Genomic DNA, 111886 nt, shown 5'->3' with positions numbered 1-111886 from the left:
GCGCGGGGCCTGAGCGTAGCCAAGGCGCGGATGCGTGAGCATCCCTGCGCCTTGCTATTAGGTGCGCATGTTGACGATGGTGGTCGACAGCGTGTTGGCCGCTTCGATCGCCTTCGAATTTGCCTGGAAGTTGCGCTGGGCCGAGATCAGGGCGACCAGTTCTTCGGTGATATCGACGTTGGCGCGTTCCAGCGCACCCGAGCGTACCGAGCCGTAAAGGCCGCTGTTGCCGGTGCCGAAACGGGGCGATCCGCTGGCCGAGGTAGACGTCCAGTGCGCGTCGCCCATCTGGCGCAGGCCGTCCTGGCTGTTGAAAGCGGCCATGGCCGTGGTGCCAAGATAGACGGTCGAACCATCGGCATAGACGCCGGTGATCTGCCCGTCCTTGCCCACGCCGACGCTGTTCAGCTGGTTGCCGGTGCCGCCTGCGGGCCAGTTGGTGGGGACCTGAAGGTCGGTGAGGTCGGCCGAGGTCAAGGTGCCACCGGCAAGTCCGGCAGCGATCGCCGCGCTGGGCTGGCCGGTGGTGGGATCGACGGGGATGACCTGAACGCGCGCGCCGGTCGTATCGACGACGTAGCGGTCCTCGGTCAGCGACAGGGCGCCGTTACGCGTGAAGCTGACCTGGCTGTCGCCCGTGCGCTTGACGGTGAAGAAGCCTTCGCCGGTGATGGCGAGGTCGAGCGTCTTGTCGGTGCCCTCGATCGTGCCCTGCGTGAACTGCTGGGTGATGCCCTGCACGCGCGCACCTTGACCAGCGACCTGCGTGGTCGTCTGCATCGGCGCGGCGGCGAAGATGTCGCCGAACACGGCCTTGCTCTTCTTGAAGGCTGTGGAGTTCACGTTCGAGACGTTGTTGGCGATGGTCGCCAGATCGGTCTGGGCAGCCTTAAGGCCGGAAAGCGAGATGTAGAAGGACATGGCGTTGCTCCTTGGGTGAAAAGGATTTGGTGAGTGACGTTAGGCGAGTGAAAGGGCGTCCGACGGGCTGTAGGTGCCCAATGCGGTGATGAGCTTTGAAGCGCTGCCGTCGGCGGGTGACTGGACAGCGGCGATGGCAGCCCAGCTGGCGACGCGCGACGGCGAAGCGCCATTGACGCGGATCTTGAGAGCATCGGTCGCAACGGTGTTGCCGTTGTCGTCCTTGCCGTCCCAGTAGAAATTGACGTCGCCCGCAGGCTGGTTGCCAAGGTCGATGGTCTTAAGGACATTGCCGTTGCCGTCCATCAGATCGACGGTGGCGCCGCTCGTTGCGTCCTTGAAGGTGACCTGGCCCGTATATTGACCATAGGCGTCAGGCGCGATGAGGTTGCTTTGCACCAGCATCGACTTGCCAATCCAGCTGGCGGCGTCGCCCAGGCGACTGCCGGTCAGCTGCGATGCCAGACCCTTGAGGGTCTGGTTCATCTCCGCGATGCCGCTGGAGTTGGTGATGGTCGCCATCTGCGAAACCATCTGCGCATTATCCATCGGCTCGAATGGGTCCTGCGTCTGCATCTGCGCGGTGAGCAGGCGCAGGAAATCGGCCTGGCCCATTTCCGCCTTGCCCGTGCCGACATTCTTGTACGGATTATAGACCGAAAGGCCCGCGCTGTCGGTGACAGTGGAGGTCGTGCTCATTTGCCGATCCTTATGGTTTCGAGCATGAGGGATTTGGCGGTGTTCAGCACCTGCACATTGTTCTGGTACATGCGCGCGGTCTCGATCATGTCGACCAGTTCCGCGCTGCTATCGACGGCCGCTTCCCACACATCGCCATTCGCGTCGGCGAGCGGGTGATTGGGATCGTGGCGCTTGGTCGGCTTGGCGTCGGTGGTGAGGACGTTGGCGACCTTCACCGTGGACACGCCGGGCTTGTCGGTGACCGACTGGAAAACGGGCTTGATGGCGCGATAGGCGGCCGCCTCGCTGCCGGTGACATTGCCGGCATTCGCCATGTTGGAAGCCGTGGCGTTCAGCCGCACCAGCTGCGCGCTCATGGCGCGGCCGGCGATGTCGAAGACGTTCATGGGACCCGAGCCGCTCACCCTCATTCTCCCTTCAGCGCGCGATTGATAGTGTTGATGCGACCCTCAAGGAAGGAGAGGGTCGTGCGATATTTCACGGCGTTTTCGGCGAACAGCGTCTGTTCGGTGCTGAGTTCGACGGTGTTGCCGTCAAGGCTGGATTGAAGCGGGACGCGATAGCCCATGCTGTCATCGACGGCCTTCGACACATCGGCCACAGACCTGTTCTGCTGGGCGGAGGCTTCCTTGAGCGCGGATTCGAAGTCGATGTCCCGCGCCTTGTAGCCCGGCGTGGAGGCGTTCGCGATGTTGGACGCGAGCAGGGACAGGCGTTGCGAGCGAAGCGCCAGCGCCTTTCCATGTATCCCGAACAGTCCGTCTTCCAGCGACATTGTCTCATTCCATCTTTTTCGAGCCGAAGCCCTAAATCCTTGCTGCGCCGCGCCGTTCTGATGCCTGAAGGCGTGAATCGCGGGTTAGCCGAACGGATATTCGCAAGAGCCGTGCCAATTTGCGTGGGTGACGCATCGGCAAGGACGGAAATGGCGGAAATCCGTGGCTGTTGGCGGAGTAGGCAGCGGGGGCGGCAAGATTTTGCCGCTCGCTGGCAAGGCTTTGCCGCCGCTGGCCCGGTGAATGGGGGATATGTTGATGATCGCGATATTGGCGCAGCTATTTGATCCCCTGACGCTGGCAATCATGGTCGCGGGCGTGGGCGCGGTGGCGCTGTTTCAGAATGGTGGTCCGGCGATCGGGCGTGGCTTTGGCGCGCTGGTGCCGTTGTTGCGCGCCGATCCGGACAAGGATCAGGCGACGGCGCGAGCGGCCTTGCTGAAGATCGATCAGGTTGCGCAACTGCGCGGTCTTGCCTGCACCGATCGGGTAAAGACGGCCAATCCCTTCCTGGCTGAAGCGGCGCGGCGGCTGGCCAACAGCGAGAAGACCGAGCAATTCGAGATTTGGGCGGCGCAGGCGCTGGCCGACCGGGCGCGGCGTCATGGCGGTGCGCGCAACGTATGGCTATCGATTGCGGACGCCGCGCCTGCGCTGGGCATGGCTGGCACGATATTGGGCCTGATCGGCATGTTTGCGGCGATGGATGATCCGGCGGCGCTGGGGCCTTCCATGGCGCTGGCGCTGCTGACGACGCTGTATGGTGTGGTGATCGCCAATGTCATTGCCGCTCCCATAGCGAGCCGTCTTGCCGACCTGTCGGAGCGTGAGCTTGCCTGGCAGAAGGAAGCGGTCACCCGCATGGTCGCCATCGCCCGGCGCGAAAATGTGACGACGCTGCGGGCGTCCATCCGCGAGGTTGCGTGATGACCGCCGCTGCATCTCAGGCCCGGCGCAACCGTTGGGCGGTGAGTTTCGCCGACCTTCTGTTGCTGCTGCTCGGCTTCTTCATCTTGCTTCAGGCGAGCGGGCAGAAGCGCGACGCCATGCTGGCGCAGGTGCGTCAGCAATTTGGTGGGCGGGCCGTGGCCAAGGATATGGAGTTGCGCGCGGCGGAGCTGTTCCTGCCGGATGAGGCTTTGCTGTCCGATCAAGGCAGGGCGGCGGTCGCCAGGGTGGCAGCGGGCCTGCGGTCCGGCAGCGACGGGATCGACATCAGCAGCCTGGGCACTGACCCGGCGCGGCGGCGGTTTGATCCCTGGGATCTGGCGGCGGCGCGGCTGGGCGCGGTGGTGCGTGAACTGAAGGTGCAAGGTTTGGCCGGTGATCGGCTGCGCATCCGCGGCCTCGACCAGATGGATGGCGGCACGGGCAAGGGGCAGGTGATCCGCATCGGTGAAGCGGCCGGGCAGCGTTAACGGCTTGTTAGCCATATCCGATGCTTAATGCGTGGCATGAATCTGCCTGCATCCGGAGACTTTCTGTGAACAAGCTGTCCCTTATCACCGCGATTGCGCTGGCCGCAGCGGCTGGTGCACCTGCGCTGGCACAGCAGAAATTCGAGAATCTCGATCGCCTGGATGGGTTGGTCGCGATGACCGTGGGCGCCAATATCGGCGAGCCGGGCGGTCCAATCGCGCCCGTTGACAGGCGGCTGCGGCTGGCGGCTTGCCCGGTGACGCCCAGCGTCGAAGGGCCGACTTTCGGCGCGGCGATCGTCAAGTGCGATGCCTTGGGCTGGCGCATCCGGGTGCCTTTGAGTGGCGGCGGTGCTGCTGCTGGCACTGTGACGCCGGTCGCCCGTTATGGCGCGGTGGCCCGGCCTGCGCAGCGCGATATGGTTGTGAAGCGCGGCGATCCGGTCCAGCTGATCGCAGGCAATGCAAGTTTCAGTGTGTCGCGCGTTATGATCGCGGATGAAGATGGCGCGGTGGGTGACACCATCCGCGTACGCGAGGACAAGAAAGCAGCGCCCGTTCTGGCGCAGGTCGTGGAAATGGGCACTGTGCGCATTCCGGGATTTAATGATTTTTGAACCCGGCCGTTATAGATAGGGCAGGACGAGTGAAGGATTGTAAGCCATGATCAAATCTGTCGGCCAGAATATGAGCGCCGCCATAGAGGCTTCCCGCCTGCGTGACAGCGGCAAGGCGCGCAGCGTTTCCGACAAGGGGTCATCAAACGTGACATCATTTTCAGCATCGGCCAGCCCGGCTGCGCGCATGGCGGCCGAAGGCGCGCCGGTCGATATGGACCGCGTCGCGGCGATCAAGGCGGCCATCGCGTCGGGCAACTATCCGGTTGATGCGGCTGCGATCGCCGACAAGATGCTTGCGCTCGATCTGCCGGTTAACGGGTAAGACCGCCGATGCCGCTCGGGCTTGCAGCGCTGGATGACCTCTTCTCGGCTTTCGAGGAGTTGCGGGTCGCGCTTGACGGCACCGATGTCGCGGCGATCGATGCTGCTGCATCTCATGTGAGCAAGAGCGCCGCCGCAGTGCGCGCGATCGGCGCGTGGCGTGCGGATGACGCGATTCGTGAGAAGGTTACGGCGCTGCTGCCGCTGATCGAAGCGTCTCGGGTGCGGATCAATGTCCTGACGGATCATGCGGGGCAGCGGCTGTCACTGCTTGCGGCGCATGGATCGACGCAGGCTCCGCTGGTTTACGGGCGATAAGGGCCTCGATCCAACCTCTCCCCCGTTCGGGCTGTTCGAACGAGCCGCTTGTCTCGTTCGAATGTCGAAGCCCCTCCCTTTCGTGAAGAAGTAGAGCCGTTGGCTTCGCCGGCCTTCGGCTCGACAGGCTCAGGGCGAACGGATTTTTGTATTCGGATGTTGTGAACCGGGCGCCCCAGAGGCGCCTTTTTCTTTCATGCTGAACGCGCCATCAACATTTATGGAGCGCGCGTTAACCAAATCTTGGCATAAGGCTTGCTCTAATGGTCCCCGGTACCAACGGGGATTTTTCATTTGTCGGCTTTTGCAGACATAGCAGCGACAGGCGCTTCGACCGGCAACCGCGTGACGAACGCGATCGCCATGGCGAGCCGTAGGACGGGCGTGGACTTCGCCTATCTGCTTGGCCAGGCCAAGATCGAAAGCAGCCTCAATCCCACCGCGCGCGCGACCACATCGTCCGCGACGGGCCTTTACCAATTCATCGACCAGAGCTGGCTTGCCGTCATCGACAAGCATGGCAGCGAATATGGGCTGGGCTGGGCCGCCGACATGATCAGCCGGGGCCAGAATGGCCGCTATTATGTCGCGAACCCGGAGATGCGCCAGCAGATCCTCGACCTGCGCAATCATCCTGAAACCGCGTCCGTCATGGCGGCGCAGCATGCTGCCGACAACAAGGCCTATCTGGAACAGCGGCTTGGCCGGGAGGCTGAGCCGGTCGATCTTTACCTTGCTCATTTCCTGGGCGTTGGCGGGGCGAGCAAGTTCCTGTCCGTGCATGATCGCGCGCCGGGTGCAATTGCTGCATCGATGTTCCCCGCTGCCGCGCGCGCCAACCGCTCGATCTTCTACGATCGTTCCGGCAGTCCCCGCAGCTTTGCGGAGATTCGCGGCCGGTTCGCGTCGAAGCTTCAGCGCGGCGTCGATTCGATCAACACCGGACCCATTCAATATGCTGCCGCTTCGCTGCCCGAAGGCGCGAAGACGGTGCAGCCCGCCGACTATGTGCGGATCGAAACACAGCGCCTTGCGACCGCCGCCGACGTCAGCGTCCGGCCGGACCCGCAGACCGCGCGCCTCGCCTATCTCATGCTCGCCACCCTCGGAAGGTAACGGCCCGATATGACTCCCGCCCAAGTCAAAGCGAAGATCTGGATGAGCGCCGCCAAGGGGGCCGTGCTGCCCATCGCGACGCTGATGGTCGTGCTGTTCATGATGGTGCCGGTGCCTGCGTTCATGCTGGACGTTGGTTTCATCACCAATATCATGATTTCGCTGGCCGTGCTGATGGTGGCGCTGAATGCCGCCAAGCCGTTGGACTTTTCTAGCTTTCCCACGGTGCTGCTGTTCGCGACCCTGTTGCGCCTTGCGCTCAACGTCGCATCGACCCGCGTCGTGCTGGTGCAGGGCCATGAGGGGTCGGACGCTGCGGGCCATGTCATTGAAGCGTTCGGCCACTTCCTGATCGGCGGCGACTATGTCGTCGGCATCTTCGTGTTCGCGATCCTGATGATCATCAACCTGGTCGTCATCACCAAGGGCGCGGGCCGCGTGTCGGAAGTCAGCGCGCGCTTCACGCTGGACGCCTTGCCGGGCAAGCAGATGGCGATCGACGCGGACTTGAACGCTGGCCTGCTGACACCTGAAGAAGCCAAGGTCCGCCGCCGCGAAGTGGCGACGGAAGCCGACTTCTACGGATCGATGGACGGTGCGTCGAAGTTCGTGAAGGGTGACGCGGTTGCGGGCATCCTGATCCTCGCCATCAATATCGTCGGCGGCATCATATTGGGCGTGGTCAGCCATGGCCTGTCGATGGGCGAAGCTGCCCAGACCTATATCGTCCTTGCCATCGGTGACGCGCTGGTGGCGCAGGTTCCCGCGCTTTTGCTCTCCATCGCCGCCGCCGCCATCGTGACCCGCGTTGGCAGCGAGCAGGAGCTTTCGGACCAGATCACCGGCCAGTTCGGATCGAGCAAGGCCTGGGCGCCGGTTGCCGCGATCCTGACTTTCCTCGGCATACTGCCCGGCATGCCGCATATGATCATCCTGCCCGCGGCAGCGATTGCGGGCTATATCGCCTGGCACCTGCGCAAGACTGCCAAGGCAAAGGCGGCTGAGCCCGCACCGATGCCCGAGCCCGCCAACCCGGCGCTGATCGAGTGGAACGATGTGTCCGACGGCGCGATCCTGGGGCTGGAGATCGGCTACGGCCTCATTTCGCTGGTCGATGAACGCAAGGGTGCGCCGCTGATGGCCCGCATCACCGGCATCCGCCGCCAGTTGTCCAAGGAGCTGGGCTTCGTCGTGCCGATGGTGCGCGTGAAGGACAATCTGGCGCTGGAGCCCAATCAGTACCGCATCACCATCGCTGGCGTCGTCGTTGGCGAGGACGAGATTTTCCCCGACGATCTGCTGGCGCTCGACAGCGGCGCGCTGGAAGGCGTGGTGTCCGGGCGTGAGACGAAGGACCCGACCTTCGGTCTGGACGCGGTGTGGATTTCTGCCGCCAAGCGCAGCGAAGCCGTGGTCTGCGGCTATACGGTCGTCGATCCGCCGACGGTGGTCGCTACGCATCTCAACCAGCTGATCGCCATGAACGCTAGCGAGATGTTCGGCCTGGACGAAGCGCGCAAGCTGCTCGACAACCTGAAGGACGCCGCGCCGCAGCTGGTCGATGGCCTGACGCCCGGCACGCTCAGCCTGACGCAGATTTCGGCGCTCTGCCGTGCGCTGCTGTCCGAAGGCATCGCGCTCAAGGACTTCCGCCGCATCTGCGAGGCGATGGTCGATGCCGCACGGCCCGACATGAGCCATGAGCAGCTCGTCGAAGCCGTCCGCCAGCGCATTGGCGCGCTCATCATTCAGGGCCTCGTGCCGGTGAAGATGCAGCTCCCCGTCATCACGCTCGACGGCGATCTTGAGGCACTGCTCGCCCAGGCGATGCGTGTCGCGGGCGATGCCAAGCATCCGATCGAACCCGCGCTTGCCAACCGTATCATCGAAGCGGTGGTGCAGGCAGCGCGGCCGATCATGGGGCAGGCACGCAACTTTGCGATCGTCACGTCGCCGGTGGCGCGCCGCGCGCTGGCCCGCCTGTTCAAGCCGCATTTGCCCGAAACGCCGGTGCTGTCCTTCCTGGAAATTCCCGATGGCAAGGGTGTGGAGGTCGTCGCCGTCGTCGGCGGTGAACAGCGGCCCGCACCCCGTCACGATCCGCTTCCCACTCGCGAACGCGTCGCCTGAGGATAACTGACCCATGTTCATGAATAAGGTCATCGCCGGTTCCGACGCCAATACCTACGGCCGGTCGAACAACAGCCCCGAACAGCTCGCCCGACGCTATATGCCGCTGGTGCGCAAGATCGCCTGGCATGTGCATGGCCGCGTATCGAGCGCGGTGGAGGTCGAGGATCTGCTGCAGATCGGCATGGTCGCGCTGGTGGAAGCCGCCAACAGTTTTGAAGACCGGGGGTTGGGTTTTGCCTCCTATGCGCAGATGCGTGTGCGCGGGGCGATGATCGATCATCTGCGGCGCGGCGCGACGATCGCTCGGTCGGCGATGGCGAACCGCAAGCAGCTTGCCGCCGTGCGCAATCGCTTGGAGCAGCAACTCCGCCGCGCGCCGTTGGAAGCCGAAATGGCGGGCGCCATGGGCATGGAGGCGGCGGCCTATCGCGAACTCGCCGACAGTTGCGAGATGGTTCAGCACACCAGCATGGACGAGGTCTATTCCGACCAGTCCATGTGGTTCGCCGATGTCGAGGACAGGGCGGATGATGTGATGGAGCGGGAGTCGCTCAAGGCCGCGCTCGCCAACTGCATCGGCGAACTGCCACAGCGTGAAGCTATGGTGCTGCAACTCTATTTTGTCGAGGAACTGAACCTGGAGGAAATCGGTCAGGCGCTCGACATTGGCGCGGCCCGCGTGTGCCAGATCAAGAAAGCCGCGCTCGACAAGCTGCGTGAAAAGCTGCGCGAGTGGGACTAGGTCGTAAACTCATAAAATGGCTTGAGGATTGGCCATTTGCATGATTCAAGAGCCTCCAGATTTGGAGGGTTTGATGGCACGGCGGCGGTATGAACTGACAGATCGGGAATGGGCGATTATCGAGCCCTTGCTTCCCAACAAGTCGCGCGGCGTGGCCCGGGTGGATGACCGTCGAGTTATCAACGGGATCATGTGGCGCTTTCGCTCGGGAGCGACGTGGGCCGAAGTGCCCGAGCGCTATGGGCCTTCGACAACCTGCTACAATCGGTTCGTCCGCTGGCGCAAAGCCGGGGTGTGGGACCGGCTGCTGGCAGCGGTTTCTGCCGGATATAATGGCGAACTGGTGATGATCGATTCCACCTGCATGCGCGTCCACCAGAATGGTGCGACGGGCAAAAAGGGGGAGGCTGCGATCGTGGCATGGGACGTTCCCGGGGCGGCCTTACCAGCAAACTCCATGCTCTTGTCGATGCTGACGGACGCCCTGTCAGCCTGAGACTGACAGGCGGGCAGGTCCACGACGCCTGTGAAGCCGAGGCGCTGATCGAGGCCATCCCCGAAGGCGCAACCCTGCTGGGCGACAAGGGATATGACAGCAATGCCATCCGTGAGGCCGCTGCCGCCAGGAACGTTTGGGCCAACATTCCCAATCGATCCAACCGCACGCAACGCTTCGCTTTCTCGCCATGGCTCTACAAACAGCGAAACCTCGTCGAGCGCTTCTTCAATCGCATCAAACAGTACCGCGGCATCGCGACCCGCTACGACAAAGACCCGGCCAACTTCCTCGCCGCCATCAAGCTCATCTGCGTTCGCCTCTGGTGCAACGCGTAATGAGTCTACGCGCTAGCATAGTTGTCATCCCAGCGACGCTGGCATCTCGTGAGGCTATGTCGCTTGCTCCGCCCGAGATGCCAGCTTCCGGTGGCATGACGGTTTTGACTAACGATCGTTCACCGCCGCGTGCTGAAGCGGAGCCGTCCCTCGCACCTGCTCGGGATAATGAGGCGGGCGATAGCTTTTTGCCCGCCACCATGGCTCAGCCACCTGGAATAGTCCGCTCCGTTCTGCCTTGTGTCCCAGATCCTTGCGGGCGGTGAGCGCGGCTAGAAACGGGGCACACACCAAGCCAGCGACTACCGGTATGATCCATCCGACGGACGTACCGCCCCTGATTGCCAACACGGTCAGCAAGCCGCCCAGCATGATATGATATTTGAATAGCCAGATGGCGCTGGCGATCGACATGCCGTCGCGGTCGCGGATTTGGCCGCTCCAGCTGCTTTTCCGGCCCATCAATATGCTCAGCAGGTTGATCGTCTGGGTCAACATGCTGACGGGCGCCATCAGGATCGAAAGCGCGATGTCGGCGATGACTCCCCGGCTCATGCGGGCCGCTCCGCCAAAGCCGATGCGGCGGGCGGGGTCGGCCATTGCCCATCCCATCGCCAACAGCTTTGGACCAAATAGCAGCACCGCCGTCAGCGCCAGAAGGCTGCCCGATGGCAGGATGGCGCTAGGTGGCCATACGCCAGCCAGCGCACCGCCCAGCACCACCAGCATGAGCGCCAGCCAGAGCGGTGACGTGCAATAAGCCGATGCGCCGACCAGCAGCTGGAAGCGGCTGACCAGATGCAATCCCCTGATCCGGGGGATGAGCGGCACATGCTGTATATTGCCCTGGCACCAGCGCCGGTCGCGGGTCGCGAGGTCGGGCAGGGAAGGGGGAAACTCCTCGAAACTGTCGTCCGCCATGACCATGTGGACATCCCAGCCGCGTCGGCGCAGCAGCGCGGCCTCGATCATGTCATGGCTCATGATATGGCCGCCAAAGGGCGCGCGTCCCGGCAGTTCGGGAAGGCCGCAGCTTTGCGCGAACGCCTTGGTTCGGAGGATCGCATTATGCCCCCAGAACATGCCTTCGGACCCTGCCCACCAGATCATGCCCGCAGCAGAAATGGGGCCGAACAAGCGGCTGGCGAACTGTTGCCAGCGTGCAAAGAAGGTGGTCGCGCCGACGAGCGTCGGCACTGTCTGGATCAGGCCAACATGCGGGTGCCGTTCCATGTCGAGCGCGAGCCGGGCCATGGTCTGGCCGCTCATGACGCTGTCCGCGTCCAGCACGATCATATAGTCGTAGCCGCCGCCAAAACGCTGCACCCATTCGGCGATATTGCCCGGCTTGCGACCGATATTGAGCGCGCGTCGGCGATAATGGACGGGGCGCGAGAAGCCCTTGCGCATCTCCAAATAAGCCTGACGCTCAATCTCGCCATTGGCGGAGTTGGAATCGCTCAGGATGAAAAATTCGAAGCGTTCATGGCCCATGACCTGCGCCAGCGAGCGTTCCATGAATGAGAGGCGGCCCATGACGCCCAGGAAATCCTCATTACAGACGGGTAGAAGCACGGCCGTGCGGCCCCGGATCGGGGTAGCGAACAGTGCGCGATGGGGCTGCGCGCCGGGACCCTTGCCCATCGTCAGCGTCAGAAAGCCGATCAAGCTGGTCGCGAAGCCAAAGGCGATCCAGGCGAAAAGTGGAATGAAGAGGGCGAGATAGACGCCCTCCCACAGGGAAATGCCGTCCAGACCGATGGACCGGCGCATATCATGAGCCGCCATGGACGCCGGAAGCAAAGCCAGCAGCACGACCAGCATACGCCGCGCCCATTGGTCGATATTCAGCGGTCGATGAGGGAAGTCACGCGGATGCTCCCGGAAATCCTGTTCCGGCATGGCGAGGGGCATTTCGGCGGGCACATGCTCGAACCCGCGCGTGGCGGCCTGTGCCGCTTCGCCGCTGTTCTGCCCGCTACTGATTGCCATTTTGTGTTTCCGTTCTGTAATCGTAACGGGCGCAACAACGCGCCCGGTTCCCGCCGGTTTCGTCAAGCGCCGAGCGGATAATGCACATATTCACTGAGCGCGGCATTGCCTGAGCGAAGCTGGACACGGATATCGGCCGCTTTGCCGCCATCCCGCCGTAGATCGAGCGCGACCCGGAAAAGGCAGGGCTGATGAAGGACGGGATAGCCGCCTTTCCTGACCAATGCAGCGCCCGCCGTATCGACCCAGATGTCCGGCCGGGCATCCTGCGCAACGCCGGAAAAGTCGAGGATAAGGCGGTCCACGCCCGCTTCACCCGCCTGGCCCGTCCAGACATTGCTGAGCATCGCCGTCCCTTTTGCCGGTCCTCCGGCAGAAGACCAGTCCAGCTGATAGCTCGCGGTGATCCTGCCGCCCGCGCGCACCGCCGTCGCTGGGGTCCAATAGGCGCAGACATTATCGACATATTCGCTGGTCGTGGGAAATTCGTAGAGCCGCACCTGGCCCGCGCCGAATGGCTTGCGCGGAGAGGCCCAGAGCGAAGGCCGGCGTTCGTAAAATACGCCGTCATCCTGATAATGGTCGAAATTGCGGTCCCGCTGCATCAGGCCAAAACCACCGGGATTGCGTTCGGCAAAGGCATCGACGCGCGGGGCGGACGGATTGATGAGTGGACGCGCATGAATTGTGCCATCGGCGCTGCTGATCGCGAGCAGGTCGGAATCATGGATTTCCGGCCGCCAGTCAGTGCGCGACGCGCGGCTTGCCTGATCATACCAGAACATGCTGGTCATCGGCATCAGCCCCAGTTCCGCAATCGCGCGGCGGGGGAACAGCGCGGTGTCCACATCCTGCTGCACGCCCTGTGGGGTCAGTTCGCTTACGAAGCGATAGGCCCCGGTGATGGAGGCGCCGTCGAGCAGGGCATAGATGGTGATGCTGCTACGGCCGGTGCGCTCCAGCCAGAAATGGGTGAAGCGGGGGAACTCCTCCTTGCCCTGTATGCTGGTGTTGATTGCGATCGCACGAGCGGACAGGCCGAACTGTTTGGTCGCGCCTGGCGACCGGAAATAGCTGGCCCCAAGGAAGGACAGCCAGTCGCCGTTGCGCGCAGCATTCATGATGCGAAACCCGGCATAGCCTGCGTCCGGCCCCAGCTGTTGCACCGCATTGTCGGCGGGGGCGTCGAACATCGTCGGATCATAACGCAGGGGCACTGCATGGCCGTTTTCGACCAGCGCGATTTCAACCGGCTGTTCAGCCGAGGCGCTGAGCGGGAAGAGTTGCACCCCGGTATCGCCGGGCAGATTGCCCCATATCGTCCGGTCTTCCTTGAAGCGCGCCTTGTAGAGGGCGTCATAGTCGACCTTGTGGGCGCCGGGATGATGAGGCGTTTCCCTGTAGGGCTGTCGCGCGAGCCGCTGGGCGCGGGCAATCACCATTTCCCATGAAAAGCGCTCGCGAGCCTGGGCCAGGGCCGATCCGGGCAGGAGAAGGGTGGCGCCTGAGGCGGCGATCATCGCGCGCCGGTCGATCTTCATCATGGCCGTAATGATGGGCGCATGACCGCACATTGCAAGCCTTGGCGCTCCAAAATGCGGTGAAGCCTCCGCCCGGGGGGACGAAGGCTTCGATATGCTGGCCGTTCGATCGAAGGTTGGTTGCCCGGCGTGGTGGGGACGTTGGTGTGCCGGGTTCCCGTGACTGACTGTAAGGTGACCAATACCCCAGCCTGTCAATTCATTGGCTGAACCGGATTACTGGATCAGCTTCAGGACGTTCTGCTGGCTCTGGTTCGCCTGGGCGAGCATCGCCGTCGAAGCCTGGTTCAGGATCTGCGACTTGGCGAGGGCGGTCGTTTCGGCCGAGAAGTCGGCGTCTTCGATGCGGCTGCGGGCGTCGCTGAGGTTCGTGATGTTGTTGGTCAGGCTGTTGACCGTCGATTCCAGCTGGTTCTGCGCTGCACCAAGCGAAGCGCGGGTCGTTGCTACTGCCTTCAGCGCGGTGTCCGCGGCGGTCAGCGTCGCGGCGGCCAGCGCCGAGGTCGTGACATCGGAGGTGGTCAGGTCAGCCAGGGCACCGAAAGCAATGTTCACGACGTCACCGGCGTTCGCGCCAGCTTGGATATCGATGTCGCCGGCTTGGGCGGTGTAGGTGGTCGCCGGAGCTGCGTCGCTGTTGAAGATGCGGACACCGTTGAATTCCGTGGTGGCGAGGACGCTCGTGATCTGCGTCTTCAGCGCGGTTGCTTCAGCGTTCAGGTTGGTGCGGTCGGTCGCCGAGTAGGTTTCCGACTTCGACTGGACGGCCAGTTCGCGGATACGCTGCAGCATGTTGGTGACTTCGCCCAGCGCGCCTTCAGCGGTCTGCGCAAGGCTGATGCCGTCGTTGGCGTTGCGGATGCCCTGGGTCATGCCCTTGATCTGCGAGGTCATCTGCGAGCTGATCGCCAGGCCCGCTGCGTCGTCCTTGGCGCTGTTGATGCGCTTGCCGCTCGACAGGCGCTCCATGGCGGTGCTCAGCGACTTGCCTGCGAGAGCCGAAGCGTTGGCGGCGCGCATTGCAGAAGAGTTGGTTCCGATAACAGTCATGATATTCCCTTTCCTTGTCCTATCAGGTCGCTGCCATCAGGATGCTTGCGGCCTCGAAAGGGGATAACGGCGGCGCGAAAAAAGCTTTTAGGGCTGAGCGTGATTTTTTTGAGAAAAGTTCAAAATGCCAGGAAATCCGGGGCTTCTACGCGCGCGCACCTATTAGAAGCCGGACTGGAGCGGCGGCAAAGCGGAAGAAAATTGCCGCCCGGCGACATGGTAATTGCCGCATTAACCAGATGATAACCATGCGAAGGGCAATTGTCGGAGTATCGAAGGGGGGTTGGAATGTGCGGGGGCACAATCCGGCCAAATGATTGGGGACTTTCATGGCATCGTTAGACGTCAGCCGAGGAGTCTGCGCCCTCGTTCCGGGGTTGCAGCACTGGTTGGAAAATGCCTTTTACATGGTACGCATCGTCGATGCGCAGGCGCCGCGCGAACGTGACGATCGCCGTGTGCTGCTGGCTACCGAGATTGGCCATGCCACCCATCGCGACATTCTGATCAACCTGATCGACGGCGCGCCTTCGCTGGTGCCTGCCGCCAACGGCCTGCCCGCCCGAGTGGCATTCGGTCTTGAGGATATGGCCTTCGCCTTTGCCCTGATCGCTGAGCTGGCCCGCCCCGCGAGCGTCCCGGCAGTAGGCGATGCCGCCAGCACACGCCTGATGACGCTGGCAGGCCGCGTGGCGCGCAGCGACGCGACCGTCCTGATCCAGGGCGACACCGGCACGGGCAAGGAAGGCATGGCGCGCTTCCTTCATGCCCAGTCGGGCCGCATTTCCCACGACTTCATCGCCGTCAACTGCGCCGCGCTTCCCGAAACCATGATGGAAGCGATGCTGTTCGGTCATAAGAAGGGCAGCTTTACCGGCGCGGCAAACGCTTCGGACGGCTTGTTCCTGGCGGCTGACGGCGGAACGCTGTTCCTTGACGAAATCGCCGAACTGCCGCTGCCGCTTCAGGCCAAGCTGCTCCGCGCGTTGCAGGAAGGCGAAGTCCTTCCCGTCGGCGCGACCCATCCGGTGCCGGTCAATGTCCGCATCATCGCCGCCTGCAACCGCGACCTCGCCGCCGAAGTCGCCGCCGGGCGCTTCCGCGAGGACCTTTACTGGCGCCTCAACGTCATGCCGCTGGAACTGCGTCCGCTGGCCGAGCGTGCTGGCGACGTGACCGCGATCGCCGCCGCCATGCTGCTGCGTCATCAGGATTTCGTCTGGCCGACTGCCGCCGCGCTGGAAAAGCTGGCTGCCCATGTCTGGCCGGGCAATGCCCGTGAGCTGGGTAACGTGCTTCAGCGGGCTATCGTGCTGCGCGATGGGGAGCGGATCGATGCCGAAGACCTGCACATCGTCGGCGCGCCGCAGCTGCGTGTCGTGGGCGCGCCTGCCCCGGTCGAGCCGGTTCGCCTGCGCGACGTCGCTCACCAGTCGAAACTGGAGGCGGTCCGCGCCGCGCTGCGCGAGACGGACGGCCACCGCGCCGCCGCTGCCGCCAAGCTCGGCATTTCAGAACGCACCCTGCGCTATCGGCTTGCCGAGATGCGCGAACTTGCAGCGGCTTGAGGGAGGTAGGGCATGACCAGCATTTCCCCGACTGACAGCGTGATGGCGATCCGCAACGCCATCCTCCAGAAGAACGCGGCTCTCCGCGACGTTGCCCAGACCGGCACGGTCGGCGGCGGCGTGGGTGTAGGCGGGGCCGAGGGCACCAAGCCCGGTGGCTTCACCGAAGCGCTCAACTCCGCATTGCAGCAGGTCAACGGCCTGCAAAGCCAGGCAGGCGAGGCGGCTTCCGCCTTCGAACGCGGCGAAACCACCGATATCGCCGCCGTCATGCTCGCCAAGCAGCAGGCGTCGGTTAGCTTCGAAGCGACCCTTCAGGTCCGCAACAAACTCCTGTCCGCCTACAAGGACATCATGAGCATGCCGGTATAATCCATGAGCGAGAACGCACTCACCCTCGATGGCGGCGCCGCCGCTCTCCCCGCCACCAGCTCCGCCGGTTTCGGTGGCGCGAAGGGCGCCGATGCGCTGAAGGCGCGCTTCACCGGCTTCATCAGGCAGCCCGCAGTGGCGAAGAGCCTGCCGCTGCTCGGCCTGCTAGGCGTCGTCGCCACGGCTGGCGCTGCCTGGCTTGCGCTCCGCGAACCGCCGCAGCGCGACCTGTTCCGCAGCCTGCCCGATGCCGACAAGTCGGCGGTTGCGCAGGTTCTGGACCAGAGCGGCCTCGCCTATGACTTCGACAAGTCGGGCGCGATGACCGTGTCCGAGGATGATTATTTCAAGGCGAAGATGATGCTCGCCGCGCAGGGGCTGCCCAAGAGCGCGCCTGACGGCAACAGCATGATCGACAGCCTGCCAATGGGCGCCAGCCGCGCGGTTGAGGGCGAAAAGCTCCGTTCCGCCCGCGAAATGGACCTTGCCCGCACGATCGAGGCGATCGACAGCGTCGAGAGCGCCAAGGTCCACCTCGCCGTTGAACCGCCCAGCGTTTTCCTGCGGGATCGCGCCAAGCCTTCGGCATCGATCATGCTCCGTTTGGCTTCGGGCCGTACGTTGACCGATGCGCAGGTGAGCGCGATCGTCCACCTCGTCGCCTCGTCGGTGCCGGAACTCAGCCCCGACCAGATTTCGCTGGTGGACCAGAATGGCCGCCTGCTCAGCAACAATGACGGCAACGCCGCCGATGATCGCCAACTCGCCGTGCAGGGCAAGATCGAGGATCGCTATCGCCAGTCGGTGATCGCGCTGCTGACCCCGATCCTGGGCGAGGGCAAATTCTCGACTGAGGTGCGCGCCGAACTCAATTTCGCCGAACGTCAGGCGACCCGCGAAAGCTTCCCGCAGGATGAGGCGCGCCTTCGCACCGAGCAGGGGACATGGGCATCCGATCCGCGCGGTCAGGGTGCAGGCGGCGAGGCAAGCGGTGTTCCGGGCGCGCTGAGCAATCAGGCGCCGGTCAACCCGACCGTCACGCAGACTAATCCCAACGGCCAGGCCGTCAGCCAGGGCACGCAGGCCAATCAGCCCGCGACCCCCGCCAACGCGCCGATGAAGACCGAGGAAACCTTCAACCGGAGCTTCGAGCTGGGCCGTGAAGTGTCCGTCACCAAGGATGCCGTCGGCACCGTCAAGCGCCTGTCGGTCGCCGTCGCGCTCGACAATGGCGCGGACGGCAAGCCCCGCTCGGCGCAGGAAATCGCTGCTCTGGAAGCGTTGGTGAAGGGCGCGGTCGGTTTCGATCAGGCTCGCGGCGATGTGGTGGCCCTGTCCTCGCGCAGTTTCGTGAAGGCCGAAGAAGTGGTGGCCCCCTGGTATGAGGCCGATTGGGTCTCGCCGCTGGTGCGCAACCTGTCGGCTCTCGCCGTCGCGCTGCTCGTCATCTTTGGCATCGGCCGCCCGTTGCTGAAGCGCCGCGCCGCCGCACAGGAAGCCGCCGCCAGCAACACGGCCGCTCAGGGTCAGAAGATCGGCCGCGAAATATCCACCGAGATTGGTCGTCAGGCATCGATCGCTCCGGATGGCAGCAAGGCCGTTACGTTGGATATGATCTCGTCCACCTATGACTATGCGCAGCGCGCCGACCTCATTCGCAATTTCGTGAAGCAGGACCCGGATCGCGCCGCGCTTGTCGTCCGCGACCTCCTGAAGGAAGGGAAGAAGGACAATGGCTGAAGCCATGGAAGCTGCCGCGATCAAAGGTAGCGCCGCCGCTGCCGTCCTCCTGATGCTGTTCGACGAGGACGAGGCCGCGCAGATCCTCTCCCGTCTGGAGCCCGACGAAGTCCGCCAGCTCGGTTACGCGATGTACGACGTCGCCGACGTTCAGGTCGAGGAAGTCAACGAAGCGCTCGACCATTTCGTGACCAAGGCAAAGAAGCGCACCACCATCGGCTATGGCGCGACCCGCCATATCCGGGGCGCGATGACCAAGGCCCTGGGCGAGGAGCGCGCCGAAACCATCCTGGCGCGCATCACGCCGCCGACTCGTTCCACCCAGCTGGAAATGCTGAAGTGGATGGACGCCAAGGAAGTCGCGGCGCTGATCGAGGCGGAGCATCCGCAGATCATGGCAATCGTTCTTGCCCATCTGGAAGCGCCGGTCGCCGCCGATGTGCTTCAACTGCTGCCTGCCGAATATCAGGAAGAGATCGTCTATCGCATCGCTACGCTGGGTCCGGTGTCCAACGAAGCGCTTGATGATCTGGAGCAGCTGCTGCTGCGCGGTTCGACCTCCAAGAAGCAGGGCGCGGCATCGCAGCGCGGCGGGACGATCGAAGCCGCCGCGATCATGAACAATGTCCGCAAGGACAATGAACAGCGGATCATGAAGGCCGTCGCCAAGCGCGACAAGATGATCGCCCAGACCATCGAAGAAGAGATGTTCGTGTTCGATAACCTGATCGACATGGATGACAAGAATATGGGCACGCTGATGCGCACCATCGACAGCTCCGTGCTGGTCGTGGCGCTGAAGGGCGCGAACGAGATGCTGAAGGGCAAGATCTTCGGCGCCATGTCCGCCCGTGCGGCGCAGGCCATCGCCGACGAGATCGAGGAACGCGGCCCCATTCGCCTTGCCGAGGTGATGGAGGCGCAAAAGCTGATCATCGCCACCGCGCGCCGCATGGCCGATGCGGGCACCATCATGCTGGGCGGCAAGGGGAACGACTTTGTTTAAGGTCTGGGATGCGGGCAGCAGCCTGGATGTCGCCAGCATTCCGCTGGGCGGCATGGGCCAAGTGAAGAGCGGAAGCTTTCGCAGCCTTTATGCCGACGGGGCGGCGTCGCCCGGCATGACGATGCACAACGCCATGCCCGCGATGACCGACGAAGACCTGCTGGAGCAGGCGCGGATGGAAGCCTTCACCCTGGGCTTCGATGAAGGATGCCGGGTGGTCGGGGACGCCGCCGCAGCCGATGCCGAAGCGCGCGCACGTTTGGCCGAAGCGCTGGAACTGCTGACGCCCGCGCCCAGTGGCATGCTGTCCACCATGTTGTCCGCTGCCGTCGTTCGCCTGGTCGAGCAGATCGTGGGCGAGGTGGAGATCGACATCGAACGGCTGGTTCAGCGTTGTGACACTGTCGCCGCCTTCATCGAGGAAAATGAGGACAAGAGCGCCCTGCATCTGCATCCCGACGATGCAGCGATGCTGGAAGGGGAAGCCATCGGCCTCAAGATGGTCGGCGACCCTGCCATGCATCGTGGCTGTGTACGTCTCGAAACGGCTGACGGCTGGGTCGAGGATGGCCCGGACGTGCGCCTGTCGCGCCTGCGCGCGCTGATGGACGACATGGAAGGCCGTTCATGAAGGGGATTTGGGCATGATCAAGGCCTCGCTTGCCCAGGCGGAAAGCCTGTTCGACCATCTTCAGGTTCAGAACCGTGCACCTCGCCATGTCGGCCGTCTGGTAAGCCACGACGCGGGCATGCTGGAGGTCACAGGCTTCCGCAAGCCGATCGGCGCGGGCGCGCGGGTGATCGCATCGGACGGGACGGTCTGCCGGGCCGAAGTCATCGGCTTTCGCGGCGACAAGACGCTGCTCGTGCCGCTCGACAATGATGTGCCGCTGGAAAATGGTGCGCGCGTCGAACCGGACAGCCAGGCGAATATGGTGCAGGTGGGCGAGGGGCTGATCGGCCGCGTCATCGACGCCATGGGCCAGCCGCTGGACCGCAAGGGGCCGATCATCGCGGGCGGCAGCTGGCCGCTCAACGGCGTGAAGGGCAACGTCCTTGACCGTGGCCGCGTCACCGAGCCATTCGATCTAGGCGTACGCGCCGTCAACGCGCTGCTCACCGCCGGGCGCGGCCAGCGTATCGCCATCATCGCAGGCTCTGGCGTCGGCAAATCGGTGCTGATGGGCCAGATGATCGCCGGGGCCGAAGCCGACATCGTCGTCGTGGGCCTGATTGGGGAACGTGGCCGCGAAGTCAGCGACTTCCTTGAAACAAAACTCAAAAATTCGATGCACAAAAGCATCGTGGTAGCCGTTCCGGCCGATCATCCCCCGGTGCTGCGCCTGCGCGCCGCCGCCCGCGCTACCGCCATCGCCGAATATTTCCGCGCACGCGGCAAGAAAGTGCTGCTGCTGATCGATAGCCTCACCCGCTGCGCCCATGCCCAGCGCGAGATCGGGCTGGCGCTTGGTGAGCCGCCCGCGATGAAGGGCTATCCGCCCTCGGCCCTTGCGCTGATCCCCCGGTTGGTGGAACGCGCTGGCGTCGATGCCCGCACCGGCGGCTCCATCACCGCGCTTTACACCGTGTTGGCAGACGGTGACGATACCGACGATCCAATCGTGGACGCTGCCCGCGCCATCGTGGACGGGCATTTCGTTCTCTCGCGCCACTTGTCGGAACAGGCGATCTTCCCCGCCATCGACATCGGCAAATCCCTCTCGCGCGTCATGGCCGATGTGGTGCCGGACGAGCATCGCATGGCCGCCGCCTCCTACCGCCGCCTCTGGGCCGCCTATGAGGAAAATCGCGACCTCATCCTGATGGGCGCTTATCGTCCCGGTAATGACCCGGTGATCGATGAAGCCGTGCAGCGCCGTCAGGAAATCCTCGACTTCATCCGGCAGGATCAGAAGAGCCGGATCGACCTCGACACCAGCGCTGGCGCCCTGATCGCTGAGTTTGGCGCGTGAAGGGTCCGCTCAAAACCCGCCAGCGCGTGCTGCGCGTCCGCCATGTGCAACATGCCCTGGCCGTGGCTGAAACCGCCCGCGCCCGCGACGAAGCAGACGGCATCGAACGTAATGCCGACAGGCTGCGCAAGGTGCGGAGCGATCTTTTTTCCGACCCCGGCATGGCAACTGGCGCGAATTTTGCAGCTATGCAGGAACTTGCTGGCCGATTGGAGCAGGCTGGCCGTCAGCTGGATGGAGCGCTCTACGATGCGCGCCGCAAGGTTGAGGCGAAGGAAGGCCTCACCCTTGTGGCCAATCGGGACCGCGAAATCGCCGCAAAGCTCAAGGATCGCGCCCGCGCGGACCTGGAGGAATGGCGGGAGAATAAGCTGGCGGCCTTGCCGCGCTACCGCCGGATGCAGCGGACAGGAGATGTATGAGATGAACATGCTTTCCAGCCTGAAGGCACTGCTCTTTTCCTCGGCCTCGCCGGGCGTGGCTGCGTCGCAGCCTGCCGCGCCGGGTGAGACGGCGGATTTCGCCGCGCTGTTCAACGGCACCATGGCGGAAGAGACTGGCGTTTCTCCAGCCCTGCCGGAAATTGACGGGCAGGGTGCCGCTGCCGCCCTGCCAGAGATTCCCGGTGTCGAGGGGCAGGATGCTGCCACCACCACCCCGGTTCTTACTATCAACATCGATGAGCCAGACGCCACGCCTGCGCATGGTCATGTGCCGCACGGGCTTGCCATAGCGGCTGCCGCTGGCAAGGATTTGCCGTCATCATTGCCGCCCGGCCGAGCGCTGGGTCTCATCAAGCAGGCTGCTGATGCGCCAGTCGATGAGCAGGCGCCGGTCGAGCCTGCCGGACTCCCCGCGCAGGCTGAGGCAGGCTTGCCGAACGACGCGCCCATTCAGCCTGAAGCCGCATTGCCGGAACAACCGGAACAAGTGGCCGAACCCCTTCACTTGCCCAAGCTGCGCCCGGACATCCGTAAGGACGACGCTGCGCCGGAAGAGATCAGTCCGATGGTACAGGATGCTCCTCCGGCCCCCACAAAATCTTCGCGCAAGGAAAAGGCGAAGACTGAGCTGCCGCAGCAGGATGCCGTGACTGTGGCGCCAGTGCCGCAACCCGTCGCGGCGGCTGCGGATGTTCCGCCGGTTGCTTCCGTGCCAGCGGCACCAGAACAGGTGTCAGCAGACCACCCGCAAGCCACCGCCGCTATGTCAAACATGACCGGGATGACGGGGGTGATGCCGCCGCCGCCGGGTCAATCGCCCGCGCAGCCCAAGGCGGATATGTCCGCTCCTGAAAAGCGGGCCGCGCGCAGTGAGGGCAAGATTCCGGCAGCGGTTCCCGATGCACCTCTTCCGACTGCCGGAAACGAAAGCCCTGCGCCCGAACTCACCTCGCCAGCAGCGCCAGTCCTCAATGGCAAGCCAGTGAAGGCAGAAGCAATCGCCCTGCTGCAAATCGTGCGGGAACAGGTGGCCGCGCGCCAGACCGGCGCGCCGGTACGGGTTGGCAAACAGGTTTCGGCCGCCGCTCATGCGAAAGCCGATGCGTCGGCTCGTCCTGCCGACACGGCGTTCGATCCCTCCATCCTTCCGCCGCCCTCTGACACGGTTCCGGCCGCTCCTGCCGCCGCCGCGCCACAGGGCACCACGCCGTCCTTGCCAATCGCGTCGCCATCGCCTGATCTGTCCGCCAGCCTTGGCGCTCAGGTCGTCGACATGGGTGTATCAGGCCAGTGGATCGACGGGCTGGCCCGCGACATCGCCGGGTTGTCCGCCAATGGCGCGCAGGGCCGTTTCCAGATCGATACGCACCATCTTGGCGCCGTGCAGGTGGACATCCGCCATGATACGGATGGCGCCGCTGTCAGCCTGACCGTCGCCAGCGAGGCGGCGGAAATGGCCTTGCGCCAGGACAGCGACCGGCTGAAGCGGGACGCAGGGCTGGCCGCCGTGCGCATCGCCGAAGTGAAGGTCGAACGCGCGCCCGCTATCGCCGAAGCGCATCGTGCCGAAACGGCTAATCAGTCCTCGTCTCAGCAGCAGCAACAGTCGCAGCAGGGCTCTCAAACGTCCGCCTGGGCGCAGAATGGCGGCCAGAATATGGGCCAGCCCCAAGGTCAGCAAAATCGCTGGCAGGGGCGCGAAAATAACGGCTTTGGCCCTAAAGGCTCCGGCGATCCTGCCGTTCTTAACCATGCAGACGCGCAGCCTGCCGCCCATGACAGGGCGCGCGCGCGGTACGCATAGGATTTAAGGATATTCGGGGGACCGGCAGATGAGCGACGAGGCGAAGGCGAAGAAGAAAAAGGGCGGGGGCATGAAGATGATCCTGCTGGCCGCCGCCGCGCTCGTTCTGGGTGGTGCGGGAACGGCTGGCGGGCTTTATGCCGCCGGTTTCTTCAGCGCCAAGGAAGAAGGCCCCAAGGAAGATCCCAACAAGCCGGTCCTCGTCCTCGCGGGCGAGAGCGCCGAGGAAGTGGCCAAGGCCCATGGCATGGGCAGTGAAGGGCATGGCGGAGGCGGCGGCCATGCGTCTGCGCACAAGCCGGGCAAGGGTATCGACCTGCCCACGCCCGCCAATCCGGCCGCCTATCAGGCCACCTATTTCCAGTTGCAGGCGCCCTTCACCTCCAACATGTCGGACACTGACGCCTTCGCGCAAATTTCGGTGGCGGTTTCCACCTATTACGACCTGCGCGTGATCGAGGCGATCAAGACCCATGAGATGGCGATTCGCAGTCAGGTTCTGATGATGCTCGCGCAGCAGCCCGAAACGATGCTTGCGACGCCCGAAGGCAAACGCCAGCTCCAGGGGCGCATAAAGGGCGTCATAAACGATATTTTGAAGCAAAAGACGGGTTATGGCGGCATAGATAACGTTTATTTTACCAATTTCGTTATTCAATAGGGGTGCCTGAAAGGTCGGGAAGTCCCCCGGTCCACTAGGGCAGGGGACTATCATGACCGACGTTCAGACCTACGCCCTCGGGCGCGGGGAATCGCAGACACCACAGCTGCTGTCCGGACTAGACCGGCTGGGCGAAAAGCTCGGCCGGCGTTTGCGTGCCTTGATCGAGCCTATCTCCGGCGTGCGCCCGCACATCGCGATGCTCGACGCGCGGGTGCTCGATTTCGGCGAATGGTCGGCGGAAGTGCCCGCCTTTTCCAGCATCGGCGTCTATCGCATTACGCCGCTGAAAGGGCAGATGCTGCTGCGCATGGACGCAGCCATGATCTCGACCCTGGTGGATTGCTTCTACGGCGGCCCCGGCAATCGCCCGTTGCCTGCCCGTGGCGAGTTCACGCCGACCGAAGACCGGCTGATCAGCCGTATTTCCGAAGGCGTGATCGGGCGTCTCGTCGAAAGCTGGAACGATATTCTGCCGCTGGAAATTGGCCTCATCGTCCGTGAAGCAGGCATCGGCTTCGCGTCGGCCGCGCAGCCGGGCGAACAGATGGTGCTGCAACGCTTCATGCTCAGCATCGCGCGGGATCAGGAATGGCCGATCGACCTGCTGTTTCCCCTTTCCTCGCTGCGCGCGGTGGAGCCGCTCATGGGCGCCAAGGCCACGGTTGATGAAGAACGCATCGACCCGGTGTGGCAGGCGCGCATCGCCAATCGCATGCGCGACATCCGCCTGCCCGCCCGCACCGTGCTGGCACGCCCCAACCTCTCGCTCGCCGATCTCATGCAGTTGAAGACCGGCGACATTATTCCAGTGAACATCAGCCGCAGCCTGCCACTGATTGTGGGCGACCGCATCGTCGCTCACGGATCAATCGGCGAGCAGGACGGCCGCGCCGCATTCCAGATCGAAAAGATAGCACAGGGACCTGAACAATGAGTGACATGAGCGAAGCGCCGCGGATTGACGGCTTTGCCGAAGAAGGGCTGAGCCGCATGGCGAACAATCGCCAGTTCCGCCTGCTGGCCGACATTCCCGTCCGCATGTCGGTGGAGGTTGGCTCCACGTCGCTGCGGCTGGCGGAGGTCATGGACCTGGCCGAAGGCAGCATCGTGGAACTGGATCGTCAGGCCGACGACCTGCTCGACATCATGGTCAACGGCGCCCTGATCGCCAAGGGTGAGGTCGTCACGGTGAATGGCCGTTATGGCATCCGCATCGTCGATATTGCCGCCGCCGAAAGCCGCCTTGCCGGGGTCGAACGGCGCGGCTGATCGCGATCAATGCCTTTTTCTCTTGCTGCGCGCCGATCTTTCTGATTCGGAAAGGCGATTAACCATGAAAGCGGATCGCGCCCCATGTTCTGGTACTTCGTCAAACTGCTGATCCTTCTGCCGCTGGTCGGCGGCATGGCGTTCGGCGCGCTGTGGCTGTGGCGCAAATATCAGCCCGGCATGATGGCGGGTCAGGATGGCCGGTCGCTCAAGATGCTGGAGGCGCTGCCGCTCGGCACCTTTGGCAAGCTCGCTGTAGTCGAGTTCGAGGGAAAGAAGATCCTGCTGTCCGTCACGCGTGGGCGGATCGAGAAGATCGCGGAAGGCGATTCCTATCGTGCGGGGCGCTAAGCTTTTTCTCTCCGTTCGCCCTGTCCGAACGAGTCACTCGCCTCGTTCGAATGTCGAAGGGCATCCCTTCTCTTCAAGAAGTAAAGGGCTTCGACAAGCTCAGCCCGAACGGGTGTCAGGGCGTCTGGTGATCGCCCTTCTGGTCGCAGGGCTGCTGTCTTGGTTGTTCTTAACGACCCCCGCGCTGGCCCAAGCCGCCGCTCCGGCCGCGCCCGTCGATAATGGCGGCGCGCTGACCAAGGCGATGGGCGCGATTTCGGGCGACGGCCGTTCGCTGTCGCTCTCGCTGCAAATCCTCGTCCTTATGAGCCTGCTGTCGGTGCTGCCGTCGCTCGTGCTCATGATGACCAGCTTCACCCGCATCATCATCGTCCTGTCGCTGCTGCGCCAGGCGCTGGGATTGCAGCAGACGCCGCCCAATCAGGTGCTGGTTGGCCTCTCGCTGTTCCTCTCGCTCTTCGTGATGCGCCCGGCGATCGACCAGATCAACGCACAGGCCTTCGACCCCTATGGCAAGGGCCAGATCAGCATCGAGGAAGCGGTCGGCCGATCGGGCAAGGTGCTGCACGGCTTCATGACCAAGCAGACGCGCGAGACCGACCTCAAGCTCTTCGCCAATCTTGCCGAAGCGCCCGCCTTCCGATCGCCCGCCGACATTCCCTTCTCGATCCTGCTGCCTGCGTTCGTGACGTCGGAACTCAAGACGGCGTTCCAGATCGGCTTCATGATCTTCCTGCCGTTCCTCATCATCGACCTTGTGGTGGCCTCCACGCTGATGGCGCTCGGCATGATGATGTTGTCGCCGACGATTATCTCGATGCCGTTCAAGCTGCTGTTGTTCGTGCTGGTGGATGGTTGGGCACTGACCATGGGGTCGCTGGCGGGGTCGTTCGCGACGTGACGAAAGCGCACTCCTCTCCTCCGTTCGCCCTGAGCCTGTCGAAGGGCTTCTCCTTTCTTGAAGAAGTTAGGGGCTTCGACAAGCTCAGCCCGAACGGGGGGAGGGTGGGCTAGTGGACAACGCCGACTTCTTCATGGGCCTCGCCCAACAGGCGCTCTGGATCACGGCGCTCGCCGCTGCGCCCATCCTGATCCCCGCGCTGATCGCGGGCGTCCTCATCGGCATGGTGCAGGCCGCCACCTCCATCAACGAACAGACGTTGAGCTTCATCCCCAAGATCATCGTCGTCGGCGCGATGCTGGTGCTGTTCGGCGGGTCGATCCTCGTCCTGATCGCCGATTTCACCCGCGAGATATTCGAACGCATCCCGGACCTGCTGCAATGATCGCACCGGGCTTCGCGAATGTGGAGACGCAGCTCTGGATCTGGCTCATCGCCATGATCCGACCGGGCGCGGCCTTCATCGCGGCGCCCGTGTTCGGCGCGCCCGCCGTGCCGCTGCCGCTGCGCTTCATCCTTTCGCTGGCGCTCGGCATGGCCGCGCTCAACAGCGTCACGATTCAGCTGCCGCAGGACGGCGTCGCCAGTTTCGCGGGCGTCATGCTGGTTATGGGCGAAGTGCTGGCTGGACTCGCCATGGGGTTTGCGGTCCAGATCGGCTATGCCGCCGCCTTCGTCGCGGGGGAGACGATCGGCAATGCCATGGGCCTCAACTTCGCCGCCATGGTCGATCCGTCATCCGGCCAGGCGACGCAGGCGATCGGCACGTTCCTGTCGATCCTCGCCACCTTCCTCCTGCTCGGCATGGACGGCCACCTGATGCTCGCCAGCTTCGTGGTGCAAAGTTACAAGGCGCTGCCGCCGGGCGACGCGATGCTGAGCAATGACGCGGTTTGGCACCTCGTCCAGTTCGGCGGATCGCTGCTCGGCGCGGGAGTCACCGTCGCGCTGCCGGTCGGCTTCGCGCTGATCCTCGTGCAAATCATCATGGGCATGCTCGCCCGCAGCGCGCCGTCGCTCAACCTTTTTGCCGTGGGTATGCCGGTTGCCGTCATGGCTGGCCTTATCCTGTTGGCGATCGCTGCGCCGGTGATGGGCGAGGGACTGACCGCCGCGCTCAAGGCCGGGCTCGACCAAGCCCAGTCGATCGCGGAGGGCCGCTGACATGGCCGGGGACAATGGCGGCGGCGAAAAGACCGAGAAGCCAACACAAAAGAAATTGCAGGACGCCGCCAAGAAGGGTGACATCCTCCAATCGAAGGAATTGGCTACCGCGCTGGTGGTGATGGCCGGGATCGGCTGGATCGCGGTCACGGGTCCGTCGGTCATCGAATCCCTGTCTCAGATGTTGATCGAGGCGCTGCGTTTCCGGCGTGAAGACATCATGGACTTCGCGCCTGCCGCGCGCGGCATGAGCCTGCTCACCGGCATCGCCTTGCCGGTTGGCGGCATCTTGCTGGCGACGACGCTCGCGGCCATTGCGGGACCAGCCATCCTCGGCTCCCTTGGCTTCCGCCCCGGCGCCTTCGCGCCCAAGGCGTCGAAGCTCAATCCGGCAGCGGGCCTCAAGCGCATGTTCGGCATGCAGGGCCTCATCGAACTGATGAAATCGATCGCCAAGGTCACGCTGCTCGGCGCGATCGGTGTCTGGCTGATCTGGGACCGGTTGACCGCCATCATCGGCCTCGGCTCGCAGGGGCTTGCGCCAGCCATGTCGGACTTGGGCAACATGTTCATCATGACCTGCCTCATCATGGCGGGCGGCCTGTTCCTGATCGCGGGCATCGACGTGCCCGCGCAGATCATGCAGCGTTCCAAGCGCCTCGGCATGAGCAAGCAGGACATCAAGGACGAGCATAAGGAAAGCGAAGGCTCGCCGGAACTCAAAGGCCATATCCGCCGCCGCCAGTTCGAGGTGTTGAGCGGATCGACGCGCAAGGCCGTGGCCGAAGCCAGCGTCATCATCACCAACCCCACCCACTTCGCCGTCGCACTGCGCTACAAGCCGGGGCAGGACGCCGCGCCAGTCGTGGTCGCCAAGGGATGCGACGCCATCGCCGCCGCCATCCGTGAGTTGGCTGACCAGAATGGCGTAACGGTGCTGCAATATCCCGACCTTGCCCGCGCCATCTACTTCACCTCGCGGGCCGGGCAGATAGTCAATGAAGGGCTCTACATGGCGGTCGCGACCGTCCTTGCCTTCGTCTTCCGCGTGGAAAACCGGATGGCGAGCGAGATCGATCGGCCCTTCATCAGCGTGCCCGACGATCTGCGCTTCGACGCCGATGGGCAGAAGCTGTAAGGCATTCCGAAGTCATCGGCACACCCCTAATCCGTTCGCCCTTCGGATCGACAAGCTCAGCCCGAACGGGGGTAAGGGTGATGCCGAAAAACTTCTTAGGTGAACTAAAACTTAGGCATTGCTGGCCGTAATATATTCACGGGGACGCATTCAGATGGTGCGTCATGAACAAATATGTTTCGCGGAGCGACTTAACACAGGTTGATCGGGTCTCATCCCGAACGCCGTCGGCCGTGCCCCCAGTCCAGGCGATTGCAGCCCAGCAGGGAGCCGATCGGCATGCGGGCAAGCGCCAGAAGGGCGACCCGAAGTCCACTCTGTCCGAAGATGATCTCGCCAGCGCGGCGGAATATGCCAAGGTGCATGCCCGCGTGGCCGACATACTGGCGGAACTGCGCTCGGCCTCGGCCGCGCCCACGGTTGAAGCGGCGGAGGCCGATATTCAGGCGCTGCTGCCAGCGCCGATGATCCTGGTGCCGTTGCCGCCCGCATCGAAGGACGTGGTCGAAAGCGCCGTCACCTTGGGCAAACGCATCGCCGAGCAGGCAAGCTATGCCCATGCCGCGCAGGCGCATCTGCGCCGTGGCACGGTGGATCAGCTGCTTTCAATCGACGGTTGAGGAAAGATCGCCGCGCGCGATCTTCCTTACCCCATGAAAATCATTCCTAAAGGTCTTCGTCCTAGAGCCGTTCTCATCCTCGAAAGGACGGACGATGACCTCGGTAAGCAGCAGCATTTCAACAGCGCTCGGCATTGGGTCCGGCATCGACACCGGAGCGCTGGTCACCAGCCTGGTGAGCGCCGCCCGCGATCCGAAGCAAAAGGTCATCACCGATCGCCAGAGCGTCAACAATGCAAGGATTTCGGCGCTTGCATCGGCCTCCAGCTCGCTCGACACTTTTGCCAACGCGCTGAACAGCCTGCTCGCCGGAACGGGTTTCGCGGGTTCGCCCGCTTCCAATGATCCCAGCATAGCCGCTGTCAGCCTGCTGCCGGGCGGCGTGCCGAAGCTCCCGGCGCAGCTTCAGGTGCAGCAGCTCGCCGCCGCGCAGACCATTGCGTCCGCGCCCGATTCAGGCGCCACCGCCGCCACCGTGCTTGGCGAGGGCAACTTCGCGCTCACAGTGGGCGCAGGCGCCGCCGTCCCTATCACGCTCGGCGCCGGTGCGACCTATGCTGATCTTGCCGCAGCGATCAACGCAGCCGGGACAAGCGTCAGCGCCAGCGTGATCACCGACAATCAGGGCACGCGCCTGGTGATGAAGGGCGCGACGGGCGCGACGAACAGTTTTACCTTCACCAACACATCTTCGCCCGCAAACGCCGCGCTCGACGCCTTCACATGGGATGGCACGACCGGCGGGATGAGCCGCGAGGTGCAGGCGCAGGATTCGATCATCTTTCTGGATGGCGTCGAGCAGCACTACAGCAGAAACACGATCGATACCGCCATCGCCAATCTGCGCATCGACCTGAACAAGGCCGCGCCGGGCACTGACGTGACCCTGGCGACGACCGAGCCGACCACGTCGATGCGCGACCTGATGGTCGAGTTCGTCGATGCCTATAATACGCTGATGAAGGCGCTGAATACCGCCACGGCGGCCGGGGGCAATTCGTCCAGCGCGGGCGCGTTGAACGGCGAGGCGTCGATCCGCGACATGAAGCGGCAGCTGTCGCAGATGACGTCGGCCGTGCTTGCCCCGACGGGAACCTACACGACGTTGTCGTCCATCGGTATCAGCACCAATCGCGACGGGACGTTGAAGCTGGATACCGCCGCGCTCGACAAGGCGCTTGTCGCCGACGCAGCTGCGGTCACCCAGATGCTGAACCCGGCGGTCAAGTCGGACACGACGCCCGGCCTCGCCGGTTTGATGGACGGCGTGCGCGACAGGATCCAGCAGACCGACGGGCCGCTCGTTACTGCGAAGAGCAAATATGAAAAGCTGAGCGAGGCGTTGGCCGAGCAGCTGGAAAAGCTGAACGACCAGATGACCAACTATCAGGCGCAGCTTTCGAAGGTCTATTCGGAGATGGACAAACGTCTGGCCGCCTTCAAGGCGACCCAGACCTATCTGGAACAGCAGGTCGCCATGTGGACCAAGAGCGATAATTGATAACAGGGGTCAGGTAAGATGTTCTATTCTCAGCAGGGCTATGCAGGCAATCGCGCGGCGCGCGGCTATGCGGCCGTTCATTCGGGCAGCCGGATCGAAGGCGCCACGCCCCATGCTTTGGTGAAGGTGCTGTTTGACGAACTGGTGATCGCACTCGAAGCGACCGCACTCGCCGAACGCAACAATGACCGCCTGAAGGTGTCGGACAAGCAGGCGCGCGCCATGTCGATCCTGATCGCGCTTGAATCCAGCCTTGACTTCGACAAGGGCGGCGACATCGCCATGGGCCTTGCGCAAATCTACCGCGAAGCGCGCCGCTTGCTGCTGTTGAGTGCCAAGGAACGCTCGCCCGAACATGCCGAGCAGGCCCGCGACATCATCGCCGAAATCGCCGACGCCTGGAACCAGATCGGCTGACGATTCTCTAACGGCCGTCATCCCAGCGAAAGCTGGGATGACGTTCCTGGAATGGCTTGCGCCACTCCGGCGCCGCTAGTATAGGCAGCGCTCGCAAAGGGCGGCCCGGCGGGGGCCGCCTTTTTGCGTTTTGGTACTTTTTCACATCAGCTCCAGCGAAGGGAGGGCCACCATGTCGATTACGCCGCTCATGCCCGTTTACCCCCGGTGCGATGTCCGCCCGGTGCGAGGCGAGGGCTGCTATCTGATCGGCGAGCGTGGCGAGCGTTATCTCGACTTCGCCAGCGGCATCGCGGTCAATCTGCTCGGCCATGGTCATCCGAAACTGGTGAAGGCGATCGCCGATCAGGCTGCGACGCTGATGCACACGTCGAACCTCTACGGCATGCCGCTGGGGGAGAAGTTCGCGCAGCGGCTGGTCGATTCGACCTTTGCCGACACGGTCTTCTTCACCAATTCAGGCGCCGAAGCGGTCGAATGCGCGATCAAGACCGCGCGCCGCTATCACTATGTCAATGGGCAGGCGCACCGGCACAACATCATCAGTTTCGACAACGCCTTCCACGGCCGGACGCTTGGAACCATCTCGGCCACCAGTCAGCCCAAGATGCGCGATGGCTTCGAACCCCTGTTGCCCGGCTTCACCGTCGTACCATTCAACGATCTGGAAGCTGCCGCCGCTGCCGTCGATGAGAACACCGCCGGTTTCCTCGTCGAAACCGTGCAGGGCGAAGGCGGCGTCACGCCCGCAACCCAGGAGTTCCTCGCCGGTCTGCGCAAGCTGTGCGACGAGAAGGGCATGCTGCTGATCCTGGACGAAGTGCAGTGCGGCTATGCCCGCACCGGCACCTTCTTCGCCCATGAGCAATATGGCGTGAACCCGGACATCATGGCCGTCGCCAAGGGCATCGGCGCGGGCTTCCCGCTCGGCGCCTGCCTCGCGACGGAGGAAGCGGCCAAGGGCATGGTGTTCGGCACCCATGGCTCCACCTATGGCGGCAACCCGCTCGCTATGGCGGTCGGCCTGACTGTCCTGGACGAAGTGCTGGGCGAAGGCTTTCTCGACCATGTGAACAGCATCGGCGCGCGCCTGCGTTCGGCGCTGGAGCAGCTCATCCCCAACCACGACATGTTCGAGGATGTGCGCGGTCTTGGCCTGATGCTCGGCGTCAAGCTCAAGGATAGCAGCGACGCGCGCGAGTTCGTGGCGCATCTGCGCGACAATCATGGGCTGTTGGTGGTGTCTGCGGGACAGAATGTCGTCCGCATCCTGCCGCCGCTCATCATCGACGAGAAGCATGTCGCCGAATGCATCGAAAAGCTGTCCGCTGGTGCCCGCAGCTTTGCGGAGGCCGCAGCGGCTTAAGTCCAATCTCCGTTCGCCCTGAGCTTGTCGAAGGGCTTTCCTTCTCCTGAAGGGAAGTGAAGGGCTTCGACAAGCTCAGCCCGAACGGGCTTGAGGGTTAGATCATGACCAGACATTTCCTGAATCTCTCCGACGCTGGCGCCGACGCGCTCGCCGCCATGCTCGCCGACGCCATCGACCGGAAAGCCGCCCGCAAGGCCCTGCCTAAGGGCCAAGCCGACGCCGACGCGCCGCTCGCTGGCCACACGCTGGCGATGATCTTCGAGAAAAACTCCACCCGCACCCGCGTCAGCTTCGATATGGCGATCCGCCAGTTGGGCGGCACCTCGCTGATCCTCGATGGCGCGACCAGCCAGCTTGGCCGGGGCGAAACCGTGGCGGACACGGCCCGCGTGCTCAGCCGCATGTGCGACATGATCATGATCCGCACCGACGATCATGCCAAGATCGAGGAAATGGCCCGCTATGCCACCGTCCCGGTGATCAACGGCCTCACCGACCTGTCGCATCCGTGCCAGATCACCGCCGACCTTTTGACCTTGGTCGAACATGGCGTCGCCTTGCCCGGCAGCCAGTGGGCATGGCTGGGCGACGGCAATAATGTCCTCCACTCGATCATCGAAGCGGCGGGCCTCTTCAAGTTCGACCTGCGCATCGCCGTGCCCGAAGGCTATGAGCCCGATCACGCCTTCATCAAGGAAGCGCAGGCTCTGGGCGCGGGCATCACGCTCACCCGTGATCCCGTCGAGGCGGTCGCGGGGGCCGACGCCGTCGTCACCGACACCTGGATTTCCATGGGTCAGGCGCATGCGGACGAAAAGCTGAAGGCCATGATGCCCTATCAGGTCACGCAAGACCTGATGGCAAAGGCAAAGCCCAGCGCGAAATTCCTGCACTGCCTGCCCGCCCATCGCGGCGAGGAAGTCGTCCCCGAAGTGATCGACGGCCCACAATCGCTGATCTGGGACGAAGCGGAAAACCGCATCCATGCACAAAAGTCCGTGCTGCTCTGGGCGGCGGGTCGCCTTGGTTGAGTTTGCCGGACATATTCCTATCTAGCAGCGAACCGGCCGGGCGATAACGCCCGGCCGCCGCTATATTCCCGCCCTGCACCGGGACTAACGGAGCTTGTCTTGAACGCATCCGATATCGATCAGGCCCTGGGCTTCACCATTCCGTCGCGCCACGCGCGTGGGCGTATCCTTCGCCTTGGGCCGGTGCTGGATCAGGTGCTTGCCGCCCACGCCTATCCGCCGCCAGTCGAAAGGCTGCTCGCCTCCGCGCTGGTCCTCGCGGCGCTGCTCGGCTCGACGCTCAAGGATGCGGGGGGACAGCTTACGCTTCAGGCGCATAACGAACATGGCGTCGTCAGCCTGCTCGTCGCCGATTACAAGGGCGGCGAAGTGCGCGGCTATGCCAAATTCGATGCCGATCGGCTGGCAGAGCTGGGGCCTGACCCGACGCTGTTCGGCCTGTTCGGCAAGGGCTATCTCGCCATCACCTTTGACCAGGCGGTGACCGGCGAACGCTATCAGGGCATCGTCCCGCTCGATGGCGATTCGCTCGCGCAGGCGGCCGAACATTATTTCTTCCAGTCCGAACAAATCCCCAGCGTCGTCCAGATCGCTGTCCGCCATGAAGCGGGGCAGGGCTGCTTCGCCGCAGGCATGCTGCTCCAGCATCTGCCCGAAGGTGAAGTGGGCCGCGAACGTCTCCACACGCGGCACGATCATCCCGAATGGGAACATGTTCAGGCGCTGGCCGTCACGCTCAGTGACAACGAACTTACCGACGAAGCGCTGCCGCTGACCGATATCGTCTGGCGCCTGTTCCATGAGGAAGAGGTGGTGCGCGTCACCGATCCGGTCGACCTGACCAAGGGCTGCCGCTGCGATCTGGCCCATATCCGTAGCGTGATCGGCCGTTTCCCCGCTGAAGAACGCGCCCAAATGGCTGATGAACAGGGGGTCATTGGAGTAGATTGCGCCTTTTGTTCGCGTTTGTTTCCAGTTTCGCTGGACAGTTTCGCGCAAGGCTGACACGAATTTATTGCGACTTCGGAACAGGTTGGGGCGTTAGCGGGGGCTGGCGCTATCAACCCGCCGGATTTGGGTGCATGAAGGCCGTGCCGCCATGCACGCGGCGAGCCGCTCCGGAGTTCGGGATGAAATACGGGGGCTATTGAATGACGTCAGGTCTGCACGTCTTGAGCGCGGCCATCGCGATGCTGATCGCTGTATCGCCGGTTGGCTCGCAGGCGCTTTCCGAACCGCCGCTCAGGGGGCTGGAACCGGGCGAATGGGAATTGCGCGAACGGCCGGAGGAAGGCGGGAAGGGCGATATACGCCGCATCTGCCTTGCCGATATTCGCCAATTGATCCAGCTTCGCCATGGTCGCAACAATTGCAAAAGGCTGACGATCGACGAAAGCGCCAAACGGCTGACGGTCAGCTACGATTGCGCCGGGGCAGGGGGTGGGCGCACCGATCTGCGCATCGAAACGTCCAGGCTGGTGCAAATCCACGCTCAGGGGATTGCGGGCGGCGCGCCCTTCTCCTTCAGCATGGAAGGACGGCGCATCGGCGCCTGCCATTGACCGCACCGCTTGCGCCAGCGCGCCTGTGGCGGTAGCGGAGCGCCCATGACTGCCAATGATGTGAAAACCGCTGTCGTCCTGCTGTCGGGCGGGCTGGATTCGATGGTCGTGGGCGGCCTCGCGCGCGAGGCGGGCTATGAACTGGTCGCGCTGACGATTGATTATAATCAGCGGCACCGCGTCGAATTGAACGCCGCCGCGCGCATCGCCACTGTTCTTGGGGTCCGGCGACATATCGTCCTTCCGCTCGATCTTACCGCCTTTGGCGGATCGGCGCTGACGGCGGACATCGCGGTGCCGAAGGACGGGGTGGGACCGGGCATTCCCAACACCTATGTGCCCGCGCGCAACACCATCTTCCTGTCGCTGACGCTTGGTCTTGCCGAAGTGTCGGGAGCGAACGACATCTTCATCGGCGTCAACGCACTCGACTATTCGGGTTATCCCGATTGCCGTCCCGAGTTCATCGACGCCTTCCAGAATATGGCGGCACTCGCGACCAAGGCTGGCGTCGAAGGGCATCCAGTCCGGATCAACGCCCCGCTCCAGCATATGAGCAAGGCCGACATCGCGCGTGAGGCGAACCGGCTGGGGCTGGACGCCGGGATGAGCTGGTCCTGCTACGATCCCGCGCCGGGCGACCAGCATTGCGGGCTTTGCGACAGCTGCCGCCTTCGCTCCAGGGGTTTTGAGGAAGCGGGCCTGCCCGATCCAACCCGCTACGCAGCCAAGCCATAAAGGACAGGCGGATGAGCTATGCCGTCAAGGAGATGTTCCTGACGCTTCAGGGCGAAGGCGTCCATAGCGGCCGCCGCGCCGTCTTCATGCGCTTTGCCGGGTGCAACCTCTGGACCGGGCGCGAGGAGGATCGGCGCAAGGCCGTGTGCCAGTTTTGCGACACCGATTTCGTCGGCACGGACGGCGACGGTGGCGGCAAGTTCGCCAATGCACAGGCGCTCGCCGACGCCGCGCTCGCCTTCTGGGGGGCCGGTGAAGAGGGGCGCTACATCGTGATAACGGGCGGGGAGCCCATGTTGCAGGTCGATGACGCCCTGATCGACGCGCTCCACGCTCATGGCTTCACCATCGCCATCGAAAGCAACGGCACGATTGCGGCCCATCCCGACATCGACTGGGTCTGCATCAGCCCGAAGGCAGGCAGTGACGTCGTGCAACGCAGCGGAAATGAACTGAAACTGGTCTGGCCGCAGCCGGGCAGGGGGCACAGCATCGCCGACGTGGAGGCGATGGAAGGCTGGGCTTTCGACAACCTGTTGATCCAGCCGCTCGACAGCGCGGAGGCGGCGGCGAACATGCAGGCGGCGATCGATCTGGTCATGGACCGCCCGAAATGGCGGCTAAGCCTTCAATCGCATAAATATCTGGGACTGCGGTAAGAGCACTCGCCCTCAAGTCCCAAACCTAACACCGTTCGGGCTGAGCTTGTCGAAGCCCTTCTCTTCTTTTTAAGAAGTAGAGCCCTTCGACATCCGAAAGAGGCAAGTGACTCGTTCGGACAGCCCGAACGGGGTGGGTGATCCCAGATATCAGACCGTCGCTCGATCCGCTAATCTTGGTTCGCGACATCCTATCCTACCAGGACTCCGGAAGAGAGGAGCCCCTATGGCCCCGCTCGCCGCCTCAAACCTACTTAGCCGCCACCTTTTGCTCATAAGCCACCTGGCATTCCGGCCGCAGCTTGTTCTTCTTCCAGCATTTCTTATCGAACGAGGGCAGGGTTAGCGCATAGCTCCGGCCCGGATCGCCGTAAAATTGCTCACCCGCCAGCACCAGTGACTTCTTGATCGATCCAAGGCCTGTGCGCGCCACTTCATGCAGCGACCCGCGATTGGCGAAGATCGCCTGCCGCCCGACCTGACCCGCCGCCTGGCAGAAGCCGCGCTGCGCCTGGACGGTCGAATAGCCCGAATAGATGCGCGTGCCATATTTGTCGGACGCGGCCTGGCCCGGCTTGCCCTTGCCGACGGTGCGTTGGAAATAGCCGAGCAGGACGGACTGGGCCGAGTCCATCTCCGCGTCATGATGCGCGATCATCGCGTTGTAATTACTGATCGACAGCAGCGTCGGTTCGAACTGGCACTGGAGCGCCGCGACGTTGAGCGCGGCGCGCAGGTTCCACACCAGGCCCGCGCGGATTTCCTCCGCCGTGGCGCCGGGCAGGCCGAGCGCGGTCGCTGCGTCCGCCTCCGTCAGCGGCGGGCTGGAAAAGTCGGGCGGCGACCAGAAAAACTGGGCGGCGGCCGGTTGAGCCAACAGCGGCGCGGCGGCAATCATCAACCCGGCACAGACCCGGCGCAGCGTGGAACAGGATGTCATGACTTCCCCTTTTAGAATGGCGGCCTTTGTGAACGACGATCGGACAAGGCTTCTCTTATGTATGCCTCGCGGTCGGCGCCTGTATTGCGCCTGAACGTCTTGCACCGTCTATTGATCCGACAGTATCTCTGCCTCGCCCTGCGCCGCATTGGCTGCGGCAGGTTCCGGCTGAGGCGCGGCAGCGGCGCTGTTATTTCCTCCAGCCGAGGGCAGGGCGGCCGACGGCGCTTCGCTCTGCACCCCATCCAGGTCCGTCATGGCGTCGGTGGTCGTGCCGTCGACGACCTCCAAATCCTTCATCTGGACCGTGTTGCTCCCCTTGTCGTCCTTGCCGCACGCCGCCAGCGCGGTGCAGCCGGTCAGCAGCAAGGCGGTAAAGATCATCCTCGCTTTGCAGCGCATCCGGGTCTCCCAAACATGTGATGCCCGGCGGCCCCCACCCGGCGAAGGCGCAGACCCTAGCCGCCCGATCCGCATTGCTCAACCCCCGCGCCACAGCGCCGCAATCGGCCCAGAAAGGCAGGGAAATGCGCCTTCAAAGCTGCATCCAGATCGCCCATCGAGGCATTCTTGCCCAGCGCCGCGATGCTGGTGACGGGATATTCGGCAAGCCCGCACGGCACGATGCCGCCAAAATGGGACAGGTCGGGGTCCACATTGATCGAAAAGCCATGCAGCGTCACCCACCGCCGCACCCGGATACCCAATGCGCCGATCTTCGCCTCGCGCCCGTTTAGGTCATCGGTCCAGATACCAATCCGCCCTTCTGCCCGCCGCGCCGCGATGCCAAGGTCACCCAGCGCATCGATCATCCACCCTTCCAGATGATGGACGAAGTTGCGCACATCCTTGCCCCGTTCCCGCAGATCGATGTTGAGATAGCCGATCCGCTGCCCCGGCCCATGATAGGTATAGCGCCCGCCGCGCCCCGCATCATGCACCGGAAAGCGCGGGTCGATCAGCTCGGCCGGATCGGCGCTCGTCCCCGCCGTATAAAGCGGCGGATGTTCGAGCAGCCACACCCGCTCGCCCGCCTTCCCGTCAAAGATCGCCGCCGCCCGCGCCTCCATGTCGGCGAGCGCTTCGGGATAGTCCACAAGCGCCGAATCGACGCGCCATTCGATCTGTTCGGCCACTGCGGGCAAAGGGGAAGAGGATGACATGGCACTTCCTTGACTTGGGCGAGGGGAGCGATCAAGTCTCCTCCCCGATTTTAAGTACGGGAAAAGGCGAAGATATGACGGCGATGTCGATCGGCAAGGCATGGGAAGAAGCGGTCGCCTTCGTCGCGCGCGAACGCAGCCTGCTCTTCCCCGTCGCCTTGCTCTTCGTCGCGCTGCCCGGCCTCATCCTTCAGGAGATGACCCCGCCGGAGCTCGCCGCGTGGCGCATGGACAAGGGCGCCATGCCCGATATCCCGGCCAGTTTCATGCTGTCCACGCTGATCGGCGTCATCATCATCTGGTTCGGGTCGCTCGCCCTGTTCGCGCTGGCGTTAAGGCCCGGCATCAGCGTCGGCGAAGCGCTGCGGCTCAGCCTGTCCCGCCTGCCCGTGCTGCTCGGCACGGCGCTTGTCGTGATCGGCGTGCTGCTTGGCATAGCCATCGTCGGCATGATCGTCGTCGTCGCCTTCTCCATGGTGGCAAAGCCCGTTGCCGCAGCCCTCGCCGCGCTGCTGGTGACCGCTGGCGCCGCCGTCATGCTCTTCGCCAGCGTGCGGCTTTTGCTGCTCAATCCGGTAGTCATCGACGGCAATGAAGGCGTCATGGCCTCGCTGCGCCATAGCTGGGCACTGACACGCGGCCATTTCTGGCGGCTGCTCGGCTTCATCCTGGTGCTGACGCTGCTCTCGGCCATCGTGGGGTCGGCCGCGCAAGTCATCTTCGGCCTGTTCGGCCGCCTGATCGCCGGAGCGGAAGGCGCGCGGCTCATCGGCGGCGTCGCAGCGGCTGTCGTCTCGACCGTGGTGCAGGTCTATATGCTTGTCATGCTCGCCCGGCTCTATCGTCAGGCAGAGGCGGGCTGACCGAGCATCGGCACATGCGGCGCCGCATCGGCGCTCAATAAACCGGCCAGCCGAGGATCAGCGAAGATCTCAACCTCCCGCTTATAGGGCACAAATCCGGCCCGCTGATAGAAGCTGAGAGCCCCCGGACTATCCAGTGTGCAGCTATGCACCCAAAACCGGTACACCTCCTTGCGCCATGCCAGCGACTTGGCCTGCGCCATCATCCACGCCCCAAACCCCTTGCCGGTCAGCTCAGGTATAAGGCCAAGGAAGCTCAACTCGCAGTCCGGCAGCGCCCGGAAATCCAGCTCCAGCAACCCCACCTCCACGCCGCGCGGATCGGTGATCGCAAAAATCTGCACCGCCGGATCGTGAATAATCGCCGTCAATTCCGCATCGCTCATGACCAGGCGAGAGAACCACAGCCACGGCTCCCCCACCCGCCGGAACAGCGCGCGATAGGCATCGGGCGCGGGCGCCTTCCACGGCACCAGCCGCAACGGAGCAGGCGGAATCGGCGCAGGCCGGGGGCGCTCCACCATCTCCAGATAGGTCACGATCGTCGCAATCTGATCATTGGCAACCGGCGTCAGCGGCATGGGTTCAGCTCCAGCTCGCCATCGGCGGCAGGCTCATCAATATGGCATCGACATTGCCGCCGGTCTTCAGCCCGAACAGCGTGCCCCGGTCATGCACCAGATTGAATTCCGCATAACGGCCGCGCCATTCCAGCATCTTCGCGTAATCTTCTTCGCTCCAGCTTTCACCCATCCGCCGCCGCACGATGGGCGGGAAGGCCTTGAGGAACGCCTCGCCCACCGACCGGGTAAAGGCGAAATTTGCATCAAAGCCGACATCATTCTCGCACTCCAGATGGTCGTAGAAGATGCCGCCAACGCCGCGATGGACGCCCCGGTGCGGGATGAAGAAATACTCGTCAGCCCACGCCTTGAAGCGCGGATAATAGTCCGCATCATGCGCGTCACACGCCACCTTGAACTCCGCGTGAAAGCTCGCCGTATCCTCATCCCGGGGCAGGGGAGGGTTAAGGTCCGCGCCCCCGCCAAACCAGCTCTTCGACGTGATCAAATAGCGCGTGTTCATATGCACGGCGGGCACATGCGGATTGGCCATATGCGCGACCAGGCTGATCCCCGTTGCGAAAAAAGCCGGGTTCTCCCCTGCGCCATGGATGGTCTTGGCAAAATCCGGCGCGAACTCGCCCGAGACGGTGGATACATTGACCCCGACCTTCTCGAATATCTTGCCCTTCATGACCCCGCGCACGCCGCCGCCGCCTTCGCCCGGCGTCAATCCCGGCGCTTCGCGGTCCCATGGCGTGTAGACGAAGGAGGCATCGCTGCCAGCCTCGCGCTCGATCGCCTCGAACTCCGCGCAGATGCGATCGCGCAGCGATTCGAACCAGTTGCGGGCGGCCTGCTGTTGGGGATTGAGGACCAAGGTCATTGGGAAATCTCGATCATGTTGGAAATTGTCCAGTCTGGCGAAGGGCTTCGGCAACCGCGATGCCCGTGGAAACGGCAATGTTCAAGGACCGGAAGCCCGCAGCCATGGGGATTCGGACGCGCAGGTCGGCCATGTCCCGCACCGCGTCGGGCACGCCCGCGCCTTCCGATCCCATCAGCAGCACGTCATGCCCGTCAAAACGCACCTCCGGCAGCGGTTGCGAGGCATGGCTGCTCATCAGCACCAGGCGACGGCCCTCCGCACGCCGGGCCTCGTCAAATGCCTCGAAATTGGCGTGGCGAGTCACCTCCGCCGCCGCGCCATAATCCATCGCGGCGCGTTTCAACTTGGCGTCGGAAAAGGCGAATCCCATCGGCATGATGATGTCCACGGGCACGGAAAAACAGGCGGCCAGCCGCAATATGGCGCCGACATTTCCCGCGATCTCGGGTTGGTAGAGAGCAATACGCATGCCCCGCGCATAATGCAGCAGGGCAAATTGTCATAGCCATCGCCAAATTGCTGTTGGCAAAGAAGCCACAGTGGGTCTATCAGGCCCCCGAACCACGCCAGGGGGAAAGGCGAGGCCCATATTCCGTGGGCGGCGCTACTCTCTCGATAATCAGGGCCGGAAACGGCAATGCGGCGGGTAACAGGGACGTCTTTGCAAGGGTTGAGGTGCATGGCGAGCGTTGAACATACGGACAGCCAAGGTCTATCCGGCGAAGGTGGAGTGCGTCGTCGCGACTTCATCAATATCGCCGCAGTAAGCTTCGCGGGGGTCGGGGCTGTCGCCGTCGTCATTCCGCTCGTCGATCAGATGAACCCCAGCGCGGACGTGCTGGCGCTGGCATCGACCGAGGTTGATATCTCGTCGATCCAGCCGGGTCAGGCGATCAAGACGACCTTCCGCTCGCAGCCGCTTTTCGTGCGCCACCTGACGGACAAGGAAATCGCCGAAGCCGACAAGGTCGATGCTGGCGCGCTGCGTGACCCGCAGACGCTGGAAGAGCGTACCGTCGATGGCAAGAAGCAGTGGCTCATCACCATGGGCGTCTGCACCCATCTGGGCTGCGTGCCGCTTGGCGCGGGCGAGGGCGAGAATAAGGGCGAATTTGGCGGCTATTTCTGCCCCTGCCATGGTTCGCACTATGATACGGCCGCCCGCATCCGCAAAGGCCCCGCGCCCAAGAACCTGGAAGTGCCGAAGTTCAGCTTCACTTCCGACACCGCCATTCTCGTAGGCTGAGGTAAGAAACTATGAGCTTTCCCTGGGCTGAGCATTATACTCCCAAGCATCCCGCGATGCAGTGGATCGACGAGAAGCTGCCGCTTCCGCGCCTCGTCTACAACGCGATCGGTGCCGGTTATCCGGTTCCCCGCAATCTCAACTATTTCTGGAACTTCGGTGTTCTCGCTGGTCTCGCGCTGGTGATCCAGATCGTCACCGGCGTGATCATGGCCATGCACTATGGCGCGAACTCGCTGGTAGCCTTCCAGACCGTCGAACATACGATGCGCGATGTGAATGCGGGCTGGCTGATGCGCTATGCGCACGCCAACGGCGCCAGCTTCTTCTTCATCGTCGTCTATCTCCACATCTTCCGCGGCCTTTTCTACGGCTCCTACAAGGCGCCGCGCGAAATGGTCTGGCTGCTCGGCCTTGTGATCTTCCTCCTGATGATGGCGACCGCCTTCATGGGCTATGTGCTTCCCTGGGGGCAGATGTCCTATTGGGGCGCGAAGGTGATCACCGGCCTGTTCGGCGCGATCCCGGTCGTGGGTGAGCCGATCCAGACCTGGCTGCTCGGCGGCTTTGCTCCTGGCAATGCCTCCTTGAACCGCTTCTTCTCGCTGCACTTCCTGCTGCCCTTCGTGATCGCGGCTGTTATCATCCTGCACATCTGGGCGCTGCACATCCCGGGTTCGTCGAACCCGACCGGCGTGGAAGTAAAGGGTCCGCAGGACACCGTGCCCTTCCATCCCTATTATACGGCGAAGGACGGGTTCGGGGCTGGCGTGTTCCTGATCCTCTTCTCGATCCTGCTGTTCTTCGCGCCCAATTTCTTGGGCCACCCGGACAACTATATCGAAGCGAACCCGCTTTCGACGCCTGCGCACATCGTTCCGGAATGGTATTTCTGGCCCTTCTACGCGATCCTGCGCGCCTTCACCGTCGACTTCTTCTTCATTCCGGCGAAGCTGCTCGGCGTGCTGGCGATGTTCGCATCGATCCTGCTGCTCTTCTTCCTTCCGTGGCTGGACACGTCGCCCGTGCGTTCGGGCAACTACCGTCCCACTTTCAAGAAGTTCTGGTGGATCCTGATCGCGGACGTTCTCGTCCTGGGCTATTGCGGCGGTGCTCCGGCGGAAGAACCCTATGTGATGATTTCGCAGATCGCCTCGGCCTATTATTTCGCGCACTTCCTGATCATCCTGCCCTTGATCTCGCGCTTTGAACGGCCGTTGCCGCTGCCCGGCTCGATCACCGAATCCGTGCTTAACCGCCATAACATCAAGGGCGAACAGGATGCGCTTCCCGGTATGGGCGCGGATCCGCAGCCGTCGAACGCCGGCTAAGAGGGGACAAGACTAACATGGTTCGCATCGGCGCATTTCTCGTCGGCCTCTTCTTTGCTGGCTGGCTGCTGATATCCTTCCTGGTGGGCGCGGTGGCCTATGTCTCCGAACCGCCCGCCAAGACGGTGGAGCATGAATTCCACAAGCATCCCAAGGAGGTGAATTTCTCCTTCGACGGTGCGTTCGGCAAGTTCGATCAAGCCCAGCTGCAGCGCGGCTTCCAGGTGTTCAAGGAAGTCTGCTCGGCCTGCCACAGCCTGAAGTTCGTGGCGTTCCGCGATCTTGCTGGCCTTGGCTATAACGAGCCTGAAATCAAGGCGATCGCCAAGCAGTGGGCGATCAAGACGCCTGACGTCGATCCCAAGACGGGCGAGATGTCGACGCGTGAGCCCGTTCCGGCTGACTATTTCCCTAAGCCCTTCGCGAACAATGTCGCGGCGGCAGCGGCGAACAACAATGCGATCCCGCCGGATCTTTCGCTCATGACCAAGGCGCGCCACAGCGGTACGGCTTATGTCTACTCGCTGCTGACAGGCTATCAGAATCAGCCGGCTGAACTGCTCAAGCACTTCCCGGATGCCAAGACGCCCGAGGGGCTGCACTACAACCCCTATTTCGCCAACCTGAACCTTGCCATGGCTCCTCCGCTGACGGCTGACGGTCAGGTGACCTATGGCGACGGCACCAAGGCGACGGTTGACCAGATGGCGAAGGACGTTTCGGCCTTCTTGACCTGGACCGCCGAACCCAAGCTGGAGAACCGCCGCCGCGCGGGTCTGGCGACCATCGTCTTCCTTCTGATCGCAACGGCGCTGGCCTATATGTCCTACCAGAATATCTGGGCCGACAAGAAAAAGGCCGCCTGACCGCCTTTCGGCCAAGGGAATGAATAGGGAAGGGGCGCGGCGTCATGATGACACCGCGTCCCTTTTTCATTGGGAGTTTACATGGATCTAGATGAAATCGCCGCGCTGGTCCGGACCATCCCTGACTTTCCAAAGCCCGGCATCCTGTTCCGCGACATCACGACTTTGCTCGCCGACGCTAAAGGCTTCTCCGCCCTCGTCAGCAGCCTCGCCGCGATCGCCCGGCCGCTCGACGCGGACATCGTCGTCGGGATCGAGGCGCGCGGTTTCGTGCTTGGATCGGCACTCGCTCATGCGCTCGGTCTCGGTTTCGTTCCGATCCGCAAATCGGGCAAGCTACCCGGCAAGACCGTCGGCATCGACTATGTGCTCGAATATGGCACCGACCGCCTCGAATTGCATGAAGGACAGATAGGGCAGGGCGCCCGCGTCCTGCTGGTCGATGACCTCATCGCCACCGGCGGCACCGCTCTCGCCGCCGCCCAACTCCTCCGCGAACAAGGCGCCACCTTGCTCCTGGCCCTCTTCGCCATCGACTTGCCCGACCTCGGCGGCCGCTCCGCCCTCGAAGCCGACGGCATCGCCACCGCCGCCCTCCTCAAATTCCCCGGCAATTAACGGTTTCCTTCATGAATTTCCCCCGCCAACCAAATTGCGAACTAATCGCCGGAAAACGCATCCTCTTCCTAATGGCGATCGAGGATGAATACGGCCCGCATCTGCGTTCGCGCTTCACGCCCCTAATGACAGGCGTCGGTCCCGTAGAAGCCGCGATCACAACCAGCTTGGCGCTTCAGCACCTTGATCAGCATGATGCTCTGCCCCACCTTGTTGTATCACTGGGCTCAGCTGGCTCCCGCGCCTGTCAGTTGGGGGAGGTCTATCAGGTCGCAAGCGTTTCCTGGCGTGACATGGACGCCTCTCGCCTAGGTTTCGCAAAGGGGGTGACTCCATTCATAGATCACCCCGTCAATCTGCCGCTGCACGCACCCCTCGACATTCCCGCGGCACGCCTTTCAACCGGCGCAAACATCGTAGGCGGCGAGGAATATGCACTGATAGACGCCGATATGGTCGATATGGAAACCTTCGCCATCACCCGAGCCTGCCAGCGCTTCACTGTTCCCCTGATGGGCCTGCGCGGTATATCCGACGGCCCAGGAGAACTGAACAATATGCTCGGTTGGACACAACTCCTCGCATTGCTAGACGAGCGGCTGGCGGTAGCAGTAGATTTACTAGCCGACACGTTGAGCCAGGTGAGCAGCTAATTTCGCAAAAAGACGGCGGAGACATGCAAAGCCCGCCAGTCATCGCTGAATCGAACGTCAGCGGTGGGCGTGCCCGGCCGAACTGGCAACACCTGTGATGTCAAGGCGATGAGTGGCGGCATATTCTACATTTAAAAACAGTGACTTAGATAATCTTCCAGCAGCGCACGCCCACATTTTGCCAAGGTCTGTCATCGAAAAGCTCCTGCACTCTGAAATCGCATTAGAGCGAGAGAAGGTCAACCACCGTGCGCTTACTGGGTGACCCTTGCCTCCAGCGCTTTGAAGGGCTTCGATATCGTACCGTTGCCAGCCACCGCGTACGTCGGCCGACGATATGGAATGACCCAAGTTTGCCCAATTCGTTGGCTATCCGAATCTGACCGGACGTGGGCTGCTCCAGCGTTAGATCGAAGGTCACGGTCAGCCTGTAAACCTGTTCCGCCTTGTTCCTTTTTCTCAATCCGCTATCGCATCCGCCATGTCATCGCATCGGGCAGACCCCTATCCATCAAAAGCCGTTGGTTTGTGTCTGAGGTTGTCCATTCACCTTGATGCCTTCCGCGCCTCGCCTAACGCCTATTTGACGGCTCTGTGGTGGCGCCTGCGCCGTAAGCGGCTGCGTTCCCGCAGTCAGCTCGCCCGACTGCTGGGGGCTTCACGGAGAGCCTATGATCTTTGGATGCTGTGGCAAGAGAAACTTGATTCCACGGATGGTTATCACGCTGAGCCGCCGATCCTAGCCCTTGTCGATATTATGGCAGGGGACGAAGGGCTGGAAGAAACGCTGCGCAATCTCTCGGCCGAAGGCGTGTCGGCGCTTGCGATCGGAAATGCTGACACCCCCAACCTCGTCGCGGCAGCGCGGCAAATCGATTGGTGCAAGAATTACTGGCTCATGCCGATAAAGGCGGGCGACAGGCTGGCCCGGGGGGGAGCGAGAGTCTACCGCGCCGCCATCGCCGGGACACAGGAGAGAATTGTTTATGCGGACGACGATCTGCTGGACAGGATGGGGCGACGCACCGCGCCGCATTTCAAGCCGGACTGGAATAGCGAGCTCTTCCACCATTTCGACTATCTGACCGGTGCCTGCATCCTGCATGCTTCACGCGCGGACCTGGAAAAGCTCGACGGAGCCGATGAATGGGCGCGCAACCTCGTCGCGTGCGTAGCGGGGAAGGGGCGCCCGCTGCACGTCCGCAGGGTCCTGCATCACCGCAGTACGCGTCCTTGTCCGCGGATGCCTGCGGTCCCCCGCATGACGGCACGGGAGCTGCCGCCGGTCACGGTCATCGTGCCGACGCGCAACCGCGTGGATCTGCTGCAAACATGTCTGAACGGCGTTGCCTCCACCGACTATCCGGATATCGAAGTGATCGTTGTTGATAATGAAAGCGACGACCCCCTGACATTGGACTTTCTCGCCGGCCTTGATCCTGAGCGGTATCGCGTTCTGCGGCATGAAGGACCATTCAACTATTCCGCGATAAACAATCGCGCGGTTGGAGAGGCGCGAGGGCGGCTTTTATGCCTGCTCAACAATGATATTGAGGTGATCGAACGAAACTGGCTTTCGACGATGGCAATGCAGGCCCTGAGAGACGATGTAGGCGCGGTGGGCGCACGGCTGCTCTATCCAGATGGGCGCATTCAGCACGCCGGTGTGGTGATCGGCATGGGTAATGCGGCAGGCCATGCCCACCGGCTGCTGCATCCGGATGAGGAGGGGTATTTCCATCGTCATTCGCTGCCGCAATTTGCCTCAGCGGTGACAGCGGCCTGTCTGGTCGTGACGCGGGAGCGGTTCGTGGCCGTCGGTGGTTTGGACGAAGATAATTTTTCGGTTGCGTTCAATGATGTGGACCTGTGCATGCGTCTCAATCAGCGGGGCTGGCAGTCGCTCTATGAGCCGCGCGCGACCCTGATACACCACGAATCGCTTTCGCGAGGGTTGGACCGCGACCCCGTGGGTGCGGCGAGATTCGCGGGAGAGCTCGCTGCGCTCCAGCGACAATGGCATACGGCGGAGGCGGTCGATCCCTTCCATCACCCTGAGCTCAGCCGCGCGAGCGAGCGCTTTGTGTTGAGGCTGTAGGAGCATGGCAATCGCGTCCTCCAACCGCCTTGCGTTGCCACAGGTGACGCTGTGCGCGGCCACTTCGGTGAATGTGAAGGCTACGCTCCGCGCCTTGGAGATTAGTCTGGCTCAGATCGATTTCGCGGCCTGCAAGCTGTTCACTGATGCGCCGATAAAGCCGGAGCATCCCGGCATTTCGGTCGTGCCGATCAGGCGACTAGACTCTTCAGCTGCCTATTCACTTTTCCTGCTGTCGCACATGGTCGATCACGTGGAGACCTCCCACTGCCTGGTGGCGCAGTGGGACGGTCACGTACTCGACGCGGGACGATGGCGTGCGGAGTTCCTCGACTATGACTATATCGGCGCCAGCTGGCCGCAGTTCGACGATGGGCATGATGTCGGCAATGGCGGCTTCTCCTTGCGGAGCCAACGACTGATGAACATATGCAGGAATTTGGATTTTCAAGCATCTCACCCCGAGGATCTCGCCATCGGGCGTGTCAATCGCAACTGGCTGGAGGAAAGGGGTATGCGCTTTGCACCACGCGCGATCGCCGATCTGTTCGCTACCGAGCGGGCGGGCGATCTGGAAACGAGCTTCGGTTATCACGGGGTATTCAATATGCCTCGGGCAATCGGTCCTGAGGCATTCTGGCGAATTTATCGCGACCTGGATGACCGTTCGAGTTTGGCACGGGACTTTATGGAGCTGTTGAGGTCATTAGGGAGGGGCCCTCATCGTTTTACGCGTTTGATACGGATGATGGCTGACAAAGCGTGCGATGTCGTACGGGGCGCACGCTGATGCAGTGCGCAATGACTTTCGGTCGCACCCGCTCCCGCGTCTCAGCTCGTCTTTATAATTAAGTGAATGCTGGAGTGCTGCACACTTGTTCGGTAATGGCGAGGTGCTTAGAGCCGCAGCTAGCTTTCCCGTCGAGGAACTTAGATTTTGGATATGCATCACGATACTCAGCTTCAGCAGGTGGCTGCGAAAGCCACGGGGCATCACAAGGTCATGGAACGTCTGAAGCGCTGGCGCTGGTTTGCGCTGTTCGTGGTTGTCCCATCCCTTTTGGCGACGATCTATTTCGGGCTGATCGCTTCTGACATATATGTTTCGGAATCCCGCTTCGTCATCAAGTCGCCTGATCGCAAGCAGGCATCAATGTCGTCGCTTGCCGGATTGATACAGACTACAGGACTTTCGTCAGGGCAGGAGCAAACCAAGGAAATCATCGATTATCTGCGGTCGCGCGATGCTTTGCGTCATCTCACTGCCCGAGTTGATGTTCGGGAGGCCTTTATGTCTTCCGAAGCGGATCGGTTCAGCCGTTTCCCCTCCGTCTTTCACAGCGACACATTCGAGCATCTGTACGATTATTACGGCTCGAAGGTGGACGCTCGGCTTGATCACGAAAGTGGAATGGCTGTCCTCACAGCTAGTGCGTTTACGCCAGGTCAGGCGCAAGAGCTGAATGAAAACCTGCTTCAGTTAAGCGAGATTCTTGTTAATCGACTGAATGCGAGGGCTAACACAACAACGATCAAGGAAGCGGAGGGCCGTGTTGCGGTTGCTCAGGCTCGCGTTCGCAAGGCACGCATCGAGTTAGGGCTATATAGAAATAGATCGGAATTGCTCGATCCTGAGCAGCAGGGAATGGGCGTTCTCGCGATATCCAACAGTCTGATTGCACAGAGTGCAGCTCTTCGCGCTCAACTCGCCGAGATTCAGCGAGTAGCCCCCCAACATCCTTCGATCCCAGCCCTGCGGCAACGTATCGCCGCACTTTCTGAGCAGATTGCGGCACAGACCGGCCGGGCCGTGGGCACACCTTCGGGCATTGCTTCAAAAATGAGTGGATACGAAGCGCTGATGGTCGAACAGGAATTCGCCACACAGATGTTGGCAGCTGCGAATGCCACGCTTGAACAGGCTCGAACGGAAGCGTTGAAGCAGCAATATTATCTCGAACGGGTAGTCGAACCGAATAGACCAGACGACGCCCTTCTTCCTGGGCGCATTAAGGAAATATTGACCGTAATTTTTGCCAGTCTATGTCTCTATTTAATTGGCTGGATGTTGGTTGTCGGAATTTTAGAACACGCGCCGGAAGATAGATGAAACGCTTAAGAAACGGACTGCGTATCCAGTTGCTTGTAGTAAAAGCACTGATGATCCGTGAACTGACGACGCGCTTTGGACGTGAGAATATCGGCTTTCTCTGGCTGATGGCCGAGCCGCTTTTGTTCGCTGGATTAGTGGGCATGGTCTGGACGTTCATGAAGGGACCTGAAAGTCATGGCATAGGAGTGGTCGCGTTCGTCGCAAGTGGGTACATTCCACTTACCTTTCTCCGTCATTGCTTCAATAAATCGGCTAGCATTTTTGTTGCAAATGGTTCTCTTCTTTACCATCGGCAAGTAAAAGTCGCTGATTTCATAATAGTTAGAGTTCTGGTCGAAGCAATTGGAGCAATGATGGCTTATTTATTCATATTGCTTGTTTTTGGATACTTTGAGCTTTTTCCATCGCCGTATGATGTGGGATCATTGCTGGCTGGGTGGGGAATATATTCATTATTCGTTTTTTCTATATGCCTAATCTTGGCTCCTTTGTCTGAAGCTTCAGAGCTAATCGAAAAGTTGCTGCCAGTGAGCGTCTATATCGCCATTCCGTTTTCGGGGACCTTCAACATGACGTCGTGGCTTTCGCCGGACGCGCGTGAATTCCTTATGTGGTCGCCGCTCGTCAGTGGCATGGAACTTATGCGTTATGGACTCTTTGGTTCGGCCGTACAGCCCTATTATGATGTGTTTAAGGCGGTTGCGCTGTCGCTATGTTGCCTTGTCGTGGGCTTAATCTTATGTCGTCGTGTGCGCCGAACATTGGTGGTCGGATGATAGTTTGTCAGGATATTCACAAGCGCTATCGGCATGGCAACGCCACGAAAACTGTTTTGCAGGGTGTGAATTTTACCATCCATCCGCAGGACAGAATCGGTCTTCTTGGGCGAAATGGCGCCGGCAAAACAACCCTTATTAAGCTTATAGGCGGGGTAGAGATGCCAACCTCAGGCAAAGTGATCCGCTCAATGAGCTGTTCTTGGCCCCTTGGGTTTACGGGGGCTTTCCAAGGAAGTCTGACGGGGTATGACAATACGCGCTTTATTGCGCGCATCTACGATAAGCCCTACAAGGAGTTGCGGGATTTCGTCGAAGAGTTCACGGAATTAGGTCGGCAGCTGCGCATGCCCGTAAAAACCTATTCGTCAGGCATGCGTGCCAGGCTGGCTTTCGCCCTCACCTTGGCGATTGAATTCGAATGCTATCTGATTGACGAAGTTATAATGGTCGGGGACCGAAATTTTCAGCTTAAATGTCAAGCAGAATTCTTCGAGAAGCGCCAGGATCGAGCTCTTTTGCTTGCTTCGCACAGCGCCGATTTCATCAAGAGATATTGTAATCGTGCGCTCGTTCTACAAGACGGCGCGGCCACGATGTATGAAGACGTAGTAGAAGCACTAGGTGTATATGCTAACTTGTGACGAAGACTGATCATGTCTGAAAATCCCTTTCCAGGTATACCTTTGATCGAATCTCCGATTTTCTCGGTAGATAATTTGCCATCACATTTCACGACCCACGAGAAATCTATCGCGCGAGACCTCCACGATAATGGATTCGCAGTGATTGACTTTCCCGATCCAGACATTGAGGCGCGTATTGAACGCGTGAAACGCAATCTGGCCCCGCAGTTTGACGTCGAGTCGGCAGATCTCCAGAGCGACAAAATCTCCTGCTCGCGTCGCATTCAAGACGCGTGGAGGCATAATGAAGATGTCCGCGCGATTGCCTCGAATTCCACAATACTCAGTCTACTGGGTAAGCTATACGGGCGCCAACCATTCCCATTCCAGACTCTGAATTTTCCTGCAGGCACCGAGCAAGAGACGCATTCTGATGCTGTCCACTTTTCTACCCTACCAGAACGATTTATGTGCGGCGTCTGGTTGGCTATGGAAGATGTGTCGGCGGACGCTGGGCCATTATTCTATGTGCCAGGATCTCATCGCTGGCCGATCATGAATAATGCGCTGATCGGCCGTAGGGGCTATGGAACCAGCCTCAGCTCAGCGCAGGATCCCTATAGTAAGGCTTGGCAAGCATTATGCCTAGCGCACAACGCCCGCAAAGTCCAATTTCTCCCACGTAAAGGACAAGCTCTTATTTGGTGCGCAAATCTTCTACATGGCGGCAGTCCACAGACTAACCGTACGTTGACGCGTTGGTCGCAGGTGACACACTATTTTTTTGAAGACTGCATCTACTACACGCCTGCTTATTCCGACGAAGCGCTTGGGAAGCTAGCAAAACGCGACCTCATTGCAATTCATGATGATAAGCGGAGGCAGAGCTCCTATTTAGGACAAGCTTTAGACTTGGAGCTGGATCCTATTTCAGCTTGTAGACGTATAGCCATAAATTTGAAAAATCTTTCCAAATGTATGCTGAGAATAGGGCGGAAACTTCCTTGATCGTATTAAGTACTGTATTAAATCGATAAATATAACCGTCGTAACAAATAAATAGTTTATATAAATTAGTAATAAGAAGGTTGGTAGTCATGGCCGTAGAATGCAACATTTGTCATTCTCGTGAATTTAGAGACATGGGAATACGTAAGAATATTCTTTGCTCAGGCTGCGGATCCTACGAACGAACTAGAATTATGAAGCTAGAATTGGATAGATATGGATTGAATAAGGAAATGTCAGTTCTACATATAGCGCCGGAATATGGATTGTATAAGTATATAAAAGAAAAAACGGATAATTATGTTTGTGCTGACATAGATCTTGAGCGATATAGCCATATATCAAACATAAAATACATTGATCTCTGCAATCCTGAAACTGTTTCCGGTATGGGGAAATTTGATTTAATAATACATTCTCATGTTATCGAGCATATCCCATGCAACTATACCATGTCTCTTATCAACTTGCATAATTTGCTCAATAGAAATGGTACTCATATGTTTTGTGTTCCAATCTACGGAAGCCATTTCGAGGAAGATTTGGGGCCTATCTCAGAAAATGAGAAGACCCGTCGCTTCGGTCAATTCGATCACTGTCGTAGATTCTCACCGCATGATTTAGAGAGAACGCTGGGAAAAATTTTCAAAATCGACCAAGATTATGACCTAACGACCCGCTTTCCTGAGGGAGAACTTCATAAGGCCAATATTCCTCAGGAATATTGGAAAAAATATTCTGGAAGTAGTGTTTTCATGATCGGAAAAGGCGATATACTTATTTAATACCTATAAGGAAACAGAATCTATCTCTATGTTGTTGTTATAGGCAGAAAGTAAAAACGCGTGACAGACGAAAAATTTCTCTTAGAAATAGACGGTTACTGTCCCATATGTGAGGCGTCAGCCAAATTTATAGCCAAAAACAAGTGGTACAGAGGTAGCCTTTTTTGTCAATCATGTACTAACGGCTCTTCGCCTCGAGAGCGTGCACTCGCCCATGTTTTGAATCGTGAAGTGCCAGGGTGGCGTAATGTTGCCATCCATGAGTGCTCTCCTATGGATCGCGGTCTATCTATGAAATTGCGATCAGAAGCGATAAATTATATTGGAAGCCATTACTTCCCGTCCCATCCATTTGGTCATGATGTGAAGGGCTGGCGCAATGAAAATATTGAGTGCACAACTTTTGCTGACAATATTTTTGATTTAGTTGTGACATTGGATGTCACGGAGCATGTTTTCAATCCTGGAGATATGTTTCGAGATATATGGCGCACGCTCAAGCCTGGAGGGCTTTACATATCCACATTTCCGATCAGAAAGGAGTTGGTAGAGCCTTCGAAAGCCCTCGCCCTTTTGCAGCGTGATGGAACAATAAGGCTGTTAAAGGAGCCTCCGGAGTATCATGGTAATCCTATCGACGGGAAAGGTGCTCTGGTAACTTGGGACTTCGGATATGCAGTGCATCAACTCATTTCTCATTGGACGCCGTTTGCGGTCGAGATCACCCGATTTTCCGATCGGCACCAAGGGATAATCGGCGAATATACTGAAGTTATACTTTGCCGAAAGCGCTAGAACGGAATCAGATCACTCTTGTCAATCGGCACCGTATCGCTCCGGTGAGGGCCGCCTTGCGGTGATTGGCTGATATTTGGAGATGGCACCGGTGCAAGCACTGGTGTTTGCACCGACACTAAGGACGGTGCGATGGGTCAGATCACGGTAATTTCAGGGCCGGAGCGGCGCCGGGTATGGAGAGACGAACAGAAGCGAGAGGTGGACACTTCGAGAAACTGGACACCTCGAAGAACCGCCTGTTCAGCAGCGACGTGCATCGGCAGGTGTGAGCAGGCCTTCTGCGGCTTCGTAACCCAGTGGGCTTTTGTTGATTTTCTGCGGCACTGTCGCTTTTCGAGCGCTGTTTGCCGTCACGCGGGCGCAGTACGCCCCTCGAGCCAAGCGAGCCGCTGGAAATTATAGGCCAGATTGGCCATGCCGATCTTGATGCGGGCACGGGCCATGCCGATGGTGCGTACGAACAGGCCCATGCGATGCTTCTGTCCGGCGAACACGTGCTCGACCGCCGAGCGCACGGCCGAGCGCTTGGCATTGGCGGGCGCGATGCGCTCGGGCATTGCCCGGCGGTGCGGCTTTCGCTGGTGGATGTTGCTCGTAAACATGCCCTTGGCCAGGAACGCCTCGTTTTTCTTCGAGCGGTAGGCGGTATCCGCCCAGACACCCGAGGCCGTGTTGGTGCGGCTCACCAGATCGGGCAGTCGCGCGCCGTCATGGGCGTTGGCGGCGCTCGCGTCCCAGGTGCGGATCAGGCCATGCGCGCGGTCGATGCCGATATGGTTCTTGTAGCCGAACATCGGAATGGCAAGATCGACCGGCTTGAACGCCTTGGGATCAGTGCCTTCCTTCACCTTGGCCTTGGTGTATTTCACGCTCCAGCGGGCATCTCGATCCTTCTGCTGGACCTTCGCGGGCTTGTCTTTCCAGCGGTCGGGGATCCGGCCTTCCTTGATCGCCGTCTTTTCTTCCTCAGTGTTGCGCTGTTTGGGCGCGGGCACGACCGTCGCGTCGATGATCTGCCCGCCCATGGCGAGATAGCCCCTGTCCGTCAGCGCGGCATCGAAACGGACGAAGAGCTTGTCGATCACTTTGGCCTTCACCAGTCGCTCCCGAAACAACCACACCGTCGTCGCATCGGGCACCGTTCCGTCGAGCCCCAGTCCCAGGAAACGCTGGAACGAGAGCCGGTCCTTGATCTGGAATTCCGTCGCATCGTCCGACAGCGAGTAGAGCGCCTGCAGCACGAGGATCTTGAACATCAGCACCGGATCGAACGGCGGCCGCCTGCCCCTGGCACGGGGACTGCGGCGCAAGGCTGCTATCAGCGGGCCGCGAAAAACCTCAAAATCCACCACGGCCGCTAACCGTTCCAGTGGATCGCCTGCGGCACTCAGCGCCTCATATCGGTCCGAAAGATCAAAGAAACCCGGCTGTCCTGCCATCTCTGCCTCCGCTGGCGTACAGTAAGCGTGGGCTGGAGGCCGCAGGTCAGGCGGCTTCGGCGATCGGTTGCTGATCTCGCCGCCAGTTCCACGGCATGAGTTCATCCCAGCGGGCAGCAGGCCAGTTGCCGGCGATCTTGGCGATGACGTCGGCAATATAGGCCTGCGGTTCGAGGCCATTGAGTTTGGCGCTCTCGATGACGGAATAGATGGCGGCGGCGCGATTACCACCTGTCTTTGATCCGGCGAACAGCCAGTTCTTACGGCCCAAGGCCACGCACCGCATGGCGCGTTCCGCGATGTTATTGTCGATCTCCAGGCGCCCATCGTCGAGGAAGCGCGTCAGCGCGACCCAGCGTTTGCGGCCATAGGCGATCGCCTTGGCCATCTCGGACTTGGGCGAGAGACGGCGCAGGGCATCGTCGAGTGCCTGACGCAGCTCGTCGATCAATGGCTGGGTGCGGTCCTGTCGGCTTCGTCGTCGGATCTCGGGTTGCTGGCCTCGAACCTCTGCCTCGATCTCATAGAGTTGGCCGATGCGTTGCAGCAAATCAGTGGTGAGCGGCGTGGGCTTGGTGGCGTGGATGTCGAATATCTTCCGCCGGAAATGCGCCTTATGTCGAGATCGACATAAGGCGCATTATCCAGAGCATGGTTTTATCTGGGGCCACGCGTTTCTGACGTCCGGGATCGGCGGAAAAGGTCAGTGTGGAACTCGTGATAAAATCATAGGGACCGGAGATACGAAAGCAGATCCGGCTTTGGCTTCCAAGGCGTGGCCGTTGCGGGTTCGATACCGGCGTGCTTCCAAAAGTTCTGTAGCGCATCGCGCTTCATCTTCAGGTTCGTCGAGATATACCGGTTCGTGGTCGCGATGCTGGAATGACCGAGATAATCGCGGATCACGGTCACGTCGGTGCCCGACTGCAGAAGCGCGACGGCGCAGCTGTGGCGGAAAACGTGAGGAGTGATGCGGTCACGCGCCAGCCTGGGTCGATCCTGGACGACTGGCGAGGCATGCTTGGTAAGGATGTACGCGGCTCCATCGCGGGTCAGCGGTTCGCCGTGGCGGTTCATGAAAACATGTTGCTGGCCCGCAGCGCCCGACAGGTTTTGCAGGCGCCGCAACGCGTCGGCCGTCTCGCGCCATAGCGGAACGAGCCGCTCCTTGCGGCCCTTCCCACGCAATCGGGCCTGGTGCGGTGGCGTCAGTTGAAGGTCCTGCCACAGCAGACCGGTTGCTTCGCTCACTCTGGCGCCGCAATTATAGAGGAAAAGCAGCAGCGTGTAATCGCGCCAGCCACTGCGGGTCCGCCGATCGGGATGGGCGATGATGGCCCGCACGTCAGCTGCTTCGAGGTAGGTTGCGGGCTTCTGCCTCGCCCTCTTCGACGGCAGCGCCAACACCTGCGTGTAGCGGAGCGCATTATCGAGATCGTTGCGCAAGAGGTGCTTGAAGAAGCTGCGAAGCGCGGCACGGCGGCAGTTACGTGTCGCGGTGGAGTTGGATCTTCCGCCCTCGAGATGATCGAGGAACCCGGCGACGGTCTCGGCGTCGAGATCCTCCAGCACAAGCGCGGCGACCTCGCGGCCGCGACGCTGGGCAACGAACTGAAACAGCAGCTTGAGCGTGTCTCGATAGGCGCGCGTCGTATGTGGACTCGCGCCGCGCTGGCGCGGCAGATAGTTGGAGAAGAACGACTCCACCAGAGCGAACAGCACCTGAGGTCCGGCCTTCTTCATCGTGGCTGCCGGGCGTGGCGCATATGTTGTTCGAAGCGCGTGCTCGCGAGTTCCAGGAGTTGCGGCGTCGCCTTCAGATAGACCTCGGTGCCAATGACGTTCTGATGCCCGAGATAGGCAGAAAGCCACGGGAGCTTGGCGTGAATGTCAGCGCCTTCCTCCGCCCATGCTGTCAGGCGGTGAACCGCGAACGCATGCCGAAACTCATATGGGCGCGCTCCGACGCGGCCCTGCGCGGGCTTAATATCGAGGCGGCGCAGGAGGTTGCGAATAGCGTCGGACGCAGCGTGGGTGTGGAGTGGCGCGCCGTTGAGGCGAACGAACAGCGCTTCGCAATCCCCTTGACCACGATCGTGAAGCAGTCGGCATCGATCATCGACATAGAGACCAAGCTCTGCGACAAGATCGTCGCGCATGGGGACGATCCGCGTACGCCGCTTGCTGTTGCGGATGAGCAAAGTCCCACGGTCGAGATCGACATCATCCATGGTCAGGCGCACCGCCTCGCCGAGCCTGAGGCCGGTGCAGTAGAGCACGAGAATCAGCCTTCGAAGCATCGATGCCCATATGAAGCGGCCTTGGTGCGCTGACGCGGCGGCGAGAATGCGGCGGATCTCGTCGCGGCTGAAAATATAAGGGAAGAACGTCGACTCCTTCACCGGCGCAAAGGCGTGCTCGGGCACATAGCTGGTGGGATCGCGACGCCGGCGATGCAGGCAAAGTTGACGAATTACCCCGAACTCATTGCCGAGCGTGACCGCCTTGCGGTCGGGCAAACGCTCACACCAGCGGCTAATCGCTTCGGCCAGCGAAATATCGACATCGTTGCCCCACTGGTCTTCGACGAAGTGAAGGAAGCGTTCGATCTCAAACTCGCCGCGTCGATAGGGATGGCCCATGGCGCGCTTGAACGCCAGGAAGCTCGCTGCGTCGTTCCTCAACTCTTCCAGGACGATGACGGTGGTCATGTCGGCACCGGCAATGCGATCTCGCGCAGGGATGCGGTGGCGATCCGCACATAGGCCGAGACCGACTCAGGATCCCGGTGACCAAGGAGATCCGATACCACTTGGGGCCGCGCACCCAGATCTATCTGGCGCGCCGCGTGAGAATGTCGCAAGACATGGCTGCCCAGAAATGGTGCATCGATCCCCGCGATCTTCGCATGCTTCATCACGATGTGGCGTATCGCGCTCGAAGCCGCGAATGGCTCCAGCGGCATCTTCATCTGCACGAAAAGATGGCGGGTGGGTGTATCAGCGGGTCGGCCGTCCCGTAGATACTCTGCCAGCGCCTTGGCGACGGGTGGCAACAGCGGTAGCGTGAATGCGACGCCCGTCTTTGGGCGCAGGACTGACAGCGTGCTGTTATCCCAGTCGACATCCCGAAACTGCAAGCGGATGATCTCGCCGGCGCCAAAGCCATAGGCGCTCATCATCAGCAGGATCGCATAGTCGCGAAGGCCCTGCGGACTCGATCTGTCCACGGCCATCAGGAGCCGCTTCACATCGTCCCAGGAAAGGGCGCGTCTCGGTCGCTCGTGCCGTCGTTGCACGGGCGCGATCACGGCCTCGCTGATATCGACCGGACTCTGCCCACTCCAGTGCAGGAAACGGGAAAAGCAGCGTACCGTGCAAGCAATGTCGCTCACATGCGATCGGGAATATCGCGCGGCGCGGCCAACCAGAAATGCGTCGACATCGGTTATCTGCATCGAGTGCCAGTCCTTGCCGGCCTGGATCAAGTGATCCTGAAGCCTACTGATGTGGCCCAGCTTCTTGTGAACCGTCACCTCTGGATTACCGCGATGCTGAGTCAGATAGGCGGCATACTGCGCGAGCAACGGCGGCAGCAAAGCCTTCCCTGGACGAGGCGGTCGCCAGTCAGGTGGGGCAAGCCCCAAGCAATGATAGACACGGCTGAGCGACAGCAGGGCGCTGCTGGAAAGTCTGAGAGAAAGCGGATCTAGCCCTCGTCGCTTTGCATACCAGTCTTTGAAGCGGCCAACGCGTTCGAGGGTCAACTCATCTCGCTCGACCAAACCGTGCAAGGCGCAATAGGTACGAAACTGCTGGATGCGGTTCAGATAGACAATCGCTGTTCCTGCCCCAAGGCGCCGCTCCGCGCTCCAGATACGGCGGATATCGTCGGAGGTGGGCGCGGCAGGGTCGGCTGCGGCGATATGATCGACATGTACGGGCATGGCTTTACCTCGATCGGCAAAGCGTAGCTGACGGTGAAAGCATGATCACGCCCCGCATCGTGTTGGCAAGAGCCATCGGCATCGCCGACAATGCCTATCCTCTGGATGGGTCGGAATCCCAAGGGTGCCGGAATACAGTGCAACAGCTGCGGGGAAAGGGCTAGGCGGAGCGTCGCAAGGGCTGGAACGTCGCTCACCGGCAAGCTCGGCTTCGCCATCCGGGGCGCCATCACTTTGACGGCGGCAACGGATCTGCGCACCGCAACAACGCGGCGGCGAAGCCAGCGCACCGCGCCTGGAAGGGAAATATCCGGGCCGCGTGCTGCGTCTGCGGCGGCTTCCATGCTTCGCTCCGACGCGGCTATCCCAACCATGCGATCGATCGCGGCAAGCGAACCGGGCAGCCGAGCGGCGAGAAAATCCGGGATCAGGCTGAATGTTATGTGCCCCTGTGGGCAGTAGCAACGAGCGATCCGTACACCCGGGCTGGTCAGGCGCGCATAGCTACCGTGACGGCGAAATGCACAGCCGCCGCTCGGATGGAGCGGGCAGCGCAACAGTCGCGCGCGCCGCCACTCCTGCGTGGCGACATAGTCCTCGATCGTCGACCTGGTACGCAATGGTATCTGCAACGTCGCCCCCGCACGCGGCGGCCCCCAACAGCGAGGTCGCGGCTTTTATCTGGAGCCCAGTAGGCCGAAATCTCCGGCAAGCACGGACTATATCCCAAAATACCCCAGATAAAACCATGCTCTGGATAATGCGCCCAGCAAGCAACCTCGGTGATGCGGTTCGTGTCGTAGAGCTTGTCATAACCGGCATAGCCGTCGGCCTGGAGATAGCCCGTGAAGTTAGCCAGTTGGCGCTGGGGATGCGCGCCTGTGCGATCGGTGGTGAACTCATACCAGACCAGCGAGGGAGTGGTGGCTCCGGAACCTCGATCATCGACGGCGTAAGCCCAGAGCCTGCCGGTTGCCGTCTTGCCGCGGCCCGGATCAAGCATGGGAACCGGGGTATCGTCAGTATGGATCTTCGAAGCGGTCAGGCCGACCTCGCGGATGCGACTGACGATCGGGTCGAGCAGCACGGATGCCTGTCCAACCCAGCCCGCCAGCGTCGAGCGGTCGATCTCAATACCCTGCGCAGCCATGATCTCGGCTTGGCGGTAAAGCGGCAGATGATGATCGAACTTGGAGACGACGACGTGGGCCAGCGTGCCGAAGGTTGCCTTGCCCCGGGCAATGGCTTTTACCGGCGCGGGCGCCTGCACGATCTTCTCGCAGGACCGGCAGCTATACTTGGGCCGGATGGTCCGAACGACGCGCCACTGCACCGGCACCGCATCAAGCATCTCGTCGCTATCCTGCCCCAGGGGCCGCAACGCGCCGCCGCAGTCGGGACAGGCGCAGTTGCCCTGCTCGGGTTCGATCCGCCGCTCTTCGCGTGGCAAATGGGCGGGCAGCGCCCGAACCGGCGATGGCCGATCGATGGCTACTGGACCGCCTCGACGCGCGGCAGCGACGATGGCCTCGCCTTCAAGTTCTTCGAGCGCCAGCTCAAGCTGTGCGATCTGGGTGTCGAGCTTCTCGGACGACCTGCCGAACTGCATCCGCTTGAGGCGCGCGATCTGCACGCGCAGCGTGTCGATCAGGATGTCGCGGGCAGAAATATCGGCGTGGGCGGCCGCCAAAGCAGCTTCGAGCTCGGCGATCCGAGCGTCTTTGTCAGCGGTGGAAATGCCTGCGTCCGACACCGCGATCCTATAGCGGAACAGCGACCGCAATGCCAGAAAAAGCACCGGAAAATGGACGTTTTAGCCTGCGAGTGACGGGGTAAAACTGCGCTCCGGCCGCCGCCAGTCAATGCCTTCCAACAGCATGGAAAGCTGGGCCGCCGTCATCACCATCGACCCGGTCTTGGTCGATGGCCACACGAACCGGCCCCGGTCCATCCGCTTGGAAAACAGGCACATGCCCTGGCCGTCATACCAGAGCAGCTTCACCAGATCGCCGCGCTTGCCGCGAAAGGCGAACAGCGCGCCGGAATGCGGGCTTTGCTCCAGAACCTGCTGCGTCATCACGGCAAGCCCGTCAAAACCCTTGCGCATGTCTGTCGCGCCGCAGGCCAGGAATATCCGCGTTGAGGGCGGCAGCGGGATCATCGCGTCAGGATGCCGATCACCCGCGACAGGGCATCGGCATCGACCGTGGCGTCAACGCTCACCTTGATGCCCGACGGCAGCTCGATGCCGATCACTCCGTCGCTGCGTGCCACGACCGTTGGGGCGGGTAAGGCTGGCTGCTCGCTGATCTGCACCTCCGCAAAAACGGGCTCGATCGGCTTGCGCACCCCGGCCAGTTCACCGGACATCGCCTGTCGCCGCCATGTGTAGATCGATCCGCTGCCGACATCATGGCGTTCACAGGCCGCGCGCACGCAGCCCTCCGGGCCGAATGCATCCCGCAGCACGGCCAGCTTCTGTTCCACCGTCCAGCGCCGCCGGCCCGACACACGGCTAACGACCTCTATCCGACTACTCATACGACCGCTCGTATGAGTAGTCGCTGCACCGCTAGCTGAATCTTCAATCCCGTCCGACACCCGTCACCCCGCTCAAAGAGCGGCAATCATCCCGGCAGATGCGTGGCGCGCAAGGCGGCCGTCAGGCCCCGCTTACGGCGTACACCGGCAGTGAATCACCTCAAGCCGCTAGACGCCACCAGTTTTTCGAGGTGTCCAACTGCGCCTGCTTGATGGAAAATCCGGCCCAAGCGGCACCGGGAATATGGAAATCGCTGAGAAATACGCCGCAACATCAGTCCTGCCACGCCACCGCAATCCACATCTTCGACCCTACCGCTCAAATCCAGCGGTTCTTCGAGGTGTCCAGCTTCGATTTTGCCAGATTCCTCTCATTCCCGCTGGAGGCATTTTCCGGGACAGGGTCAAAACCGGCCTGCGCTTCAGGGGAGCGGGGTTTGGCCGTCAGGACGCGTCTGCATTGCTACCGCGCGTCTTACCGCACTTCTCAACGATTGTATTGGTTTTGAGGAAAAAGCCAACCTTACCTTATCAGCGTAGTCAGGATAGCGGGTGGTTACCTTTGCAACAGCGCCCTCGATAATCTTCTCTTTCTCAGCGCCGAAGCTGGCGCTTCGGACATGGAATACATAAGCGTGGGGGGAAATAAAATTACGCCATCCTGCGTTTAGCGCGCGCATGCAAAAGTCATTTTCCTCACCGTATCCACGAGGGAAAGTTTCTTCATCAAAAAACCCAATAGCATTGAAAAGCGCTCGGCGAATGTACATGCAAAATCCGGATCCAGTGGGAACTTCGACTGGTTCACAGCCAACAGTCTGAATCAGAATAGATGCGGCGTGCTCATCATAAGAAACGTCCTTAGGTTTTGGATTGGGCTTATTTGAAATGGGAAAGGAGAATGCTCCAGCATTATCGCTCATTGCCGTTACGGTGCCCACCTTACCCCGATGAAATGCCGTACGTTGCAATCCGTCCAAAAATCCGGACGTTACGATCGTGTCGCTATTCAGAAGCAATATGTCATCTTCACCAGCCCATCGGATACCTATATTGATAGTGCCAGTATATCCCACATTTTTCTTATTTATTATTAAATGAAATCCTGCACGGCACGCGTATTCTCTCATAAGAGGGGCAATGCGAGGGTCCGTGCTGCAGTCATTTATGAGCAAAACTCGATTTGCGCTTAGATCAATGTGATTTTCTATAGAAACTAGACAGGATTTCAATTCATCATAAGCATTAAATATCGGAACAATCACCGTACATTGCGGAGATCGATCATTTCTCATTGGAATATGATAATTCGATATGCTTTCGAAGGCGTGCCACAGATTATCCCTGAGGGTCTCAGGTGAATAGTGCCTTTGTATCTTCGCGCGCCCTGCTTCTCCCATCATAGCGATCAACTCGCGGTTTTCACATAGGCGAGATATAATCGCACAGATCCTTTCGACGTCGTGCGGAGGTACCAGGAATCCGGTTATACCGTCTTCCACGAGTTCCGGGACGGCTCCCTGTTGGTACGCAATTACTGGGCGGCGAGCTACCTGCGCCTCAGCAATCGTTCGCCCAAATGATTCTGCGAAATGTGACAGGCTCAGGATAACGTTGGCAGCTTTCATAACTACGCCGGGATTCTCTGCGTAGCCAGCGAGGGCCAAATTTGTAGGCAGGCCCCGCCTTTTTAGTTCGTCAGTGTAAGAGTTTTCAGGCCCGAATATCAGGAAACGCGCAGAAGGAGCTATGAACTCGCAGCGTCGAGCGACATCCAGAAAGTCACCGACACCCTTCTTCGGCAAGTTGCTACTTGCAATCGCAAAGACGATATTTTCAGATATTACATTCGGAAAATCAAGATCGGTGGCATTCACAATGTTTGGTGCAACAAAAGTGCGATTCTCTCGATGGTAAAAATCATATGTTGCCATTGAGTTGGCAATAATATAATCAGATCTATCAAAAACGTCCCGCAAAATATCTTCTTTTGAATAACCGATCTTTTCGGTTAGATCAGGATCGTGATTGATCAGCTCTCTTGCATGTATTACCGATTTTTTCTTTAGGCGGCGGGCTGCAATCGCCGGCTCAACCAATACGATCGTATTTGAGTAAACGATATCAGTATGGCTAAACTCAATTAAGTCACAGAATGCTTCGACGATATGCTCATCGGGATTACGCCGATTGGTCCATTGGAGATAGGGTATTACCGCAACGCCTACCGCACGTTCTCGCACTAATTTTATGTAAAAGTCATGATTTTTAGTTGGTAGGGCGACGACGATGTTTATCTGGAGGTTAGATAATGCATCAAGCACATCTAGAAAGCTGCGTTCTCCGCCGAACAGTTGATGGCTTACAACATGCGCACAAACGAGTACAGTCGAAGCGTGCTCAATAGGTTTCTTGTTTCCTTCATACCATTCGAAACTGAGCGGGGGTTCTCCAAGATCTATGGTTCCACTGGCATGAGCATTGATAGATCCATCGCAATCCACACCCCCTAAAGCTGATTTGACGGCTTCAAGATAGCCGCGACCGAAGCGTGTTGATGGCTCCAAAGTTGTACCTTCAGCCCATTCATTCCAAGCATTAACAAAAACGAGGCTTTCGCTATTGAGGTTGTATTGTTCTTCTTGCCGAAGGACTTCTTTCAACCAATGATGAAAGCGAGCCGGCGTCGCTCCAATAAAGATTCGGGAATCTCGAGGTCGCCTGGCGGTGTTGTCCCAACCCAACATAGTGCCGCGATGAACTGGCCATGGATAGCCTTCTTCGAAACGCGCAATATCGCCATCAACAACAGCATCGTAGCCGAAAATCGTACCGTTAAAATCAGGAGCTAGGTCTAAAACCTCAGACTTAGCGTCAACTTTTTCTGCTTCATGAGGAGGGAATAACACAAAGGCATCGACACCAAATTCTGACGGATGTCCATCCAGAGGCTCTAATCCAAAACGAACTGCGCACAGGTGAATTTCGCCGATATCGGCCTTGCGACATTCATCTCTCCACATTTCCGAAGTTTCCATCCAATTCGGAATTACTCGAATTCGATAGACCAGCAGAACGGGCTTCCCATCATGTCGGATATAACGAGGATCCTTCATCATTGTGATGAATTCATGGATTAGCTCGCGGTTGGATTCCATGCTATACGATTGTTCGAGAAGGACGTGGCGATTTTGCCCATCCCAATTTCTCGACCAGTTTTCATTTGCCCAACAGACGCAAAATGGAAAGTCTGGTTGCCCTGAAGACAACATTTGCTCAAGCGGTTGTTCGAGAAGCTTTTTGCCGTCAAACCAATAGTAATAATAGCAAAATCCGTGGACACCGTAAAGGCGGGCAAGATCCGCTTGTGCCTTTTGAGTTTCAGGTAGGCGCAGATCATAATATCCGAGATCGGAAGGTAGATACGGCTGGCCATGGGAGCGAAACAGCGGTCGCGCCTTGACCACGTTTGTCCACTCAGTGAAGCCCTTTCCCCACCAAGAATCATTTTCTGGAATCGGATGGAATTGCGGAAGGTAGAACGCTATCGTTTTAATGGCGCGGTTCGACGATTTCCGAGCCTCTTTTGGCTTCCCGGGTTCAAAACTCTTTTTAGCGATACCGGCCTCATCACAGATGGACGAGAGAATGGCTGAGATAAGCGGCGCTGAGGCTTTCCGATCCGATAATTCGGTAGGCTGGATGCGATAGGCGGTGAGCTGGTGGACAACAAGAGGGGGGATGATTGTAACTGACCCGACGGGACATTGGAGGATAGCCACTGGCTTTTTACGACCTAAACGAGCAAAAAATGTGCCTATTGGCCCGGCTACGCTTGCCTGTTGTTCTCTGGAAAGATTCGTCAATGATGAAGAAAAAAGGCTATCTTGAAAGTTCGTGCTGCTCCAGCACTCGGACACGGACTGAAGCGCAGAGTTTGAAAAGCCTAATTCTCCATTAATCCAACATACACTGGTATAGTCGGATAAAGCACCCGAATTAGCAATATGGATGAATGACGACGCTGCAGATTTGGTGTTTTGGTGGAAAACAATTGCCAAATTATTAGCATTTTTGGACAAGCAGTGCTCGTCAATGAGCATTGAATTTGAAACAGATAATATCAGATCGAATTTTTGCCTAAGGCATCTTAAGGCGGAATCCAGCTCTCTGAATTGCTGATAATTAGTGACGTGGGCCAAAATAGCCCTCTCCGCCTTGAAAGGCATAGCCCTTAGGGAGAAAAGGTCTGCGTAGCCGTTCTCACCAGCCTCACAGATAATTTTTTCAGAAGGCGGCTGAAGACGTCTAGAATCCATATGGGGAAGCGACGGGAATCGAAGCCGTCCTAATTTCTGGCCGATCCATAAATAATGCTCAAGTGGACTCATGCCGAGCATCTCAACATCTGGATACTCTTGGAGATACCACTCTTCATCGAACTCTTGGGATGCGCGCAATGAACTGATTTCTTTCTGGGTCACCTTCTTCACAGCTTTATAGGCCCTCTTTGCGCTCTTTGCCATCAAAGCCCAACCGGCGCCCCTCATCCATGCCGTGCTTTATATAATGTAACAGCGGATCAATTCCCGCCTCTGCTACGTCGGGATAGGATCTGAGATATGCTGCGGAATCGAAAATTCGCTTTCGTTCTAGCTTTGCTTTCTGTTTCTTGATCCGAATAGGCGCGGGCATCAGCGAGTATAGTTGTCCCTTCAACCCAGATGTAACTCCCGATGCCAAGACATCTGATAATTCACGAAACCAAACAATCTTTTCTTCAGCGCGCTGAGCGGCGCCTTCTCTCTCTCTAAGAAGGCTAGTCAGCGTGGCAATCTCTCTAAATCTGTCGCTAAGCTTCGCCTTTAATTCAGATATCTCATTATTAGATTCTTTCTGTTGATTTATTGGAATGTTGTCTAATTCTAATTTAAGCTCTTCAGCTTCGGAAGTACGCTGAGCAATGACATCTTGCGCCTGGGTGCACTGCGCTCGTAACTCTTCGACTTCGGAAGTACGCTGAGCAATGACATCTTGCGCCTGGGTGCACTGCGCTCGTAACTCTTCGACTTCGGAAGTACGCTGAGCAATGACATCTTGCGCCTGGGCGCACTGCGCTCGTAACTCTTCGACTTCGGAAGTGCGCTGAGCAATGACATCTTGCGCCTGGGTGCACTGCGCTCGTAGCTCTTCAACTTCGGAAGTGCGTTGAGAAAGCATGTTCTGGGTTCTCGAATGCTCGTCTTGCTCTTCCTTCAAAATCGCATCCAGCGCCTTGACCCTGCGTCCAGAGTGCCAGCCTACGGAAACTAGACGTGAGAAGGCCGGAGCTGCCCCATTCAGTTCCGCACGAATGCGATCAAGCGTCACATAGTCGGTTTGTTGCTCCGTCCCCTCCATCCAGCGAACGAAGATCGCGAATGTTTCGCGCAACCAAGGGGAAAGGAACGGATCGTCGATAATCTTTGCAGTCGACTCATGATGATGGCGTAGTCGATCGCTCAGGAATCCACCGATTTCCTCGCGCGTCTGGGCCGACATGCGAGGCCAGCTAACATCAAAAGTGTTTTGAAGTCCGGCCGCCAAATTCGGCCAGCCAGACAGTAGAGCCTCATAAGAGCAAACCGCCCTGGGGAATTGACGACTGCCTGACTCAGCTTCAAGTACATGTCGGAGCCAAAGGAGATGCCCGTGTGCTGGTTCCAGCCCACTCCGTTTTGACAAAGAGTTTGCCACCTCCAACGGGTTGCGTACCGGCATAACAACAACGGGTCGCACACCTGCGCTCTGAATCGTATCTAGCCAGAATGGAGAGAAACGGCAGATGCGTGGATCCTTGAGCACAAACAGGTGAGACCGCCCGAATTCCTCTTCAAGCGCAATTATGGCCTTCTCCTTAAACTCGGCCATCTTGGGGGATAAATACCAGTCTGGATTGAACGCCAGCCAATCATGCCAATTCGATCCGGCAGAACTCAGGATTTCTTCATTAAGTTGCGCGATAGCCAAAGATTCCCAGTGACCCGTTTCATTAGAGGGAAGCGCTCCCATCAGGGTCTTTGGCAAATCGCAACCTAGCAGGTTTAGCACACGCGTAAGCGCGCTCGTCCCCGAACGGTGCATGCCGAGGACGACCACGCCCACACGCTCATTTTGAGTTGCTACAGATAATTTCATTTCCATATCTTTTGTCGTGTTCCCTTCGCCGACGCACTGTAGGAGCAAGATTCTCAAGGCACAACCTAGTCAATCACTCGGGGCGAATGTGCCCAAGTGAAGGATTTTCAAGCCTTCTCCGGCGTAGGACGATGGTGCATAGCGGTTCTATGTCTGGATTGCATTATGACCGAATGTCGTCGGTATCGCAGTGGGTGGCGGCGAAGCGAGGGCTGCCAAGGGCGCCCCCCCCCCCTGCGAGTATGATGTGAGCCTCGGAATTCGCTCGGCTTGAAATTCCTGCATTTTGCGTTCAGGGGAGTTTGCTGCGTCGGCGCACCTTGAGTAGCCTTTTGGCAATTCAAGGAGGCGGTCGGCCTGCGGCGGTTACTAGCTTTTGGTAAGATATGGATCACAGACTGAAATTATTGTTGGTAGCGTCCTGCTGTTTGGGCGCTTGTTCTACTTTGCCAACAAGCGGTCCTACGGGACCACAGATCGTCAAATCTGCTGAAAAAAGCACGACAGACATCGCGGTCATCGAGGTGAGCGACGCTTCCGTCTTGCCGCCCGCACCTGAACACGCGCGGTGGGCCTTGCCCGAGATCACGCCGACTCCAACCGACATGATCGGCCCTGGAGACGTGATTTCCATTTTTATCTATGAAGCGGGAGTGCCGCTATTCAATGGCACGGCAACGGAATTGGGCGGAACTTTTGACCCGTCCGTGAAGGTGCAGAACCTGCCCCCCAGCAGAGTGGACGATAATGGACACATTGTCGTGCCTTATGCAGGCAGATTGGACGTTGCCGGCAAAACCTTGCTCGAGGTGCAGAATTTGATCCGACGCTCCTTGCGCGGATTGTCTCAGAACCCTCAGATTTTAGTCACACTCCAGCAGGTCGTCAACAATTCGGTCATTGTCGGCGGTGAGGTCGGGCAGCCAGGGCGGCTAGTGTTGCAAACCAATCGGGAAAGGCTCTCCGATGTGGTTGCCCTCGCGGGGGGCTATCGCGGCAATGCCAAAGATTTGCTTCTGCGCGTCCGACGCGGCCCGCATGTAGCCGAACTACGATTGAGCGAAGTACTGCAGAATGCTGAAGTCGATGGGCTGGCATATCCTGGTGACCGCCTGACCCTTCTCCAGGATCCGTTATTATTCTCGGTGCTTGGCGCCTCGGGGCGGGTGCAGCAGCTGCCGTTCAGCCGGGGGGCGATGTCGCTGGTGGAGGCTATCGCAGCTGCTGGAGGGCCGAGCAGCAGCCAGGGCGATCCAGAAGCTATTTTTGTTTTCCGTTATGAAAAGCATGAGGCGGATGAAATTAAGCCTGTTGTTTATCATTTTAATATGATGAAAACCGGCTCTTATTTTCTTGCTCAGAAGTTTGCGCTGCGCGACAACGATGTTCTTTATTTTGGTAATGCGCAGGCCAATCAGCCTAGCAAGCTAATACAGCTCATCAGTCAGTTATTCTCGCCGATTATTACGGTCACCAATACGGCAAATGCGCTGAGCAATTAAAGATATCCAGCGTTTGCGGGAGATGTCGGCGCCGAGATGAGGGAAGATGAAGAGGAAAATGCTAGTTCAATCCTTTGAAATCTCAGATATTAAGCTCTTCACTCCCCGCCATATCGGTGATGAACGTGGCTATTTCGCGGAAACCTTTCGCACCGATCTTTTTGCCGAGCATTGCGGCAATTTCGCTTTTGTACAGGACAATGAGTCGCTGAGCCTTCGACAGGGCACTATCCGCGGCCTGCACTTCCAGAGCGATCCGTACCCTCAGGGTAAGCTCGTGCGCTGCACCGCAGGCGCTCTGTTCGATGTCGCGGTCGATATCCGTCATGGTTCCCCCACTTATGGGAAGTGGGTTGGAGTGACGCTGACACCCCAGAACGGCAAGCAGCTCTGGGTGCCTCCAGGTTTTGCGCACGGTTTTTGTTCCATGGAACCGAGAACGGTCATCTGCTACAAGGTGACAGGTTATTACAGCGCCGAATGCGACAAGGGGCTGCGCTGGGACGACCCGGCAATCCGCATAGATTGGCCGGCCGTCGCTGACCCCGAAACATTGTCGCCAAAGGACTGCCAACAACCGCTGCTAGCAGATCTTCCCATTTACTTCAGCTGGAGCGAATGAAATGCGCGTGATCGTCACTGGTGGCGCCGGCTTCATCGGTTCGGCCCTCGTCCGCTATCTTGTGCTGGAAAAGGGCTATAAGGTACTCACCATCGACGCCCTGACCTATGCCGGGTGTGAGGCGTCGCTGAAGGAGGTCGAGGGCAGGGAAAATCATCGCTTCCTGAAGGCGGATATTCGCGACTGTGGCGCGATGGATCGGGCGATCACGAGCTTCAAGCCCGACCGCATCATGCACTTGGCCGCCGAGAGTCATGTCGATCGCTCGATCACCGGCGCGGGTGACTTCGTCCAGACCAATATAGTGGGCACCTTCACCCTGCTCGAGGCAGCGCGCGGCTATTGGAACGGCCTTGCAGGTGCGGCGAAGGACGCCTTCCGCTTCCTCCATGTCTCAACTGACGAGGTTTATGGTTCATTAGGCGACGAAGGGCTGTTTGAGGAAACCACCCCCTATGATCCCAGTTCGCCCTATTCGGCGTCCAAGGCGGCGTCTGACCATCTCGCCAAAGCGTGGCAGCGCACTTATGGGCTACCGGTGGTAGTTTCGAACTGCTCGAACAATTATGGGCCTTATCATTTTCCCGAAAAGCTCATCCCGCTCACTATCCTCAACGCGCTCGGGGGTCGCGCGCTGCCGGTCTATGGCAAGGGTGAGAATGTGCGCGACTGGCTTTATGTCGATGATCATGCCCGCGCGCTCGACCTCATCATCGAGCGCGGCGTCCCTGGCGGAACCTATAATGTAGGGGGGCGTAACGAAAAGCGCAACATCGACGTGGTGCGTCGGATCTGCGCAGTGCTGGACGAGCTTGTCCCCGCCGATGCACCGCGGGAACGGCTGATCGAGTTCGTCACGGATCGCCCTGGTCATGACGTTCGATACGCGATTGATGCGACCAAGTTAGAGACTGAACTGGGCTGGCAGGCACAGGAAAATTTCGACAGCGGTATCGAGAAGACCGTGCGTTGGTACCTCGCCAATGAATGGTGGTGGCAACCGTTGTGCGATCGTTATGACGGTCAGCGGCTTGGGCTGAACGCCGGGTTGCCGCCTGCAGGGGTAGCTGCATGAGGATTGCGGTTACGGGGAAGGTGGGGCAAGTCGTTACCAGCCTGCTCGAAAGGGGTGCAGCGACCGGGCATGAGGTGATCGCACTTGGTCGGCCTGAGATGGATCTGGCCGCTCCGGCATCGGTTTCCTGGACGCTGGAGGCCGTAGCGCCCGACGTCATCGTTTCAGCGGCGGCCTATACGGCAGTTGACAAGGCTGAGAGCGAAAGCGATCTGGCCCATGCCGTCAACGGCCGTGGTGCTGGCGCGGTGGCGGAAGCGGCTGGAGCGCTTGGCGTGCCGCTGGTCCATGTCTCCACTGACTATGTTTTCGACGGCACGTTATACCGGCCTTATATCGAAAGCGACCCGACGGGCCCGAGAGGCGTCTATGGTGCCTCCAAATTGGCAGGTGAGCAGGCTGTTATGGCTGCCCATGGCGACAACAGCGCGGTCCTGCGCGTGGCATGGGTTTACAGCCCATTCGGCGCGAACTTCGTGAAGACTATGCTGCGCCTTGCGATGGATCGGGACGAGGTCTCCGTAGTCGCCGACCAGCTGGGTAATCCGACGAGTGCGCTCGATATTGCTGATGCTATACTGTTGGTCGCTTCCAACATGGTACGCGATTGCAACCCAGCCCTGCGCGGTATATTCCACATGACTGCGACGGGCGAGGCAAGTTGGGCGGATTTTGCCGAGGCGATCTTCGCCGCTTCCGCCGCGCAGGGAGGGCCATCGGCGCAGGTGAAGCGGATCACCACCGCAGACTATCCAACCTCGGCGACCCGACCTGCCAATTCGCGGCTCGACAGCAGCCTGATCGCGCAGGTTCATGGCGTAGTCCTGTCCAACTGGCATGATGCGGTGAAAATCGTAATCGCCCGATTGCAACCCGCTAATAGGAACAACGACGCATGAAGGGTATCATCCTCGCCGGCGGCAGCGGCACTCGCCTTTACCCGATGACGCTGGCGACCTCCAAGCAGCTCATGTCGGTCTATGATAAGCCGATGATCTATTATCCGCTTAGTACCCTCATGCTGGCGGGAATCCGCGAGGTGTTGATCATCTCTACCCCGCGCGACCTACCAGCGTTCCAGGCACTGCTGGGCGATGGATCGCAGTGGGGCATGAGCTTCGAATATGCTGAACAGCCCAGCCCCGACGGCCTTGCGCAGGCCTATATTATTGGCGCCGACTTTGTGGCCGGTCAGCAGTCGGCCCTGATCCTAGGTGACAATATCTATTACGGTCACGGGCTGCCCGAACTGCTCGCCAGCGCATCGGCGCGCAAAGAAGGGGCAAGCGTGTTTGCGTATCACGTGCAGGACCCAGAGCGTTACGGTGTCGTCAGCTTCAATAAGTCCAAGAAGGCTGTCTCGATCGAGGAAAAACCCGAGCAGCCCAAGTCAAATTGCGCCGTGACCGGACTCTATTTCTATGATGCGCAGGTGGTGGACATAGCCGCCAATCTGGAGCCATCCCCGCGTGGCGAACTGGAGATCACCGACGTCAACCGCGTTTATCTTCAACGTGGGCAACTCAATGTGGAGATCATGGGGCGCGGTTTTGCTTGGTTGGACACAGGTACGCCCGACAGTCTGCTTGATGCGGCGGAATTTGTACGCGTTCTGGAGAAACGGCAGGGATTCAAGATCGCTAGTCTTGAAGAAATTGCATTTCGTCAGGGATTCATCGGCATTGAGGAAATGGAACGGGCAATAATCAGGCTGGGAAAATCTGATTATGGTCGCTACTTGAATGCGATATTGAAAGAGTACTGATAAGATATCAGATTTATTCTACAATTATTTTTACACATCAGTAAAATTCATTTTGAACCGTTTTTGTGAATCGTGTATGTTCGGTGCAGAACCAAAGCTAATGGAGAGGCTGGCCCGCTGCAATCTTCCCCACAAGATGGTGATGGAACACGCTGCACGCGCCTTGTGCAGGCTCGATGGACACAAGGAGAATGAAGATCGCGACGGTCGGCCGTTGTGGCACAGCTAGTGCTGCAGGTCCGTGCTGTCCTAAACGCCATGAGAGCGCGCCTTGGCTAGGCCCCACGCAGAAAAGCGAACGTTTTGCCTTATCCGACGTCGCGCGATAACCGATTGATCGCTAAACGCGCCTTCCTGACTGGAGCGGGTAGCGGGGATCGAACCCGCATCACAAGCTTGGAAGGCTAGTGCTCTACCATTGAGCTATACCCGCCCGTCAGGAGCCAGCGCCTTTGCCATCGTTCTGGGGGCTGCGTCAATAGTTTGGGTTCACGCTTGTCGGGATAATTGTACAAGAGGCTTAGCTTTGCTCCATTTGCCGCACCGTGCATTCAGGTTGTTCCTTGGCGCAGTTCTGCAACTCCGCGTGTCCTGTTCCGTTAGGAGTGCGGCAGATCGAAGGTAATCGCGATGTTCAGGCCGCCCGATTCACTCTGGCACACAGTAGAAGCGCGTCATTCGTCGGCATCCAGCATTCGTCAACAACCGGTCAGTGAACCTTGGATGCAGAAATGTCAGAGCCGCTTGTGCGCGACTGCCGCTCTTTTCCTGTTTTGATCCCGGACCATCGCGCGAAGTAATTTACCTTTCGATACAGATGGGATGTCAAGATATTTCGGGGCGTTGTCGAAGAACCAGTTCATGGCTTCTTGCTCGGCTGCAGCGTAGCCGGTGCCCTGTTCACCTTTTTGGAGTTCATTGTGTTCCATGAAAGCGGTTTCCAAATGCTTCAGCAGCGATTCTGCCGCTGCTTCCATTTGTAGGCGTTCAGCACTCTCACGATGAGTCCGGAAATGTTTCGCAGCCTCCTCTAGGTTGCCTGCGGCTGGATCAATGCCAAAAGCGATCAGGAGGTTGTGCGCTGCGATCTCATCCGTGCCAATGTTGAGCTTCTCCATGCCGTTCTCCTAGAGCACCATTGCCCGGCTGCAGCCGCGGGTGGCGTTCCTGTATATACCATGCGGGCGCGCCTTTCCCGAATTGATTCCCCAAGGTGCCCCACGTGAAAACTTGATCGAATTAGTGGGCGATCGCCCAGGGCCTTGATGCCCGCTATGCGATTGATGCGACCAAATTGGAGGCCGACTTGGGTTGGCGCGCAAATGAACGTCGGCGCATCGCGTTGAGTGCTGGAGCGCCGACCATCAACTGATCGCGCAAGTTGGCTCATGTTCGGGCATCAGTGCGACGCAGCATCTGCGTCACTCGTTCGTGAACCGAACTCCTTGATGCGGACATGCTTATAGGCTTGCGCCATTCAACCTTGGATCCCCTTTTTTCCTCGGCGGCCGATGGAAAACAGCTTACTCTTTCCAACAGCAGTTGATATTGCGCCTCCGTCGCGCGGACCTGGCCACATAGGTGAATGTAGGGCACCCGGTACTTTTCGAACGTCCGCCGCATCCATTTCGCTGGCTCCGCGCTCGTCATGCTGAGCCGTGAGAGGATGTCGTTCGGGGTTAAGAGAGCGGCCCCTTCGCTGATAGCTGGACGATGCTTTCGCGCGTCGTCACGGTCTGCATCGATTTCGCTCCGATGCCCAAGGTGCGGAGGTGCAGGCTTCTGTGAGGACACGCGATCGACGGGCGATGCCGTCCGCACACCACCAGACGGCATTACTATTTCGTCCTTCATCCCTTCTCTCGCAACCCCGCGTCTCGGGCTTTGATGAAGTTGCGATCGCTGTCCAGGAAGGCAGTCAGCATTGCGGGGATGAGTTCGACCACCGGTTCCTCTATGCCATAGGCCTGCGCATAGATCGCGGCATAGTCGCGCAGGGCATTCTGCAGGTCCGGCGTTATGGTGATGGCCAGCTTGACCGGTGTCCTGTCCGGCAGCTTGGCCAGTTTCAGCTCTGCCATGCCTATTCTCCTGTTCTTTCGCGCCAGGGCGCTAGGATGAGATCGCGGCTGACCAGAAGGCGTACCGGTGTTCCGGGCCGCACCGTGATCGTCGGCTGGATGTCGAGGTCGCGCGATGTGATCTGGGCGCCCGCGCGTGACACATTCTGCTGCGATGACTCACGGATCGCCTCGACAAGGTCGCTTTCGCCACCGATCGTCAGTTCCGAGCCAACGGCTAGGAGGGTTGCGATCGCCACACCCTTGAGCAGCGACCAGCTGTGAAAATCGACCCTATCGGCGAGGCCCGCATATCCAGCCGCGTCGGTTGCCGGAAAATTGTCGAGGCGGAGCGAACTTCCATCCGGCAGCATGAGCCGCTGCCAGATAACAAGCGCGCGTCGCTGGCCGAAGGCGACGACGCTGTCATATTTTCCTACGAGGCGGGCGCCCTGCGGTACGAGCAGGATGTGGCCAGTCACGCTGTCGAACACATTTTGCGTCACTTGCGCCGTGACGAGTCCTGGAATGTCGGAGTTCAGCCCGGTGATCAGGCTACCTGGAATGATGCTTCCCGCAGCCAGGAGATAGGGTGATGCTGGAGGTGCCAAGGTGGGTGTGTTCAGGTCGCTGCCAGTGGCGGGACGTTCGGCGAACGCCGCCTTTCGATCCTGCGAGGCTGGCGACGTCCCGGCATCCGGTGCAACGACCGCGGTCGAGATCGCCGGAGCCTCGGCCGCGCGGTCCACAGTTTTCGTCTGGACGAGAATGCCGGACTCCCGGGCTGTTTTCAGTTCCGCGAGCTTCGCCAGCCTTTCGGCTTCCGCAGCGTCCGCTGTCGATCGACTGCTGCCCGACGTGTCCACAGCTTCCAGATGCTGTTGCTGCGCGCGCAGGATAGGTCGCCCAAGGTCACCCGGCAGAGGCGGCCCAAGCCTTGGAACATCACCATAGCCTGTCGGCAGGCTGGACAGTGCATCGCCGGAGTTTGCCGACGGCTTGGAAAGCTCGCTCTCCTGCGCCACTTGCCGGAAGATCTGGGGCTTAAGGGCCATCCATGCGACACCCATGAGGCTTGCCGACCCCAGGGCAGCGATGCCGATGATGGCGCCGCGGCGGAAGCGGACCGCTCTCATCGGCTGCGATCGCAGTACCAGGGTTTCAGGATCGACCTTGGCCTGGGGCGGATCAGAACGGACGGGCGTATCGGCAGTTGTCATGCCCCCCTCCAACGCTTCTGGCCACCCAGTCGGGTGATGCGCACAACCTCCTGCTTTTTGAGGCCGAGTCGTAGTTCCGCCACGCCGAACAGCCGATCGACGATGTAATAGCGCTCGCGCAGGCGGTAGTTGACGAGTTCAGCCTTGCCGTCCGGGTCAAGGAGGAAAAGTGGTGGCGCATCGCCCTGAACCAGCGCGGGCGGGAATTCGATAAAGGTCTGGCGGCCATCGTCAAAGGCGCGCAATGGCCGCCACGACGGCCGGTCGCCCGAGATCGCATAGTCGAAGTTCAACCGAGCTATGTCGAGGCCAGAGGCGACGGGGGCTGCGGCGCGCGCGGCGTCTGCCTGCCGCTTCAAAGCGATAAGGTCGTCCTGCGGATAGGTCCAGCTTATGCCTGCCATCGCCGTCGCGGCCGTGCTCGCAAGGCGCAGGTGATAGGTCCGGCGACTGGTCATGATGACGAGGTTGGTTGTCAGTCCAGCGGAAAAGGGCTTCACGAGGATGTGCGTGCGCTTGGCCTCGCTATCGCCACTGCCATCCATGCCGGACGTAGTATCCCCGATCACCCAGCGCGTGGTGTCGCCACTGGCTACCGCGACGAGAGTCTCGCCAGGCTGCAACGCGATGTCCGTGACCAGTCCCGGCGCCGTATAGGCCTGGAAGATAGCGCCGTCGGCGAACGGATAGACCTGGATTGCATTGATGAAGCTTTGGACGGCGGGCTGGGCCGTCGCCTTGCGGTTGACCGAGGCGACGCTGCGGAGGGAAGTTGAGAAAGTCTGCGCATCAGCCTGCGGGGCGGCAAGGATGATGGCAGACAGGAGAATATGGCGGAACTTCATGGCTGGTACTCCTGGCTGTTCTGGATAGCGGCTCCCGCCAGCGCTGGTGTGGATGAGGAACCGGGGGATTGGCTGGGTTGGGCTGCTGGGTGCGCCCGGGATGGAGCGGTGTCGCCGTCGAGTTCGCGGCTCCAGTCGATCGCATCGACATAGATGCCGAGCGGGTTTCTTCGCAGCACGTCGGCACTGGCGGGCGCTTTGGTCGCGATCGTCAGGATCGCGGTCCAGCGGCTCGTCCCGGAGTGCGCGCCCCTCTCGAAAACAGTCTCGGTCCACTTGACCTGGAACGACCTGTCGGAGGCGCGCACGACGCTGGTGACCTGGACCGACACGGTTTGCTCGCCGACCTGGGCGAAGGGGGAGGCCGCGCGCGCATATTCGCCGAGAAACTGCGCGCCGCGCCTTGTCGCAAAATCATAGGCCTCGAGCCAGGCCCGGCGCATCAGCACGGGATCGAGCGACACCGAGCGGATGTTGGTGATGAAGCGCGCAAGGTGCCAGGCGACCTGCGGGTCGGTCGGCCGATATCCCACATCGGCCGCCTGCACGGCGCGAGCCTCGCCGAGCCGGTCGACCTCGACGACATAGGGGACGACCCGGCTCTGCAGCGACAGCCAGGCAAGCGCCGCCGAGGTGCCCGCAGTCAGGAACAGGCATCCAAACGCCATCAGCCGCCAGCTGCGCGCCTGGACGCGAGCTGATCCGATCCGCTCGTCCCAAAGCTGGCCCGCGCGCTGGTGGGGCGTCTCGGGTGGCGGGGTGCGCCCATAGCGCTGCATGCTTCGCTTGAAGAACATGGCTTAGTCGTTCCTTTCCTTGATGTCGGGCATGGCGGAGCCGCCGCCGCGGTCGCCCTGGCTGATGGCGTGGACCGCAAGCTGGCGGCGATGGCGGCTGGTCTGCTCGGCGCGCATTGCGACCGCCCAGGCGGGCGCCCCAGTCTCCCCGCCGCCGGTCGCCGGCGACGGAGAGTTGTTGTTATTGAGCGCATTCCAAGCCGCCTGTCGCCCGCTCGACACGGCTTCACCAAGGCCGAGGGCGCTGTTGGCGCGGGTCCGCGCGGCATTGCCCGCTGCCTGCGCCACGCCGGAGAGGCCAGCGCCGATCGTGGACTTGCCCGCTTGTTCCTGGCCCAGCTGGTAAGCGGTGGATGCAGCGGAGCCCATCGCCGTGCCAGAGCGGATGGCGCTGAGCGCTCCGCCGCCGGCGAGGCGTGCTCCGCCAGCGGTTGCTCCACCAGCCATCATCGCCATGCCTCCCGCACCCATGGCCGTGCCCATGGCGGCACCAGCGCCGAGCTGCGGCGCGCCCGATACGAGCCCTGAGGCGATCGACGGCCCGAAGATGCCAAGCCCCAGCAACGAGAGGCTGGCGAGCACCAGGCTCATGGCCTGGCCGACATCGGGCTCCTGGCCCTGGAGGGCGTCAGTGAACTCGGTGAAGAAGTTGGAGCCGATGCCGACGATGACGGCGAGCATCATCACCTTGATGCCGGAGCTCACCACATTGCCCAGCACGCGCTCCGCCAGGAAGCTGGTCCGGTTCCAAAGCGCGAACGGCACAAGGATGAAGCCCGCAAGGCTCGTCAGCTTGAACTCGAGGATGCAGACGAACATTTGCACGGCGAGGATGAAGAAGGCGATTATCACCAGCGCCCAGGCGAACAGCAGCACCATGATGGTAAGGAAATTATCGAAGAAGGTCGTGAACCCGACCATCTCGCTCGCCTGGTCAAGAAGCGGCCAGGCTGCGGCGAAGCCGGTGCCGGCGAGCCGTCCGGGCTTCAGCAGGTCGTCGGCGGAGAGCATGCCGCCACCTGCCGTCAGCCCGGCCTGCGCGAAGGAGCGGAAGATGATGTCGGCAAGCGTGGAAAAGCTGTTCAGGATGAACGCGAATGCGCCGACATAGAGGATTTTCTTGAGGAAGCGCCCGATGACATTGTCCTCGCCGCCCATTGCCCAGAACAGCCCGGCAAGCGTGATGTCGATGCCGATCAGCGTCGCGGTCAGGAACCCGACATCGGGTCCCAGCAGGCCGAACCCGCTGTCGATATAGGTGATGAACGCAGCCAGGAAGCGGTCGATGATATTGAGGTCGTTCAAGGGGCTGCCTTCCTGTTGGCTGTGGAGGTGTCGCGGGGCACGGCGTGGGAGGAGAGCCGCGCCCCGCGACGGCGACCGGCGGCGAGAGGGCGAGCCGCCGATCGCTGGTTACCGGACCGGGCCAAGGGCCCGAGGGGTTAGTCGGGCGTGTAGGCCGATCCGGAACCGAGGAACTTCTTGGTGGCAGCGCGGGCCTCGGTTGCCTGCGTCGCACGGCGCGCCTGCTCGACCGCCTCGCTGCGGAACTGGGCGGCCATCATGTGCTGGAGCTGGAACTGCTGCTTGGCCGTGAGCGCGAGCAGCTGGTTGGTTGCCTGTTGCGCTGCAAGCGAACCTTCCGCGCCCTGGCTGCGCGCAACGATCTGGCCAAGCGCCTCGCTGTCGGCCTGGATATTCTCGACGACCTGCGCCTGCACCGCCATCGTCTGTCGAAACGCACCCATGCTGGCATCAAGCCGCGCACGGGCATCGCGGACCCGCGCGTCACTACGCAGCGCCGAGGAGAAGTGTTGGGGGAAGAGCGACTGGAACTTGTCGTCCAACTGGTCCACCCGGAAGTCGATCGCCTGCGCCCGGCCCATGAGCCTATCGATCTCGGTGAGCTTCTGGCGAAGCGCATCAAGCTGCGGGAAGTCGATGCGGCTCAAATTCCTGCCCATGTTGACCAGCATCTGCGCTTCATTCTGGAGTTGCTGGATCTGCTGGTTGACCTGCTGCAGGGTACGTGCGGCAGTCAGGATGTTCTGCGCATAATTGCTGGGATCGAATACCGTAATGGCCAGCGCCGGCGTAGCCGGCATCATGGTGCAGACGGCAAGGCTGCCGCCTGCGCCGAGGCCGAGGACGGCCGCGACCAGATGCTTCTTGGTGAGGATAGGCATCAATTGTCTCCTTGGGGTTCGTGAGCGGGGAAGGCAGCGGCGAGCTCGGCCGCCCAGTCTAGGCCAGCGTCGCGCAGGAAGGCGTGTGCGAACCGGTCGCGCCCCTGCTTGGAGAGGATGGCGTCGATCCGGGCCTGCGCTGCGGGGTCGGACGAGCCGCACAGCGCGAGGGCGAGGGGGCCGAGGCCAAGCTCGAACAGCCGGTTGCCGCGCGCGGACTGGAGGTAATAGTGCCGCTTGGGCGTTGCCCGTGCGATCAGCTCGATCTGCCGGTCGTTGAGGCCAAAGCGTGCGTAGATGTCGTGGCCCTGCGGCTCAATCGCCCGATCGTTGGGAAGCAGGATGCGTTGCGGGCAGCTCTCGATGATCGCTGGTGCAATGGCCGAGCCGGCAATGTCGGCGAGGCTCTGCGTTGCAAACAGCACCGCTACATTCTTCTTGCGCAGCACCTTCAGCCATTCGCGGATGCGCGCGGAAAAGAGCGGGTGGTCGAGGAAGATCCAGGCCTCGTCGAGGATCAGCAGCGTCGGCCGCCCATCGAACCGCTCCTCGAGCCTGTGGAAGAGATAGGTCAGCACGGGCGCGACCGCCGAGCCCATGCCCATCAGTGCCTCGGTCTCGAAACATTGCAGGTCGCCGAGCGCCAGATGCTGTTCGGCGGCATCGAGCAACCGGCCGTGCGGGCCTTCGAGCGTATAGGGCTGGAGCGCGGTGCGCAGCGCGTTCGACTGGAGCAGCAGGGCGAGCCCGGTCATCGTTCGCTCCTCGCGCGGTGCCGAGGCGAGGCTGCCAAGCGCCGTCCAGACCGCCTCCTTCACCTCGGGCGTGACCGGTACATTCTCTCCGCTAAGCAGCGCCGCGATCCATTCCGCAGCCCATCCCCGCTCGGCATGATCGTCGATGCCGGCCAGCGGCTGGAAAGCGAGTTCGGCGCCGCCAGACTCGGCGCTGCCGAGCGCGTGATGTGCGCCGCCCATCGCCAGTACCGCCGCGCGGGCGCTATTGCCTTTGTCGAAGATATAGACCTGCGCTTGCCGGTAGCGGCGGAACTGTAGCGCGATGAGGCTCAGCAGGACCGATTTGCCCGCGCCCGTCGGACCGACCACCATCATGTGGCCGACATCGCCGACATGGGTGGAAAGCCGGAACGGGGTCGAGCCGGCGGTCTTCGCGATCAGCAACGGTGGGCCATCGAGTTGGTCGTTGCGCACCGGCCCCGCCCATATCGAGGACAGGGGCATGAGGTGCGCGAGATTGAGCGTATGGACCAGCGGCTGCCGGACATTGGCGTAAGTGTGGCCCGGCAGCGACGAGAGCCAGGCCTCGAGCGCATTCACGCTTTCCCGAATGCAGGTGAAGCCCAGGCCATTTACGATCCGCTGGACCGCCCGAACCTTGTCCTCGAGCTTTGTCCGGTCTTCATCGGCCACGGTGATCGTCGTAGTGAGATAGCCGAAGGCGACATGATCGCCGCCGAGCACCTGGAGCGCCTGGTCGGCATCGACCACCTTGTTGTCCGCGTCGCTGTCGAGCAGCTGGGCCGGCTGGTTGTACAGCACCTCGCGGAGCAGCGCGGTGACTGACTTGCGCTTGTTGAACCACTGGCGACGCAGCTTCGTCAGCGTCCTGGTCGCCAGGGTCTTGTCGAGCGGGATGAAGCGCGTGACCCAGCGATAGGCGAAATCCTGGTGGTTGAGGGCATCGAGGATGCCGGGCCGACTGACGTTCGGAAAGCCGAGGATGGTGAGTGTGCCTAGGTGCAGTTGGCCGAGACGCGGCTCGAGCCCGCCGACCAGCGGTGTATTGGCGAGCAGGCCATCGAGATACATGGGCGTCTCTGGTGCGGCCACTGCATGGCGGCGGTCGGAGATTGTGCCATGGAGGAAGGTCAGCGTCTCTTCATCGTCGAGCGCGCGCACCTCGGCCATGAAGCCGCCGAGCAGGTCGAGGAGACGGGTGGTCTCCGCGACGAAGCTTTCCAATGTGGCGCGCCAATCCCTACCATCGTTGCCGTCGGGGCGATCGATTAGGGCAGTGACGGCACGATCCGTGGCATCGGCAGGGGGCAGCCAGGTCAGGGTGAGATGATAGTGGCTCTCGAAATGTGCGCCCTCGGCCTCGAACGCCGCGCGCCGCTCTTGGTCCACCAGCCAGCTTGCCGCGTCGGGAAAGCGGCTGTCGGGATAGGCCTGCGCCTCGCGCCGCTCGGCTTCGAAGAACAGCGCCCAGCCACTGCCGAGGCGCTTCAGCGCATTATTCGCCCGCGCGCAGACTGCAACCAGTTCAGCCTCGGTCGCGGACTCAAGGTCGGGGCCGCGGAAGGCGAGCACCCGCAGGAAGCTGCCATCCTTGCCCAGCACCACTCCCGGTGCGACCAGCGCCGCCCAGGGGAGATGGTCCGCGAGGCGATCGGCGCGGTCGCGATATTCCTTGAGGCTCAGCATGCAAGATATCCCTTCTGGCGGATATGGCGCAGCAGGACGGGCGCGAAGTCGGGGTCGCGGCGCGCGGCCATGACGACGACGCTGTGCCCGACCGCCCAGAGCAATAGCCCCGCCAGCCACTGCTGGAGCCCAAGGCCGATGGCCGCTGCCAGCGTGCCGTTGACGATCGCGAGCCCTCGTGGCGCGCCGCCGAGGAGCAGCGGCGAGCCAAGCGACCCGTGGATCGGCACTTCGAAGCCATCGATATGTTCGGGAGCCGGACGGCCTTGGTTCGTCACGAGATCAGCGCTCCGCCGCCAAAGCTGAAGAAGGAGAGGAAGAAGCTCGACGCCGCGAACGCGATCGATAGGCCGAAGACGATCTGGATGAGGCGGCGGAACCCCCCGGCGGTTTCTCCGAACGCAAGGGTGAGCCCGGTCACGATGATGATGATCACCGCGACGATCTTGGCGACCGGACCCTGCACCGATTCGAGTACCTGCTGGAGCGGCTCCTCCCATGGCATGCCCGAGCCCGCGGCCTGGGCCTCAGTGACGATGGCAAGGGCGAGGCCGATTGCGGCGGCGGCGAGCAAGGCCGGGCGGCGTGAAGCTAGGCGGATTGGTGTCATGGGTCATGGCTCCTTAGGGTTAGGGAAGGCGGAGAGCGCGTAGGCGCCGGTGTCGGGATCCACCCCGGCGACCCGGGCGATGGTCGCTATGCGACGGTCGATGCCGCGGCCGGCGATGAACACGATGATGTCGATGGCCTCGGCGATCAGCTGGCGTGGCGCGGTGACGACAGCCTCCTGGCAAAGCTGCTCGATGCGATACAGGGCGGCGAGCGCGCTGTTGGCGTGGACGGTCGTGATCCCGCCTGGATGGCCGGTGTTCCAGGCCTTGAGCATGTCGAGCGCCTCGGGACCGCGCACCTCGCCCACGACGATGCGGTCGGGGCGCAGGCGCATGGTCGATCGGACCAGCTCGGTCATGGAGACATGGGGCAGGCGGGTGCGCAGCGCGACCGTGTCGGGGAGCGGGCATTGCAGCTCGCGCGTGTCCTCGATCAGGATCACGCGGCTGTCTACCCACGCCATTTCACTGAGGAGCGCATTGGCGAGCGTGGTCTTGCCCGAGCTGGTGCCGCCCGCGACCAGGATATTGAAGCGCTGGGTGACCGCCGCCCGCAGGCTGCCGGCCTGCGTCTGGCTCATGAGGCCGTCGGCGACATAGTCGTCGAGGCCATGGAGGCGGGTGGCGGGCTTTCGAATCGAGAAGCAGGGCGCCTGGGCGACCGGCGGAAGCACCCCTTCAAAACGCTCGCCGGCGCGGCCCTCGACATGCGGCGGAAGTTCCGCCGAGACGATGGGATGCTCGGCATGGACCTCGGCGCGTGCATGGCTTGCCACCAGCCGGATGATGCGCTCGACCTGGGAAGGTTCGAGGCGGACCTCGGTATCGACCCGGCCCTCGCCAAGCCGGTCGAGGCGCAACGCGCCGTCGGGGTTGACCATGATCTCGATCACCTGTGGGTCGCGCATGGCCGCGCCGATCTCATCGCCCAGCGCCGTAATCAGCATGCGGCGACGGCGTTCCGCAGACGTGGTGGGGAGGCTCATAGACTGTCCTCCGGGGCAGCGTCGAGCGTCCGGCGGCCCGTCGAGACCTGACGCCCAACCTGGGTCACGAAGGCCTCGAACCGCTTGGCGCCGAGCGCCCGCCCGGCATGGTCATTCTCGGCAAGCGGGGTCTGGATCGCGAGCTCAAAGCGAATGAAGAGGGCCAGCGTCTCGAGGATGACATTGGAGTCGCGCTCGACGCGCCCGATCGCCCGGGTCAGCCGGTCGAGACGCATGGAAAAGCGGTCCTCCAGTTCCGAGGCCCCGCGCTTGTTGAGCCAGGCGGTGACCGCATCCTCGAGGATCGCCGACTTGGTGGCGCCCGGCTTGGCGGCGAGGGCCCCGAGCCGATCCGAAACTGGCTTGGGCAGGAATAGCTGGTGGCGTACTTTGTCTTTGAGCTGTCCCATCGTCAGAACTCCAACTGGAGGTCGTCGGGACGGCCGGAGGCGGCATCGAGGCCGTAGACCGTGCGTGCGGCACCGAGCGCCTGGACGCGGTCCATCACGCGCCTCTCGGCGGCCTGGTCGCCATCATCCTCGCCAAGTCCAAGCGGGTCGGCGACAGTCGGCTCGGCGAGGATAACAGGCTCGATCTCTTGCGCTGGGTGGCGAGCCTGCTCGAGGCCGCCGCTGTCCGCGCCCTCTTCATTACCGGCCTCGATAGCGAGGCGCATGTCGGTGGCGCGGACCTGGCCGGCCCAGTCGTCGGGACGCCTCGCGGGAGCGTCCCGATAGCTCCCGCCGTCGAGCTTAGGTGCCGGGAGGACACGGGCGGCGAACCTGCGGTCCTCATAATAGCGCAGTTTTTTGGCGCGGATGGGGGGATGCCCGGAAATGAGTACGAGTTCGTCGGTGGGCGCGAGCTGCATCACCTCGCCAGGGGTCAGCAGCGCACGGGCGGTTTCCTGGCGGCTGACCATGACATGGGCGAGCCAGGGCGCGAGGCGGTGCCCGGCATAGTTGCGCATGGCGCGCTGCTCGGTCGCGGTGCCGAGCGCGTCCGAGATCCGCTTCGCCGTGCGCTCGTCATTGGTCGCGAACGCGATGCGTACATGGCAGTTGTCGAGGATGGCATTATGCTCGCCATAGGCCTTCTCGATCTGATTGAGGCTCTGCGCGATGAGGAAGGCGCGCACGCCATAGCCGGCGAGGAAGGCAAGGCTGGTCTCGAAGAAATCGAGTCGTCCCAGCGCCGGGAACTCGTCGAGCATCATCAGCAGCCGGTGCCGCCCCCGGGTGGCGCCGCTCTCGCCAGCAGCCCCGTGCAGTTCCTCGGTCAGGCGACGGCCGATCTGGTTGAGGACCAGTCGGACCAGCGGCTTGGTGCGGCTGATGTCGGACGGCGGTACGACGAGGTAGAGCGAGACCGGATGCGGGGCTTCGACCAGGTCGATTATCCGCCAGTCCGACGCTGCCGTGACAGCCGCGACGGTCGGATCGCGATAGAGGCCGAGGAACGACATGGCGGTTGAGAGCACGCCCGAGCGCTCATTCTCGCTCTTGTTGAGCAATTCGCGGGCGGCCGACGCGACGACCGGATGCACCTTCGGCGCATCAGCCGTGCCGAGATGGTTCGTTGCCATCATCCGACGCAACGTGGCGACGAAACTGCGCTGCGGATCGGAGAGGAAGGCCGCCACCCGGGAGAGCGTCTTTTCCTCTTCGGCATAGAGCACGTGGAGGATCGCGCCGACCAGCAGCGAATGGGATGTCTTCTCCCAATGGTTGCGGCGTTCGAGCGCGCCGTCGGGATCGACGAGGATGTCGGCGATATTCTGGACATCGCGGACCTCGTTCACCCCGCGCCGCACCTCGAGCAGGGGATTGTAGCGGGCCGACCGCGCGTCGGTCGGGTTGAACAGCAGGCAGTGAGAGAAGCGGGAACGCCAGCCGGCGGTCAGTTGCCAGTTCTCGCCCTTGATGTCATGGACGATTGTCGAGCCGGTCCAGCTGAGCAGCGTGGGCACGACGAGGCCCACACCCTTGCCCGACCGGGTCGGGGCAAAGGCCATGACATGCTCGGGGCCGTCGTGGCGGAGATCATCGCCGTCGATGCGGCCAAGCGTAACCCCATGCCTGCTGAGCAGTTCTGCCTTGGTTACGTCTTTGCGGGTCGCCCAGCGTGCCGAGCCATAAGTGGTGACGTTGCTCGACTGGCGCGCGCGCCAGACCGAGCCAAATATGGCTGTGCCGCAGGCGAGCAATCCACTGCCGGCAGCAATGGCCCCCGCCTCGTCAAAAATAGCTGGCGCATAGGCATCAAAGGAAAACCACCAGGGGAAGATTGACCATGGCTGGTAGATGGGCACGCCCATCAGGGTGAGCCAGGGAGCTCCAAGTTCCGGTTGATACTGCAGGCTTGCTGCTGCCCATTGGGTCGCTGCCCAGATTCCAGCCAAGATGATCGCAAGCACGGCAATCATTTGTCCTATTAGCAGCTTGGTGGGGGTCATGTTGGCCTCCGCCGACAAACGACTCATTCGTCTGCCGGGTGAGCCAAACATGAGCGGTGGAGGGGCTGGACGTCAGATACGCGCTGGTGCCGTCAGGCACACTTTTGGGTCACAATTCTGTGCGTGAACCTGTGCACCTGGAAGTGTTTTACCATATATGATGCGAAATATCTCATGGGCGGACTTTTCGCCCATAATAAGCCAGCTCCATTCGGAGGGGCTTTACTTCTGGTCACATGCCGCTTGTGAGACGCGAAATGGCCTCCTTTGATCTGTGGCCGATGAGGGCTCAGAATAGATTTTCGGCGGTGATCAGCGCTTTATCAAAAAGCAAGGATCGACCTTCAAGGCTTTTGCCAGCCTTCCCAGGATCGTGACGCTCGCTGATACCCGCGCACGTTCAATTGAGCCTATATATCGCGAGCTCAAACCGGTCAGTTCTGCCACGTCTTCCTGCGTCAGCCCACGTTCGTGGCGCAGTACACGCAATTTGGTCGCGAGAACTTCCTTCAAATCCATGTCGATTGGATCAGGAAGCAGGAACGAAAGTTCTAGGAACGATCATTCCTATTCGTTACAAGCGGTGGGTTCATGAAGAGATTTCGAACGGAGGTCTCGCGTTTTGCCCGGTGCAGCAGCGCTCTTTCCATCGGAGTTGAAGGTTCCAGATGTGGCGGAGGTTTCCGAATATGACCGCAATCACCTCGCCATGTACGCTGCGTTGCTCGATGCAGCGGATCGAAAAATGAGTTGGGATGAGGCAGCAATCGCGATCATGGGCCTGGATGTGTCAGATGCCGGGGCGGAAGCCTGCTGGCGTTCGCATCTTGAGCGTGCCCGCTGGATTGTCGGGGAGGGCCTGGGTCAGGCAATCGAAGCCTTTGGCCGTCCTGCCCTGGATCCTTGAACGATTGAGCCATCGGTGCCTCTCGGCTTTGCCGCGACCGCGCTCTACGGCCCTGGCCTGAAGGCTGGATTTAGCCGGAGCTCTTGCACCCATGGAACCCGGCGATCAACCGCCATGGCCGCCACTTAACCTGTTCGGGGACTTCGGTGGTGGGGCGGCCTTCATCGTTATAGGTGTTTGGCGGCAATGTGGCAGCGGGAGCGTTCGTGTTGCGATCGTCGATGGCGTATCGTCGATCATGTCCTTCTACGCCGGATTGCTCCAAAGGGAGTGTTGACCTCGCTGGCATGGCGGCCTGCATGAGAGTGCATTTTTTGGTGCCGCGGAGATCGAAAAAGGCTACTTGGAGCGTTATCTGATCATTTATTGATTTGTGATCATATATTGCACATATAGTGAGGAAGGAGGTGGCGATGGCCGCAATTGCTCATTCACCCCGTCGTAGCCTTGCGCTGGGTGCGACGGCGCCCAGCCGCAAGGATCTTACCGGTCCTGCGCTACGCACGTTTTTTCGTATCGCCGAAGCGTGGGGGCTCAATGAGGCCGAGCAGATGAAGCTTCTTGGGCTCGACAACCGTTCGACTCTCCAGGCCTGGAAGCGCGGTGCGGTAGCGGCCATCCCCAAGGACGCGCTGGAGCGGATTTCCTATGTCATGGGCATATATAAGGGGCTGAAGATCCTTCTGCCGCGCACCGCCGATGCGTGGATTCGCAAGCGCAATGAAGCGCCGTTATTCGCTGGTCGTCCGGCGATCGAGCGCATGACCTCGGGCAATGTCGCTGATCTCTATGTCGTGCGCCAATATGTGGATGCGCAACGCGGCTGATGGGGGATATTTCCATCAGCCAGGTTCGGTGGAAGCCCTGCTACCGGATCGTTGCCAGCCGATTTCCGCCCATCTCGCTGTTCGAGGACGTCGCGGACCCGGCAGACCTTGAGGCGGTTTATCTCATCGAGGCAATGACCAACGACCGCTTGCGCGAGGAGGTTGGCGATCTCACCCTCGTGCCGCCCGAAGACCGGATTTCGGGGCCGGGCACATCGGCGATCATGGCGGCCTTTACCCATCTCAATCCGGAGGGAAGCCGTTTTTCCGATGGCAGCTTTGGAGCCTTCTACGCTGCCCGGCCGATCGAGACCGCGGTAGCCGAGACAAGTTATCACCGCGCGCGATTCATGACGTTCACGAAGGAACCCGCCCAGGAACTCGACATGCGCGTTTATGCGGTGGACTTGGATGCGTCGCTGCATGATATCCGCGCTCTTCGCGAGACGCGGCCCGAATTCTATGCGTTGGACAGCTATGGCGCCAGTCAAGGGCTTGCGCTGGAGCTTCGCCAGATCGGATCAAATGGTATTCTTTATGAAAGCGTGCGCTATGCCGGCGGCGAATGTGCGGCCGTGTTCCGACCCCGCCTTCTTTCCAAGTGCCGACAGGAACGGCACCTGTGCTATGTCTGGAACGGTCGGGAAATCGACACCGTCTACGAGAAGAAGGCGTTTTCCTGAATTCGTGAGGAGTTCAGCGCGGGACATGTGGCTGTGTTTCGCTCCGTGTGCGCCGAGGATGGGGCAGTGGGGGCGCGTCAAAAGTGCCAGCTTTTTGGAAAAATGATGGACTTCGCTGGCAGCGGAATGCGCCGTTGCCGACGTGAAAGCACCGCAGCGTCCTTCGTGATGGATCAACGGTTCAGACTTCCGTAGTCCACGGGTTGATGGCCGCCAACGACCGCAGATTCTCTTGTGAAAGGGGTGTGGGCGGGGAGAGGGGGAATTCGCCGGCGGCCGTGAGGGACAAGAGATCCGAGATGCGGCGGCTGATGACATGCCTCGAATAGGCCCCGGGGAATGAGTCGGCGGTATCTCTTGCCGTCGGTGGAAAATAGCGAGCGCGGAAATCGGGCTTGAATACGCTATCCCATATGTTGAGCGATTGCCCCCCTCTTTCCGATTTGCCGCTGAAGATCGCGTAGTTTGGCAGCGCCTTGGGGTGATCGACGAGGGCACGGTGGACGAACTCGTCTACCTTTTCGAGCACGATACTCTCTGCTCCAGCGTCGCGAACCTGCCTGGCCGAGGCGAACAGGGAATGGGCGCCCTCAAGCGAGCCGCCGATCCTGCCGCTGCCCTCACCCTGAGGGGTGTAGCCGAGATGGGCCATAACCCTGAATCCTTCCCGGGCAAGTCGTTCAATAGTGGTAACAACGCAGGTGGAGTGAACTTCAAGCTTGATGACATCGGCCCCAGCATTGACCATTTTATCGGCGCTATGCAGGGCGATCTCGCCGTTCTCGGCCGATCCGTCCGGCATGTCTCCGACGATATAGGGCCTGTTGTCGGGAAAGAGTTGCGCCGCGCGATGTGCGACTTCCTTCACCAGTCCAGTCATGATCTCAAGGAACAGCGCCTGCTCCCCGCGGGCCAGCCTGGTGCTATTGCGCCCGAGATGAGTCATAAGGTAGGAATCCGACACCATCAGACAATCGAGCCGTATGCCCAGTTCGAGAAGCGGATTGTCCTCCCATGCCTGCGCCACCGCCTCTACCTCATAGTCGCGATAAAGGTTAAGCTTGATCGGCCGACGGACGATCAGTCCATCGTCGAGGGCCAGTTCGATAGGTGTCGACATCAACATCGGAAAATTGTCCTTGTTGTAGATCACGGCAACATTGCCGGTCCGCGTCACAGGGCGTTGCGAACTCCGCTTTCAATCGGGATTTTTATTCGAGCGCGGCGGATCGAGCGGAGGGGATGGAACCGCCTCGCAGCATCATCACGACCGAAGCGGTAAGCGCCCCGCACAGCGCTGAAGCGAGAAACAGGGCCGTCATTCCCAAACCTGCGGCGATCAGTCCGCCACCTATGCCGGCGACGATCGTCGCGAGCTTGGCGCCGCTGTCGAACCAGCCGAACGCGCGGCCCGCGCTGGCGTCTTCGATCGTGTCGGCGATTAGCGCGTTGAGCGCGACATAGCCGAGTGTCATGCCTATCCCCAACGCGAGGCGAGCGAGGGCGAAGACGGCAAGCGACGTGGTGAACGCCTGTGTCAGAAGGGTGACGCCGACGATCAGGGCACCGGCGGCAAACCAGGGTGCCGGATCGCGCGCGCGCAAATGGCGCCCCAGTGGAATGCAGGCCAGCAGGTAGACAATATGAGGAAGGCCGAACAGCCAGCCCGCGCCCCCGGCACCAAGGCCGAAGGTCGCCATGCTGTATGGTATCAGAAAGGGGAAGGTGGAGATCATGGCGAGGGTGAAGCCGGTTTGCCCCGCCATGATCGCACCGCGCGAAAGGAAATGCCTGCTTGGCGAAGAGGGCGCGCGCGCGGCGTCTGTGTCAGACTCGGGGCGTCGGCGCGCTGGCAGGGGAGCCAGCAGCATCACTGCGATCATCGGCAACAGGGCCACGATGAGATAGAGTTTTTGCGGCGCAAGATGCTGATCAACCATGAAGCCGACAGCCGCTGGCGCGAAGATCAGCGCAAGGCGGGCCGACGCCTGGGTCAGGTTCAGCGCCTGTGACAGATCCTTCCGTGGCAGCGCCTCCGACAGATAGGCGTTGCTGGCCGAGAACGTGCCCCCAAGCAGGCCTTGAAGGCAGAGGGCCAGGACGAATAGGGACAGTGATCCGGCGAGTCCCGCGAGAATGAAGCTAAAGGCCAGTCCTATCTGAGCGCGAAGCAGCAGCGGCTTACGTCCCCATCGGTCGGCCAGCCGACCCCATAGCGGCGCGGAGATGGTAAGGCATGCGGTCGGAACGATATAGAGCCAACCGATCAGGCGTTCTTCCGCACCCGGCGCAATGCCGACGAGAATCAGCGCCAGAAATGGAGGCATGCCCATGGGACCGAAGGCGCCCGCGAAATGGCAGGCAAGGACGGTCGCCTTGATGCGGCCGGGCGTCATCGCCCATCTCCGGGCAGGAGGAAGTTGGGAGCCGTGCGGCCATAGGCCTTGTTCACGTCAGCGGCGCCTGTCGCGCTGCGGCTTTCCAGGGTGGCGGCGCGCAGCAGATATTTGATCGGAAAATGGCTTGCCTCAAGCAGCGCGGCGCGCAGGGCGCCAGTGGCGATGCCTTCGCCCTCGAGCAGATCCAGATGACGTTCAACGGCTGCGCGCAGCGTCCGCCGGTAGGCCATGGTCTTGCCGAGATGGCGGCCCATGCCTTCGATCACGACTCCGAGGTTGAGCTGGATCGTGATGGTGATCAGCATTTGCGCGGTGCCGGCTGCATCGGTGGTGGTGATCCGTGCGTCCTGCAACTGGCTCAGCCAGGCATCCGAACCGGCATAAGCCGAACGGAGCAGAGCAGCGTCGATCCGGGGCGAGTCATTGTCCTTGAGCAGCAGGCGAAGTCCCGACTGCCCGAAGAGGAGGATTGAATTTTGCTGGTTGGCCTCCAGTTCGAGGCCATAGCGAGCGGCAAGCCGGATATGGACGCCAAGCAGCAGATCGCAGAAGTCTTCGATGAAGCGATCCGCATCGCCGTCATAATGCCTGTCCACCAGATGCAGAACATGGGGACGGCCATCCCGCATCGGCGCCATCAGCGCTGCGACCGGAACCGGCTCGCTGTCGTCGAGACCTTCCGGGTAGCGGCGGAGGATATAAGCGAGGAAGCGGTTGTCGCTATGGTGCGCGCCGCCGCTTTCGTCAGTCAGCAGGAGCTTGTCCCCAAGCGCGGTATCGCTGGCGAGGATTTCCTCCAGGAGCGCATGGACGACATGGCCGTCGTTGATCGTCACCGGCTTGATCGCGCGCAGGTTGAGGCGGCCCAAGGTGCTGATCGCAAGCGGAAGCTTGATATGCAGGCCGGGCTCACCGACCAGCGCCAAGGCGCGGACGGAGAGCGTAGGTACGACCTCCAGCCACTCATAGGGGGCTTTGTGAGCGTGATCGGCTAGACCCGCTTCCACCAATATGGTGTCCAGCTTTTCGCCTTGCATGAAGGGATGAACCGGAAGCAGCACATGGCTGTACTCCAAGGCTGCATCGAGGCCGACATCCTTGAAAGATGGCCAGATCGCGGGCGTCTCGCCTTGGACGGACAGGCCGTCCTTCGGCAACGCCAGCCAGTTCAGCCGGAAAGACCGCTGATATTCCGGACCATAAGCGATGAGATCGGCAGCGGCGAAGCCATGTTTGGCCCTTGCTGTCGGATAAAAGGGATGGTCGAGAAAGGAGGCGATGCGATCGTTCGCCAGCATCGCGCGGTGCCATGCGGGGTGGTTTTCCAGCCGTGCTTCCGCCGAAGATTTTTCGCCACGCGCGGCATCGCAAAGCGTGCCCTGAACGATCGCGGCCTGACATTCGTCAAGAAAGGCGGCGATGTTGGCGCTGTCCTCGCCTTCAAGCCCTATGCCGAGGATCTCGAGGAATTCGGTGACGCTGTCGATCAACCGCATGCCTTGCTTGGCGATATGGACGAAAGGAGGCTGGCAAACGCGCCACTCCTGCATGAAGCCATCGGGCTCGACGGGTATAAGAAGCCGACTGGTGTCGGATGCCTCGTAGACGAGGTAGCGTTCGACACCGTCCACCATGCGATTGAAGGGCTCGTCGCCAGCCGGGGCGACCCGACCGGCGGCGATCCCGCGATAATTCTCACGCAGGAAGCAATCCGCCACACGCCTCAGGATGTAACGACTATGATCGCGGACCGACGGCGCGGGTTTGACAGCGGTAGCGATAGTCATGTGTTTTCTCCTGAGGACGACGCGGCAGAAAGGCAGCTAGTCGATGGCGTATCGCAGGGTGAGCATCACCGACCGGGGCGCGCCCGGCATGTTAAGATTGCCGACCGTTCCGTGCGCCGACACGATGTATTCGCGGTCGAAGATGTTACGCAGGTTGAGCTGTGCCCGGAGCTTGCCCAGTTGCGCCCAGGCCATGGCATCGGCCGTGACATATTCCGGCAGCACCACCGTGTTGGCCAGATTGGCCATGCGATCGCCGACATAATTGACCCCGCCGCCAAGGCCGAAGCGCTCATCGAAACTCTTCATCAGCCACAGGCTGGCGCTGTGCACGGGCGTCAGCGTCGGACGGTTCCCCTGAATGGGAACGCCCGAATCGAAGGCCGGCGACTTGGTGACCCGGGCATCGAGATAGGCGTAGCTGGCGATGGCCTGCCATCCCTGGCGCAGATCCAGCTGCGCGGAGGCTTCTATGCCTCGCGTCCGCTGCACGCCGACGTTGATGAGCCCGAGAATTGGATCGCTCGCCTTGATGTCCGAGCGCTTGAGGTTGAAGGCCGAGATCGTCGTGGAAAGTCGGCCGTCAAGCAGATCGAACTTGGCTCCGATCTCCCGGTTGATGGTAGTTTCCGGTTTCAGTTGGGCGCTGCTCACCGACATGGCGAATGTCTCGCCCGACGGCTGGTAGGACTTGTTCCACGATACGTAGTAGGATTGCGTTGGTGTCGGCTGCCACACCAGACCGACGCGCGGGCTCCAGAAGGTGTCCGTTCGAGCGAGGCCTTGCTGCCCGGCCGGGAAGTGGACCTCCTGACGGAAACGGTCATGGCGCAGGCCGGCCAGCAGCTTCCAATGTTCGCCCAGCGAGACCATGTCCTGGGCGTAGAAGCCGAGTATCTTGTACTCCCCGGTGCGATCGGTGCGCGAGGTTGGAATGGCGACTTCCAGCGGCAGGACGGGAAGCACCGGATTGAAGAGGTCGACCGTCGCGGCGTTGGCCTGATCGATGCGCAATTCATCCTTCGACTGCCGACCCGCCTCAAAACCGAGCAGCAGCTTGTGTTCGAGCGGCCCGGTCGAGAAGTCCTGGGAAAGCTCCAACTGGTTGAACCAGCCATGCTCGGCGCGATCGGTGGTCTGGCGATTGAGCGTGACCGTCCGTGCGGTCTCATCGACGACGTTCGGAATCGTGTTCTGCCGGTCGAGCGTATAATCATAGTAGCGGAAAACATTGCGCAGGCGCAGGGTATCGCTGAATTCGTGGTCGAGCGTCGCGGTCGTCGACCAGATCTCCGACTGGACGAAATCGACATCGCGTGCGTTAGCCGCGCCATAATAGGTCGATGCGGGGACATCGACGGGCCTGCCTCGAAATGCGGGGATGCCATTGTCCGCTATTCGGCGGTCGCGCAGATAGTCGGCCTGGAGGAGGATTTTCGTGTTATCGTCCAGCGCGAACAGGACCGAAGGGGCAATGGCTTCGCGCTTGAGGAAACCCTGGTCGCGGTAGCTGTCCGACCGTTCGATGGCGCCCGTCAACCGCACGGCAACCTCATTGCCTGTAAAGACGTGACCCAGGTCGATCTCGCCGCGCTTGTCGTCCCAGCTTCCGTAGCTCAGGACGATCTCGCCACCCTCCGTTCCCGGCTTCTTGGAAACACGGTTGATAAGCCCGCCAGATGAGCCACGGCCATAGAGGACTGAAGCCGGCCCTTTCAGAACCTCGATCCGCTCGATGTTCGACAGGTCACGGAAATAGAGCGCATCATCGCGCACCCCGTCGATGAAAAGGTCGCCATAGGCGATGTTGCCCCGGATCACGAACTGGTCGCGCTGCCCGTCGCCGGTGGCCATGCCGATGCCGGCGACATTCCTGAGGGCATCCTGCATCGACAGGGCGCGCTGGTCGCGGATCACCTGCTCGGGAATGACATCGATCGTCTGTGGGATGTCGCGCAGCGGCGCGTCGATCTTGAGCGCTGCGGTATCGGGCGTGTGGTATTCAAGATTTCGGCCGGTCACGACGATGTCTTCACGGCCCGACTCTGATGCGGCTGCGTCTGCGGCCAGGGCCATCGATGAAAATGTCACGCTCCCGAGCGCAGCCAATACCGCCAGTGATGGGCCGGCACGAAATTTCTTCAAAGATGAAAGCATAATACCCCCTGACATTAATGATAATGCGATGCGTTCGCATAAATTCGCTGTTAGGGTGGCGTTGCTGTTGAAGTCAAGAACAGCCGGGCATTTTCGCTTTCCGATTTCGTGACTTGCTTGAGAATGAGGTCCGGACATCATGCCGCCCCCGCTTCCAGGAATAGGCGTTCGGGATAGGCATGGCACAGGAAGTCATGATGGGAGATGTCCCAGCCATAAGCACCGGCCATGAGGAAACAGGCGAGATCGCCGATCCGCACCCGGTCCACCCGCACGTCGCGAGCAAGGATGTCCTTGGGTGTGCAGAGTTCGCCCGCAATCGTGACGCTGGCGTCGGCAAGGCCCGGCCGCGCCCATCCATGGGGCCAATTTTCGCGCGGAAGGATCAGGAAGGGATGGTCATGCCCCCACGAACTCGGCAAGCGGAAATGGTGGGTGCCGCCGCGCAGCAGGGCGAAGATGCGGCCATGCGCCGATTTGAGATCGAGAATCTCGCAGACATAGGCTGCATGATAGGCGGCGATGATCCTGCCGCATTCGAATTGCAGGCAAGGACCATCTTCCGCGTGGGGAGCCAGCGCGCGCGCAAAACCCTGGACGTCGAAACGCCAGTTCGGATCGCCATAGTCGACGCCCCAGCCGCCACCGAGGTTGACGATTTTCAGATCCAGGCCATGTTCGCTTGCCCAGGTTCGGGCGAGATCCAGTTCCATCGCGCAAAGCGCGGCATGTCCCATCGCGTCACGATTGTTCGACACCGTATGGAAATGGAAGCCTTCGAGCCGCAAGGCGGGGCAATCACGCAGCAGGGCGATGGCTTCCGGCACGACGTCTTGCGGAATGCCGAACTGGGTGGGTAGGCCACCCATGGTCAGCGTTGCGCCCGGCACGGGACCAGCGAGATTGACCCGAAGCAAAATTGGTAGAACCCGGCTCATCTGCGCTGCCACCGAATTGGCAAGGTGAAGCATGTGCGGACTTTCGACGTGGAGCCGCTCGACGCCCTGGGTGAGGACGAGGGCAATATCCTCGGCCGTCCGTGCGGGACCACCCATGATGATCCGCGCCTCGCGCCCGACCGCTTCGCGCACGCGCCGGATCTCGCCTGCCGATGCCACCTCGAATCCGGCGACATGCGGCGCGAGCGCTTGCAGTATCCGAGCATCGTTGTTCGCCTTTACGGCGTAGAACAGCTCGGCCCTCGGCGGCAAAGCGTCGACGAGACCGCGCGCCTGCCGCCGCAACGCGTCGAGATCGTGCAGGAAGGCGCATGCTGGTCTCGCGGCGTCGATATTGGCTGCGACCAGTTCGGCGGACGGCTGGAATAGGGTCATGATAGCGTCGCCGTTATATCCGGCGCCGACTCATGTCGGGCAGCGGTCCGCAGTGGGTTGGCTATGGCCACATAGTTGGGGCGTTCCGCACTGTCGGCAAGGCAGCTCAAGAAATTGGCTTTGGCCGGAAGCGTGTCAATCGCCACCAGCCATTCGACGAGTTCAGTGGTCTGGCTGTCCTCGGCCCCTGCGACGAGCGTATCGGCGGCGGCGCGCCACAGCCTCGTTTCCGATGCATTGCTCATACGCGCGATCGTCGCGATCACATGGTTCAGATTGTTGCTGATGAGATAGTAGATCAGGCGCTGACGCGCTTCCTCCGCGGTGAAGAAAACGGATGGGTCGAGATCGAGATCGGGCGCGACTCTCTTAAAGCGCGCACGGTCGATGCTGACCCCTTCAAGATCCCGCACAATAAGGCGTGCTGGATTGCCCTGGTCCAGTACAAGAAGGCTGTTCTGGCTGTGTGCCTCGACACAGAACCCCGTCCGGGCGAAGAGGCGAAGCGGGGGGAGGATGGCCGTCCGGATATAGGCGCCCAGCCAGATTTCCGCTTCAGCATGGCCGGAAAGATTGCAGCCCATGGCGGCCAGCATCGGTCGGCCATCGCTTGGCGACGGTTCGAGCAGTCCCGCAAGGACGAATGCCTCGCCAGCCGGTCCATCACGCAGGATGACGCCCGTAACAGCTTCGAGACGGGGCTGGTTGATCCACAGGGCGCCAGGCTCAGTAAGGACATCGAAGCCTGAGGCTGCCACATGGCCCGCGAGCGCATCGAGCGCCCGGGATGCCGCCATGCTGCGGGCGATCTGCTCAGGCGGGTTGGTGCGTGCAAAGTTCGTGATCCGCGCTTCGATGGGCAGCTTGAGGAAGATGTTTGAGCCGGGCACGAACACTGTGCGCACCGACGATGTCGGTTGCACCGGCACGCCAGTCGGCAGGGTGATGATTGCGCGGCCCTGAGCTGCAAGGGCGGCAAAGGCCGGGTCATTTTCGAGCCGCGCCGCCTGCCAGGGATGGCTTGGGATCAGCAGGCGATCGCCGATCGTCTTGTGCGGCAGCCCCGAAAGCTCGGCGAGCAGTGCGCGGATAGAGCTTTCGGCCGCAGGATCGCGCCACAATGCCGCACCTACAGCGGGTTCAGCGAGAATCCAGCGGAGCTGGAATTCCTGTCCCCGTTCCGGTGCGTAGCGTTCGATGTCCTCTGTCGAAAAGCCGTCAATGCTCTTCGCAAAGGGGTGGAAGGGATGGCCGTGCCAAAGGGTCTGTTCCAGCCCCATCGGGGAACATTCGGTTGGCCGCGATGCGCAGACCCGACCGTGGTTTTCCGCCGCCCGAAGTGCACTAAGCAATCGATCCCTGATCGCCGGAGACGCCGACCCGGTCCCCGGCAAGAGCGCGTTCGCCATCATACCCGCAACAACCGACGGATCATCCACTGCTACCGAGGAGCGATCCTCTGCCTCGATCAAGATCGGGAGCCGCCAACGATGAAATCCGCCCGGGGAAGACTGCATGCAGAAGGCAAGCAAGCGGTCGATGCCGACGTCGATCACGCAGGTTTCGCCCTCGATCGGCACGAAACCCGCCATGCGTTCCCGCAGCCAGGTGTTGAGCAGTCTTTCCATGGCGATCTCGGCGCGCATGGCAGCGCCATCACCGGGCGATGTCAGCACGGGCAGGGCTATCGTCATCGAGCTTGTCTTTCGATATGGCGGGAATGGGTGGCGAACGGCCCGCGTTAGAAAAGTGGAAGGACCGTGCCGATGCCCCGTTCCTCGGCTTGGCGGAGGATGGCCTTGGCGCAGGCGATGTCGTCGATTGCCATGCCCATGGGGTTGAGGAGGATGATCTCGTCATCGCTCTCGCGCCCCGGCTTGCGGCCGACCACAATCTCCCCAAGCTCGGCATGCAGCCGCTCGCGCGAAAACTCTCCCGCTTCGACAAGGAGATTGATGATCTTCTTTTCGCGGTTGGACTGATCCCAGTCATCGACCACGACCTTGTCGGCCTTGAGAAACACGTCCCGTTCGACATCCATGATCGAAACATTGGCGAGGAACGTGCCCCGGCTGAGCCAGTCGAACGCGAGATAGGGCTTGTCCGTGACGGTGCAGGTGATCACGACCGGACAATCGCGGACCGCCTTCTCCGCGCTTGCGGCAATGGTCACGGCAACGTCGGGATGGCGTTGGCGAAGGCGGTCGGCCAGTGCCTCGGCAGCGTCGAAGCGCAAGTCGAACAGGCGAAGAGCCTCCAAGGCCGGAAACTGCTCCAGCAACATTCGCGCCTGTCGCTCGGCAATGGGGCCGCATCCGATGATCGCGGCCTCGGCAAAGCCCTCTTGTGCCAGATGCCGCGCGGCCACTCCGGTGACCGCCGCAGTGCGCATCGCACTCACCAGGCCGCCTTCCATAATTGCCACGGGGTAATTGGTCTCGGGGTCGTTGAGCACGATCATGGCGCTGGCTCGCTCCATGCCGCGCTTCGCGGGATTGTCGTGCTTTGAGCCGATCCACTTGAGGCCGGAGATCGGCTGTTCGCCGCCGATCCAGGCCGGCATGGCGATGATGCGATCCGCTATGTGCGTCGCCCGGGGACTGCGCAGATAGGGTTTGAGCGGTTGCACGAAATCGCCAGCGGCGTGGCTGCGGAAGCCGTCCGCCACCGCCTCCATATAAAGGTCTGAGTGATCGCCCCCCACCGCCGCGGTGTCAGAGCGTGAAAGATAGCGCAGGCTCGCCACCGTCACAGCACTGCTCCTTCGGACCTGACGGCAGTGAGTGGCATTGTTGCGGGCGGGGGTGATCCCCAATCCATGGCTGGACGCCGCCCGAAGCGCCGGAAGGATGCCTCGAATGGTCTGGTGAAGCGACGATCGAGCGAGGGCCAATCGGGATCGTAGACCGTGTCCAGATAGCGCTCCCCGCGGTCGGGCAGCAGCGTGACGATGCGTGATCCTTTGGGGAGGTTCGGGATCAGCTTGGCGATCGCAGCCATGACGGTGCCGGAAGAACCACCGGCCAGTATGCCCTGTGTTTCGGCAAGGCGGCGGCAGGCCAGGGTGGACTCCCAATCCGTCGCATAGATGACGGCATCGACCTCGGGCATGGCTAGCTGTTCGGGAACGCGGCTGGCGCCGATGCCGGGAATCTGCCGGTTGCCACCTGTACCGCCGAAGATTACCGACCCTTCGAGATCGACGGCCACGACCTCGATCTTCGGCCACTGCTCGCGCAGCCGCCGCGCCAGCCCCATCAAGGTGCCGCAGGTGGAGACGGCCGCAACCACGTGGGTGGGATCGGCCGGCATTTCCTGCACGATCTCCTCGCCGATGCCGTGATAGTGCGCCCGCCAATTGTCGGGATTGGCATATTGGTTGAGCCAGACCGCACCGGGAATCGTGCGGACCAGTTCGTCCACCCGGCGAACGCGGGTGTGGAGATAGCCGCCTGCTTCGTCCTTCTCGGTCACCAGATCGATGCGGCCACCGAACGCCTCGATGAGGCAGCGATTGGCTGGCGCGAGATTGGGATCGACGACGGCGGTGAAAGGGATGCCTTCGCGCTTGGCGACCATTGCAAGCGCAATGGCGAGGTTGCCGGATGAGCTCTCGACAAGGTGGCTTTCCGAGGTGATCCGGCCCGCTGCCAACGCTTGCGACACCATATAATGGGCGGTGCGATCCTTCACGCTGCCGCCGACATTCAGCATTTCCAGTTTGGCAAATACGGGGACGATGTCTGGAGAAAACATGCGGTCAAGCGCGATGAGGGGCGTGTTGCCGACGGATAGTTCTGCCGAAAATTGCATTGCAGCTCCTTCCAGTTTCGGAATGGGCGCGCGGGTTGACCGCTGCTGTGGATGCAGGCTGGGGAATGTTTTCCAGCCGGTTCCAATGGCATAGGATGATTCGCTATTGAGAGTCAATTGCAGTCACGTGTTGATGTGGTTACACGTCGCATTCGCCAGTTTGTATTGCGAAAGGGACTTGCCGATGCCGAACCTGATCCTGCTTGCCCATGTGCCGACCGATGCGGTCAACGAGGGTTTTCTCCCCGCAGCACGGCGCCTTGGCCTGCATGTCACCCTGCTTACGGACCAGGCGGAAGCGCACCGGCGCCATTTTGCAGCTCAGAATCTCCCTGCCTATCCAGACAGCATCATCGAATGTGACGTGCTTCAGCCCATTGCGGTCATCAACGAGCTCGGCCGCCGCCCTGAACGGCCGTCAGCCATCTTTTCCAACAGCGATCATCTGCAAACCAGCACGGCCCTTGCGGCCGACTATTTCGGGCTCCCTGGCAAGGATTGGAAAGTGACCTATCGAGCCAAGAACAAGGCCGCGATGCGCAGCCATCTGCGTGATCAGGGCGTGGATGTCCTGTGGCACGCGGTCGTCACCGATGACGATGGCCTGGCAGGTCTTCCCGATGTGCCGTTTCCTTGCGTGGCCAAGCCACGCGAAGGCGTTGGCAGTCAATTCGTGCGGTTCTGCGAAGGCCTGGATACCCTGACAGCACATTGCCGGGATATCTGGAGCGACGATCCCGGCCGGGCCGTGCTTATCGAAGACTATATAGCCGGTGAACTCTACACCCTTGAAACGCTGGGTGATGGAAAGGACATTCTGGTACTGGGCGGCTTCCAGGTGGCGCTTAGCCCGCCCCCCGATTTTGTGGAGATTGAGGGACGATGGGGCGACTGGTTGACCGCTGAACAGAGGGATGCACTATTGGAGCAGATCGTCGCGGTCGGCATCGGCTTCGGCTCATGCCATACCGAATTCGTGCTAACGCCTAAAGGCCCCCGGATCATCGAGATCAATTATCGAACCGTTGGCGACTATATGGAGTTCATGCTGGAGCACACGTTGGACATGGCCCTGTTCGAGAAAATCCTCCGCCTTCATCTCGGCGAGCCGCTCGGCAGATGCCAGCTTGCGAACAAAATGGCCGCAATCCGCTATTTTCCGACCGAAACAGCCGGAGAGATTATATCCGCGCCGGAAGGCTTCCTGCGGACCGACAATAGTGCGCGTGTGGAGTATCGAACGCTCCGCCGCCGTGGCGAACGGATGGAAATCACCCGGTCCAACAAGGATTATCTCGGTGTTCTGAGCGTGAGCGCGCCTGACCGTGCGACGTTGGACATGGCAATGGCGCAAGCACGGGCACAACTTTCCTGGACAATTCTGCCCTGATCATTCGGAGCTTCGGTAGGATACGCCACCAATGCTATCCTCAAGGTCATTGACTGATCTCCTTCGAGGGTTCCAATATTGGCAAGGCTTCGGAAATGATCCTTTCACGATGGGTCAAGATTCATGCTTGTGGAGTAGTCTCGAGGTGAATGGGATCAAAAATGCCATACGGCGGAACAAGGGGGGCATCTTTGCCTCTGCGATCTGTCTCGTGCCAGTCGTCACATTTGCATTTTCTCGGCCAGTCGCTCTTCTTCTCCTTCTGGTGATCCTCTTTGCAGCCTTGGCCAAGTACGATCGATCGGGAGGGATTTACTCTACCCTGTTTCTGCTCATTCTTATTGTGATCGCGGTCAGCGCCCTTCTGATCGTCGGATTGGCTTATGTTCACAGGGTCATATCAGGGTGACGGTTAGTCCTTGATGTCCTCTGGGTTCACCGGACAGTGCCTTATTGGGTTGTCGTCAGAGCGTTAGAAAAGGATCTCCTCAAACGTAGGAGTTTCCATAATGGGCACCACCAAATTCATACGTTACTGCAAGCCTCCAATTCGGGTGTGTAAGTCTGGTCTGATGGCCGATGGCACGAACTGTTTCGATGAAAATTATTGGGCAGAGGTTCGCAGCAATATCGAACATTATCTCTCCGAGGATATTTGCGTTCCCGGATCTTCTTCCAGCGAGAAGGTCCATGGGCATTTCCACGCGATGTTGGTCGAATATCTCGATCAACTGGCAACGGTTCGAGCCTTGAAGAGTCCAAGCCTGGAACATTCGTCCCAAGCGCTTGCCAGGCTCAATCGCGCCAATGCCGCCATCCTGTCTTATGGCGTCGATCTTGTGAGCGGAGCCATTTCGCAGGATGACGAACTGGTTGCTCTGCCTATTCCGCTGGTTGGCAAGGATGACAGTTGCCTGACTATGGCGCGAATCCTGGCTGTGGCTGCCCATCGTTCCGCGCATGAGCTTCTGGAAAGCATCAGTACGAACAATCGCTTCTACATTTTCCATCATCACGCGGTGCTATACGATATCGCCCAGCATATGACGCGCCTGGTCAATGAAGCTTGGGACTCGAACTCGGAGGCGCTTCTCGAACCTGATCACCCCCATGCAGTAAGCGTGCGCGCGATGCATGAGAATGCCGATCGGCAGGCATCAGCCGCCTGTTGAAGCTAAGACCTGTTTCATCGCTTCAATAGCCATCTGACGACAGGTCGACCGGTAACGCCATGGTCGTCCAGCATCCAGAGCCAATCATCATAATGATGGTTTCCCCCGGCTTTCGAAAGCGGATGCAACGCGCCGGTGGTTCGGGACAGCATCAGGGATGTTGCGATTCGTTCGCATCAAGGGCATTGTCGCGTCCTGTGCTGTAAGGAGGAATAGCGTCATTGCCCGCCATTGCTGCAGAGTTGCCAGATGACCCACGTGAAAGCGAGGCTTTCCGGCAGCATTGCGCCCGTCATCTAAGCTCACCGGTGAAAGCTGCATGACATCGACTTCCGGACGAAATCGCTTTGGAATCGCCAGTTCCGTGCCGGTTACAGAGGGCATATTGACGGCGCTCGCAAAGTCGGCAAGCCCGCCCGATCTCGCTGCTCTCATGACCGACATCACGCGTGAACTGGGTTTCCGCTACTATGCTCTCATTCATCATGCGGATCTGCGGGGCGCGCCTCGTGGTCGTGTGAAGCTTCTGGACTATCCCGCGTCGGTCGAGGAACGCATTATCGGGAATGGCACGTGGCGGCGTGATCCGGTCCTACGCGCTTGCGCCTTTTCAGACAGGGCGTTCAGCTGGTCCGAGATTTCCGATATCATCGACCTCAACCGCCGCGATCGCGACTGCCTGGATTTTGGCGGGAAGTTAGGACTTACCGAAGGTATCACCGTTCCCTGCAATTTGCTTGGCGATTACACCGCATCCTGCACGTTTGCTGGTTCGGATAATCCGAAATGGGTCGGGCGTCGACTAGGCATGGCGCAAATGATCGGTATCTTCGCCTTTCAGGCTGCCCGACGCCTGTTTTGCGAGGAAAGGCCGAAACCGCAGCCGCCGCGCCTCCACCCCCGGGTTCGTGACTGCGTCATTCTTGTCGGACGCGGCTATTCGAACAAGGAGATCGCGCGCGCACTTTCGATAACCCCGCGGACCGTTGGCGGATATCTCAGCCAAGCGGGGCTGCTGCTTGATGCACATGGCCGCACCGAGCTCGTGGTGAGCGCGATATTCGCAGGTGAAATCGGTCTTGGCGAGCTTGCCCGGGATCATTCCGCTTAAACTGACGCACTGGGCCGAATTTCCGGCTAGCTCTGGTAATTAGAGATATCCTGGCGACGAGCACAGCCTCCACATATCTGTCATGCTCCAGCAAGGGGGCAGATCACACCCCTTGAGCGCAGTGCCTGATGCGTGTGCCCGTGAAGGGCTGGTGGCCTTCCGGCCAATGTCGCATTTCACAGGACGCTGGACTGCTGGTCGTGCCTCGGCGGTGCTCAGGAAGAATGCTGCTTGCTTGCCGCCCCGTGTCAACCCGGGCAATTGCCCGGGCTAGCGACCGCTGCGTACCTTGACGCATCCTTCGGGGTAATAGCCGCAAGTGGAGGCCCCCTTGATCCACGTCATCGACCACCCTCTGGCGCCCGACGTCCGGCCGCTCCTCCAGTCCATGTTTGCTGACCGCAAGCGCTTGTTCGTCGATCTGTTCGGCTGGGACGTGCCCGTCGTCGACGGCCAATATGAGATCGACCAGTTCGATACGGCCGACGCCATCTACCTCATAGCCGAGGAGGAAAAGGAGAGCGGCGTCCATGCAGCCTCGCTGCGGCTCCTGCCCACTACCAAACCGCACATGCTGGGCATCGTCTTCCGGCACCTGTGCCCGCTGGGCGTGCCCGAGGGAGAGGGTATATGGGAGAGCACCCGTCTTTGCCTGCCCCAGCGCCACGGAGCCGCACGCCGCAAGGCGCTGCGCAACCAGCTGATCTCGGCCATGGTGGACGTGGCGCTCGCGCGCGGCATCCACCACTATACCGGCCTCCTTCCGGAAGCCTTCAGAAAGGAGGTGCTGGCGATGGGCTGGAAGGGCGAGCCGCTCGGCCCGGTGGTGCGGATGCCTGGCGGGCCGGTTGGCGCGTTCATGGTTCAGATCGACCGGGACACGCCACGGCGGCTGTGCTGGACCCAGACCTATGTCGGGAACGGCGGCGAGGTGACGGCATGAACAGCGTGGCGCTTCACACCGCTTCCCTTGGCCGCGATGGATGGTGTGTCGTCGAGCGCGCCTTGCCTGCTTCGGTTCTGCGGGGCTTGGAAGACGATCTTGCTGCCCCCTTTGCTGCCGCGCCGCTCTGCCAGGGGCCATTCTATGGCGAGCGGACGCGGCGCTTCGGATCGCTGCTGGTCCGCTCGCGCCGAACGGCCAGCCTGGTGATGCATCCCTTGATCCTCGCCATTGCCGAGCAACTGCTTCTGCCTTGGTGCGAGCGCATCGCCCTCAATCTCACCCAGGCCATCGAAATTGCGCCGGGTGCTTTGCGCCAGTTGCCGCATCGGGACCAGGACATGTGGCAGGGACCCAAGGGCCGTGTCGAATATCTGGTCAATGTGATGTGGCCACTTACCCCTTTTATGCGGGAGAATGGCGGCACCCGGCTGTGGACCGGCAGCCATATCGACCAGAACGTGTCGACGTTGCCGGAGGAGGACAGCGTCGTTCCCTTGGTCGCTCCGGGCGATGCCCTGGTCTTCCTTGGCTCAACGCTGCACGGAGGTGGCGGAAACAGCAGCGCGGTCCGCAGGCGCGGTATCATCATCAGCTACTGCCTGGGATGGCTCAAGCCCTTTGAACTCCAGTGGCTCGTCTACCCGCCCCATGTTGCGCGGAATTTTCCGTCAGAACTTGCCGCGCTGGTCGGTTATGCCCAGCACCGGCCGAATCTCGGCAATGTCGAGGGTCAGTGTCCGTCAGTCCTCCTGCAGGATGCCGTTCCCGACCTGCTCGGCGAGGTCGATGCTCTCCGGCCGGACCAAGCGGACGCTGCCGAGTTCTTCGTCCGCTCGCAAATGGGTGAGCTGGGATAAGCATGGCTTGGGCCAGCGGCGATGCCGGGTTTTCCGCATCACCGCTGGCCCGGCGATCAGACCTATCGCTATCTTGAGGACATCTGCCCTGCAGGCGTCGCATGGGAGTGGCTTCGCCGTGATCCGGAGTATCGTCGGCTGAAACCGGCGCGACGTTGCGCGGGTCTCGGTGGCGTCACCCTGATCGAGCATGCGGCGCATGACGTCGTGTCCCGCTGGGGCTGCCTCAATGTTGAGGATCACTCGCTGCCCGCGCCGGAAGGAGCAATACTTTGGTCGAGCCACCTCGATCCCTCGGTACTGCCCTGTGTGGCGGTGCCTGCTGCCATTGGACAGGCAGGGGCCTTCAATCTTGAGCATTGTGGGGAAAAGGCCGTCGTGGTGGAAGGTGGTGCAGCCGCCGAGCATATCCTGATAGGAGGCAAATCCGGTGGCTTGCGCCTCGATGTCTTGGAGGGGACGCTGCTCCACGGGCCGGTGTCGCTTCGTTACGACTTCTCAGGGGTCGGCGACATCAAGCCGTTGCTCGCGCCGCTGCGGGCCTTTCATAATCTCTGTCGTACGGGCAGATTGTCTCTCCCGCTCCCGCGAAAGCGGCAGGGGGACCGACGGGTCGTCGATGCGCTGCGGACGTATGATGCGCTCCGGGAAGGCGCCAGCATCCGTGACGTCGGTATATTATTGTTCGGAGAGCAGCGAGTGGCTGAGGAGTGGGGCGCGCCGGGAGAGGCGCTCAAGTCACATTGCAGGCGGATGATTGCCTTGGCGCGGCGAATGGCGGGAGGAGCGTGGCGAAGGTTGTTGGGCTGACGTGCTCCTTAAGAAAAAGAACATCGAGCCGTTGCGATATCACTGACTTTTTCGAGCAACGGGCGACGCTCTTTTTGGTTTAGGCGGGCGTCCTTCCTCGAATAGCGCAGCAGGACGAGCACCGAGAGCTTTATAGAGCCTGTCAAAAGTCCCGAAGGTGAGATTTTGCCGACCATTCTCGATGGCGCTGTAGTGTGAATGGCTAACGCCCATGCGCGCCGCGACCTCTTCCTGAGTCAGGCCTGCTTCCTGACGTAACCAGTAGCAGTTGGTGCCGATGAGCTCGAACAGGTTCATCTGAACCGTAGAGCCCTTCGTCTATTTTAATAGTACGCATTATAATAGACGAATGGCGGCAAGTTCAGGTAGGATCGGGTCATGATCTCTCTACTAGATGCCGCTCCGACCGGAGATATCGTCACTGCGTATGACCGGGTGCGGCTGGCGCAGTATGCCGCGCTCTTGGACGCAGCTGAGGCCGGTCAGGATTGGCGCGAGGCGGCATCGACCATCCTGGGACTGGACGTGTCAGATGCCGGGGCGGAGGCCTGCTGGCGTTCGCATCTTGAGCGTGCCCGCTGGATTGTCGGAGAGGGCCTGGGTCAGGCAATCGAAGCCTTTGGCCGTCCTGACCTGGATCCTTGAAGGACTGAACCATCGGCGCATCGCGGCTTTGCCGCGACCGCGCTCTGGCCTGAAGGTCGGCACCGCCGAACCCTTCGGGCCTCGGCCTTCCGGTAATGATCGCTGGCGTTAAGGGCTGCGGTCGCCGCTGGTTCGCGGCGGCGTCGCGTCCTTGAAGTTTCTTCGCCCAGCCCCTCCAGACGCAAACCGCCATCCTGCTGTGGTGCTTGTAAGCCGTCAGCGTATTTGCGAGTTCCCCCTGGATTGGCCTTTGGTCACGTAATTGCGCCTTTTAGAACCTTTTTCCCACCGACAGCGTCAGTTGACCGTAATCGTAGATTCCGGTGCGTAGCGGCGTGTTGCTGTACTGCGCCGCTGCCTTGATGAACCATCCTCGGCGAAGGGGACTGGTCACCTCTGCGGCTGCAAAGCGAGACTGGGTCCAATCGGTTACGGCATCACGCTGCCCGCCCAGGCCTGCTGCGACCATATACCGCCATCCACCTGAAAAGCGGCGCATCTGGAGAACCGGCAGAACCTGGAGATAATATCGCGGCGAATAATAGTCGAACTCGCGCGGCCGCGTACTGTGATAGTAGCGGGACCGAAGCTGAAAGCTCAGACCCCAATCGGATTTGATCGAGTGGGTGAATGTGCCTCGCGCATGAAGACGCACATTCCTGCCCGTGAACTCCTGAGCGCCTCCGACCAGCGTGACCCCGTTCTCCTCGTCGATCGGCAGGTCCAAGGCTGCTCCAAAGAAGGTGAAGTATATGCCTTCATCGACGCCTCGGATGGTCTCCACCACGTCACGCTCAACGAAATATTCCTGACGGAACTTCGCATTGTTGTGAATGCTCGCGGAGCCCAGCACTGTGTGGCCGTCCGTGCCTATCTGACCAGCCCAGGCCCAGTCGCGGCCTTTGTCGGCATAGCGAATGAACGCACGCTCACGCGGTCGAGTGCGCTGGCCTAACGGCTTGTACCATGCCTGTTCATAGCGAACGCCGAGCAGTTGCTCGTCATTTTTGTACCGAAAATCGAGATTGACTCCCGCGCGATACACATCCGTGCTGTCAGCATCCGTTGAAGCGAAGACGTCCGTGGAGATCGCATGCTGGAAGCTCATGTCGCTCACCTCCTGCGCCAGCGCAGGCGTTCCGCAAAAGATGGCGAGACTGACGGCGAGGGTAATCTTGCTTGATGTCATTTCGTGTCCCACGCCTTACGCATTCCAAATAGTTCAACGAGATATCCCCACACGCAGACGGGTTGCATCAGCAGGCTGTACGCGAGGGCATAGAAAAAGAAGCCACCTCGATTTTTCCGAACGGTCATATTCTCGCGCCGGAACACATCGCTTTGGATCCGATAGATGACGGTGTTCCAAAGCGCTGCCAGCGGCAGGACGGCGATTGTGAGCGGTCCTGCGATCCAGAAAATTCCGAATGGTGCCGCCACAAGGCCGGGAATGAAAACGAACGTATAGATCAGGTCCAACGGCAGAAACATGACGTTCCACCATATGAAAAGCGTCGTCATCCGGGGTTTGAACAGCAGCGGCCAGTAGAGCTTGAACGCCTCCATCAACCCCCGCGACCAGCGTTTGCGCTGAAGCGCGAACTGCCTGAACTTTTCCGGGGCGTTCGTGAAAGCAAAGGCGTTGGCGGCATAACCGATGCGATAGCCGCGCATCAGCATCGCCCAGGACACGACAATGTCCTCGCCAACGCGCTCGGGCCAACCTCCAACCTCTTCGAGCGCCTTGCGACGATAGAGAGAGAAGGCACCTTGAGCGACGAGGGTGCCGTGGTACATGCCCTGCATGCGCTTGACGGCCGCAATCCCGTGAAAATAGTCCCACTCTTGCGCTTTGGTGAGCAGGTTCACGCGGGAATTTCGGACCATCACTGCACCGGCAACGGCTTGCGTGTCGGCGGGGTCGGAAAGCAATCGCTTCACGATGTTGGTGAGACCGTCCTTGCGAACCCAGGAGTCACCATCAACCGTGACGATGAGATCGTGCCGCGCTGCTATGAGGCCGTCATTCAGAACGGCTGACTTTCCTCGATTCTTTTCGAAATCCATCAGCCTGAACGAGGCGTTGGCGGGCAAGGCAAGGCTACTCAGCTGGTCCCGGACGATATCCGCAGTTCTATCGGTGGACCCGTCGTTCAGGATGATCACCTGATAGGGACCTGCATAATCCTGGCGTGCCAGACTTGTGAGCGTGTCGGCGATCCCCGCCTCTTCATTATACGCGGCGACCAGGACGGTGAGACCGGGAAACTCGATGACGGGTACAAGAGGCGGCTTCCTGTCGAACAGCAGTGTCGAAATGAGGAAGGCATTCATGAAGCCGGGCACATAGGCGATGAATGTGATCGCCACGACAGCTACCACCCAGCCAGCCACCGCCGCGAGGTCACTTAGCCAACGCTGTGAGAGCCAGACGCTCAGCCCGGTCCAGAGCACCGCAACGGCAACCGAGAGTGCGAACTTGGCTTCAACCGTGAGGTAAAGCCGCTTCCACTCGCCCGCCGCCCGGGCGGTTGTGTCACCGTCAACCTCAGACGGAAACCCGTCGTCATTTGACGGCTCGAGTTCGATGAGCTCGCGTGAAGTGAGAGGACCGTGCATAGGCACGCCCCTACCAGTAACAACTTCCATAATGGTTAATGCCCCCCGGCCCCATGAGTGGCCGCCCTTGGCCGGATTGGGCACCGATTGTCCAGGAAATTCAGTATTCTTGGGCGATTTTTGGTGGCTTGCTGCGGTTTCCAGGCAACTGTCGCCCGTTCCTGGCAAACACAAGAGATCTGCGCCGAAATTTACAGGTCCGTGCTGCCGACAGGAAGAGGTGGAGGGCGCTAGCGTAAGTCGGTGACAATGCGGCAGAACGACCGATCCCGGCCGGGGCCGGGGCCGGGGCCTGCTGGCGTTCGCATCTTGAGCGTGCCCGCTGGATTGTCGGGGAGGGGCTGGGTCAGGCAATCGAAGCCTTTGGCCGTCCTGCCCTGGATCCTTGAACGATTGAGCCATTGGTGCCTCGCGGCTTTGCCGCGACCGCGCTCTACGGCTCTGGCCTGAAGGCCGGCGCCGCCTAGCCCCTTCGGGTCTCGGCCTCTCGGTGACGATCGCTGGCGTTAAGGGCTGTGGTCGCCGCTGGTTCGCGGCGGCGTTGCTTGTTGCGTCTCCCGTTACGGCGGGTGCGGGCGGCGCTCCCGGCTAGGCCCGTCGCGGGCGAAGCCAACCCCTGCCGCTGCGCGTCCGGGGTGCTCCACTTGCGTTGCGCCCTTGCGGTGTCTTCGCCCGGCTTTGCCGGGCCTCTTGGTCGCGTCTTGCCGCCCACCCCCGCCTTCGCGGGGAGGCTTTGTACCTTTTTGGGTGGCGTGGAGGACAGGCCATGCCGAGGAAGACCAGCCGTTGCGTTCATCGTGAGGGTGGAGCCGGAGAGGCGCGGGAAGCGCGCGCGAACCTCTATGACGAGGTGACCGCCCGGATCATTTCAGAGCTTGAGGCGGGGCGGTTGCCGTGGGTGCAGCCTTGGGGGAGGGCCGGAGGGGTCAGTCCTGCGCTGCCGCGCAATGCGCTGACCGCTCGCCCCTATTCCGGGGTGAATATCCTTATCCTCTGGCGCAGGGTGATCGAGCAGGGTTGGCCTTCGCAAAGCTGGCTGACCTTTCGTCAGGCCTTGGAGGCGGGCGGCTGTGTGCGGAAGGGCGAGCGCGGCGTGACGGTCGTCTATGCCGACAGCTTCACCCCCGAGGCAGAGAAGCAACGGGCCTCGCGCGAGGGCGGGGACGTTCGGTCTATTCCCTTCCTGAAGCGCTTCACGGTCTTCAATGTCGCGCAATGCGAGGGGCTTCGCGAAGGGCTTGCCACTGATCCCGCGCCGCTGCCCGAACGCGAGATCGTGCCTATTGCCGAGGAGGTGATTGCCGCGTCGGGCGTTGAAGTCCGCATCGGCGGCGATGAGGCCTATTATGCGCCCGGCCCTGATTTCGTGGCTGTGCCGCCGCAGCCCGCCTTCTTCGAGCAGGTCAATTATTACCGCACCTGCCTGCACGAGCTGACCCATGCGACAGGCCATGCCAAGCGGCTAGGCCGAAACCTTCGCAATCCTTTCGGCAGCAAGGATTATGCCCGCGAGGAACTGGTCGCCGAGATGGGTTCGGCCTTCCTGTGCGCCGCACTCGGCATCGTCCCGACCGTGCGTCACGCCGATTATATCGGCGCGTGGCTAGGCGTCCTGAGGGAAGATTGTCGCGCGATCTTTCGTGCCGCG

The 111886-nt window shown here is 61.0% G+C and carries 110 protein-coding genes, 1 tRNA gene and 3 pseudogenes (1 of these 114 only partly in view); 65 read left to right on the top strand and 49 right to left on the bottom strand.

The window, feature by feature from the left end:
• Positions 1–57 precede the first annotated feature (57 nt).
• Genes ACZ5TB_RS08240 through flgB form a run of 4 tightly spaced genes read right to left on the bottom strand, consistent with a single transcriptional unit; the run spans position 58 to position 2398 of the window.
• Positions 58–921, bottom strand: coding sequence for a flagellar hook-basal body complex protein (locus ACZ5TB_RS08240; protein ID WP_464778012.1), 864 nt, complete (start codon positions 919–921; stop codon positions 58–60).
• A 39-nt stretch (positions 922–960) separates the two neighbouring features.
• The gene (locus ACZ5TB_RS08235) at positions 961–1620 is read right to left on the bottom strand and encodes a flagellar hook assembly protein FlgD (RefSeq protein WP_464790849.1); all 660 of its coding nucleotides are present in this window, start codon (positions 1618–1620) and stop codon (positions 961–963) included.
• On the bottom strand, positions 1617–2009 hold the full coding sequence (gene flgC, locus ACZ5TB_RS08230; RefSeq protein ID WP_464792516.1) for a flagellar basal body rod protein FlgC: 393 nt from the start codon (positions 2007–2009) through the stop codon (positions 1617–1619). Before flgC ends, ACZ5TB_RS08235 begins: the two co-directional genes overlap by 4 nt.
• A 20-nt stretch (positions 2010–2029) precedes the next feature.
• Positions 2030–2398, bottom strand: a complete 369-nt coding sequence (gene flgB, locus ACZ5TB_RS08225) for a flagellar basal body rod protein FlgB (protein WP_464790848.1) — start codon at positions 2396–2398, stop codon at positions 2030–2032.
• A gap of 259 nt (positions 2399–2657) precedes the next feature.
• Between flgB and ACZ5TB_RS08220 the strand changes: the two genes are divergently transcribed.
• The 9 genes from ACZ5TB_RS08220 to ACZ5TB_RS08180 all read left to right on the top strand — a co-directional run bounded on the left by ACZ5TB_RS08220 (position 2658) and on the right by ACZ5TB_RS08180 (position 9901).
• Entirely contained in the window at positions 2658–3326 is a 669-nt protein-coding gene (locus ACZ5TB_RS08220; RefSeq protein ID WP_464792515.1) for a MotA/TolQ/ExbB proton channel family protein, read from the top strand.
• Positions 3326–3817: a flagellar motor protein MotB gene (locus ACZ5TB_RS08215; protein ID WP_464790847.1), complete on the top strand. Its 492-nt coding sequence runs from the start codon at positions 3326–3328 to the stop codon at positions 3815–3817. The genes ACZ5TB_RS08220 and ACZ5TB_RS08215 overlap by 1 nt, the downstream gene beginning before the upstream one ends.
• A gap of 65 nt (positions 3818–3882) precedes the next feature.
• Positions 3883–4434, top strand: coding sequence for a flagella basal body P-ring formation protein FlgA (locus ACZ5TB_RS08210; protein WP_464790846.1), 552 nt, complete (start codon positions 3883–3885; stop codon positions 4432–4434).
• Between the two features lie 46 nt (positions 4435–4480).
• Positions 4481–4759 carry a flagellar biosynthesis anti-sigma factor FlgM gene (flgM, locus tag ACZ5TB_RS08205; RefSeq protein WP_464790845.1) on the top strand — a complete coding sequence of 93 codons (279 nt, stop codon included), beginning with the start codon at positions 4481–4483 and terminating at the stop codon, positions 4757–4759.
• An 8-nt stretch (positions 4760–4767) separates the two neighbouring features.
• Positions 4768–5076, top strand: coding sequence for a hypothetical protein (locus ACZ5TB_RS08200; protein ID WP_464790844.1), 309 nt, complete (start codon positions 4768–4770; stop codon positions 5074–5076).
• Between the two features lie 294 nt (positions 5077–5370).
• Positions 5371–6192 (top strand): lytic transglycosylase domain-containing protein, encoded by an 822-nt coding sequence (locus ACZ5TB_RS08195; RefSeq protein WP_464790843.1) that lies wholly within the window; start codon positions 5371–5373, stop codon positions 6190–6192.
• Between the two features lie 9 nt (positions 6193–6201).
• Positions 6202–8322 (top strand): flagellar biosynthesis protein FlhA, encoded by a 2121-nt coding sequence (gene flhA, locus ACZ5TB_RS08190; RefSeq protein WP_464790842.1) that lies wholly within the window; start codon positions 6202–6204, stop codon positions 8320–8322.
• 13 nt (positions 8323–8335) lie between these two features.
• The gene (locus ACZ5TB_RS08185; protein WP_464778003.1) at positions 8336–9067 is read left to right on the top strand and encodes a sigma-70 family RNA polymerase sigma factor; all 732 of its coding nucleotides are present in this window, start codon (positions 8336–8338) and stop codon (positions 9065–9067) included.
• A 73-nt stretch (positions 9068–9140) separates the two neighbouring features.
• A protein-coding gene (locus tag ACZ5TB_RS08180; protein ID WP_464778755.1) for an IS5 family transposase occupies positions 9141–9901 on the top strand; the annotation gives its coding sequence in 2 pieces (ribosomal slippage) (positions 9141–9477 and positions 9477–9901; 762 coding nt in all).
• Between the two features lie 108 nt (positions 9902–10009).
• Here the strand turns inward: ACZ5TB_RS08180 and mdoH are convergent.
• The 3 genes from mdoH to ACZ5TB_RS08165 form a co-directional block, all read right to left on the bottom strand.
• Positions 10010–11893 (bottom strand): glucans biosynthesis glucosyltransferase MdoH, encoded by a 1884-nt coding sequence (gene mdoH / locus ACZ5TB_RS08175; protein ID WP_464790841.1) that lies wholly within the window; start codon positions 11891–11893, stop codon positions 10010–10012.
• A gap of 62 nt (positions 11894–11955) precedes the next feature.
• Positions 11956–13437 (bottom strand): OpgD/OpgG family glucan biosynthesis protein, encoded by a 1482-nt coding sequence (locus ACZ5TB_RS08170; RefSeq protein ID WP_464790840.1) that lies wholly within the window; start codon positions 13435–13437, stop codon positions 11956–11958.
• 213 nt (positions 13438–13650) lie between these two features.
• Positions 13651–14484, bottom strand: a complete 834-nt coding sequence (locus tag ACZ5TB_RS08165) for a flagellin N-terminal helical domain-containing protein (protein WP_464779997.1) — start codon at positions 14482–14484, stop codon at positions 13651–13653.
• Between the two features lie 329 nt (positions 14485–14813).
• On the opposite strand from ACZ5TB_RS08165, the gene ACZ5TB_RS08160 reads away from it, so the two are divergent.
• From ACZ5TB_RS08160 to queE, 25 genes are all read left to right on the top strand, one after another.
• Entirely contained in the window at positions 14814–16052 is a 1239-nt protein-coding gene (locus tag ACZ5TB_RS08160) for a sigma-54 interaction domain-containing protein (protein ID WP_464790839.1), read from the top strand.
• A 12-nt stretch (positions 16053–16064) separates the two neighbouring features.
• Positions 16065–16424, top strand: coding sequence for a flagellar hook-basal body complex protein FliE (fliE, locus tag ACZ5TB_RS08155; RefSeq protein WP_196224322.1), 360 nt, complete (start codon positions 16065–16067; stop codon positions 16422–16424).
• A 3-nt stretch (positions 16425–16427) separates the two neighbouring features.
• Complete coding sequence (gene fliF, locus ACZ5TB_RS08150) at positions 16428–18164, top strand: flagellar basal-body MS-ring/collar protein FliF (protein WP_464790838.1); 1737 nt, start codon at positions 16428–16430, stop codon at positions 18162–18164.
• Complete coding sequence (gene fliG, locus ACZ5TB_RS08145) at positions 18157–19170, top strand: flagellar motor switch protein FliG (protein WP_464790837.1); 1014 nt, start codon at positions 18157–18159, stop codon at positions 19168–19170. Before fliF ends, fliG begins: the two co-directional genes overlap by 8 nt.
• 52 nt (positions 19171–19222) lie before the next feature.
• On the top strand, positions 19223–19801 hold the full coding sequence (locus tag ACZ5TB_RS08140; protein WP_464792514.1) for a FliH/SctL family protein: 579 nt from the start codon (positions 19223–19225) through the stop codon (positions 19799–19801).
• 13 nt (positions 19802–19814) lie between these two features.
• The gene (locus ACZ5TB_RS08135) at positions 19815–21143 is read left to right on the top strand and encodes a FliI/YscN family ATPase (RefSeq protein WP_460986476.1); all 1329 of its coding nucleotides are present in this window, start codon (positions 19815–19817) and stop codon (positions 21141–21143) included.
• Positions 21140–21565: a hypothetical protein gene (locus ACZ5TB_RS08130; protein ID WP_464790836.1), complete on the top strand. Its 426-nt coding sequence runs from the start codon at positions 21140–21142 to the stop codon at positions 21563–21565. The genes ACZ5TB_RS08135 and ACZ5TB_RS08130 overlap by 4 nt, the downstream gene beginning before the upstream one ends.
• A 1-nt stretch (position 21566) precedes the next feature.
• Positions 21567–23390 (top strand): flagellar hook-length control protein FliK, encoded by a 1824-nt coding sequence (locus tag ACZ5TB_RS08125; RefSeq protein ID WP_464790835.1) that lies wholly within the window; start codon positions 21567–21569, stop codon positions 23388–23390.
• Between the two features lie 28 nt (positions 23391–23418).
• Positions 23419–24051, top strand: a complete 633-nt coding sequence (locus ACZ5TB_RS08120; RefSeq protein ID WP_464790834.1) for a flagellar basal body-associated FliL family protein — start codon at positions 23419–23421, stop codon at positions 24049–24051.
• Positions 24052–24103: 52 nt separating this feature from the next.
• Entirely contained in the window at positions 24104–24988 is an 885-nt protein-coding gene (locus tag ACZ5TB_RS08115) for a flagellar motor switch protein FliM (RefSeq protein ID WP_464790833.1), read from the top strand.
• On the top strand, positions 24985–25323 hold the full coding sequence (gene fliN / locus ACZ5TB_RS08110; RefSeq protein ID WP_464777992.1) for a flagellar motor switch protein FliN: 339 nt from the start codon (positions 24985–24987) through the stop codon (positions 25321–25323). Before ACZ5TB_RS08115 ends, fliN begins: the two co-directional genes overlap by 4 nt.
• Positions 25324–25407: 84 nt before the next feature.
• Positions 25408–25674, top strand: coding sequence for a FliO/MopB family protein (locus tag ACZ5TB_RS08105; protein WP_464790832.1), 267 nt, complete (start codon positions 25408–25410; stop codon positions 25672–25674).
• A 124-nt stretch (positions 25675–25798) separates the two neighbouring features.
• The gene (gene fliP, locus ACZ5TB_RS08100) at positions 25799–26575 is read left to right on the top strand and encodes a flagellar type III secretion system pore protein FliP (protein WP_464792513.1); all 777 of its coding nucleotides are present in this window, start codon (positions 25799–25801) and stop codon (positions 26573–26575) included.
• A gap of 112 nt (positions 26576–26687) precedes the next feature.
• A complete protein-coding gene (gene fliQ, locus ACZ5TB_RS08095; RefSeq protein WP_066527003.1) occupies positions 26688–26960 on the top strand; it encodes a flagellar biosynthesis protein FliQ in 273 nt (90 codons plus the stop codon).
• Positions 26957–27739: a flagellar biosynthetic protein FliR gene (fliR, locus tag ACZ5TB_RS08090; RefSeq protein WP_464777990.1), complete on the top strand. Its 783-nt coding sequence runs from the start codon at positions 26957–26959 to the stop codon at positions 27737–27739. Before fliQ ends, fliR begins: the two co-directional genes overlap by 4 nt.
• Before the next feature lies 1 nt (position 27740).
• Positions 27741–28877, top strand: a complete 1137-nt coding sequence (flhB, locus tag ACZ5TB_RS08085) for a flagellar type III secretion system protein FlhB (RefSeq protein ID WP_464790831.1) — start codon at positions 27741–27743, stop codon at positions 28875–28877.
• Positions 28878–29041: 164 nt separating this feature from the next.
• Positions 29042–29497, top strand: coding sequence for a hypothetical protein (locus ACZ5TB_RS08080; RefSeq protein WP_464790830.1), 456 nt, complete (start codon positions 29042–29044; stop codon positions 29495–29497).
• 94 nt (positions 29498–29591) lie between these two features.
• Positions 29592–30998, top strand: a complete 1407-nt coding sequence (gene fliD / locus ACZ5TB_RS08075) for a flagellar filament capping protein FliD (protein ID WP_464790829.1) — start codon at positions 29592–29594, stop codon at positions 30996–30998.
• A gap of 18 nt (positions 30999–31016) precedes the next feature.
• A complete protein-coding gene (locus ACZ5TB_RS08070) occupies positions 31017–31415 on the top strand; it encodes a flagellar export chaperone FliS (RefSeq protein WP_464777986.1) in 399 nt (132 codons plus the stop codon).
• Between the two features lie 172 nt (positions 31416–31587).
• Positions 31588–32781, top strand: coding sequence for an acetylornithine transaminase (locus ACZ5TB_RS08065; protein WP_464790828.1), 1194 nt, complete (start codon positions 31588–31590; stop codon positions 32779–32781).
• A 104-nt stretch (positions 32782–32885) separates the two neighbouring features.
• Positions 32886–33815, top strand: a complete 930-nt coding sequence (argF, locus tag ACZ5TB_RS08060; RefSeq protein WP_464790827.1) for an ornithine carbamoyltransferase — start codon at positions 32886–32888, stop codon at positions 33813–33815.
• Between the two features lie 99 nt (positions 33816–33914).
• Complete coding sequence (gene hslO / locus ACZ5TB_RS08055; protein WP_464790826.1) at positions 33915–34820, top strand: Hsp33 family molecular chaperone HslO; 906 nt, start codon at positions 33915–33917, stop codon at positions 34818–34820.
• Between the two features lie 146 nt (positions 34821–34966).
• Positions 34967–35377 (top strand): DUF3617 domain-containing protein, encoded by a 411-nt coding sequence (locus ACZ5TB_RS08050; protein WP_464790825.1) that lies wholly within the window; start codon positions 34967–34969, stop codon positions 35375–35377.
• Positions 35378–35422: 45 nt separating this feature from the next.
• A complete protein-coding gene (gene queC / locus ACZ5TB_RS08045) occupies positions 35423–36115 on the top strand; it encodes a 7-cyano-7-deazaguanine synthase QueC (protein WP_464790824.1) in 693 nt (230 codons plus the stop codon).
• 11 nt (positions 36116–36126) lie between these two features.
• Entirely contained in the window at positions 36127–36774 is a 648-nt protein-coding gene (queE, locus tag ACZ5TB_RS08040) for a 7-carboxy-7-deazaguanine synthase (RefSeq protein WP_464790823.1), read from the top strand.
• A gap of 250 nt (positions 36775–37024) precedes the next feature.
• On the opposite strand, the gene ACZ5TB_RS08035 is transcribed toward queE, so the two are convergent.
• The 3 genes from ACZ5TB_RS08035 to lipB form a co-directional block, all read right to left on the bottom strand.
• Entirely contained in the window at positions 37025–37714 is a 690-nt protein-coding gene (locus tag ACZ5TB_RS08035; protein WP_464790822.1) for a hypothetical protein, read from the bottom strand.
• A gap of 108 nt (positions 37715–37822) precedes the next feature.
• Positions 37823–38098, bottom strand: a complete 276-nt coding sequence (locus ACZ5TB_RS08030) for a hypothetical protein (protein WP_464790821.1) — start codon at positions 38096–38098, stop codon at positions 37823–37825.
• A gap of 74 nt (positions 38099–38172) precedes the next feature.
• Positions 38173–38877, bottom strand: a complete 705-nt coding sequence (lipB, locus tag ACZ5TB_RS08025) for a lipoyl(octanoyl) transferase LipB (RefSeq protein WP_464790820.1) — start codon at positions 38875–38877, stop codon at positions 38173–38175.
• Positions 38878–38951: 74 nt separating this feature from the next.
• Here lipB and ACZ5TB_RS08020 point away from each other — a divergent pair, with 74 nt between their 5' ends.
• On the top strand, positions 38952–39740 hold the full coding sequence (locus ACZ5TB_RS08020; protein ID WP_464790819.1) for a DUF7847 domain-containing protein: 789 nt from the start codon (positions 38952–38954) through the stop codon (positions 39738–39740).
• On the opposite strand, the gene ACZ5TB_RS08015 is transcribed toward ACZ5TB_RS08020, so the two are convergent.
• The 3 genes from ACZ5TB_RS08015 to ACZ5TB_RS08005 are packed head-to-tail and all read right to left on the bottom strand — an operon-like array spanning position 39722 to position 41661.
• The gene (locus ACZ5TB_RS08015; protein WP_464790818.1) at positions 39722–40321 is read right to left on the bottom strand and encodes a GNAT family N-acetyltransferase; all 600 of its coding nucleotides are present in this window, start codon (positions 40319–40321) and stop codon (positions 39722–39724) included. The two genes, ACZ5TB_RS08020 and ACZ5TB_RS08015, sit on opposite strands and share 19 nt — an antisense overlap.
• A gap of 4 nt (positions 40322–40325) precedes the next feature.
• Positions 40326–41189, bottom strand: a complete 864-nt coding sequence (gene hemF, locus ACZ5TB_RS08010) for an oxygen-dependent coproporphyrinogen oxidase (protein WP_464790817.1) — start codon at positions 41187–41189, stop codon at positions 40326–40328.
• A 13-nt stretch (positions 41190–41202) separates the two neighbouring features.
• The gene (locus ACZ5TB_RS08005) at positions 41203–41661 is read right to left on the bottom strand and encodes a tRNA (cytidine(34)-2'-O)-methyltransferase (RefSeq protein WP_464790816.1); all 459 of its coding nucleotides are present in this window, start codon (positions 41659–41661) and stop codon (positions 41203–41205) included.
• 210 nt (positions 41662–41871) lie between these two features.
• On the opposite strand from ACZ5TB_RS08005, the gene petA reads away from it, so the two are divergent.
• The 13 genes from petA to ACZ5TB_RS07940 all read left to right on the top strand — a co-directional run bounded on the left by petA (position 41872) and on the right by ACZ5TB_RS07940 (position 54107).
• Positions 41872–42438: a ubiquinol-cytochrome c reductase iron-sulfur subunit gene (gene petA / locus ACZ5TB_RS08000; protein WP_464777973.1), complete on the top strand. Its 567-nt coding sequence runs from the start codon at positions 41872–41874 to the stop codon at positions 42436–42438.
• A gap of 11 nt (positions 42439–42449) precedes the next feature.
• The gene (locus ACZ5TB_RS07995; RefSeq protein WP_464790815.1) at positions 42450–43769 is read left to right on the top strand and encodes a cytochrome b; all 1320 of its coding nucleotides are present in this window, start codon (positions 42450–42452) and stop codon (positions 43767–43769) included.
• Between the two features lie 17 nt (positions 43770–43786).
• Positions 43787–44635, top strand: coding sequence for a cytochrome c1 (locus ACZ5TB_RS07990; protein ID WP_464777971.1), 849 nt, complete (start codon positions 43787–43789; stop codon positions 44633–44635).
• Positions 44636–44716: 81 nt separating this feature from the next.
• Positions 44717–45253, top strand: coding sequence for an adenine phosphoribosyltransferase (locus ACZ5TB_RS07985; RefSeq protein WP_464790814.1), 537 nt, complete (start codon positions 44717–44719; stop codon positions 45251–45253).
• A gap of 71 nt (positions 45254–45324) precedes the next feature.
• On the top strand, positions 45325–45906 hold the full coding sequence (locus tag ACZ5TB_RS07980; protein WP_464790813.1) for a 5'-methylthioadenosine/S-adenosylhomocysteine nucleosidase: 582 nt from the start codon (positions 45325–45327) through the stop codon (positions 45904–45906).
• 481 nt (positions 45907–46387) lie between these two features.
• Positions 46388–48004 (top strand): glycosyltransferase family 2 protein, encoded by a 1617-nt coding sequence (locus ACZ5TB_RS07975; protein WP_464790812.1) that lies wholly within the window; start codon positions 46388–46390, stop codon positions 48002–48004.
• A 4-nt stretch (positions 48005–48008) separates the two neighbouring features.
• Positions 48009–48794 carry a DUF5672 family protein gene (locus tag ACZ5TB_RS07970; RefSeq protein WP_464790811.1) on the top strand — a complete coding sequence of 262 codons (786 nt, stop codon included), beginning with the start codon at positions 48009–48011 and terminating at the stop codon, positions 48792–48794.
• Positions 48795–48947: 153 nt separating this feature from the next.
• Entirely contained in the window at positions 48948–50114 is a 1167-nt protein-coding gene (locus ACZ5TB_RS07965; protein ID WP_464792512.1) for a KpsE/RkpR family capsule polysaccharide export protein, read from the top strand.
• Positions 50111–50893 carry an ABC transporter permease gene (locus ACZ5TB_RS07960; RefSeq protein WP_464790810.1) on the top strand — a complete coding sequence of 261 codons (783 nt, stop codon included), beginning with the start codon at positions 50111–50113 and terminating at the stop codon, positions 50891–50893. Before ACZ5TB_RS07965 ends, ACZ5TB_RS07960 begins: the two co-directional genes overlap by 4 nt.
• Positions 50890–51537, top strand: a complete 648-nt coding sequence (locus ACZ5TB_RS07955; RefSeq protein ID WP_464790809.1) for an ABC transporter ATP-binding protein — start codon at positions 50890–50892, stop codon at positions 51535–51537. The genes ACZ5TB_RS07960 and ACZ5TB_RS07955 overlap by 4 nt, the downstream gene beginning before the upstream one ends.
• A 12-nt stretch (positions 51538–51549) precedes the next feature.
• Positions 51550–52527: a phytanoyl-CoA dioxygenase family protein gene (locus ACZ5TB_RS07950; RefSeq protein ID WP_464790808.1), complete on the top strand. Its 978-nt coding sequence runs from the start codon at positions 51550–51552 to the stop codon at positions 52525–52527.
• A 194-nt stretch (positions 52528–52721) separates the two neighbouring features.
• Positions 52722–53312 (top strand): methyltransferase domain-containing protein, encoded by a 591-nt coding sequence (locus tag ACZ5TB_RS07945; RefSeq protein WP_464790807.1) that lies wholly within the window; start codon positions 52722–52724, stop codon positions 53310–53312.
• A gap of 291 nt (positions 53313–53603) precedes the next feature.
• A complete protein-coding gene (locus ACZ5TB_RS07940; RefSeq protein ID WP_464790806.1) occupies positions 53604–54107 on the top strand; it encodes a class I SAM-dependent methyltransferase in 504 nt (167 codons plus the stop codon).
• Between the two features lie 353 nt (positions 54108–54460).
• Here the strand turns inward: ACZ5TB_RS07940 and ACZ5TB_RS07935 are convergent, their stop codons facing one another.
• The 10 genes and pseudogenes from ACZ5TB_RS07935 to ACZ5TB_RS07890 all read right to left on the bottom strand — a co-directional run bounded on the left by ACZ5TB_RS07935 (position 54461) and on the right by ACZ5TB_RS07890 (position 68219).
• Positions 54461–55549, bottom strand: coding sequence for an IS5 family transposase (locus tag ACZ5TB_RS07935; protein ID WP_464790805.1), 1089 nt, complete (start codon positions 55547–55549; stop codon positions 54461–54463).
• A gap of 46 nt (positions 55550–55595) precedes the next feature.
• A pseudogene (gene tnpC / locus ACZ5TB_RS07930) lies at positions 55596–56162 on the bottom strand (IS66 family transposase); the annotation flags it as partial.
• 113 nt (positions 56163–56275) lie between these two features.
• Complete coding sequence (locus ACZ5TB_RS07925; protein ID WP_464790804.1) at positions 56276–57292, bottom strand: site-specific integrase; 1017 nt, start codon at positions 57290–57292, stop codon at positions 56276–56278.
• Positions 57289–58260, bottom strand: coding sequence for a tyrosine-type recombinase/integrase (locus ACZ5TB_RS07920; RefSeq protein ID WP_464790803.1), 972 nt, complete (start codon positions 58258–58260; stop codon positions 57289–57291). The genes ACZ5TB_RS07925 and ACZ5TB_RS07920 overlap by 4 nt, the downstream gene beginning before the upstream one ends.
• Positions 58257–59495, bottom strand: a complete 1239-nt coding sequence (locus ACZ5TB_RS07915; protein ID WP_464790802.1) for a tyrosine-type recombinase/integrase — start codon at positions 59493–59495, stop codon at positions 58257–58259. Before ACZ5TB_RS07915 ends, ACZ5TB_RS07920 begins: the two co-directional genes overlap by 4 nt.
• A 757-nt stretch (positions 59496–60252) precedes the next feature.
• Positions 60253–61248: pseudogene (tnpC, locus tag ACZ5TB_RS07910) on the bottom strand (IS66 family transposase); the annotation flags it as partial.
• Between the two features lie 60 nt (positions 61249–61308).
• Positions 61309–61656, bottom strand: a complete 348-nt coding sequence (gene tnpB / locus ACZ5TB_RS07905) for an IS66 family insertion sequence element accessory protein TnpB (RefSeq protein WP_464790801.1) — start codon at positions 61654–61656, stop codon at positions 61309–61311.
• Positions 61653–62036, bottom strand: coding sequence for an IS66-like element accessory protein TnpA (gene tnpA, locus ACZ5TB_RS07900; RefSeq protein WP_464790800.1), 384 nt, complete (start codon positions 62034–62036; stop codon positions 61653–61655). Before tnpA ends, tnpB begins: the two co-directional genes overlap by 4 nt.
• Positions 62037–62458: 422 nt before the next feature.
• A complete protein-coding gene (locus ACZ5TB_RS07895) occupies positions 62459–66562 on the bottom strand; it encodes a glycoside hydrolase family 99-like domain-containing protein (protein WP_464790799.1) in 4104 nt (1367 codons plus the stop codon).
• Positions 66534–68219 carry a sulfotransferase family protein gene (locus ACZ5TB_RS07890; RefSeq protein ID WP_464790798.1) on the bottom strand — a complete coding sequence of 562 codons (1686 nt, stop codon included), beginning with the start codon at positions 68217–68219 and terminating at the stop codon, positions 66534–66536. Before ACZ5TB_RS07890 ends, ACZ5TB_RS07895 begins: the two co-directional genes overlap by 29 nt.
• Positions 68220–68599: 380 nt before the next feature.
• On the opposite strand from ACZ5TB_RS07890, the gene ACZ5TB_RS07885 reads away from it, so the two are divergent.
• The 5 genes from ACZ5TB_RS07885 to rfbA are packed head-to-tail and all read left to right on the top strand — an operon-like array spanning position 68600 to position 73177.
• Positions 68600–69715, top strand: coding sequence for a polysaccharide biosynthesis/export family protein (locus tag ACZ5TB_RS07885; protein WP_464790797.1), 1116 nt, complete (start codon positions 68600–68602; stop codon positions 69713–69715).
• Positions 69716–69773: 58 nt separating this feature from the next.
• Positions 69774–70337 (top strand): dTDP-4-dehydrorhamnose 3,5-epimerase, encoded by a 564-nt coding sequence (rfbC, locus tag ACZ5TB_RS07880; protein WP_464792511.1) that lies wholly within the window; start codon positions 69774–69776, stop codon positions 70335–70337.
• A 1-nt stretch (position 70338) separates the two neighbouring features.
• On the top strand, positions 70339–71412 hold the full coding sequence (gene rfbB / locus ACZ5TB_RS07875; RefSeq protein WP_464790796.1) for a dTDP-glucose 4,6-dehydratase: 1074 nt from the start codon (positions 70339–70341) through the stop codon (positions 71410–71412).
• Positions 71409–72311 carry a dTDP-4-dehydrorhamnose reductase gene (gene rfbD, locus ACZ5TB_RS07870; protein ID WP_464790795.1) on the top strand — a complete coding sequence of 301 codons (903 nt, stop codon included), beginning with the start codon at positions 71409–71411 and terminating at the stop codon, positions 72309–72311. The genes rfbB and rfbD overlap by 4 nt, the downstream gene beginning before the upstream one ends.
• On the top strand, positions 72308–73177 hold the full coding sequence (rfbA, locus tag ACZ5TB_RS07865; RefSeq protein ID WP_464790794.1) for a glucose-1-phosphate thymidylyltransferase RfbA: 870 nt from the start codon (positions 72308–72310) through the stop codon (positions 73175–73177). The genes rfbD and rfbA overlap by 4 nt, the downstream gene beginning before the upstream one ends.
• A gap of 359 nt (positions 73178–73536) precedes the next feature.
• Here the strand turns inward: rfbA and ACZ5TB_RS07860 are convergent.
• Both ACZ5TB_RS07860 and ACZ5TB_RS07855 read right to left on the bottom strand, forming a co-directional pair.
• Positions 73537–73610 (bottom strand) — tRNA-Gly (locus tag ACZ5TB_RS07860).
• 301 nt (positions 73611–73911) lie between these two features.
• A complete protein-coding gene (locus tag ACZ5TB_RS07855; RefSeq protein ID WP_464790793.1) occupies positions 73912–74295 on the bottom strand; it encodes a hypothetical protein in 384 nt (127 codons plus the stop codon).
• 79 nt (positions 74296–74374) lie between these two features.
• Here ACZ5TB_RS07855 and ACZ5TB_RS07850 point away from each other — a divergent pair.
• Positions 74375–74504 (top strand): annotated as a pseudogene (locus ACZ5TB_RS07850) (dTDP-glucose 4,6-dehydratase); the annotation flags it as partial.
• Positions 74505–75027: 523 nt separating this feature from the next.
• On the opposite strand, the gene ACZ5TB_RS07845 reads toward ACZ5TB_RS07850, so the two are convergent.
• The 13 genes from ACZ5TB_RS07845 to ACZ5TB_RS07785 all read right to left on the bottom strand — a co-directional run bounded on the left by ACZ5TB_RS07845 (position 75028) and on the right by ACZ5TB_RS07785 (position 87300).
• Complete coding sequence (locus ACZ5TB_RS07845; RefSeq protein ID WP_464790792.1) at positions 75028–75258, bottom strand: DUF2274 domain-containing protein; 231 nt, start codon at positions 75256–75258, stop codon at positions 75028–75030.
• A gap of 2 nt (positions 75259–75260) precedes the next feature.
• Positions 75261–76457: a TraB/TrbI/VirB10 family type IV secretion system protein gene (locus tag ACZ5TB_RS07840; RefSeq protein WP_464790791.1), complete on the bottom strand. Its 1197-nt coding sequence runs from the start codon at positions 76455–76457 to the stop codon at positions 75261–75263.
• Positions 76454–77302: a P-type conjugative transfer protein TrbG gene (gene trbG, locus ACZ5TB_RS07835; protein ID WP_464790790.1), complete on the bottom strand. Its 849-nt coding sequence runs from the start codon at positions 77300–77302 to the stop codon at positions 76454–76456. The genes ACZ5TB_RS07840 and trbG overlap by 4 nt, the downstream gene beginning before the upstream one ends.
• Complete coding sequence (gene trbF, locus ACZ5TB_RS07830) at positions 77299–78099, bottom strand: conjugal transfer protein TrbF (protein WP_464790789.1); 801 nt, start codon at positions 78097–78099, stop codon at positions 77299–77301. Before trbF ends, trbG begins: the two co-directional genes overlap by 4 nt.
• Positions 78100–78102: 3 nt before the next feature.
• A complete protein-coding gene (gene trbL / locus ACZ5TB_RS07825; RefSeq protein WP_464790788.1) occupies positions 78103–79404 on the bottom strand; it encodes a P-type conjugative transfer protein TrbL in 1302 nt (433 codons plus the stop codon).
• A 137-nt stretch (positions 79405–79541) separates the two neighbouring features.
• On the bottom strand, positions 79542–80285 hold the full coding sequence (gene trbJ / locus ACZ5TB_RS07820; RefSeq protein ID WP_464790787.1) for a P-type conjugative transfer protein TrbJ: 744 nt from the start codon (positions 80283–80285) through the stop codon (positions 79542–79544).
• A complete protein-coding gene (gene trbE, locus ACZ5TB_RS07815; RefSeq protein ID WP_464790786.1) occupies positions 80285–82729 on the bottom strand; it encodes a conjugal transfer protein TrbE in 2445 nt (814 codons plus the stop codon). The genes trbJ and trbE overlap by 1 nt, the downstream gene beginning before the upstream one ends.
• Positions 82723–83007, bottom strand: coding sequence for a VirB3 family type IV secretion system protein (locus tag ACZ5TB_RS07810; RefSeq protein ID WP_464790785.1), 285 nt, complete (start codon positions 83005–83007; stop codon positions 82723–82725). Before ACZ5TB_RS07810 ends, trbE begins: the two co-directional genes overlap by 7 nt.
• Positions 83004–83339: a TrbC/VirB2 family type IV secretion system protein gene (locus ACZ5TB_RS07805; RefSeq protein WP_464790784.1), complete on the bottom strand. Its 336-nt coding sequence runs from the start codon at positions 83337–83339 to the stop codon at positions 83004–83006. The genes ACZ5TB_RS07810 and ACZ5TB_RS07805 overlap by 4 nt, the downstream gene beginning before the upstream one ends.
• Before the next feature lie 3 nt (positions 83340–83342).
• Positions 83343–84326, bottom strand: coding sequence for a P-type conjugative transfer ATPase TrbB (gene trbB, locus ACZ5TB_RS07800; protein WP_464790783.1), 984 nt, complete (start codon positions 84324–84326; stop codon positions 83343–83345).
• On the bottom strand, positions 84323–84736 hold the full coding sequence (locus tag ACZ5TB_RS07795) for a CopG family transcriptional regulator (protein WP_464790782.1): 414 nt from the start codon (positions 84734–84736) through the stop codon (positions 84323–84325). Before ACZ5TB_RS07795 ends, trbB begins: the two co-directional genes overlap by 4 nt.
• A 2-nt stretch (positions 84737–84738) precedes the next feature.
• On the bottom strand, positions 84739–86781 hold the full coding sequence (locus ACZ5TB_RS07790; RefSeq protein WP_464790781.1) for a conjugal transfer protein TraG: 2043 nt from the start codon (positions 86779–86781) through the stop codon (positions 84739–84741).
• Between the two features lie 312 nt (positions 86782–87093).
• Positions 87094–87300 (bottom strand): helix-turn-helix domain-containing protein, encoded by a 207-nt coding sequence (locus ACZ5TB_RS07785; protein ID WP_464777936.1) that lies wholly within the window; start codon positions 87298–87300, stop codon positions 87094–87096.
• 136 nt (positions 87301–87436) lie between these two features.
• Between ACZ5TB_RS07785 and ACZ5TB_RS07780 the strand changes: the two genes are divergently transcribed.
• The 3 genes from ACZ5TB_RS07780 to ACZ5TB_RS07770 all read left to right on the top strand — a co-directional run bounded on the left by ACZ5TB_RS07780 (position 87437) and on the right by ACZ5TB_RS07770 (position 89198).
• Complete coding sequence (locus ACZ5TB_RS07780; RefSeq protein ID WP_464790780.1) at positions 87437–87688, top strand: hypothetical protein; 252 nt, start codon at positions 87437–87439, stop codon at positions 87686–87688.
• Between the two features lie 413 nt (positions 87689–88101).
• On the top strand, positions 88102–88515 hold the full coding sequence (locus ACZ5TB_RS07775) for an antitoxin Xre-like helix-turn-helix domain-containing protein (RefSeq protein ID WP_464790779.1): 414 nt from the start codon (positions 88102–88104) through the stop codon (positions 88513–88515).
• On the top strand, positions 88515–89198 hold the full coding sequence (locus tag ACZ5TB_RS07770) for an RES family NAD+ phosphorylase (protein WP_464790778.1): 684 nt from the start codon (positions 88515–88517) through the stop codon (positions 89196–89198). Before ACZ5TB_RS07775 ends, ACZ5TB_RS07770 begins: the two co-directional genes overlap by 1 nt.
• A gap of 181 nt (positions 89199–89379) precedes the next feature.
• Here the strand turns inward: ACZ5TB_RS07770 and ACZ5TB_RS07765 are convergent, their stop codons facing one another.
• Genes ACZ5TB_RS07765 through sbnA form a run of 8 tightly spaced genes read right to left on the bottom strand, consistent with a single transcriptional unit; the run spans position 89380 to position 100688 of the window.
• Positions 89380–90351 carry a 3-methyl-2-oxobutanoate hydroxymethyltransferase gene (locus tag ACZ5TB_RS07765; protein WP_464790777.1) on the bottom strand — a complete coding sequence of 324 codons (972 nt, stop codon included), beginning with the start codon at positions 90349–90351 and terminating at the stop codon, positions 89380–89382.
• Between the two features lie 58 nt (positions 90352–90409).
• Positions 90410–91594 carry an MFS transporter gene (locus ACZ5TB_RS07760; protein ID WP_464790776.1) on the bottom strand — a complete coding sequence of 395 codons (1185 nt, stop codon included), beginning with the start codon at positions 91592–91594 and terminating at the stop codon, positions 90410–90412.
• The gene (locus ACZ5TB_RS07755; RefSeq protein WP_464790775.1) at positions 91591–93384 is read right to left on the bottom strand and encodes an IucA/IucC family protein; all 1794 of its coding nucleotides are present in this window, start codon (positions 93382–93384) and stop codon (positions 91591–91593) included. Before ACZ5TB_RS07755 ends, ACZ5TB_RS07760 begins: the two co-directional genes overlap by 4 nt.
• Before the next feature lie 36 nt (positions 93385–93420).
• Positions 93421–95682 carry a TonB-dependent receptor gene (locus tag ACZ5TB_RS07750; RefSeq protein WP_464790774.1) on the bottom strand — a complete coding sequence of 754 codons (2262 nt, stop codon included), beginning with the start codon at positions 95680–95682 and terminating at the stop codon, positions 93421–93423.
• A complete protein-coding gene (locus ACZ5TB_RS07745; RefSeq protein ID WP_464790773.1) occupies positions 95679–96875 on the bottom strand; it encodes a type III PLP-dependent enzyme in 1197 nt (398 codons plus the stop codon). The genes ACZ5TB_RS07750 and ACZ5TB_RS07745 overlap by 4 nt, the downstream gene beginning before the upstream one ends.
• Complete coding sequence (locus ACZ5TB_RS07740) at positions 96872–98569, bottom strand: IucA/IucC family protein (protein ID WP_464790772.1); 1698 nt, start codon at positions 98567–98569, stop codon at positions 96872–96874. Before ACZ5TB_RS07740 ends, ACZ5TB_RS07745 begins: the two co-directional genes overlap by 4 nt.
• Positions 98570–98616: 47 nt before the next feature.
• Complete coding sequence (gene sbnB, locus ACZ5TB_RS07735) at positions 98617–99627, bottom strand: 2,3-diaminopropionate biosynthesis protein SbnB (RefSeq protein WP_464790771.1); 1011 nt, start codon at positions 99625–99627, stop codon at positions 98617–98619.
• Positions 99624–100688, bottom strand: coding sequence for a 2,3-diaminopropionate biosynthesis protein SbnA (gene sbnA / locus ACZ5TB_RS07730; RefSeq protein ID WP_464790770.1), 1065 nt, complete (start codon positions 100686–100688; stop codon positions 99624–99626). Before sbnA ends, sbnB begins: the two co-directional genes overlap by 4 nt.
• Positions 100689–100872: 184 nt before the next feature.
• Between sbnA and ACZ5TB_RS07725 the strand changes: the two genes are divergently transcribed.
• From ACZ5TB_RS07725 to ACZ5TB_RS07700, 6 genes are all read left to right on the top strand, one after another.
• The gene (locus ACZ5TB_RS07725) at positions 100873–102078 is read left to right on the top strand and encodes an ATP-grasp domain-containing protein (protein WP_464790769.1); all 1206 of its coding nucleotides are present in this window, start codon (positions 100873–100875) and stop codon (positions 102076–102078) included.
• 572 nt (positions 102079–102650) lie between these two features.
• Positions 102651–103250 carry a hypothetical protein gene (locus ACZ5TB_RS07720; protein ID WP_464790768.1) on the top strand — a complete coding sequence of 200 codons (600 nt, stop codon included), beginning with the start codon at positions 102651–102653 and terminating at the stop codon, positions 103248–103250.
• 319 nt (positions 103251–103569) lie between these two features.
• Positions 103570–104361, top strand: coding sequence for an autoinducer binding domain-containing protein (locus tag ACZ5TB_RS07715; protein WP_464790767.1), 792 nt, complete (start codon positions 103570–103572; stop codon positions 104359–104361).
• A gap of 331 nt (positions 104362–104692) precedes the next feature.
• Entirely contained in the window at positions 104693–105304 is a 612-nt protein-coding gene (locus ACZ5TB_RS07710; protein WP_464790766.1) for an acyl-homoserine-lactone synthase, read from the top strand.
• Positions 105301–106164 carry a phytanoyl-CoA dioxygenase family protein gene (locus ACZ5TB_RS07705; RefSeq protein ID WP_464790765.1) on the top strand — a complete coding sequence of 288 codons (864 nt, stop codon included), beginning with the start codon at positions 105301–105303 and terminating at the stop codon, positions 106162–106164. Before ACZ5TB_RS07710 ends, ACZ5TB_RS07705 begins: the two co-directional genes overlap by 4 nt.
• A gap of 21 nt (positions 106165–106185) precedes the next feature.
• Positions 106186–106974, top strand: coding sequence for a DNA -binding domain-containing protein (locus ACZ5TB_RS07700; RefSeq protein ID WP_464790764.1), 789 nt, complete (start codon positions 106186–106188; stop codon positions 106972–106974).
• Positions 106975–107013: 39 nt separating this feature from the next.
• Here the strand turns inward: ACZ5TB_RS07700 and ACZ5TB_RS07695 are convergent, their stop codons facing one another.
• Positions 107014–107271, bottom strand: a complete 258-nt coding sequence (locus tag ACZ5TB_RS07695) for a helix-turn-helix domain-containing protein (protein ID WP_464777918.1) — start codon at positions 107269–107271, stop codon at positions 107014–107016.
• Positions 107272–107352: 81 nt separating this feature from the next.
• Between ACZ5TB_RS07695 and ACZ5TB_RS07690 the strand changes: the two genes are divergently transcribed.
• Positions 107353–107619, top strand: a complete 267-nt coding sequence (locus ACZ5TB_RS07690) for a hypothetical protein (RefSeq protein WP_464777917.1) — start codon at positions 107353–107355, stop codon at positions 107617–107619.
• A gap of 271 nt (positions 107620–107890) precedes the next feature.
• On the opposite strand, the gene ACZ5TB_RS07685 is transcribed toward ACZ5TB_RS07690, so the two are convergent.
• Together ACZ5TB_RS07685 and ACZ5TB_RS07680 are read right to left on the bottom strand one after the other, a co-directional pair.
• Positions 107891–108808 (bottom strand): hypothetical protein, encoded by a 918-nt coding sequence (locus ACZ5TB_RS07685; protein ID WP_464790763.1) that lies wholly within the window; start codon positions 108806–108808, stop codon positions 107891–107893.
• The gene (locus tag ACZ5TB_RS07680; protein WP_464790762.1) at positions 108805–110322 is read right to left on the bottom strand and encodes a glycosyltransferase family 2 protein; all 1518 of its coding nucleotides are present in this window, start codon (positions 110320–110322) and stop codon (positions 108805–108807) included. Before ACZ5TB_RS07680 ends, ACZ5TB_RS07685 begins: the two co-directional genes overlap by 4 nt.
• Before the next feature lie 682 nt (positions 110323–111004).
• On the opposite strand from ACZ5TB_RS07680, the gene ACZ5TB_RS07675 reads away from it, so the two are divergent.
• Positions 111005–111886: the 5' portion of an ArdC family protein gene (locus tag ACZ5TB_RS07675; RefSeq protein ID WP_464790761.1), read on the top strand. The gene runs 111 nt beyond the window's last position; only the first 882 of its 993 coding nucleotides appear in the window; the start codon lies at positions 111005–111007; its stop codon lies off the right edge, out of view.

It is taken from the genome of Sphingobium sp. TomTYG74 (assembly GCF_055393875.1).
This window is presented reverse-complemented; position numbering and strand designations above follow the sequence as displayed.

Bases quoted from the DNA above. Each gene is read 5' to 3' on its own strand.
- ACZ5TB_RS08235 (WP_464790849.1), bottom strand. From the start codon at position 1,620: ATGAGCACGACCTCCACTGTCACCGACAGCGCGGGCCTTTCGGTCTAT.
- ACZ5TB_RS07740 (WP_464790772.1), bottom strand. From the start codon at position 98,569: ATGACGATAGCCCTGCCCGTGCTGACATCGCCCGGTGATGGCGCTGCC.
- trbB (WP_464790783.1), bottom strand. From the start codon at position 84,326: ATGAGCCTCCCCACCACGTCTGCGGAACGCCGTCGCCGCATGCTGATT.
- ACZ5TB_RS07685 (WP_464790763.1), bottom strand. From the start codon at position 108,808: ATGACATCAAGCAAGATTACCCTCGCCGTCAGTCTCGCCATCTTTTGC.
- ACZ5TB_RS07690 (WP_464777917.1), top strand. From the start codon at position 107,353: ATGATCTCTCTACTAGATGCCGCTCCGACCGGAGATATCGTCACTGCG.
- fliD (WP_464790829.1), top strand. From the start codon at position 29,592: ATGACCTCGGTAAGCAGCAGCATTTCAACAGCGCTCGGCATTGGGTCC.
- ACZ5TB_RS08050 (WP_464790825.1), top strand. From the start codon at position 34,967: ATGACGTCAGGTCTGCACGTCTTGAGCGCGGCCATCGCGATGCTGATC.
- ACZ5TB_RS07980 (WP_464790813.1), top strand. From the start codon at position 45,325: ATGGCGATCGAGGATGAATACGGCCCGCATCTGCGTTCGCGCTTCACG.
- ACZ5TB_RS07985 (WP_464790814.1), top strand. From the start codon at position 44,717: ATGGATCTAGATGAAATCGCCGCGCTGGTCCGGACCATCCCTGACTTT.
- ACZ5TB_RS07845 (WP_464790792.1), bottom strand. From the start codon at position 75,258: ATGGCAGAGCTGAAACTGGCCAAGCTGCCGGACAGGACACCGGTCAAG.
- flhB (WP_464790831.1), top strand. From the start codon at position 27,741: ATGGCCGGGGACAATGGCGGCGGCGAAAAGACCGAGAAGCCAACACAA.
- ACZ5TB_RS07960 (WP_464790810.1), top strand. From the start codon at position 50,111: ATGAAACGCTTAAGAAACGGACTGCGTATCCAGTTGCTTGTAGTAAAA.
- petA (WP_464777973.1), top strand. From the start codon at position 41,872: ATGGCGAGCGTTGAACATACGGACAGCCAAGGTCTATCCGGCGAAGGT.
- ACZ5TB_RS08005 (WP_464790816.1), bottom strand. From the start codon at position 41,661: ATGCGTATTGCTCTCTACCAACCCGAGATCGCGGGAAATGTCGGCGCC.
- ACZ5TB_RS08165 (WP_464779997.1), bottom strand. From the start codon at position 14,484: ATGACTGTTATCGGAACCAACTCTTCTGCAATGCGCGCCGCCAACGCT.
- ACZ5TB_RS07925 (WP_464790804.1), bottom strand. From the start codon at position 57,292: ATGAAGAAGGCCGGACCTCAGGTGCTGTTCGCTCTGGTGGAGTCGTTC.
- ACZ5TB_RS08065 (WP_464790828.1), top strand. From the start codon at position 31,588: ATGTCGATTACGCCGCTCATGCCCGTTTACCCCCGGTGCGATGTCCGC.
- argF (WP_464790827.1), top strand. From the start codon at position 32,886: ATGACCAGACATTTCCTGAATCTCTCCGACGCTGGCGCCGACGCGCTC.
- rfbA (WP_464790794.1), top strand. From the start codon at position 72,308: ATGAAGGGTATCATCCTCGCCGGCGGCAGCGGCACTCGCCTTTACCCG.
- ACZ5TB_RS08030 (WP_464790821.1), bottom strand. From the start codon at position 38,098: ATGATCTTTACCGCCTTGCTGCTGACCGGCTGCACCGCGCTGGCGGCG.
- tnpA (WP_464790800.1), bottom strand. From the start codon at position 62,036: ATGAGTAGTCGGATAGAGGTCGTTAGCCGTGTGTCGGGCCGGCGGCGC.
- trbJ (WP_464790787.1), bottom strand. From the start codon at position 80,285: ATGCCTATCCTCACCAAGAAGCATCTGGTCGCGGCCGTCCTCGGCCTC.
- ACZ5TB_RS07805 (WP_464790784.1), bottom strand. From the start codon at position 83,339: ATGACACCAATCCGCCTAGCTTCACGCCGCCCGGCCTTGCTCGCCGCC.
- ACZ5TB_RS08115 (WP_464790833.1), top strand. From the start codon at position 24,104: ATGACCGACGTTCAGACCTACGCCCTCGGGCGCGGGGAATCGCAGACA.
- trbF (WP_464790789.1), bottom strand. From the start codon at position 78,099: ATGTTCTTCAAGCGAAGCATGCAGCGCTATGGGCGCACCCCGCCACCC.
- ACZ5TB_RS08035 (WP_464790822.1), bottom strand. From the start codon at position 37,714: ATGACATCCTGTTCCACGCTGCGCCGGGTCTGTGCCGGGTTGATGATT.
- ACZ5TB_RS08185 (WP_464778003.1), top strand. From the start codon at position 8,336: ATGTTCATGAATAAGGTCATCGCCGGTTCCGACGCCAATACCTACGGC.
- ACZ5TB_RS07970 (WP_464790811.1), top strand. From the start codon at position 48,009: ATGGCAATCGCGTCCTCCAACCGCCTTGCGTTGCCACAGGTGACGCTG.
- flgM (WP_464790845.1), top strand. From the start codon at position 4,481: ATGATCAAATCTGTCGGCCAGAATATGAGCGCCGCCATAGAGGCTTCC.
- ACZ5TB_RS07770 (WP_464790778.1), top strand. From the start codon at position 88,515: ATGGGGGATATTTCCATCAGCCAGGTTCGGTGGAAGCCCTGCTACCGG.
- ACZ5TB_RS07965 (WP_464792512.1), top strand. From the start codon at position 48,948: ATGCATCACGATACTCAGCTTCAGCAGGTGGCTGCGAAAGCCACGGGG.
- ACZ5TB_RS08020 (WP_464790819.1), top strand. From the start codon at position 38,952: ATGACGGCGATGTCGATCGGCAAGGCATGGGAAGAAGCGGTCGCCTTC.
- rfbB (WP_464790796.1), top strand. From the start codon at position 70,339: ATGCGCGTGATCGTCACTGGTGGCGCCGGCTTCATCGGTTCGGCCCTC.
- ACZ5TB_RS07755 (WP_464790775.1), bottom strand. From the start codon at position 93,384: ATGACTATCGCTACCGCTGTCAAACCCGCGCCGTCGGTCCGCGATCAT.
- ACZ5TB_RS08125 (WP_464790835.1), top strand. From the start codon at position 21,567: ATGAACATGCTTTCCAGCCTGAAGGCACTGCTCTTTTCCTCGGCCTCG.
- ACZ5TB_RS07720 (WP_464790768.1), top strand. From the start codon at position 102,651: ATGGCCGATGGCACGAACTGTTTCGATGAAAATTATTGGGCAGAGGTT.
- ACZ5TB_RS08215 (WP_464790847.1), top strand. From the start codon at position 3,326: ATGACCGCCGCTGCATCTCAGGCCCGGCGCAACCGTTGGGCGGTGAGT.
- fliN (WP_464777992.1), top strand. From the start codon at position 24,985: ATGAGTGACATGAGCGAAGCGCCGCGGATTGACGGCTTTGCCGAAGAA.
- tnpB (WP_464790801.1), bottom strand. From the start codon at position 61,656: ATGATCCCGCTGCCGCCCTCAACGCGGATATTCCTGGCCTGCGGCGCG.
- ACZ5TB_RS08140 (WP_464792514.1), top strand. From the start codon at position 19,223: ATGGGCCAAGTGAAGAGCGGAAGCTTTCGCAGCCTTTATGCCGACGGG.
- ACZ5TB_RS07695 (WP_464777918.1), bottom strand. From the start codon at position 107,271: ATGAACCTGTTCGAGCTCATCGGCACCAACTGCTACTGGTTACGTCAG.
- ACZ5TB_RS07775 (WP_464790779.1), top strand. From the start codon at position 88,102: ATGGCCGCAATTGCTCATTCACCCCGTCGTAGCCTTGCGCTGGGTGCG.
- flgB (WP_464790848.1), bottom strand. From the start codon at position 2,398: ATGTCGCTGGAAGACGGACTGTTCGGGATACATGGAAAGGCGCTGGCG.
- ACZ5TB_RS07705 (WP_464790765.1), top strand. From the start codon at position 105,301: ATGAACAGCGTGGCGCTTCACACCGCTTCCCTTGGCCGCGATGGATGG.
- queE (WP_464790823.1), top strand. From the start codon at position 36,127: ATGAGCTATGCCGTCAAGGAGATGTTCCTGACGCTTCAGGGCGAAGGC.
- ACZ5TB_RS07840 (WP_464790791.1), bottom strand. From the start codon at position 76,457: ATGACAACTGCCGATACGCCCGTCCGTTCTGATCCGCCCCAGGCCAAG.
- flhA (WP_464790842.1), top strand. From the start codon at position 6,202: ATGACTCCCGCCCAAGTCAAAGCGAAGATCTGGATGAGCGCCGCCAAG.
- ACZ5TB_RS07935 (WP_464790805.1), bottom strand. From the start codon at position 55,549: ATGGCAGGACAGCCGGGTTTCTTTGATCTTTCGGACCGATATGAGGCG.
- ACZ5TB_RS07890 (WP_464790798.1), bottom strand. From the start codon at position 68,219: ATGGAAATGAAATTATCTGTAGCAACTCAAAATGAGCGTGTGGGCGTG.
- ACZ5TB_RS08220 (WP_464792515.1), top strand. From the start codon at position 2,658: ATGATCGCGATATTGGCGCAGCTATTTGATCCCCTGACGCTGGCAATC.
- ACZ5TB_RS07915 (WP_464790802.1), bottom strand. From the start codon at position 59,495: ATGCCCGTACATGTCGATCATATCGCCGCAGCCGACCCTGCCGCGCCC.
- mdoH (WP_464790841.1), bottom strand. From the start codon at position 11,893: ATGGCAATCAGTAGCGGGCAGAACAGCGGCGAAGCGGCACAGGCCGCC.
- ACZ5TB_RS08015 (WP_464790818.1), bottom strand. From the start codon at position 40,321: ATGCCGCTGACGCCGGTTGCCAATGATCAGATTGCGACGATCGTGACC.
- rfbD (WP_464790795.1), top strand. From the start codon at position 71,409: ATGAGGATTGCGGTTACGGGGAAGGTGGGGCAAGTCGTTACCAGCCTG.
- ACZ5TB_RS07895 (WP_464790799.1), bottom strand. From the start codon at position 66,562: ATGGCAAAGAGCGCAAAGAGGGCCTATAAAGCTGTGAAGAAGGTGACC.
- trbE (WP_464790786.1), bottom strand. From the start codon at position 82,729: ATGCTGAGCCTCAAGGAATATCGCGACCGCGCCGATCGCCTCGCGGAC.
- ACZ5TB_RS07990 (WP_464777971.1), top strand. From the start codon at position 43,787: ATGGTTCGCATCGGCGCATTTCTCGTCGGCCTCTTCTTTGCTGGCTGG.
- ACZ5TB_RS07745 (WP_464790773.1), bottom strand. From the start codon at position 96,875: ATGACCCTATTCCAGCCGTCCGCCGAACTGGTCGCAGCCAATATCGAC.
- ACZ5TB_RS07795 (WP_464790782.1), bottom strand. From the start codon at position 84,736: ATGGGACAGCTCAAAGACAAAGTACGCCACCAGCTATTCCTGCCCAAG.
- ACZ5TB_RS07750 (WP_464790774.1), bottom strand. From the start codon at position 95,682: ATGATGTCCGGACCTCATTCTCAAGCAAGTCACGAAATCGGAAAGCGA.
- ACZ5TB_RS07920 (WP_464790803.1), bottom strand. From the start codon at position 58,260: ATGACCACCGTCATCGTCCTGGAAGAGTTGAGGAACGACGCAGCGAGC.
- queC (WP_464790824.1), top strand. From the start codon at position 35,423: ATGACTGCCAATGATGTGAAAACCGCTGTCGTCCTGCTGTCGGGCGGG.
- ACZ5TB_RS07995 (WP_464790815.1), top strand. From the start codon at position 42,450: ATGAGCTTTCCCTGGGCTGAGCATTATACTCCCAAGCATCCCGCGATG.
- ACZ5TB_RS08170 (WP_464790840.1), bottom strand. From the start codon at position 13,437: ATGATGAAGATCGACCGGCGCGCGATGATCGCCGCCTCAGGCGCCACC.
- sbnA (WP_464790770.1), bottom strand. From the start codon at position 100,688: ATGCAATTTTCGGCAGAACTATCCGTCGGCAACACGCCCCTCATCGCG.
- ACZ5TB_RS07885 (WP_464790797.1), top strand. From the start codon at position 68,600: ATGGATCACAGACTGAAATTATTGTTGGTAGCGTCCTGCTGTTTGGGC.
- ACZ5TB_RS07785 (WP_464777936.1), bottom strand. From the start codon at position 87,300: ATGGATTTGAAGGAAGTTCTCGCGACCAAATTGCGTGTACTGCGCCAC.
- ACZ5TB_RS08240 (WP_464778012.1), bottom strand. From the start codon at position 921: ATGTCCTTCTACATCTCGCTTTCCGGCCTTAAGGCTGCCCAGACCGAT.
- ACZ5TB_RS07950 (WP_464790808.1), top strand. From the start codon at position 51,550: ATGTCTGAAAATCCCTTTCCAGGTATACCTTTGATCGAATCTCCGATT.
- hemF (WP_464790817.1), bottom strand. From the start codon at position 41,189: ATGACCTTGGTCCTCAATCCCCAACAGCAGGCCGCCCGCAACTGGTTC.
- ACZ5TB_RS07760 (WP_464790776.1), bottom strand. From the start codon at position 91,594: ATGACGCCCGGCCGCATCAAGGCGACCGTCCTTGCCTGCCATTTCGCG.
- ACZ5TB_RS07715 (WP_464790767.1), top strand. From the start codon at position 103,570: ATGACATCGACTTCCGGACGAAATCGCTTTGGAATCGCCAGTTCCGTG.
- ACZ5TB_RS07955 (WP_464790809.1), top strand. From the start codon at position 50,890: ATGATAGTTTGTCAGGATATTCACAAGCGCTATCGGCATGGCAACGCC.
- ACZ5TB_RS07975 (WP_464790812.1), top strand. From the start codon at position 46,388: ATGTCATCGCATCGGGCAGACCCCTATCCATCAAAAGCCGTTGGTTTG.
- ACZ5TB_RS08160 (WP_464790839.1), top strand. From the start codon at position 14,814: ATGGCATCGTTAGACGTCAGCCGAGGAGTCTGCGCCCTCGTTCCGGGG.
- flgC (WP_464792516.1), bottom strand. From the start codon at position 2,009: ATGAACGTCTTCGACATCGCCGGCCGCGCCATGAGCGCGCAGCTGGTG.
- ACZ5TB_RS07700 (WP_464790764.1), top strand. From the start codon at position 106,186: ATGCCGGGTTTTCCGCATCACCGCTGGCCCGGCGATCAGACCTATCGC.
- ACZ5TB_RS08120 (WP_464790834.1), top strand. From the start codon at position 23,419: ATGAGCGACGAGGCGAAGGCGAAGAAGAAAAAGGGCGGGGGCATGAAG.
- ACZ5TB_RS07725 (WP_464790769.1), top strand. From the start codon at position 100,873: ATGCCGAACCTGATCCTGCTTGCCCATGTGCCGACCGATGCGGTCAAC.
- ACZ5TB_RS08135 (WP_460986476.1), top strand. From the start codon at position 19,815: ATGATCAAGGCCTCGCTTGCCCAGGCGGAAAGCCTGTTCGACCATCTT.
- ACZ5TB_RS08200 (WP_464790844.1), top strand. From the start codon at position 4,768: ATGCCGCTCGGGCTTGCAGCGCTGGATGACCTCTTCTCGGCTTTCGAG.
- ACZ5TB_RS08070 (WP_464777986.1), top strand. From the start codon at position 31,017: ATGTTCTATTCTCAGCAGGGCTATGCAGGCAATCGCGCGGCGCGCGGC.
- fliG (WP_464790837.1), top strand. From the start codon at position 18,157: ATGGCTGAAGCCATGGAAGCTGCCGCGATCAAAGGTAGCGCCGCCGCT.
- ACZ5TB_RS07945 (WP_464790807.1), top strand. From the start codon at position 52,722: ATGAAGCTAGAATTGGATAGATATGGATTGAATAAGGAAATGTCAGTT.
- fliR (WP_464777990.1), top strand. From the start codon at position 26,957: ATGATCGCACCGGGCTTCGCGAATGTGGAGACGCAGCTCTGGATCTGG.
- lipB (WP_464790820.1), bottom strand. From the start codon at position 38,877: ATGTCATCCTCTTCCCCTTTGCCCGCAGTGGCCGAACAGATCGAATGG.
- ACZ5TB_RS07790 (WP_464790781.1), bottom strand. From the start codon at position 86,781: ATGACCCCCACCAAGCTGCTAATAGGACAAATGATTGCCGTGCTTGCG.
- rfbC (WP_464792511.1), top strand. From the start codon at position 69,774: ATGCTAGTTCAATCCTTTGAAATCTCAGATATTAAGCTCTTCACTCCC.
- ACZ5TB_RS08080 (WP_464790830.1), top strand. From the start codon at position 29,042: ATGAACAAATATGTTTCGCGGAGCGACTTAACACAGGTTGATCGGGTC.
- trbG (WP_464790790.1), bottom strand. From the start codon at position 77,302: ATGAAGTTCCGCCATATTCTCCTGTCTGCCATCATCCTTGCCGCCCCG.
- ACZ5TB_RS07855 (WP_464790793.1), bottom strand. From the start codon at position 74,295: ATGGAGAAGCTCAACATTGGCACGGATGAGATCGCAGCGCACAACCTC.
- fliE (WP_196224322.1), top strand. From the start codon at position 16,065: ATGACCAGCATTTCCCCGACTGACAGCGTGATGGCGATCCGCAACGCC.
- ACZ5TB_RS08105 (WP_464790832.1), top strand. From the start codon at position 25,408: ATGTTCTGGTACTTCGTCAAACTGCTGATCCTTCTGCCGCTGGTCGGC.
- ACZ5TB_RS07940 (WP_464790806.1), top strand. From the start codon at position 53,604: ATGAAATTGCGATCAGAAGCGATAAATTATATTGGAAGCCATTACTTC.
- fliF (WP_464790838.1), top strand. From the start codon at position 16,428: ATGAGCGAGAACGCACTCACCCTCGATGGCGGCGCCGCCGCTCTCCCC.